Below are 113286 nucleotides of genomic sequence, written 5' to 3'. Positions count from 1 at the left end.
CCGGGCGGCGTCTGGGTGCGTGCATCGCAAGGCGGAGGAGGGAGTCCATGCGGAGCATCGGCGACCGACGACAACGCGGCGAGGTGCGTGCCCAGACGTCGCCCGGCAGGCGGGGGTTTGAAGACGGGCCCTTAGGCCGGCGGCAGGATCCCGGCCCGGCGGGCGGCCGTGATCCAGCGGGGGAACTGGGAGAGCAGGCGGTCGTACAGCTCGGGGTCGGGCAGCGTGCTGATGTCGTCCACCGAGAAGAAACCGACGTTGTCGACGCGCCGTCCGGGCAGTTCGTCGAAGCGCTGCAGCACCCCGTAGTTGGCCCGGCCCAGGCCCACGAACTGCCAGAACACCGGCTCCTCCACGGCCTCCCGCAGCTCGCGCTCGATCTCCGCGTTGCGGTAGACGCCGCCGTCGGAGAAGAACAGCACCAGCGTGGGCGCGGCGGCCGGGTCGGCGCGCACGTACGCGCGGACCTCGGCGATGACCTTCTGCTCCTCGTTGCCCACGCCGACCGCCTTCATGTCGACCTCCCCCTCCGGCAGCGGGGCGCGCCGCCGCCGGCGCCCGAACAGGCCGCCCAGCTGCCCGACCTTGACGTGCCGCATCCAGTCGGGCAGCTCCCCCACCCGCAGATCGGGCAGTCGGGCCGGGTTGGACGCGAACGTCCACGCCTGCATGGCCCCGTCGTCGTCCAACTGCGCCGCCACCGCGGCCATCCGCTCCACCACATCGGCCACCACGCCCCGGGCGTACAGCCCCGACATGGAACCCGAGGCGTCCAGCACCAGGACGACCCGCGCGACGGTCCCGGCGGCGCCGTGCTTCTCCAGGCTCACCGCCACCTGGCGCTTGCGCAGCGAGAGCCGCTCCCGCATCCCGGCGGGAAGGCGCTCCTCCTCGGCTTCCGGCCTCGCCTGCGGACCCGTCACCGCCGAGGCGTCCTCCTCCTCCACGGTGACCCCGAAGTCGGCGGCCAGCCCGGCCAGCCCCGAGGCGTACCCCTGCCCGACGGCACGGAACCTCCACCGCCCGCCGCGCCGGTACAGCTCGCCGCCGATGAACACGGTCTCCGGCCCGCCCGTCATCGCGAAGCGGGCGACCTCGGCCTCCGTCCCCATGTCCACCAGGCGCAGCGTCAGCCCCCGCACCTGCCCGAACACACCCCCGTCCGCGGAGGCGGCGAGCACGATCCGCTCCACCCCCGCCTCCACGGCCACCAGGTCCACGGCGATGCGGTCGGTCACCGTCCCGGCCGCAGCGCCCTCCTTCCCCTGGTGCCGCACCGCACCCGAGGCGTGCCGCGGCTGGTTGTAGAAGACCAGGTCCCCGTCACCACGGACCCGCCCGTCCGCCGCCAGCAGCACGGCCGACGCGTCGACATCCGGCCCACCCGGCCCGGACGCCCAGCCGAATTCCACCCGGACACCGGCCGCGTCGACCGGAACATTCGCACCCGCACTCAGAGATCGGTCGTTCATGGTCACAGTCTGGCCGAAAGCTGCCATCATGTCGGCATGCGGTCGGCCACAGCACCACCGGTCCCCCGGCGCCTCCTCGGCGCCGCCGCCCTCGCGCTGGCCCTCACCTCGACCTCGGGCTGCAGCGTTCCCACCGACGCCGTCGCCGGCATCTCCGTGACCGCCGACGGCCGTCTGCTCGGCGTCATGATGGTCTGCGGCCACCGGATCGACGGCGCCTCCCTCTACATCCGCGAGAGCGCCGCCGTGTCCCCGACCGTCGGGCGCTGGACCGCCGACCGCCCCCTCACCCGCGGCCTCACCACCTGGCCCCTCGACTCCCCCGCCCCCACCCCCGGCTGGACGACCGACAAGGCCCCCGCACCTCTCCACCCCCAGGCCCCCTACGCCTTCTCCGGCTGGACCAAGGACAACTCCTGGTCGTCCGCCCGCGTCTCCTTCACCCTGGCCGACCTGGCCGGCCTCACCCCGGGAGAGGTCCGCTACGAAGCCACCGGGTCCGCCGTCACCGCCCCCCTGGCGGAGTTCGAGGCCAAGGCCTGCCGCCACGAGTGACCCCCCGTCCGGCGGCACCCGCCTGAACGGCGCCGGCAACGGGCGGCCGCGTCACTACTGCGTGCCGGCTGTTCACCTTCGGATGAATCCGGCGGCCGCTCCGTCACCTGGCGATCGCCCGGCGCGATAGCCGGTCGACACCCCCGATACCTGGAGGACATTCATGCGACGTCGAACCACAGCCGTTGCCGTGCTCGCCGGACTCTCCCTGGCCCTCGCCGTACCCGCGGCCGCCCACGCGGCGGGCGCCCCGCAGATCACCGTCGACGGCTCCCAGACCGACAGCGTCACGATCGAGGGCACGGGCCTCTCATCACCCAATGACGTGATCTGGAACGGGAACAGCGGTGGGTTCGCCACCGTGGGCGGGCAGGACTGACCGCCCCCGGGCCCGGCCGGCTGCGGTGTCCGCCCTCGGACGGACGTCGCAGCCGGCCTTGCGGACGCCGGCCGGCGCCGAGGGCAGGCATTCGCCGCCTTCTCCCCCGGCCGGTCGCCTCCGTTCCCTGAGCCCGTCTCAGAAGCCCGGGGGGAATCGGCGCAGGTGCGAGGCGTACGAGTAGGTGGCCTCCAGGCCCAGGAACTCGCGGACGGCGACGTCGTTGCGGCTGAAGCAGAACGCCGCGATGACCTCGTGGTCGGCGTCGCACCGCAGGATCTCCCCGATCCGGTCGAAGGACAGGTCGGGCGTGTAGTGGACGGCCACCAGGCCCTCCCAGGAACGTCCGGGGTCCCCCGGCGAGGGCCTCCTCCTGATCAGGTCGTTGAAGAAGAACGCGGGTTCGGCGCTGCTCGCGGTCCGCTCCCCGAGCGCGCTGCCGTGTGTTCCGGAGAGGATGTGGATCCGCTTGCCCGCCTCCAGCCGGGCTTCGGTGAGCCGTTTGACCATGGCGCCGCTGACCTCGTCCCGGCTGACCCACACCGTCGCGCCCGAGGCGTTGCTGACGGGTTCGAAGAACCGGAACCGCCTGGCCGGGAGTGCCACCGGCTCGCCCAGCAGCTCGGGCGTGGACGGAGCCGCCGCCACCTCACCGGCCGCCTCGCCCGCGCCGGCGGCCTGCTTCGACATGCCGCAGCCGCGCGCGGCCTCCTCGGCGAGGGCCGGGCTGCTCCCGGCCAGCGTGCGGGAGAGGCGCAGGCCCGCTTCGGCCAGTCCGGGCAGTCCGGTGCCGAGGGAGACCCACCCCAGGACGGCGGACGCCTTGGGCGAGGCGGTTTCGAGGGCGCCGCTGGCGATGGCGGTGACGTCCGAGGCGACGCCGAGTCCGCCGACGACGAGGGTGGTGGCGGAGGCGGCACTGATCGCGGCCACCACGCCGCCGGCGGCGGCGATGGCCAGGCCGCCGGTGACCACGGTCAGGGCCAGGCCCGCGATGCCCAGGCCGATGCCGAGCCAGGCCTGCCAGCTGAGGTGGCCCGAGGGGTCGATCCGGTTGACGGGGTCACCCTCGCAGTACGCGTAGGGGTTGATGCCGCCCGCGCCGAACGGGCTGAGGGTGTCGGGGGTGTTGAACCGCAGGAGGGCCGGGTTGTAGGCGCGGGCGCCGTTGCCGAGGTGGTGCGAGCCGGTGACGGGGTCGCTCGGCCGGCCGGTGAAGCCCAGCAGGCTGCCGGTGGCCCCGACGGGCCGCTGGCCGTGCGGGGTGTAGGCGTAGTGCTCCCGGCCGTCGGCGCCGGCCGCCATCGCGACGCTCCCCGCGCCGTCCGTCGCGAAGAGCCCGGTCCGCCCCTGGCGGTACTGGGCGACGTAGGCGCCGTCGCCGAGTTGCACCAGGCGGGCCGGCCGGTCGTCCTCGACCACGGCCGCGAGGGACTCGCCGCGGTAGTACAGGACGTCGGTCCGCCCGTCCGTCTGCTGGGTGAACAGCCGGTTGAGCGGATCGTATCCGTACTGGTTCGCCGGGCCCGCCGCCCGCAGACGGCCGAGGGCGTCGTAGGCGAGGGTACGCCCGGCGTCGTCGGTGGTCAGCCGCCCGGCCGCGTCGTAGCCCAGCGCGATCCGGGGCGGGAGGCCCTTGCCGGTGTGGGTGATCCCGGTGAGCCGGCACGGGTCGGCCCGGTCCTCGAACAGGTAGGTCGCGGTGTCCGAGCCGTCGTGGAACTCGGAGCGGCACCGGGTGACGTTGCCGAAGGCGTCGTAGCTGAACGTCTGTCCGGTGACCTGGTTGCCGTGCGCGTCCGTGGGAGGGGCCGATCCGTCGCAGGTGTAGGTGGCGAGCCGGTTGCGGCTGTCGTAGGTGAAGACCTCGTCGCGCAGCCGCTCCGCACCGGCGGAGAACGTCCTGCGGGCGAGGAGGCCGTTGTCCTGCCAGTGCTGGACCAGCGACCAGGTGTTGCCCTGGCTGTCGCCGGTCGAGCGGCCCACCTCGCGGCCGAAGTCGTCCAGCGTCAGCGCGGTGGTCAGCGTGTACCCCGACTGCCGGTCCTCGGCGCTCCACCCGCTCGTGCGGCCCGCCGCGTCGTAGCTCAGCAGCACCCGCACGGCCGGGTCGGTGACGGCGGTGATCCGGCCGAAGGTGTCGCGCGTGGTCTGCCGGGTGGCGCCGTCCACGCCCGTGTAGCCGTGCTCCAGGCCGCCCAGCGTGAAGTCCCAGCGCGCGACGGCGTCGGACCCGCCGGGCCGGCTCGTGGTCTCGGTGCGCGGCAGGCCCGCGGCGGTGTAGTCGCGGGTGATGGTGACCTCGCCCTCCTGGGCGGTGGTCAGAAAGCCGGAGAGCGGATCGTGGCCGAGCGACTGGGTGATGTCCCCGGCCCGGACCCGGGAGACCACGTCGCCGAGCCGGGGTGTGTACTCGTAGCCGATCTGCTGCCCGTCGGGCATGGTGACCCGGGTGGGGAGCGGGTCGCTGTCCTGGGTGTACCCGTAGGCCCAGCCGCGGCCGCCGCAGTCGGCGGCGGTCAGCCGGCCCATGCCGTCGAAGGCCTGCGTGCCGTACGGCGTCCCGCCCACCGTGAGCGTCGTGGCCAGGCCGTCGGAGGAGAACGGCGCGTAGCCGCGGGTGACGACCGTGCCGTCCGGCAGGGTGATGCGGCTGAGCCGGCCGTACGCGTCGTAGTCGTAGCCCGTGGCGTTCCCGGCTTCGTCGGTCGCGCGGCGCAGCCTGCCCCAGCCGTCGCGGTCCAGCACGCGCCGGCCCGCGGACGCACCGCCGAGGCCGAAGCGCTCCGCCGCCACCGGCTCGCCGCGCAGGTTGTACGTCGTCACCCAGGTGCCGGTGACCGGGACGCCGCCGCCCGACTGCCGGACGGTGGTCGTCAGCGCGACGGGATCGGTCACGGTGAGCCGGCCCGAGCCGTCGCCGCACGCGGTGGCCGACACCTGGCCCCAGTCGTCGTAGGTGAAGGTCTGCGTCAGATCGGCCACCTGGCCGCCACCGCCGGGCAGGTGGTCCGCCTCGGTGACCGAAACCGTACGGCCCTGCTCGTCGTAGGCCAGCCGCTGGACGGTGTGCCAGGCACCGTCGCCGTCGGTGTCCCGGCGCTCGCCGAGGACCGGGCGCCCGGCGCCGTCGAAGCTCCCGCGCTGCCGGTTGCCCAGGGCGTCGGTGGACGTCACCACGAACGGCAGGGACGTGCCCACCTCGTAGCTCCAGCTCTCGGCCGCCTCGTACCCGGTGCCCGGATTGGTGGTGCGGGTCAGCGCGCGGCCCAGGCCGTCGTAGGTGGTGGCCACGACGTTGCCCTGCGGATCGGTGGCCGACCGCAGCCGCCCGGTGAACCGTGAACGGCGCTGCGAGCGCGTCGTCGTCAGCCGGTCGTGCGTCGTCAGCGTGTGGGTCTGGACCAGGTCCTCGCCCTCCGTCCGGAAGGCGAAGGCGTGCGACGCGGTGTAGGACGCGCCGCCCTCGCCGTCCGGGAACTCGACCTGGTCCAGGCCGGTGATGCGGCCGAACTCCGCGCCCCGGGTGCCGTAGGCGAAGTCCTCCCGGCGCAGCAGCCGGCCGTCGGCGTAGCGCCGCTGCGAGGACTTCACCACCACGGCGGGCACCCGGGCGTCCGGTGTGGAGCAGGAGGTGTAGACGTAGGACGTCCGGTGGACGGGCGCGTCGAAGCCGGTTCCCGGCGGTGTGCGGGTGACGTCCTTGAGCCAGCGGGTGAACCCGTAAGGATCGGGCGGGCAGTCCGAACCGCCCCCGCCCGCCGGGTAGTACGCCCAGTCGGTCCGGGTCCCGTCGGGGTCGGTGCGGCTGCTCGGATTGCCCGCGTCGTCGTAGTCGGTGCTGGTGACCTCGCTGCGGGTGCGGCCCTGTGGATCGGTCCAGGTGACCGTCCGCTTCGTCGGCAGCTGGAAGCGGTCGTCCTGCTGCTCGAACCGCCGGCCGACCACCGCGTAGTACTCGGTCCGCACCTGCCGGGAGCAGCCGTTGCGGTTCGTCGTCTCGTCCGTCTGCAGGTGGTAGCCGTTGTACGTGCGGGTGGTCCGCGTGGTCCCTCCCCCGCTGCTCCTCGACTCCGTGGACCCGTACGTGTAGTCGCTCAGGACTCCGTACAGCGTGTCCTGGTCGGGGTCCCAGCCGGCGCCGGAGTGGCCGCCGAGGAAGTTGTTGTCGGTGTAGTCGTAGTCCACCTCGGTCTGCGGCTGCCCGCCGCCGGGCCGTCGGACGTACTGCTCCACGCGGGGCAGGGCGGGCAGACCGGCGGAGTCCGGGAACCGGTGGCCCGTCCCGCCCTGGGAGTAGGAGACCGTCTCGGACATCCCGCCCGGCGCACTCACACCGGTGATCCACGAGCCCCACACCCCCTGCGGCCCCACCGGATCGGCGGAGAGGCTCCACACCAGCGGGGCGTTCTCGCCGAGCCCGAAGTGGTGCACACCGGCCAGCAGCCCGTTCTGCAGCCACAACTCCACCCGGAAGCCCTCGGACCGGCCGGGCAGCACGTTCAGCGTGGCCTTGACGTCCCCCGAGTAGTCCACGGTCAGCAGGGTGTCGCTCTCGTCGCTGACCTCCTGGAGACGCGGGAACGCCCCGTTGCCGAAGTCCCACGACAGCTCCAGCGAATGCCCGGCGGGCGTGAGCAGCGCGGTGGGCACCTTGAGGTCGAACGCGTTCTGCGGCCCGGTCAGCACCTCCACATCACCGGACTTGTGCACCACGCGGTAGGAATCGTCGTCCCTCGTCACCCGGACCGTATCGAGCTTCTTCTGCATCAGAACGACCCCGGCACTGGTCTCCAGCACCTTGTACCGCTCACCGGACGACAGCGTCAGCAGCCGATTCCTCTGGTCGTACGTGGTCAGCCCCAGCGAAACCCCCCGCCCCAGCCCGGCCTCGGCGGTACTCAGCGGCGAGTACCCCAAGGTCAACGGAAACGACGGCCCGAGGTTCCGGTTCCCCACCGGATTCCCCAGCTCGATCCGCACGTTGAACAGCCCGGTCCGGGGATCCACACCCCCCGACACCGCGCTCCCGAAATTCCCGGCCTGCGTGAAGAACGACGACATGGAACCCATGCTGAGGCCTCCGAAAGAGAACCGAACCCGTCAAGTCCACCGCATACGGCCCCCGCCCCTCCGTATGCGCCCCACGGCTCCCCTCACTCTGACGCACCCCCGGCCACCCCGTCCCGCTCATCGCCGGATTGGCCGATTCCCGCACCGCCCGGCCGCCTCCCAGCGGTCGCCCCCGGGCCCCGGGCCCCGGGCCGCGCTGTCGGCGGCCCGGGGCCTCGTCGTGCCACCCGTCGACGGGGTCAGCGGGGCGAGAGGAGGCAGAACTCGTTGCCCTCCGGGTCGGCCAGGACCGTCCAGTGGATCGCGGAGCCGTCGAAGTCGGGGTCGGTGGCGCCCAGGGCGCGCAGGCGGGCCGCCTCCTCGGCCGCGTCCTCGCCGCGGTAGGGGGCGACGTCGAGGTGGACGCGGTTCCATCCGCTCTTGGTGTCGGGGGTGCGGACGAACTCCAGGTAGGGGCCGACGCCCTTGGCGGAGCGCATGGTCGCGTGGTCGTCGGCGACCTCGTGCACCGTCCAGTCCATCGCCTCGCCCCAGAACCGGGCCATCTCCCGCGGGTCGGTGCAGTCGACCACCACCGCGGCGATCAGCCCGGTGTCCTGGTAGACCGGGCGGGGCTCCAGGACGCAGAACTCGTTGCCCTCCGGGTCCGCCATGACCGTCCAGGGGACGTCGCCCTGCCCCACGTCGACGAGCCTCGCACCGAGATCCTTCAGGCGCGCGACCAACACCTCCTGATGGGCCGTCGAGGTGGTGGCCAGATCGAGGTGCACCCGGTTCTTCGCCGTCTTGGGCTCCGGGCGGGCCACGATGTCGATGCAGACGGCCACGGGGTCCGGGTAGGCGAAGCCCACGGGTTCGAGGTTGGTCACCCCCGGTCCCTCGCTGTCGATCCCCCAACCGAGCACCTCCGCCCAGAACCGCCCGAGCGCGGTGTCGTCCTGAGCCTTCATATTGATCTGTACAAGTCGCGTTGCCATGCCGCAGATCCTAGGACCTGGCAACGCCCCACGTCACCGCAGGTCATGGGGGTCAGCGCCCGGCGGCGAGGATCGACTTGAGGGAGGCGACGTCTCCGGTGCGGGCGGCGGTGACGAAGACCTCCAGGAGCCGGCGGTGCTCCAGCGCGTCGACCGTGGCGCGTTGCTCGGCGGTGAGGCGGTGGCGGGCGCGGCTGGCGATCTTGCGGACGTTGACGGGGCTGAGGCCGAGCATCGCGGCGATGTCGGCGTGGGTGTAGTCGAAGGCCTCGCGCAGGATGTACACCGCGCGCTCGGTGGGCGTCAGCCGTTCCAGGACCAGCAGCAGCGCGACCTCCACCTCCTCCGTCCGCTGCATCCCCGTCTCGGGGTCGGCGCCGGGGTCGACGGGCTCGGGCAGGCCGGGGCGCAGGCAGGTCTGGCGGCGGGAGCGGGCGGACTGGGCGACGTTGATGGCCAGCCGGCTGGTGGCGCGGGAGAGGAAGGCCGCGGGGCTGACGACGGCGGCGCGGTCGGCGTTCTGCCAGCGCAGCCAGACGTCCTGGACGACGTCCTCCGCCTCGACCGCGATGCCCAGCGTGCGGTAGGCGATGGCGAAGAGCTGTGGGCGCAGCCGCTCGAAGTCGGTCGCGGCCTCGTCCAGGGTGCCTCGGCCGACGGTCGCGCACGGCTGGGGAGGGAGGTCTTGCAAGGCGGTCACCACGGCATCGCTCCGTTTCCGTCTGCGGCGTCCGTCGACGCCGCTGTGACCACGCTCGCGCCGTACGCCCGTCGGTGACGCCCCGGAGGGTGCGTGGTCCGTACCCTGGTGGCCGGTGCCGGCACCGGCGCCGGGGGCTCAGGCCGGGACGGCCGGCTCGTCGACCAGCGCGCCGCTGAGCTGCCGGCGCGAGGCGACGCCGAGCTTGGTGTAGACCTTGCGCAGGTGCCACTCCACCGTGTGCGGGCTGATGAACAGCTGGGCGCCGATCTCGGGGTTGGTCATCCCGCCGCCCGCCAGGCGCGCGATCTGGGCCTCCTGGGCGGTGAGCGCGGTACGCGGCTCGGCGCCGCGCCTGGGCGCCGCCGTCGTGCCCGGCCCCGTCCCCGTGGCGCGCAGTTCGCGCCAGGCGCGCTCGGCGAAGCCCTTCACCCCGATCCGGCTCAGCGCCTGGTGCGCGGTGCCCAGTTGCTCGCGGGCGTCGACCCGGCGGTTCTCCCGGCGCAGCCATTCGCCGTAGAGCAGGTGGGCGCGGGCGCGGGTGATCCGGACGCCGGTACGGCCCAGGCGTTCGGTCGCCTCCTGGTAGAGGGCCTCGGCGGCCGGTCCGTCGTTGACCTGGGCGCGGACCATGGCCGAGGTGCCGAGGGCCCAGTCGGTGCCGCTGGCCCGGGCCATGCCGGCGATCCGGTCGGCGGCCTCGGCGGCGCGGGCCCGCCGGCCGCTGCGGGCGGCGGACTCGACGAGTTCGACCATCGCCCGGATCGCCAGGCCGATCTCCTGGAGGTTCTCCGCGCCCTGCTCGGCGGCGGCGCACGCCTCCTCGTAGCGGCCGAGCCCGTTGTACAGCACCGCCTTCGCCCAGGCGCCGGAGCCCGGGGCGTCACCCGGGTCCGCGTCCCGGGCCATCGCGTCGACCGCCTGGAGGACCTCGGCCTCCCGGCCCTTCCACGGTTCGGTCACCAGCGAGGCGTAGTGGGCGAGGTAGTGGCTCCCGGTGGCCTCGCCGATCGCCCTGGCCTCGGCGATCAGCGCGTCCGCCCGGTCCATCTCGCCGGCCAGGACGCGATTGGACACCAGCTGCAGGATCGCCGAGGGCAGCACCGACAGCGCGCCCGTCTCGCGGGCCAGCTCGACCAGCCGCGTCGAGAGCACCGTGCTGCTGTCGAAGTCCCAGACGGTGAAGGCCATCCGGGCGGCGAGCGGGAACCAGCCGAGGCCTTCCGCCGGGGAGACCTCCTCGCTGCGCAGGGCGTCCAGGGCGCTCAGCACCATGGGCGCGCCCGCCGCGAAACCGTCGACGGTCATCGCGGCCAGGCCACGCAGCAGCAGGTCGTTGCGGTCCGGCGGCGGTCCGGGCGGGGCGGCGAGCACGGCCCGGGCGACGTCCCGCAGCCGGACGCCGCCCGGCGCGCGGTCGACGACGAGCGCGGCGTCCAGCGCGTCGCGGTAGGTCTGCTGGGCCAGTCCGGCGTCCAGCGGTTCCAGGCGGTCGGCGGCCCGCACCAGCATCGGCAGGGCGCTGCCGGTGCTGGTGGCGGCGAGGACGATCCGGCCGCGCAGCAGTTCGGCCTGGGCGAGCCGGCGTTCGTCCAGCGGGCCGAGGGAGGCGGCGTCCAGCAGTTCACGCGCGGTGTCGTAGCCGCCGGCCTGGTACTTGGCCTGGGCCGCCGCGAGGGCCCGGGTGGCACGGGCGGCCGGGTCGGAGGTGAGTTCGGCCGACCGGGCCAGGAACGCGGCCGCCGCGGCGACCCCGCCGCGGGCCTGCGCCCGGCCCGCGGAGCGCTCCAGTTCCGCGGCGACCTGCTCGTGGGGGCCGGCGGTGGCGTTGGCGAGGTGCCAGGCGCGGCGGTCGGGGTCGGTGTCCGGGTCGGTCGCGTCGGCCAGGGCCCGGTGCACCTGCTGCCGGGCCTCGGCGCTCGCGGCCCGGTAGGCCGCCGAGCGCACCCCGGGGTGGCGGAAGCGCACCCTGGTCCCGATGGTGACCAGGCCGGCGGCCTCGGCGCAGGCGGCGGCGGACTCCTCGACGCCGAGCAGGGCGGCCGCCCTGGTCAGCAGGGTGACGTCGCCGACCGGTTCGGCCGCCGCGATGAGCAGCAGCTGCCGGGGGCCCGGCGGCAGGGCGCGGACCCGGTGCAGATAGGCCTGTTCGGTCCGGCCGGCCGGCGGCCGGGCGTCGGGGCGCCCGTAGCCGCCCGCCAGCTCCTCGGGGGTCAGTCCGTGCGGCAGTTCGAGCAGGGCCAGCGGGTTGCCCTGCGTCTCGGCGACGATGCGGTTACGGACCCGTTCGTCGAGCCGGCCCGGGACGACGGCGTCCAGCAGGGCGCGGGCGTCGCCGTCGCTCAGCCGGCCCACCGCGAGCCGCGGCAGCCCCGCGAACCCGGCGTCGGGTGCGGGCTCGCGCACCGCGAGGACGAGGGCGATCCGCTCGCCGAGCAGCCGCCGGGCGACGAAGGCCAGGGTGTGGGCGGAGACCTCGTCCAGCCACTGGGCGTCGTCGACGGCGCAGACCAACGGCTCCTGCTCGGCGGCGTCGGCGAGCAGGCCGAGGACGGCGATCCCGACCAGGAAGCGGGCCGGCGAGGGGCCCGCGGCCAGGCCGAACGCCGTTGCCAGCGCGTCGCGTTGCGGAGCCGGCAGGCGGCCGAGCCGGCCCAGGAACGGGGCGCACAGCTGGTGCAGGCCGGCGTACGGGAGCTCCGTCTCCGACTCGACGCCGGTCACCCTGACCACCCGGAACCCCCGGGCGCGGGCGGTCGCGTACTCCAGCAGCCGGGTTCTCCCCACCCCGGGTTCGCCGTGCAGCACCAGCACCCGGCTCTCGCCGGCGCGCACCGCGTCGAGCAGTCCGTCGAGCGCCGCGCACTCACGGCTTCGCCCCAGCATCGGTTCCCGAGTCATCAACCGGCAGGCCCTTCCGCTCCGTCCCCGCGCGGCGCCGCTCGGTGCCGCCGGACCACCCTGGCGCCCGGGGCCGCCGGGCCGCGCCCGGGAAATCCCCGGTCCACCCCCGGGGACGGCCCGGGACGGCCCGGGGTGGCCCGGGACAGACCGGGGTGGCCCGGGCGGGTGGCCCGGGGACGGCCCCGGAGGTGGACCGGTGGCGGCTTCAGGCGCCGGTGAGGGCCGCGCGGAGCCGGTTGCGCGACTTGACGTCGAGCTTGCTGAACACCTTGCCCAGGTGCCACTCCACGGTGCGCGGGCTGATGAACAGTTCGGCGCCGATCTCGGAGTTCGTCAGCCCGTCGGCCGCCAGCCGGGCGATCTGCCCCTCCTGGGTCGTCAGGGCCTCGCGCGGCCCGGCCCCGTCGGCCGGGCGCGGCCGCACCGTCTCGCCGGTGGCCAGCAGTTCGCGCCGGGCACGCTCGGCGAAGGCGCCCGCGCCGAAGCCCCGCAGCATCCCGTGCGCGGTGCGCAGCTGCACCCGCGCGTCGGAGCGCCGGTTCTCGCGGCGCAGCCACTCGCCGTACACCAGGTGGGTGCGGGCGAGCTGGACGGCGACCCGGCTGCGTCCGAGGCGCTCGACGGCCTCGCGGTACAGCCGGTCGGCGGCCGGCCCTTCGCTCACCAGCGCCCGCGAGCGGGCCAGCACCCCGAGCGCCCAGTCCGTGCCGCCCGCCTCGGCCCGCTCGGCCAGCCGGCGCAGCGGTGCCTCGGCCGCCTCGGGCGCGCCGGCCCGGGCGGCCGCCTCGACCAGTTCGGCGAGCGCGAACCCGGCGACCGCGAAGTCCTCGTACTCCACGGCCCGTTCGGCGTGGCCCAGGGCCTCCCGGTACCGGCCGAGGCCGTTGTGGAGGACGGCGAGGAGGTAGTGCTCCAGGCCGATCGCCCGCCCTTCGCCCCAGGTGGTGGCCTCCCCGGCGGCGGTGCTGATCACCTCCGCGACCTGGGGGCCCTCGCCGCGCCAGGCCAGCAGCAGCAGTGAGGGGTAGGCGATCGGCGAGTGGCCGGTCACCTCGGTGAGGGTGTCGGCCTCGTCGATCAGGGCGGCGGCGAGGCCGAAGTCACCGGTGTGCACGGCCAGGGCGGCGCGGTAACCGAGGGCCAGCGGAAGGAAGTTGAGGGCGCCGGTCTCGCGGGCCGAGCCGACCGCGCGCTCGGCCAGCCGGTGCCACGTCCCGTCGTCCCACATCTCGCCGGCGACCAGCCAGGTCAGCCAGAGCCAGCGCATGACGTCGCCGTCCTCGGCGCCCTCCGACCGTCCGCCCTCCAGCTGTCCGCCCGCCGACTGTCCGCCCGCCGACTGCCCGGACACCGGCCGCCCGAACGCCGCCAGCGCGGACCTCAGCAGCGGGCCGCCGGTGGCGCAGCCGTCGGCGAACCAGCCGACCAGGCCTTCGAGCAGCAGGTCCGTCGGCCGCGGCGGCAGCGCCCCGGGCGGGGCCGTGCGGGCGGCCTCGGCGACCTCCCGTACGCCGACGGGTACGCCCGTCCGCCCGGCGAAGACCGCCGACCCGAGGGCGTCGAGGTACGCCTCGCGCGCGTCCGCGCCGTCGATCCGCGCCAGCCGGCCGGCGGCGTCGAGCAGCAGCGGCAGCGCTTCGCCGCCGCGCCTGCGGGCGAAGACGGTCTGGGCGCGCAGCCGGCTCAGCCGGGCCTGCTGCGCCTCGTCGAGCGGTCCCAGCCGCGCCGCGGCGAGGAGTTCGAGCGCCGCGTCGGGGGCGCCCGCGTCGAAGGCGGCCTGCGCGGCGGTCATCGCCCGGGTTCCCCGCCGGGCCGCGTCGGGGGTCAGCTCGGTCGCCCGCCGCAGGAAGGCGGCGGCCGCCGCGATCCCGCCGCGGGCCTGGGCCCGCCCGGCCGAGCACTCCAGTTCGCCCGCCAGGGCCTCGTCGGGTTCGACGGCGGCGTGGGCGCGGTGCCACACCCGGCGGTCCGCGTCGGAGTCGGGGTCGGTCACTTCGGCCAGCGCGCGGTGCACGTCGCGGCGCACCGCCGGGTCGGCGGCGCGATAGGCGGCCGAGCGCACCAGCGGGTGGCGGAAGCGCACCCGGGTGCCGAACTCCACCAGTCCCGCGGCCTCCACCGCTCCGGCCGCGTCGGCGCCGATGTCGAGGCGCTCGGCGACCCGGCGCAGCAGCGGCACGTCGCCCACCGGTTCCGCGGCGGCCGCCAGCAGCAGCCGCCGGGCCTCGTCGGGCAGCGCCCCGATGCGCCGCAGATAGCTCTGCTCGATCCGGCTCGCCAGCGGGCGGACGTCCGGACGCCCGAACCCGCCGGCCAGTTCGGCCGCGGTCAGGCCCCGGGTCAGCTCCAGCAGGGCGAGCGGGTTGCCGCGGGTCTCGGCGACGATCCGGTCCCGGACGCGCTCGTCCAGCCGGCCGGGGACCACCGATTCCAGCAGCGCCCGCGCGTCGTCGTCGCGCAGTCCGCGGACCACGCTCTCGCGCAGGCCTGCGAAGGGATCGCCGTCCGTGGCGGGCGCCGCGGTGCGCACCGCGAACACCAGCGCCACCGGTTCCGCCAGCAGCCGGCGGGCGACGAAGGCCAGGGTCTGGGCGGAGACCCGGTCGAGCCACTGGGCGTCGTCCACGACGCAGACCAGCGGCTGCTCCTCGGCGGCCTCGGCCAGCAGGCTGAGCACGGCCAGGCCGACCAGGAAGCGGTCCGGCGCGCCGCCGGTGCTCCCGGCTTCGAGGCCGAAGGCGACGGACAGGGCGGCACGCTGGGGGCCGGGGATGCGGTCGAGCCTTCCCAGCAGGGGCAGGCACAGCTGGTGCAGCCCGGCGAACGCCAGCTCCATCTCCGACTCGACGCCCGCCACCCGCAGCACCCGGCACCCGGTCGCGCCGCCCGCCAGGTACTCCAGCAGGGCCGACTTGCCGACCCCCGGCTCACCGCGCAGCACGAGCACCTCGCCCCGGCCGCCGCGGACGCCGTCGGTCACCCGGTCCAGCGCCCCGCACTCGCCGCGCCGGCCGCGCAGTCCGCCCGGTCCGCCGGTTCCGCCCGGTCCGCTCAGTCCGCTCAGTCCGCTCAGTCCGCTCAGTCCGCTCAGTCCGCGCCAGGGAGCGCCGCCCGCCATCCGCCACCACCACGCAGTTCGAGGTTCGGGCCCTGATCGGTTCGGGCCCGCCCCATGATGCCCCAGCACGCGCGGGCCGGACAAACAACGGACGGCCCGCCCGGCCACCGCCGCGGCGCCTCATGCCCGGCGCCGTCGCAGCTCGCGGCGTTCCGTTTCCGTCGTCCCGCCCCAGATCCCCTCCACGGGCGCGTCCAGCGCCCACTCCAGGCACTGCCGCGACACCGGACAGCGGGCGCACACGGCCTTCGCCTCGTCGCTCTGCACGAGTGTCGGGAAGCTGGTGCCGCTGCCGATGGGGAAGAAGAGTTCGGGGTCCGTGCCTCGACACCGGGCCGACTCACGCCAGTTCATGAGGTTCCCTCCGTGCCACGTGGGCCGCTGTTCGCTCGCCCTCGCCCTCTATGACTGCGTACGGGCGGCGATTGTGACATCGGCCGCCGGGCCGGAGCGCCGGGCCCCGGAGGATAGGACCGTTGACGTATTTTCCGCCGCCGAACGCCGACAGCCGTTGACCCGCCGGCCCGCCCGGGGATTGGCTTTCCCGCAAAGCCCGCCACCGGGAGGGAGCCCGGCCGGGCGAGCAGAGGGGAAGACGCCATGCCACGTACCACCCGGACGACCCGCAACCGGTGGCTCACCGGCGGCGGTGTGCTGGCCGCGGCCGCGCTGATCGCCGCGACCGCCGCCACCGCCCCGGCCCAGGCCCGCCCGGTGCCGCGCGGCACCGTCCAGATCAGCACCGGGCTGAACGGCGCCGCGCCCGACGACCAGTCCTGGAGCCAGGGCGTCAGCGCCGACGGCCGCTACGCCCTGTTCACCTCCTGGGCCACCAACCTGGTGGAGCAGCCCGGCAAGACCTGGCGCGACGCCTTCGTGACGGACCTGCGCACCGGCCGCACCGAGCGCGTCAACCTCTCCGACGCGGACGAGCCGCTGGCCGGCTTCACCGACTACGTCGCGATCAACGCCAACGGCCGCTACGTCGCCTTCGACAGCGACGCCGAGGACGTGGTGCCCGGCCTGCCGGTGAAGGGGCGCGGCGAGGTGTACGTGCGCGACCGCTGGACGGGGCGCACCGAGCTGATCAGCGGCAGCCCGGCCGGTACCGACACCGACCGGTTCCACTCCTCCTACGCGCCCTCGATCAGCGCGGACGGCCGGTACGTGGCCTTCGTGTCCGCCCGGACCGACCTGGACCCGACGGTGGTGGACAGCGACCCCGCGCTGAACCGGCCGTACACCTGGAAGTACAACGTCTACCTCACCGACCGCCGTACCCACACCACCCGGCTGATCTCCCGCGACGCGAACGGCCGACCGGGCGAGAGCCTCTCGATCCACCCGACGATCAGCGCGGACGGCCGCACCATCGGCTTCTCCTCGCTCTCCGCCCTGCTGCCGGAGGAGCAGCCGCCCGCCGGCCCCGCCGAGGCGGACCTCACCCCGAGCGCCGCCGAGGCCGCGCGCCGCATCCTCCCGAGGGGCCTGGCGCAGCCGCTCCTCTCGCACCCGACGTCCGCGGTCTACTACACCTATGACGTGCCGTCCGGGAAGCTGACGCCGGTGAGCGTGGGCCTCGACGGCGAGGTGGGCCACTCCAGCTTCGAGGCGACGATCAGTCCCGACGGGCGGCGCGCGCTCTACACCCTGCCCGAGCCGGGCGGCTCGACCAACGGCCACCGCTACCACACGGTGCTCCACGTCCGGGACCTGACGACGGGCGTGGTGACGAAGGTCAGCGGCGGCCTGCCGGGGACCGCCTCGGTCGGCTCCTCCGACCACGGCTCGATCACCGCCGACAACCGCTGGATCTACTTCGAGTCCGCCGCCGACAACCTGGTCCCCGGCCCGCAGCACGCGGACTGGGACGTCTACCGCCAGGACCTGCGCACCGGCCGGACCGAACGCGTCTCCACCGCCCCGGACGGCTCGCTCGGCAACGGCTCCTCGAACGCGCCGTTCGTGTCCGCCGCCGGGCGCACGGTGGTCTTCGGCTCGACCAGCGGCAACCTGGTGGCCGGCGCCGGCGCCCCGCCCACCGAGGGCTTCCAGGTCTTCGCCAAGCCCGTCCCCCGCCACCTCGGCCACGGCCAGGGCCACGGCGACGGCGACGACCAGGGCGAGAACCAGGACGGCTGACCGGTCCCCGGCGGCCTCGTGGCCCTGCCGGGCGGGGGGGCGGGCCGACGCGTCGCCGCGGCGGAACGGGTCAGGCCGCGGGCTTGGCGAACAGGTCGAGGTCAAGGATCTGGTCGGCAGGCGGGACGGTCACGGTGACGGGCACGTCGTAGTCGCTGAAGTCGATGGCTTCGTCCACCGCCTCGGACCCGGTCCCGGTCCACCCGGCCTCGATCCGCAGCGGAAGCAGTGGCCCCTCCACGGGTACGTGGATCGTGTGGGGGCCCTCTTCCTTCGACACGACCAAGACGCTCATGGCCCTCCGGCTGCCGATCGTCCCGGGCTCGCCCGACTGGGCGTCCCACCCGGACGCTTCGCCCCCGACGCCGGGAACCGTCGCCAGGTCGCAGACCTCGGCCATGCCGGCGTACTCCGAGCCCGGGGCGATCCTGAAATAGCGGCCCTTGTAGAGCTCGGCGGTCGCGGCGTCATGGGTGGTGGTGAGCAGTTGCGCACTCATCTTGACCAGCAGCGTTCCGCTGCCGCGCAGCAGCTCCAGCCCGCCCTTGCCCTCGATGTCGAGCGTCCCCGTGCAGTTGCCCTGCCGGTCGGCCGACACCTTGACGGTGGACTTCACCCCGTCCTCGACCGTGAACCCGGTCATCGTGACCGAGGACACCTTCCCGAACGCCTCCCGCGACTTCTTCAGGAGGATCATCCCGGTCATCGACTCCACCCGCTCGGTCGGGCTCGCCGAGCTCGGGCTCGGGCTCGCTGCGGCGGCGCCGCCCTCGCCGCCGTCATCGCACCCCGCCACGGTCAGGGCGAGACTCAGGGCTACGAGGGCCGCGACGGCGGCACGGTTGGCGTTCACGGTGATGGTCACTCCCGGAGCGAAACGATTCTTCGACCCGGAACAATGATGGTTGACCTGCTGATTCGTCAACTGGAAAACGACGGAGATCCGCCGGTTCCCCCCGGACCGGCCCGGCGAAGTGACGGAGGACCAGTGAATCCCGCCATGGTGGAGCCCGACCGCTACGGCGCGACCGCCCGCGCCTGCGCGCGGGCGGCGAGCATCCGCACGTGCTCCTCGAAGAACCACCGCGGGTCCCCGCCCATCCGGACCAGCAGCACCAACGCCGTCACCGCCACGTCGCACACCTCCTTCCGCACGTCGTCCCACTCATGGGAACGCCCCTTGCGCGGGTTCCCCCCGAGCACCCCGATCGCCGCCTCGGCCACCTCGCCGACCTCCTCCTGAAGCTTCACGACCTGCACCAGCCAGCGCTGCTCACCGGCCATCACCGACTGCGAATCCAGCTCTTGCGCAAGCGAGTTGAGCGTCATCCAGGTGTCGTCCATGTCGCCGGATCCTGCCCCTGTTCGAACCACTCGTTCAACACGGGCGGTTCCCGGCGAGCCTGTGGCGAACGCGCCGTTTTCGAGCAGCAGTCCAGCCCCCACCGGCCCAACCCCACCGGCAGGTTCACCTGACCGGGTGCATCCCGGGCCCCCGGTCCCCATGTCCGCGGCGGTTGAACGTCCAGGCGCCGACGGGCGCTCATGCCCGGGCGGCCCAGAGGGCGTCGACGGTGGTGGCGCGTTCGTGCCAGGTGGTGCGGAGGAGGGTGGCGGCGGTGGCGGCGTTGTGGGCGAGGAAGCCGGCGCCGGCCGGCTGGGGGGTGAGGGGGAGGGTCTGCCACCAGCCCCAGTGGCCGCCCCAGCCCTTGGAGAGGAAGCGGCTTCCGATGGCCTCCCGCACGGCGGGGTCGGTGCAGTAGACGCCGTAGAACGGGCGGCGCCTCGGTTCGTCCGGGTCGGGGCCGGGGTGGCCGTCGGCGTCGCGGCGGATGCCGAGGCCGAAGCCGAGGACCGGCACGTCCCCGTTCAGCCACCGGGGCCTGCTGATGACGACGGCTGTCTCCGGGTAGCTGCCGTTCGCGCCGACGGCGAGGTAGTCGACGGAGGTCACGGTGAGGTCTTCGCCGAGGTCCGCCGCCAGGTCACCGAGCGCGGTGCGGCCGTGGGCCGGCAGGTGCTTCAGGAGTCGCCTGGCCGACTGCCGGGCGGCGAGCAGCACGGCGCCGTGCTTGATCCAGAAGCCGGCCGCGTCGTCATCGTCCGTGCTGATCCCCACGGTGCTCTCCAGGTCGCTCAGGTAGTCGTCGGCGTGGCGGCGGCCCGGGGCGGCGGGTCCGGGCGGCCGCTCCGCGAGCAGGCGCGCGAGTTCGCCCCCGAGGTCGCGCAGGGCGACCGGCCGGAAGCGCGGATCGGTCGGCGGGCGGCCGGCGGGGGTGAGGTAGACCAGCACCGGGTTCGCCAGGTCCGCGAAGTCGTCGCCCTGGCGGACCGTCTGCCCCTCCCCCTCCCCCGCGTCGACCTTCAGCTCGATCACGACCGAGGCGACGGGGCTGATGACGATCAGATCCGGGCGGCTTCCGGCGCCCCGGACCTGCTGGTGCACCCGCGCCCGGTCCAGGCGCGGGTCGTCGGCGAGCTCCGGCAGGCCCGCCAGGCGCAGCAGCGACCCGAGCAGCCCCGCCTCCAGCCCGTGGACCTCACGGGGGTCGAGCAGGAACCTCAGGTAGTTCTCGTGGCTGCCCTCACGGCGGCGCTGCCCCAGGATCTGCAGCGCGCTCGGCCCGCGCCCGCCCCGCCGTGCGCCGGGCAGGGCCAGGACGTCCGCTTCGACGCCCGCCCAGCCGGCCGCCCGAGGGCCCAGCCGTCCGCCCGCTTCCACACCCATGAACGACCCGCCCCCGTCCGCCCCGCCACTCGTGCTCGTGGATCGCCGGCCGCCCCCGTGGGCCGGCGCCACCCATTGTGGCCCAGCCGCGGGCGGCTACCGGCGAGTTGGTGCCTCCTGTGACCCGGGGGTCACACCGCCGCGACCTGCGGCCGGAAGGCGCGGATCGCGTCGTGCCCCTCCTGCACGACCGCGTAGCTGGACTCGGGAACGGGGTTCCAGGCCCCCGGGAGGTCGCCCAGCGGCTCGGAGACGATGATGCGGGCGTCCTCGGAGGCCATTTGCAGGACGGGGTTGTCCGGGTGCAGGGCGCGCAGCGCGTGGACGCTGGTGCTGAAGAACAGCGATCGCGAGGCGTGTCCGCTGGAGTAGCGGAACGCCCAGAGCCGCGTGCCCTCGGAGACGGCCACCGTCATCTGCAGGGGGTCGGCGACGCCGTGCCGGGCCGCGGCCGCCTCGACGAACCCGGCCATGCGTTCGACGGCGCCCGGGACGTCGTCCTGCAGTCCGAAGGTGAGCGCCAGGAAGAACATCAGCTCGGAATCGGTGGACCCCTCGATGTGCGGGTAGAGGGAGGCGTCGACGCCGAGCGTCAGGTCGCGCTTGAGCTTCGGGAAGCCGCCGATCGACCCGTTGTGCATCCACAGCCACCGTTCGTAGCGGAAGGGGTGGCAGTTGGTGTGCTGCACGGCCGTGCCGGTGGAGGCGCGGATGTGGGCAACGAACAGCGGCGAGCGCACGCAGTGCGCCAGCTCGCGCAGGTTGCGGTCGCTCCAGGCGGGGCCGACGCCGCGGAAGACCGCCGGCTCGGCGACGTGGTCGGGTTCACCGTGGTCGGCGGGGTACCAGCCGATGCCGAATCCGTCGCCGTTGGTCGTCTCCACGCCCATCCGGGCGTGCAGGCTCTGGTCGATCAGCGAGTGGACGGGCTTGTAGAGCAGTGTCTCCAGCAGGATCGGGGAACCGGAATAGGCCAGCCAGCGGCACATGCGGCTCGCCTCCCTTCGGCCGGGTCCTTCCACCGTAGGCCGAGGAGCCCGGCGGGGCGCGGGGAGCGCGAGGGGAGCAGGCGGGACGGCCTCGTCAGGCGGACTTGGCCACCCGGAGGAACTCCGCGATCAGCGCCGGGTCCTTCACCCCGCGCCGCACCTCGACGCCGCTGGAGACGTCCACGCCCCACGGCCGCGCGACCGCGATCGCCGCGGCGACGTTCGCCGGGCTCAGGCCGCCCGCCAGCACCCACTTCCCGGCCGGCGGCTTCGCGCCCAGCGCGGACCAGTCCCACGGCTCCCCGGCCCCCGCCACCGGCGCGTCGAGCAGCAGCAGGTCCTCGCCGAAGTCCCCGCAGTCCGCCCCGGCCGCCGCCGCTGCCGAGGTGGCCCTGATCAGCGGCAGGCCCAGGTCGGACAGCTCGGCGAACGCGGCCGCGGGGTGGTTGCCGTGCAACTGAACCGCCCGCACCCCGGTGGCCCGCACGGCCTCCCTGACGTACTCGGCCGGCTCCTCCCGGAACACGCCGACGGTCCACACACCCTCGGGCACCGCGGCCGCCAGTTCCCGCGCCACCTCCTGCGACACCCGGCGCGGGCTCTCGGTGAGCACGAACCCGATCGCGTCGGCACCGGCCTCGACGGCGGCGGCGACGTCCACAGCGGTGCTGAGACCACAGATCTTCACGAACACGTTCCCGGACGCTCCCTACTGGACGGCGGCTGCCAGGGTACAGCGGGAGACCCCGGTCACCGGCCCGTCCGGCACGGGATCTCCGCCGACAGCGACGGCGGAATCATCGAGAGCATGGAGGCGGGCGACAGCCTCGACGTGGAGATCACGGCCGGGGTCCACCGGATCCTCTCGGCGTCGCTGGAGACCCCGAGCGGCGACGAGTTCCTCGTCGACCGGCTGGAGCCGGTCACGCCGGCGGGGTAGACCTCATCGACCGTCAGGTTCCGCCTCCGGGCGCTAGAATCGCGGGACTTGACGCAGGGAACGGGGGTTCGCGGTGGACGGGGTGGAGGGCGGGGCGGGCGGTGAGGTCGCGGGGCTGGTGCGGGAGTTCACCGCCGTGCTGGCGCGGGAGCGGGAGCTGGCGGAGCGGCGGGAGGCGGTGATCGCCCGGTTGCACGCGGAGGTGGAGCAGTTGCGGCGGGGTGAGGTGGAACGGGCGCTGGACCTGGTCCGCCACCCGTTGATCCGGCTGCACGACCAGATCCTGCGGCAGGCCGCGATGCTCGAATCCCCGCTCACCGTCGAGGAGTCGGGCGCGCTGCTGCGGGCGTTCGCGGACGAGACGGCGGACGCCCTGGCCGGTACGGGCGTCGAGCGCTACCCGGCCCGGGTGGGCGAGCCCTACGATCCGGCCCGGCACAGGCCGGTCGGGCGGGACGCCGCGCGGCGGCCCGAGGAGGACCGTACGGTCAGCGGGGTCGTCGCGGCGGGGTTCGCGACCGGCGACCGGGTGGTGCGCAAGGCCGAGGTGCGGGTGGCCCGTTGGGACCCGGACGAGGCCGCCCACCATTCCTGACCACTTCTGTTCGGCGACTCCTCGGGGAAGGGTCCACATGGCCGTCTACGGCATCGATCTCGGCACCACCTACTCCTGCGTCGCCTTCGTCGACGACGTCGGCCGGCCCACGGTGCTGCGCAACCTGGAGGGCTCCGACACCACCCCCTCGGTGGTGTACTTCGAGAGCGCGGAGAGCACCGTCGTCGGCCAGAGCGCCAAGGACGCGGCCGTGCTGGACCCGGAGCGGGTGGTCCGGCTGATCAAGCGGGACATGGGCGAGCCGGTGCTGCGCGAGTTCCACGGGCGCGCGTTCACGCCCGAGGAGGTCTCGGCCCGCATCCTGCGCAAGCTCGCGGACGACGCGCGCGTCAGCGGCGGGGCGGAGGTGCGGGACGTGGTGATCACCGTGCCCGCGTACTTCGGGCTCGCGGAGCGCGACGCGACCCGCAAGGCCGGGGAGATCGCCGGGCTGCGGGTGCTGGACGTGGTCGCCGAGCCGATCGCCGCCGCGCTCGACTACGGGGTGCTGGACACCGACGCCGACAGCGGGCGCGACCGCTCGGTCCTCGTCTACGACCTGGGCGGCGGCACCTTCGACACCACCGTGCTGACCCTGCGCGGCACCGATCTGAAGGTGGTGTGCACCGACGGGGCCAAGGAGCTCGGCGGCAGCGACTTCGACGACCGGGTCGTGCTGCACCTGGTCGAGGCGTTCCGCGCGCGCTTCCCCGAGGCGGACGACCCGCTGGCGGACCAGCACTCGGAGACCCAGCTGCGCCGGGACGCCGAGGACGCCAAGCGGGCGCTGTCGTTCCGCGAGCGCTACACCGTCCGGGTGATGCACCAGGGCCTGGTCGCCGAGGTCGAGTTGACGCGCGGGCTGCTGGAGGAGCTGACCCGCGACCTGCTCGACCGCACGGTCGAGATCACCCGGCGCACGCTGGCCCTGGCCCGCCGGCGCGGGGTCGAGCGGTTCGACGAGGTGCTGCTGGTCGGCGGCTCCACCAAGATGCCCGCCGTGGCGCAGCGGCTGCGCGAGGAGTTCGGCTTCGAGGCCCGGCTGCACAACCCGGATCTGACGGTCGCGCGCGGCGCCGCGCTCTACGCCCTCGACCGGGCCCTGCACATCGTCAAGAGCGGTGAGTTGCCCGCCTCCGAGGCCCCTGACGTGCCCGACACCGGCCACCTCACCCGGCAGGCCTACCAGGTCGCCACGGTGGCGGCGCGCGGCTACGGCATCCGCGTGCTGGACGTCGAGACGGACCGCGTGTACGTCACCCACCTCGTCCACGCGAACGACGCCCTCCCGGCGGCGGTGACCCAGGACTTCTACACCGTCCGCGAGGGGCAGCGCCGGGTGCGGATCCAGGTGATGGAGCAGGCCGGCGCCGTCGAGTCGGAGGAGCTCGACCACAACACCGTGGTCGCCGAGGGGGATCTGGACATCCCCGCAGGCAAGCCCGCCCGCTGGCCGTTCGCCTGCGAGTTCTCGCTCGGCGCCTCGGGGCTGCTGGAGGTGGTCGCCACCGAGCGGGAGACGGGGCGGCGGCTCGAACTGTCCGTGCGGATCGGCGGCATGGACGCGGCGGCCGTGGACGAGGCGAGGATCGCGCTGAGCCGCGAGCAGATCGCCTGACGGCGGCGGGACGGCGTCCGGGATGTCCTTCGACGAGGCGCGCTACCTGCGCGAGGTGCTCGACCGGGGCCTGCCGGTGGACGAGGACCTGCGGCACCGCTACCAGCTCCCGGCGGAGCTCACCGCGGCCGGGGTCGACGAGGCGGTGCGGGCCGTCCGCGCCTGCTGGCGGCGCCACCGCACCCGGCTCAAGTACCTCGCGGTGATCGAGGAGCTGGAGGCCGGCCGGCTGGTGCACCAGGCCCTGTTCGAGGCGGCGCGGGGCGGTGACCTCGCCCCGCTGCGCGCGGCCCTCGCCGAGCAGGGCCGGCTCGCCTCGGCGGCGCGGGGCGAACTGCTCGCGGCGCTGGGCGAGGCCGCCGGCGGGCTCGGGCTGGTCAGCCCCGCCGTGCTGGCGGGCGTCGGCGCCGTCCACCGGGCGGACCGCGCCCGGCTCGACGAGGCGCTGGCCGGACTGTCCGTGGCCGTCGCCGACCCGGACCCGCTCCCCCGTGACCTGCCGCACCCGGCCTACGCGCGCTGCGCCCGGCAGTTGGCCGTCCTGCGGCTGCGGCACCTCGCCGACTTCCTGGCCGCCGGCGGCCCCGGGGAGCGCGTCACGGACCCGGTCCGGCCGTTCACCGGCCCGGCGCCCGGCGAGGCCGAGCTGGAGGCGGCCGCGCTGCGCTGGGGCCGGCAGCCGCACGGCGCCGCGCACACGGCGGCGCAGGCCGTGGCCGCCGCCGCGCGCAAGGTCCTCGGCGACCGGGGGCCGGAGGGGCTGCGCGCCGTCCTGCTGTACGAGCTCGCCGAACCGCTCCGGGCCCGGCGGGCCGCCCGGGCCGGCACCGGGACCCTGCTGGCGCACGCCGAGCAGGGGCTCTCGGTCGCCGCGACCGACGCCCGCCGGCTGGTCCTGGCGGTCCTGGAGGAGCCGGACCCCGACCCGGTCACCGCCCGGCTGCGGGCCCTGGCCGCCGACGGGCTGCTGGCCGAGGCGGCGGCCCTGCTCGACCGGCTCCCCGGGCAGGCGCTCCCGCCGCAGGCCGCGGGGCCGGCCGCGCACGTCCGCGCCACGCTGGCCGAGGCGCGGCGGCTCGGCGACCTCGCCTCCGCGCGCCGGATCGCCGATCCCGACCACGCCTGGGCGCTGCTCGACCGGGCCGAGGCCCTGGTCCGGGACCTGCCCCTGATCGACGAGGTGCGCCGCTCGCTGCCGGTCCGCCCGGTCCCCCGGGTGGGCGCGGAGGCGGACCCGGCGGGGGTGCTGGTGGAGTGGGAGCCGACGCCCTCGACGGCCGGGCGGCCGGAGTACCTGGTGGTGCGCCGGACCGGCCGGGCGCCGCGCTCGGCGGCCGACGGAACGCTCCTGGCGCCGCCCGCGCCCGGCGCGACCTCCCTGCTGGACACCGCGGCCCCGGTGAACGTGCCGGTCCACTATGCGGTCGTGGTGCGGCGCGCCGCCGAACCGGACGGGCCGTACTCCCCGCTCGCCGTCTGCGGCCCGGTGCGCCACCGGCCGGAGGTCGGGGAGGCCCGGCTGGAGGCGGACGACGGTGTGGTGAGCGGCGGTTGGCGGCTCCCGGCGGGCGCGGAGGGCGTGCGCGTGACGCGCCGCACCGAGCCGGAGACGCCGGACGACGAGCCTGGTACCCCGGACGACGACCGTGGTACCCCGGTCGGCCCGTCCGCCCCGGTCGCGGCCCGGGCGGACGGCTTCACCGACCGGGGCCGGCCCAACGGCCGCACCCACGTCTACCGGATCCAGGTCGTCTACCGGGACGACGACGGCGGCACGATGGCCACCGAGGGCCGGTGGCTCGCCGCCGTCCCGCTCGCGCCCCCGGAGCCGGTCACCGCCCTCACCGTGGTGCCCGCCGCGGAGGACCCGGGCCGGTTCGAGGCCCGCTTCGAGACCCGGGCGGAGCCCGCGCACGGCGAGGTCCGCCTCTACGCGTTCGACGCCCGGCCGCCGTGGCCGGTCGGACGGCTGCTGCGCCCGGCCGACCTCGCCGCCCGCGGCGCCCGGCTGACGACCCGGCCGGTCGCCGGCGGACTGCGGTTCCGGCCGCCCGGGCGCGGCGCCGTGGTCGTCGCGGTCACGGTCGCCGGCGAGCGCGCCGCCGTCGGGGCGAGCGCACCGGTGGTGGCGCTGCCCGAGCTGCGCGACGCGGCGGTGACCCGGAGCCCGGGCGAGGCCGTCGTCACCTTCGACTGGCCGCCGGACGGGCCCGCCGAGGCCGAGGTGCGCTGGCGCGTCGCCGGGGGCCCGCTCCAGCGGCGTGCCGTCACCCGTCTCGGCTATCTGCACCGCGACGGCGTGCGGCTCGCCGTTCCGCACGGCGCGGGCGTCGAGGTCGAGTTGTGCCCGGTCGGCCGGGCGGACGGCCTGCCGGCGTTCGGCGCGCCGGTCCACCTGGTCCTGCCGGCCCGGATCGAGGTCCCGTACACGCTCACCCGCCGGGGGCTGCCGGGCCGGCGCTCGGTACGGGCGGTCTTCCGGTGCGCGACCGAGGTGCTGGTACCGGGTCTGCTGCTGGTCGGCTCGACCGGGCCGGCCTGGCCGCTCGCCGCCGGTGACGGGGCGACGCTCGCCGAGGCCGGCGCCGTGCGGATCGGCCCCGGCCGGCCCGCCGTGCTCACCGCCCGGCTGCCCCGGGGCGGCCGTCTCACCTGGCTGCGCTGCTTCGCCGCCGGCGAGGAGGTCGTGCTGCTCGATCCGCCGGTCCGCGGACTGCGGACCGGCGCCCGGCGGGCGCGGGGCCGGTGGGCAGGGGGCCGGTCGTGAACCTGACGGGCCGTCGCGACACCGTGCGGATCTGCCCGTCGTGCCTGCGGCGGGCCGGCCGGGCGGAGACCTTGTACCGGTGCGTCTCCCCGCCCGGTTGGTGCCCCGGCGACCACCGTCCCGCCGCCACCCGCCGCGCGCCGTCCGCCGTCTGCGGCGGTTGCGGGCGGACGACCTCGCGCCCGCACTGCCGCCGGTGCGGCGAGCGGCTGCCCGAGGGGCGTCCCGGGGAGCGCGGGCGGGTCGTCGCGGTGGTGGGGCCGCCCGGCAGCGGGAAGAGCACTTTCCTCGCCGTCCTGCTGCACGGGCTCCGGCACGGCCTCGGCGCGGAGCTGGGCGTGGCGCTGCTGCCCGGCGACGACCGGACCGAGGCCGAGGTGCGGCAGCGCTACGAGCGCCCGCTCTACGAGGAGGAGCGCGCGCTCTCCCCGGACGCGCCGGGCTCGGGCTTCCGGCCGCTGGTCCACCGGCTGAGCCGGGGGCACGGCCGGCGGGAACGGTCGCTGACCCTGGTCCTGCTGGACACCGACCCGGCGGCCCCGCCGCGGACCGCCCGGCCGGACCTGGCGCGGGCGGACGCGGCGGTGCTGCTGCTCGACCCGCACGACCTGCCCGGCGCCGGACTTCACCGTCCGGGCCGTGGCACCCGGCCAGCGGAGGTCCTGGACGGGGCGCTCGACGCGCTGCCCCGGGACGCCGGCGGCCGGATCCGCGTCCCGGTCGCCGTCGGCCTGGCCAAGCTCGACCTGCTGACCCCCGCTCTTGCCCCCAACTCACCGCTGCACCGCCGCCGTTCCCCGCGTCCGGGATTCGATCCGGTGGACCGCGCGGCCGTGGACACCGAACTGCGGGCCCTGCTGGAGCTCTGGCAGGGCGACGGGATCGACCGGCGGCTGCGCGCGGGCCGGGCCGACCACCAGCTCTTCGCGTTCTCCGCGCTCAGCGCCCCGCCCGGCCCCGGCGCGACGCCGCCCGGTGGGCCGCGCCCGCACCGGGTCGAGGATCCGCTGCTGTGGCTGCTGCACCGCTTCGGCTTCCTGCCGAGGGCGGGGCGGCGGTGACGCCGGGACACGGCGACGCCGGCCGGGCCCGCCGCCGGGGCCGGTCGGCGCAGGCCTGGGGCAACGTCGTCTTCGGCGTCGTGCTGCTCCCGCTGCTGCTCTGGGTCGCGTTCCTGTTCGCGGTCGTCGGTGTCGCGCTGCACTGCGCGCTGATCGCCCTGCCGCGCCTGCTGCTGCGCCACTTCCGCGCCGTGCGGGGCGCGTTCGGCGCGGGCGCGCCCGACGCCACGGGCGAGGGCCCCGCCCGGGAGCCGTATCTGCGCCGGGGAGGCGGACAGGCGCTGCGCGAGGTGTGGCGCGGCCTCCGGGAGGCCTACGCGGGTGAACTGCGGGCCGCCTTCCGGTGGGACCCCGGACCGCCACCGCCGCCGGGCGCGCCGTGGGAGTGGGCCGAGCGCATCGCCACCCGCTGCCTCGGCGGGCTGCTGTGCGTCCTCCGGGGTTCCAGCGTCGGCGCGGCCGTCCTGGTGTCGGCACTCCTCGCGCTGCCCGCCCTGCTCTGCCAACTCCTGCTCCGGGCGGTGCTGCTGGCCGGGTTCAGGCTCTGGTGGACGGCCTGCCGGGCGGTCGACCGCCTCGGCCGCCGGCTGACCGGAGCCGCCCCGGTCTGCCCGCATCCTTCCTGCGGGCGGGCGGTGGAGGCCCCGGTCCGGCTCTGTCCCGGGTGCGGGGCGCGGCACCGGCGGCTCGTCCCCGACCGGTACGGCGGGCTGCGCCGCACCTGCCGCTGCGGGGTCCGGCTGCCCGCCGGCACGGTGTTCGGCGCGTGGCGCCTGGAGGCCCGCTGCCCGCACTGCGACCGCCCGGTGCCGCCCGGCGGCTCGCCGACGGCGGTGGTGCTCGTCGCGGGGGCGGCCGGTTCCGGGCGCAGCACCGTCGTCCGCGGCGGGTTCGCGCATCTGGCCGGGGTCGTCGGGGCGCTCGGGGGGCGGGTCGCCGGCGCGCTGCCGGGCACGGCCGTGGCGGAGCTGTCCGGGCTGCGCGGCGGGCGGCGCACGCTGGTGCTGCTCGATCCGCCGGGCCCGGTCTTCGAGGAGCAGTCCGGGCTCGACGTCCTGGACGGGCTTCGCCGCGCGCGGGGCCTGGTGCTGGTCCTCGACGCGCTGACGCTCCCTTCGGTGCGGCGGGCGCGGGTCGGCGGGGCGCCGTCGTCCGCGCCGGGGTCGGTCCCGGCCGCGGAACGGGTGCTCCGCGCCGTCGACGCCCTTCCCCGGCGCCACCGGCCGCGGCGGATCGCCGTGGTCGTCACCCGGACCGCCGCGCTCCGGGACACCCCGGCGGGTCCCGGTCCCGGTCCCGGCCCCGGGGACGGCGACGAGTCCGTGCGGCGGTGGCTGGAGGAGGCGGGGGCGGGGAACCTGGTGCGGGTGCTGGAGCGGGCCGGCGGCGGGCTCCGCTTCCTGGCCGACCGGTCGGAGGCGCGGTCGGGCCCGGCCCTGGGCGAGTTGCTGCTGTGGACGGCCGGGGTCCGCGCCGCGCCCCGGCGGCTGCCGGCCCCGCGCCGGGCCCGCCGGCCGGGCGGGCCCCGGGTCCGGCGGGCCGGCTCGGCGGCCCGCGCCCGGGGCGCGCTGCTCCTGTCGCACCTGGCCGGCCTGGCGGTGGTGCCGGTGGCGCTCACCCTGCTGTTCACGGGGTCGCTGCCGCCCACGGCGGCCTTCGGGCTGCCCGGCGCCGTCGACCGGTGGCTGCGTCCGCTGCCGGACTTCACCCGTGAGGTGGACCTGGCCGCCTTCCGCGGGGACGGCTCGTGGCCCGTCCTGACGGCGAGCTACTCCGCCCCCGGAAGCAGCCCGGACGGTCCGCGCGCCGGGAAGGGCGGCCACTGGTCGACCGAGGGCGGCCCGAACGCGGTCATGCCCGACGGGACAGACGACGGGGCGGTGGAGAACTGGCTCCTGAAGCGGGACTGGTTGGAGATCGACTTCGGGATTCCGGTGCCGGTCTCGCGGATCGAGCTGGACCTGAACCCCGGGATCGCCGCGCTCGCGACGGTCGAGACCCTCACCGCGGCGGGCGCCTGGGTGGACGGCGGGCGCCAGCAGTCGTCCAACGAGGACCTCCTGACGGGCCGCGACCGGGGGTTCGCGGTCAACGTCACCACGTCGGCGGTCAGGATCGTCCCGACCGTCCTGCCGGGGGGCGACGGCGCGCGCGTCGCCAACCTGCGGATCTGGTCGCCCTCGACCACGCTGGTCCGGCCCCGCCTCGCCGGCACCGACCTGCTGCTGACCAACACCGCGCACCGGGACGTCCCGGTCGAGGTGCTCCCGCCGGCGCTGCCGCCGGGCTGGCGGGCCGAGCCCCGCGTCGCGCCACCGCGACGGCTGGCCGCCGGCGCCACCGCCACCTCCGCCTGGCACCTCACCGCCGGTCCCGGCGCGCAACCCGGCCCGGTCGGCTACTCGTTCCGCGTCACCGAGCAAGGCCGCACCGCGACCGCCACCTGCTTCGCCCTGCTGCACCCCACGCCGACAGGGGTCCGGGCCGAGCCACTCACCTGCGATCCGGCCTAGGGTCCGCGTGTCGGTGGTGGCGGCGGCCAACGGCGCGGCTCCTGCACCGGGCGGAGTTCGACGCTCAGTCCTGAGGTCCGGTCAGGGAGCCCAGACGGCCGGCCAGTTCCTCGGAGCGGGCCCGGTAGCGCGCGACCGATGCCATCTTGATCCCCTCGTAGCCGCGCACGGTGTCGGGCAGTGAGGCGATCTCGACGGCCAGACCGTGAACGTCCTCGCCGAGGACCCGGCAGACCTCGGCCATGGTGGTCTCGTACTCGACCACCAGGGCACGTTCCGTGCGTCGCACGTGTGCCGCTCCGAACGGGTCGAGGCGGGTGCCGCGCAGGCCGCGCATCGCCGCGAGGGCGCGGAAGGCCGGTTTGAACCAGGGGCCGAGTTCGATCTTGCGGGTCATCCCCAGTGCCCGCAGCACGGGCGGATGGAGACGGTAGGACATCCGTGCGCCGTCCCCGAATCGGGCTCTCACCTCCCGCTCGACCTCGGGGTCGAGGGAGAGCCGGGCCACCTCGTACTCGTCCTTGTACGCCATCAGCTTGTACAGGTACGTGGCCACGGCCTCGGCGAGTGCGGTCGAGCCGGGCACGCGTTCGTTCTCGATCCGCCGTACCCGCTCGACGAAGCGCAGGTACCTCGTCGCGTAGGCGGTGTCCTGGTACGCGATGAGATCCGGGACGCGGACCTCCAGGATCCGGGCGAGTTCCGACCCGGGGACGGCCCCGGCCGATGCGAGGACGCTGCGGGCCGCGGCGGACGGGCGCCGTTCCGGCCCCGCCGGAACGGCACGCCCGCGCAGTACGGCGGCGAAGGCTTCGGGGTCGGCGACGGCTTGGCGGCCGAGGCGGAACGCCTTGAGGTTGGCTTCGACCTTGACGCCGTTCAGGGTGATCGCCTCCTCGATGGCGTGCGCCGGAACCGGCAGCCCGCCGCTCTGGTAGGCCGCACCCGTCAGCAGGAGGTTGGCGAACTGGTCCTCGCCCAGCAGGTCGGCGGCGAGCCGCCGGGCGTCCAGGAAGACGCTGTCCCTCACCCCGGCCCGGATCCTTTCCTTGAGCGGCCCGGCGGGCGGGAAGGACACGTCCGGGTCGATCACCATCCGTCCGGTGGGGACCTCCGCGGTGGAGACGACCGCCACCGTTCTCGCCGGGGCGGTCGCCGACAGGTTCCCGGCCTCCGCGGCCACGAGCAGGTCGCAGCCGAGGTAGAGGTCGCACTCCTCCAGGGCCGCCTTGCCCGCCTGGTCCGTCCGCTCCTTGGTGATCTTGATGTCGGAGACCACCGCACCGCCCTTCTGGGCCAGGCCGGTCTGGTCGAGGGTCCGGACGTGCAGGCCCACGAGCGAGGCCGCGGTGCTGAGGATCTGCGCGAGGGTGACCACGCCGGAACCGCCGATGCCGGTGATCCGGATGGTGTGGGAGGCCGGCACGGCGGGTGCCGGATCGGGCAGGACGGCGCTGTCCGGCATGGCCGCGGCGGTGAAGGCGCGCTTCCCGCCGGCGGGAACGACCGTGAGGAAGGAGGGACAGTCCCCCGCCAGGCAGGCGTAGTCCTTGTTGCAGGAGGACTGGTCGATCCGGGTCTTGCGGCCGAACTCGGTCTCGACGGGTTGCACGGAGAGGCAGTTCGACTGCTGCCCGCAGTCGCCGCACCCCTCGCACACCCGCTCGTTGATCATCACCTGCTCGACGGGCTCGGGCGCGAGGCCGCGCTTGCGCTTGCGCCGGAGTTCCGTCGCGCACTCCTGGTCGTGGATGAGCACGGTGACCCCGGGGGTCCGCGCGAGCACCTCCTGGGCCTCGGGCAGCCGGTCGCGGTGCCAGACGACGACGCCCTTCGGAAGCGCGACCCGCCGGTAGCGCTTGACGTCCTCGGTCGTGACGATGACGCGTCCCACGCCCTCCGCCAGCAGCTCCTGTGCGATCGCGGGCACGGGCATGACGCCGACCGGCTGCTGCCCGCCGGTCATCGCCACCGCGGAGTTGTGGAGCAGTTTGTAGGTGACGTTCACCCCGGCCGCGACCGCCGCCCGGACGGCGAGGCTGCCGGAGTGGTGGAAGGTGCCGTCTCCGAGGTTCTGGATCAGGTGGTCGCGGGCGAGGAACGGCTGCATCCCGATCCACTGGGCGCCCTCGCCCCCCATCTGTGTCATGCCGATCACGTCCCCGGCCTGGGCGGGGTCCATGAGCGTGACCATGGCGTGGCAGCCGATACCGGCTCCGACGGCGGCGCCCTCGGGCGCCTTGGTCGAGAGGTTGTGCGGGCAGCCGGAACAGAAGTAGGGGGCTCGGGTCACCACGGGCAGGAGCGGAAGCGCCCGGCGCCCGGCCGCCGCCGGCCGCCGGGCGTCCGACCGGTCGGGTACGGCCGGGAACCCGCCCAGGCTGTTCAGCCGGCGGGCGAGCCGCGCGGCCACGGTGTCGGGATCGAGTTCGCCGTCGAACGGGAAGAGGACCGAACCGTCGGGTGCGCGCTTGCCGGAGACGGACGGCCGGTTGCCGTGCCCGTAGAGCAGTTCCTTGAGGGCGGTCTCGATCAGCGGCCGCTTCTCCTCCACGACCACGATGTGGCTCAGTCCCCGCGCGAACCGCTCGACGACCGTGGGTTCCAGCGGGTGGATCATGCCGAGGTGGAGCAGGCGCACACCCCGCCGGTTCAGTTCGGCGTCGTCGAGCCCGAGGATGCGCAGGGCCTGGCGGACGTCGAGGAAGGTCTTGCCCGCCGCGACGATGCCGATGCGGTCGTCGGGCCCGGAGACGGTGATCCGGTTGAGGCCGTTGGCGGCGGCGTAGCGGCGGGCGATCTCCAGACGGGCGCCCTCCCGGGTGCGTTCCAGGTCGCCGAGCACCGGCTGCACCAGCCGGGCGCCGACCGTGTGGCGGTACGGCACCCCGTCGACGACGAGGTCCGGTTCGACCGGCGAGATCCGGTCGGCGCTCACGTCGACGGTGCCGGAGCCGTCGGCGACCGCCGTGACGATCTTCAGCGCCACCCAGAGACCCGATGCCCGGGACATCGCCACGCCGTGCAGTCCGAAGTCGAGCGCCTCCTGCGGGTCGGCCGGGTAGAGCGTCGGCAGACCGAGGTCGGCGAGGAGCAGTTCGGAGGCACCGGGGACGGTGGACGACTTGGCGGCGGGATCGTCGCCGACCAGGGCGAGGGCGCCCCCGGCCGGGTGGGTGCCCATCAGGTTGTTGTGCCGGATGGCGTCCGAGGCGCGGTCCAGGCCGGGGGACTTGCCGTACCAGACGGCCGTGATGCCGTCGACGCGCTTGTCCGGCTGCGCGGCCGCGAGCTGGGTGCCCTGGACCGCCGTCGCCGCCAGCTCCTCGTTGACGCCGGGGCGGAAGACGATGTCGTACTCGTCGAGGAGGGGGCCGCAGCGCGCGAGTTCCATGTCGTATCCGGCGAGCGGCGAGCCCTCGTACCCGGAGACGAATCCGGCGGTGCTGCGGCCCGCGCGGCGGTCGGCGCGACGGATGTCGAGGGGCAGACGGGCGAGCGCCTGGATGCCGGTGAGGTGGACGCTGCCTTCTTCGCGGGTGTACCGGTCCTGGAGCGAGGGCCGGGGCCCGGTCGTGTTGTGAGAGGTCACCACTGTGTTCCTCCGGGATGGGGCATCGGTGGGCGGGGCGGCCCAGGCACGGGCCCGTGGGCCCGCTTGCCGGTCCGCCGGGCGGTCCGCCGGGCGGTGGGACGGGAGCGCCGGGCTCGGGGCCGGCGCTCCCGCACGAGGTCCGCTCCGGGACGGGGCCGTGGTCGCGGCCGCCGTCTCCGGGGACGGGATCTGACGGAGCGCTACCGGGCGGGCCGCTCGGCTCCGCGGAGCAGGTCGGTGAGAGCCGCCACGGGAGTCGATCCCTCGGCGCTGTGCCACGCGATGTGGCCGTCCGGCCGGACCAGGAGGGCTCCGCCCGAACCGATCCCGAGCAGTTCGAGGCAGCGGCCGTCCGGGCTGGTGGCGTCGCGCCCGATGACGACGGTCCGTTGCGCCATGCCGCCGCAGGCCCCCACGGGCCGCGCGGAGGACTCGGGGAAGAGCTCCTCGAAGGCGGCGGCGAACGCGTCCGCCCAGGCGGCTCCGCCCGGCCCGGCGATGAGGGTGAAGCCCGGCACCAGGAGGTCGTGGGTGGACACCCGCTCCCCGCCGCGTTCGACCCAGGCGTGCGGAAGTCGCGCTCCGCGGACGGCGGTCGGCGTGCGGTCGACGGCCGGGGACGTGGCACCGCCCGCACCGCCCGCCCACCGGGCCGCTCCGTAGACGTACCCGATCTCCTGGTTCAGCGCGTCGAAGTGCGGGCGCTGCAGGGGGACGGCCTCCGCGATCCGCCGGCGTTCCGCCGCGGCGACCTCCGGGTCCGGGCTTTCGAGGCGTGCGGCGACGGCGTCCGTCCCGGGCCCGATGCCGACCTCGGCCATCTTCATCGCGTTCAGCATGCTGTGGCGGGCGTTGTCGACGGCCACCGGGCGGCGTTCCCGCTCGTAGCTGTCGAGCAGGGTCTCGGAGGCGCGGCCGCTCAGTACGGCGGCGAGTTTCCAGCCGAGGTTGTCCGCGTCGGCGAGGCCGCTGTTCATGCCGAGGCCGCCCGTCGGCGGGAACTGGTGCGCCGCGTCGCCGGCGAGCAGGACCCGGCCGCTGCGGTAGGTCCCGGCGGTCCGGGCCGTCATGGCCCACGACCCCACGGAGCGGACGTCCACGTCGAGTTCGGTGGTTCCGACGGCGTCCCGGATGATCCGGGCGCATCGCTCGGGCGGGTAGTCCTGCGGCGATTCGACGGCCGGGTCGAAGCTCCGCTGGAAGGTCCACCGGCGGGCGCCGTCCATGCCGATGAGTACTCCCGGGGAGACGCTGTTGATCAGCCAGACCAGCAGGGCGGGGTCCTGGCGCGTCCACGGGGAGAGGTCGGCGTGGAAGTAGATGTTCAGCTGGTGGCCGAGGACCGGGGCGCCGTCCATCGCGATGCCGAGCCTGTCCCGCATGCCGCCCGCCGCCCCGTCCGCCGCCACGACGTAGCGGGTGCGCAGGGTCTGCCGCCCGCCCGCGCCCTCCACGGTGACGTCGACGACGTCACCGTGGTCGGCCACCTCCCTGACGGTGGTGTCGTAGTGGACGGCGGCCGCGCCCTGGGCGAGGACCGCGTCCAGGAGGTGTCGCTGCACCCGGTCCTGTGCGCAGGAGGCGAGTTGCTCGGCCGAGGCGTACGCCCGTTCCAGGATCGGGCCCCGGGGGCCTTCGGCGAAGTCGATCCGGCCCAGGGACTCTCCGGCGAGGGTCTGCTTCCACAGGATGGTGCCGGCCTGCGCCGGGTCCACCGCGTCCGCCCGGACGGCGTCCGCGATGCCCCAGGCGCGGAACAGTTCCATGGACCGGGTGTTGACGACGTGGGCCCTGGGATGGGGGTTGATCCCGCCGAACTGTTCGCAGACGACACTGCGGACGCCGTGCCGGCCGAGGACGAGTGCGGTGGCCAGGCCCACGGGGCCGGCGCCGATGACGACGACCGGCACGTCGATGTCCTTCATGCGCGCCGGACCAGGTCGGCGGGGGACTCACCCGACTCGAAGCGTCGCAGCAGGTCGTCGGGGTCGAAATCGACCCCGATCGGATTGGCCTCGAAGGCTCCGGACCGGAACCACTCGTCGAGGGCCTCCGCGGTGGCGAAGTTGTCGATCTGGAGCTCGATGTGGTTGCCGTCCGGGTCCTCGAAGTACATCGAGGTGGTCGGCCCGTGGTTGATGCACCAGAAGGGGCGGATGCCCTCACCCTTCAGCCGCCGGTACGTGTCGAGCAGGTCCTCGATCGTCGCGTAGGTGAACGCCACGTGGTGAAGGCCGGTGTGCGCGTCGGTCGGCCGCTCGGACGCCCCGGTGGCGACCAGCGCGACGCGGTGGTGCTCGTCGTCGTAGGTCAGGAAGGCGAGCGCCTCGTCGGCGAAGGCGACCCGGCCTTCGAGGACGTTCGCATACCAGTCGGTCATGACCGGCAGGCGGCCGGTGCGCAGGACGACGTGGGCGAGTTTGTCGGGAGAAGCCATGGGGTGGCGACCTCCTTCTCGGGAGCACGGCAGCCCTCTTGGCTGCCATACAAGAGAAACCTAGAAGGCTCTTGTATGGCAGTCAAGAGATGGGTTCAGCGCGCCGCCGCGACGGCCACCAGTGCTTCCATCAGGAGGTCGACGAGCTCCCCGGTCGGCCGGTCCAGCGCCCGCGTACTGACCAGCAGCCCCTCGAAGAGCACGTGCGCCAGATCCGCCACCGGCGCGACGTCCGCCCCCTCGGGCAGCCGGTCCGCGACCGCCGCGAGGAGGCGGCCCTCCAGCCACTCCTGCATGCGGACATAGGCGTCGGCCAGGGCCGGCGACTCCCCCATGCGGTCGTACGCCTCCCGGTGCAGCCCGCGGTGGGCCTCCAGATCGACGAGGCACGCCACCAGCTGCCGGCGCGGATCGCCCCCGATTGCGGGATCCGCCTCGACACGCTCCCGCTCACGCAGGAACGTGCGGTCCAGCGCGGCGGCGAACAGATCGTCCTTGGTCGGGAAGTACCAGCGAACGGCGTTCGCCGCGACGCCCGCCACCCTGCCGACCTCGGCCAGGCTGGTCCCCTTGTACCCCTGAGCGGCGAAGAGTTCCCAGGCGCTTTCGACCAGGACGGCCTCGCGCTCGGCCTTCGGGATCTGTTGACGGTTCCTTGGCATGACAGCAAAGCCTAGGCGGCGCCGCCGCACCCCCCCACCCGCGGCTCCGGCCCCGGCCCGCGATCAGCACATCTCTTGACTCTGGAACAAGAAGGCTCTTGACTCTGAAGCAAGAGAAACCCCCTCCCCCACCCGCAGGAGTCATGGATGCGCCTGTACAGCACAGCCCTCGGCATCGCCAGGGAGGACAACACCGGTGAACTCTCCCTGCTCGACCTCCCCTTCGCCGACCTGGGCGCCCTCCTGCGCGGCCCCGGGACCAACGCGGCCCGTACGGCGGCGGTCGTCCGGCGGGTCGCCCTCGACGAGGTGCGCGTGCACGCACCCGTTCCCCGGCCCGGGAAGATCCTGATCATCGGACTGAACTACCGCAGTCACGCGCAGGAGGCCCTGGAGATGTTCGCCGCGATGGGCCGGCCCGACATCGTCCTGCCCACCGAGCCGAACTTCCAGGTCGTCGCCGGCTCCGCGGTCGTCGCCCCCGGCGACGACATCCGCCTCCCGGCGGTCGCGGCGCGGCAGGTCGACTACGAGGGCGAGGTGGCCGCCGTCATCGGCAGGCCCGCGACCGCCGTCGACACCGCGGACGCGCTGGGCCACCTCGCCGGCCTGACCATCGCCAACGACGTCTCGGCCCGCGACATCCAGCAGCGGGCGATGTCGGGCGATCCGACCGCCTCCATCGGCGTGTCCAAGAGCTTCGACACCTTCAAGCCGCTCGGCCCCTGCCTGGTCACCCCCGACGAGTTCCGCGAGCCGCTCGACCTGCGGCTGCGCACCCTGGTCAACGGCGAGCCGCGCCAGGACGACCGCACCGCGGGCTTCATCCACGGCGTGGCCGAGCTGATCTCCTTCCTCTCGCACTACCAGACCCTCGAACCCGGCGACGTGATCCTCACCGGGACACCGCGCGGGGCCGGCGTGTTCTCCGGCCGCCACCTGCAGCCCGGCGATGTCGTCGAGGTCGAGGTCGAGGGCATCGGTACGCTCCGCAACCGCGTGGCGGCCGCCCCCGAGGACGGAGGCGCGGGCACATGACCGCGGAGGACGACCGGTGCAGGCGGTTCAGGACGGTTCGAGGGCGAGGAGGAGCCGGGCCACCCGGCACCGCCCGCCCCCTGACCCTGCCACGGACGGCCGCCGCCCGGGTGTCCCCCGCCTACGGCCGCCAGCGGCCGCCGGAGAGGTCGGCCAGCGCCTGGGCGATGTCCGGGGGCAGGGTCCGGCCGATGCTCACGGACTGCACCAGGTACCAGCCGTCCCGGCCCCGGTAGCGGGCCGGGGGGACGGGTGCTCCCGGCCGCAGCCGGACGTGGATGCCGTGCACCCGGGCGTCGCGGCCGCGGCTGTGGATCCGGCGGACCGCCACCTCGTCCACGTCGCTCCACTCGTAGCGGCAGCGGTGCCGGCCCCACCGGGCGGCGATGAAGGCGTCGGTGATGTGCAGTTCGAGCCGCCGCCGGGGCAGGAAGCGGATCAGCATGAACAGCACGCCGATGACGGGCAGGCCGACCATCGGCGCCCAGGCCTCCAGGTGGTCCCAGGTGCCGCTCACCGTGGTCCGGACCAGTTGGAGGCCCATCAGGGCGCCGAGCGGCCCCCAGTGCGCGAGGGTCACTTCGCGGGACCGGCCGCTGAGCAGGTACGAGGCCGGGTCGCGCCGGACGGTGAGGCCGCGCCAGGACGCGGCCGGCGGCACGGGCGTCCCGGCAGCGGTGCCGGGCGCCGCCGCCGTGCCGGACGACGCCCGGGGAGCGGGAAGCGAAGCCGTTCCCGGGCCGGCCAGGTGCTGCTGGAGGCGCAGATTGCGGAAGCGGTACGTCCCGGCGGTCCGCTGGAGCAGGCCGGCCCGGTGGGCGTCCCGCAGGAAGGTCATCAGCGCCCAGGGCACCCGGCCCGCCAGCGCCAGCGAGCAGCGCGCCAGCAGCCACCGGCTCCACGGGCTGAGCAGCAGGAACATCGCGCACGCCCCGCACCAGGCGGCCAGGGTGTCGGCCCAGTCCGTCAGGGGGCGGGCCCGGGACCAGCCCAGCAGTCCGGTCCCCAGGGCGATCAGCGGTGCGAGCACGACCATGGTCAGCAGGACCGAGGTCCGCTCCGAGCGCAGCAGCGCGTCGGGGGTCGCGGCGTCCACGGTGTCCGAAGGTGCCGCCATGACGATCATCAGATAACCGGGCAGCAGCACCCCCACCACCGTCATCAGACCCGCCGTCGACGGTGCCAGGAACTGGACCAGGCCCAGGGCGAGGATCACCGGCGGCCCGCCGATCACCACCGTGAGCCGCCAGGCCCGGCCCAGCCGCCCGTTGCGGCCCGCCGAGCGGAGGGCGCCGGCGAAGCGCAACGGGTTGACCCGCCGCCGGGGCGTCGCGGTGTCGTCGCCGAACCACGCCTGTCCGGCCATCCGGACCGCGCCCGCGAGGGTCACGCTGAGGCCCAGGACGGTGCCGAAGCCGAAGGTCCGGTGCCGGCCGCCCGGGACCGACCCGAGCACCAGCTCGAACAGCAGCGACAGGGCGATCCCGACCGCGATCAGCGCCGGCACCGCCAGCGCCCTCGGCAGCGGCGCCCCGAACAGCCGCCACCAGGCCAGCTCGGCGGTTCCCTGACGGTCCATCAGCCGGGCCAGGTGGGACAGCCACTCCCGGGCCCGCTCCGGTTCCCACTGCCGGGGAGGGTGCAGCCGGTCGGGGGCCGGCGGCAGCGCCGGGAACGACGCGGGCACGATCCGGTCGAGCAGGTGCCGCTCGACCTGGGCGGCGGTCGCGAAGCGCCTGCGGTCCACCAGTTCGCCCGGGTCGGCCGGCGCCCGCTCGTACCCGCGCCGCAGCAGCCAGACCATCAGCGGCGTCGACAGCGCCCGGCTCACCGGGCTGTTGGGCTCCGCGCGGAGCTCGGTCAGCAGCGGCGCCCACTGCGCGGCGCGCGACGGCTGTCGGGCGTGGCGCAGGTAGGACGCCACGTCGGCGGGGTCGAGCGGCAGCGCCTCGATCGCCGAGTCCACCCGGAGCACGTCCCGCTGCGCCGTCACCAGCTCGCGGTAGGCCTCGGTCCGGCAGATCAGCACCACCCCGCCGTCCTGGCCCAACTGGCGTCCGAGGGCGCCGAGCACGGCGATCCGCCGGTGTTCGGGCAGCTCGTCGAGGCTGTCCAGGACGGGCAGCAGGCGCCGTTCGCTCACCAGCCGGGCGGCGGGATGGAGCCCGTCCACCCGCGGTAGACCGGGGTGCTCCTCCGCGATCCGGCGGACCAGCCAGTCGTGGAAGTTGACCCGCTCGGAGTCCCAGGACTCCAGCGAGAGCACCACCGGCACCGGGACGTCCTCGTCCCGGGTGAGCCTGCGGGCGAGCAGTTCCAGGGTGAGCAGCACGGCCAGGGTCGTCTTGCCCGCGCCGGCCCCGCCGAGGATCAGCAGCCGGCGGTGGTCGAGACCGAGCAGGGCCTCCGCCATGGTGCCGACCCGGTCGCCGCGCCCGTCGAGTTCGCGCCCCGGCCCGAGGGCGGTGCGGCTGTGCACCCAGCGGACGGCCAGCGGTTCGGGGTCGGCCATGTCCCAGGCGTCGGCCTCGGCCCGCCACTGGTACAGCAGGCTGCGGGCCAGCCGTTCCTCGGCGAGGCCGAGCGGTGTCGCCGGCGGCACGGGCGGGGGCGGCACGGTGAGGTGCAGCTCGCCGTTGAGCACGCCGATCTGCACCAGGTAGTGGACCGTGCTGTCGGTGACGACGTTGTGGATGTCCGTGGACCCGGGTCCGGGTCCGGCGCCCTGTCCGGCGCCACGTCCGGGGTCGGGTCCGCGTCCGGGTTCGGCCTCTGTCACTCCCCGTCCCGCCTCCGTCGACCGCTGTCACGCCACTCCTTTCTACCAGGGCCCGGCCGACGATTCCGACGAATCGTCAGGTTCACGACGGATGCCCGTCCGGGCCGGTGCCGCGGGCGCCTTGGGGCGGTGGAACGATGGGACGATGACATCGTCTTCCGCCGCTCGTGACTCACTGGAGGGCCTGGCCCTCGGGGACGGATTCGGGGAGCGCTGGTTCCCGCTGTTCCGGACGCCCCGAGAGGCGTTCGAGCAGATCAGGGCCCGCCGGACCCCGCAGGAGGCGCCCTGGCACTGGACCGACGACACCGCGATGGCGCTGTCGGTGTACGGGGTGCTGACCGCGTACGACGCGGTGCACCAGGAGAAGCTGGCGCTGGCCTTCGGGATGACCTACCGGGCCGACCCGGGCCGCGGCTACGGGCGCGGTATGCAGCGGCTGCTGCCCGGGCTCGCGCAGTCGCCGGGAAGCTGGCGGACGCGGGCGCGGGACCTGTTCGACGGTCAGGGCAGCTTCGGCAACGGCGCGGCGATGCGGGTGGCGCCGCTCGGGGCGTGGTTCCGCGAGGACCTGGAGGAGGCGGCCGAGCAGGCGGCGCTCTCCGCCGAGGTCACGCACGCGCACCCGGAGGGCGTGGCCGGCGCGGTGGCGGTCGCCCTGGCGGCCGCGTTCGCCGCGCGCGGGCGCGACGGGCGGCACGAGCCGGCGGGCTCGGAGCTGCTGGCCGGGATCGCCGACCGCACCCCGCCGGGGGCGGTGCGCGACGGCCTTCACCGCGCCGCCGACCTGGCGGCCGGGACGGAGCCGTGGCGGGCCGCCGACGTCCTGGGCAACGGGCAGCGCGTCCAGGCGGGCGACACCGTCCCGTTCGCCCTGTGGTCCGCCGCGCACCATCTGGACAGCCTCGCCGACGCCCTGTGGACCACCGCCGAGGGCCTCGGCGACGTGGACACCACCTGTGCCATCACCGCCGGCGTGGTCGCCGCCCGCACCGGCCTGGCCGGGGTGCCCGAGGAGTGGCTGGCCCTCCGTGAGCCGCTCCCCGCCTGGGTCGCCGACGCCGAAACCCGGTAGCAGGTAGCCGGCGCGGCACGTCTCCGGTTCCCTTCTCACCCCTCCGGCGGGGCGCCCCGGCAGGCGGACGTCTCGGCGTCCGCCTGTCCGGCGGCGGCCGGCCGGTCGTGGTCGTCCGTGTCCGGCTCCCGGCTGCCGATCGTCACATGGGCGAGGGCCGGGCATCCGGATCCGCCGCCGGCCGCCACCGGGACCCGTGCGGGGCCGCCGCGTCCCCAGATCACCGGGCGGTCACCGCCCCGGCCGGGCGCCGGTCGCACGGCCGGGCCGGGGCCGCCGGGCCGGGGAGGTCCGGTACGGACGCACGCGGCGCCCGCGAGCCTGCCACGCGGGTGGAGCGCGCCGCCCGCCGCTTCGCGCACCGCTGCTGATCGCTGGTCATACCGGCGATCCTGCCCGGCCCGCCGGTGCGTTCGCCTGAGTACCGGTACTCAACTCGGGCCCGGGTAGCGCCGGCAACGGCCCGGGCCCGCCCCAGGGGGTTCCTGGGGCGGGCCCGGGCCGCTCTGTCGTGCGGTGTGGGAGGAGGCCGGTCAGCACCAGCCGAGCTGGGCGAACGCCTTCCAGGCGGCCCTGGTCTTCGAGCCGGCGATGCCGTCGATCCCGCCGGTGTCGTAGCCGAGGTCGGTGAGGAAGCGCTGGAGGGCGCGGATGGTGTTGGGGCCGACCGCGCCGTCGACGGTTCCGGCGTTGTAGCCGAGGTCGTTGAGGAAGCTCTGCCAGGCCTTCCAGCTGTTGGTGCCGAGCTGGCCGTCGATCGCGCCCGGGTTGTAGCCGGCGTCGCGGACGTAGCACTGGACGCTCTGGGCCTCGGCGGTGGTGAGGCCGAGGTTGTTGACGGCCCGGACGCCGACGGTCCGGGCGGGGGCCTGCGGGGCGGACGCGGCGGAGGCCGCGGTGGCGCCGGCGAAGGTGCCGATGCCGAGGGTGGCGGCCGTGAGAACACCCACCAGCGCCTTCGTGAGCCTGTTCGATGCCATGGGCTTTACTCCCTCGTACGGGAATCGGGGCGAGAAGGAAGCTAGCACCGATCGCATGCGAATGACCAAGCGTATTTCTGAATTCCGAACAGCACCCGACAAGATCGGAAAGCGCCGGACCGGATTCGATGGCTCCTGGATTCCCGCAGCTCAGAGGTGGTGACGTCGGCGCGGATCGACACCCGCCGACCGATCCGTACACGGAACGGGAATTGGCGGACCGGCAGCCCGCTGTCCCCCGTCCGGCCGAGCGCGCGGACGGGTGGGCGCGCGGACGAGTGGGCGCGCACCGGTTGTCCGCCGCTCGCCGGGGCGCCTACCCTGCTGCTGTGTCCTCGTCAGCGCGGGGTGCCGCGACCACGACCTATCGGCACGGGACGCTCCCGGGGGCGGTGCCGGTGCTCGGGCACCTGCCCGCGCTGGCCCGTGATCCGGCGCGTTTCCTGGCGCGGCTGCACGAGTACGGCGACCTGGTGGAGGTCCGGCTGGGGACGTACCGCCTCGCGGTTCCCTGCCACCCGGAACTGCTGCGGCAGGTCTACGCCGACGACCGCACCTTCGACAAGGGCGGGCCGATCTACGAGCGGTTCCGGGAGATCCTCGGAAACGGGCTGCCGACCTGCGCCCACGCCGACCACCGGCGCCAACGCCGGATGCTGCAACCGGAGTTCCGGCCGGAACGGCTGGCCGCGTACGCCGCCGTGATGAGCCGCGAGGCGGCGCTGCTGGCCGGCTCCTGGCGGCACGGCGAGGTGGTGGACGTCTTCCCCGCCTGCTACCGCTTCACGCTGCGGGTGGTGACGCGCACCCTGCTCGGCACCGAGGTGCCGGACGCGCTGGCCGAGCGGCTCCAGCACGCCTTCGAGACCGCCTTCGCCGGCGCACTGCGCAAGCTGTGGATGCTGCCCGCCGGGCCCGGCTACCGCACGGCCGTCCGCACCCTGCGACGGACCGTCGCCGACCTGGTGCGCGAGCACCGGGCGCACGGCCCCGGCCGCACCGACCTGCTGGCCGGGCTGGTCGCCGCCCGCGACGAGGACGGCTCGACGCTCTCCGACGCCGAACTGCACGACCAGGTCGTCGCCATGCTGCTGGCCGGCACCGAGACCACCGCCTCCCAGCTCTCCTGGACGCTGCGCCTGCTGATGACCCACCCCGAGGCCCTGGCCGCCGTGCAGGCGGAGATCGACGCGGTGCTGGCGGACGGCCGCCCCGCGCGGTGGGAGGACCTGCCACGCCTCCCCCGCACCGCCCGGGTCCTGACCGAGGCGCTGCGGCTCCACCCGCCCGGCTGGGTGCTGCTGCGCACCTGCACCCGCGAGACGGACTTGGGCGGGCGCGTCCTGCCGCGCGGCAGCCAGGTGCTGCTCAGCCCGTACGTCGCGCACCACAATCCGCGGATCTTCGCCGACCCGGCCGTCTTCGACCCCGACCGCTGGCTGCCCGAACGGGCCGCCGCCCTGCCGCGCTGGGGGTTCGCCGGGTTCGCCAACGGTCCCCGGCAGTGCCTGGGCGCCGACTACGCCCGCGCCGAGGCCGCGATCGCGCTGGCCACCGTCCTCGCCCGCTGGCACCCGGCCCCGGTGGCGGGCCGGCGGGCGGACGACCGCCCGGTGCGGCTGACGACGGTGCTGCGCCCGCAGCGGTTGCGGCTGCGGCCGCTCGCCCGCGGGACCGCCCCGGCCGGTTGACCGCACCCCTCGATCGGGTGATCCGCCGCCGGCGGGGCCGGGCATTGTCGTACGCCTGCCCTAGCGTCCTCGCCATGACTCCTGTGACCGCAACCACACCGGACACCACCCCCGCGCCCGTCCACCGGGACGGCGGCGGGCACCCCGCCCTGGACGGTTCGCCCGTCACCCACCTCACCGACACCCTGCGCGAGGCGCTGCTCGGGCTGGCCGCCCGGCTCGACCCGGCGGGCACGGCGGCCGACCCCGAGTGGGCGGTGTGCACGGCGCTGCGGCTGGTGGTGGCCGGGGCCTACGACACCGCCGAGCCCGGCGAGGAGCCCGGGCTGCTCTACGTCACGCCGCCGGTCGCCGAGCTGGGCAGCCGGCCGGTATGGCTGGAGCGGGCGCGGCGCGGCGGGCCGGTCACCGCCAGGTTCCCGGCCGACCGCTGCTGACCGCCGACCACTGCTGACCGCTGCTGACCGCCGAGAACCCGCGGCCACCCGGTCACCCTTCGGCGGCTCAGGCCTTCTTGACCACGCTGGACTTGAGCTGCATGGCGCCGAAGCCCTCGATCCGGCAGTCGATGTCATGGCCGTCGACGCCGTCGACCAGGCGGATGTTGCGCACCTTGGTGCCTGCCTTGATGCCGGAGACGCTGCCCTTGACCTTGAGCGCCTTGACGACGGTCACGGTGTCGCCGTCGCTCAGCACGTTGCCGACCGAGTCCTTGACGACCCGCTCGCCGGACGCGGCCTCGCCGCCGCCGGCGGCGGGGTCCCACTCGTGGCCGCACTCCGGGCAGACCATGAGGGCGTCCATCTCGTAGGTGTACTCGCCGGAGCACTCGGGGCAGGCGGGGAGGTTGTCGCTCATGTGATTCAGACTGTCCAGTCGCTCGAAGGTGCCGGGCCGATGCCGGTCCATCGGCACGCCAGCATCTATGAACATGAAGAATTTTTCAACCGCTCAGCGGCGGTGACGGCCCCGCCGGGCGCGTCGGCGGACCGCCGGGACCGAGGCCGGGACGGGGGGCGGCGCCAGGACCGGGGGCGGGGCCAGGACCGGGGCAGGGGCGGGCGCGGGGACCGGAGCCGGCAGGCAGAGCCGGGCGGCCTCGCGGCCGAGGTTGACGCCGATGGCGAGCGCCATCGCCATGGCACAGGCCTGGGCCATGCCCCGCAGACCGGCCTCGGCGTCACCGCGGACGAAGGCGAGCAGCGCGAAGTAGAGCACCGAGCCGGGCAGCAGCGGCCCGAGCGCCGCCGTCACGTGCGGGAGCGCGGAGCTGCCCCGGTGACGCGCCATCACCTGGCCGGAGAGCCCGACCAGCCCGGCCGCCAGCGCGGCGGCGGCGATCGGCTGCCGGCCCGCGCCGACCAGCACGCCGTACGTCGTCCAGCCGGCCGTACTGTTCAGCATCACCGCGGGCAGCGCGCCCGGTTCCGTGTTCAGCATCACCGCGAAGGCCAGGCTGACCAGGACGGCCGCCACGAGCTGGAGCGGCGGATTGGACGCACCGACCGGGAAGTCCCTGGCCGCGAGGTCCGCGCCGTGGTTGATGCCGACGTAGAGGACGGCCGTCACCCCGATCACCACGCCGGTCATCAGGTACAGCGCCTCGACCATCCGGGCGGCGGCCGTGAGGTAGCAGCCCGCGAGCCCCTCCTGCGCCGCGGCGACCAGCCGCCACCCGGGCAGGAGCGCGTACAGGCCGCCGGTGATCACCGCCGAGCCACGCAGGTGGAGGCCGTTGAAGGAGAGCAGGATGCCGATCAGCGCGGCCGGTGTCGCGGCCAGCACGAACTGGTAGAACTCCGGGAGGTCGTGCCGCGCGACCAGCACGGCGAGCCGGTCGCCCACCATGGCGGCGACGAAGGCGCTGGTGAACACCAGGGCGGCCCGGGCGTCGGTACGGCCGCCGACCAGCACCGTCGCCGCCCCGGCGAGCAGCCCGCAGGACAGCGCGACCAGCCACCCCGGGTAGCGGTGGCCGCCCAGGACTCCGGCCGCGAGCCGGCGGTGGGCCTCGTCGACGTCGATCCCGCCCGCAGAGATCGCGGTGACCAGCCGGAACAGCACCGCCAGCCGCGCGTAGTCGCCGGACGGGCGGCGCACCGACCGCTCCGCCGTCAGCGGCGGCTCGGACGGGCCCGGCCGGCAGGAGACGGCGACCCGGGTGAAGGTGACCTGCGGGTCGCACGGGTGGACGCCGTAGGCGCGCGCCACCGCGAGCATCGCCGCCTCGACGTCCTCCGCCGCCTCGCCGCTGGCCAGCAGCAGCTCCCCCACCAGGAGGACGAGGTCGAGCACCGCCGCCAGCTCGGCCGGGCCCGGCCGGTGGGCGCCGAGCGGCTCGGGGAGCAGCGGTCGGGCGGCGGTGGGCGTGCGGAGCAGCGGGAGCATCCGGTCGGGCCAGGCGGTCGCGCCCGGGCCGGTGCCGACCGGCCCGCTGGCGACCGGCCCCTTGGCGACGGTCCCGTGGGCGACGGTCCCGGTGTCGGCCGGGTCGCCGAGGGGCGGCCGGGCCTGGAGCGGCACCGTGGCCGCGTCCTTCTCCGGCCGCGCCGGCGGCCTGGCCCCCCTGACGGGGCCGGACGGCGCGGCGGGCCGGGGAGGTCCAACGGGGCCGCCGGGCTCGGCGCGCGGGCCCAGCTGTTCGTGTTCCGGCATCGCCGCTCCCTGGCCAGCACCCCCACTTTTCGGGTCGCCCAGTGTATGCGAACGACTACCCGCTGCGACCGTCGGGTGAACGCGCCACGCGCACGCAGGCGCACCGGGGTGGAGTGAAGGCGGGCGGTTCGCGCCGGTCGTCTCCGGACGCGCCACGGACGCCGCCCGCGCCACCGTCTTCGCCACCGCCCGGAGCGCGTCCGGACCGTCAGCCGAGGAGGCGGCCGTCCCGGGCGACCACGCGACCGGCCCGGACGACGAGCTCGCGCGCCGGGAGGTCGACCACGACCTGCGGCAGGCACTCGCCGGCCAGCAGCATGAAGTCGGCGGGGGAGCCGGGCCGCAGCGTGACGCGGGGCAGGTCGAGCAGGTCGGCGCCGCCGTCCGCGGCGAGCGCGAAGCAGTCGGCCAGCTCCTGGTCGGTGCGGGCGCCGGTGGTCCAGCCGAGCAGGTGGGCGCGGTGCAGCATGTCGGCGTTGCCGAAGGGGCTCCAGGAGTCACGCACGCCGTCCGAGCCGAGGCCGACCCGCACGCCGCGCGCCAGGAGCTCGCGGAACGGCAGGACCTGGTGCGCCGAGGGGGCGACGGTGGTGAGACCGACGCCGGCCTCGGCCAACTGCTCGGCGAGCGCGCCCAGCCGGTCGCCGGCCAGTTCCGGGACGCAGAAGGCGTGGCTGACCACGACCCGGCCGGCCAGGCCCGCGGCCCTGGTGCGCGCGGCGATGTCGCGCAGCGGGTCGAGGCCGCGCTCGCCCCGGTCGTGCAGGTGGACGTCCAGCCGCAGGCCGTGGCGTTCGGCGAGGTCGAAGACGAGGTCCAACTGCGCGGGGCCCTCGCCGTCGGGCCCGCCGTCGAATCCGGCCGGGTCGATGCCGCCGACCGCGTCGATCAGTCCGCTCGCCGCCGCCTCGGCCAGCAACTCCCCCGCGCCGGGCGTCCGGCGGACGCCGTGCTGCGGGAAGGCGACCAGCTGGACGTCGAGCGCCCCGGCGAGCCGCTCGCGCGCCTCGGCCAGCCCGGTCACCCCGGCGAGTCCGTAGGCGGGGGCGACGTCGACGTGCGCCCGGACGGCGCGGGTGCCGCACGCCACGGCGTGGGCCAGCAGCCGGTGGGCGCGCTCGGCGAGCGGGGTGCGCTGGTGGCGGTGGAGGTCGACGTCGCCCTGGACGTACTCGGGCAGCGCTCCGGCCGGGCGCCGGCTGTACCAGGGCTCGCCCCAGGCGGTCTTGTCCGGGTGGATGTGCGCGTCCACCAGGGTGGGCAGCGCGATCCGGCCGCCGCCCTCCACGACATCCGGCTCGGCGCCGTCCGGCAGGCGCTCGACCAGCACGCCGTCGACGGCGATCAGGTCGACGGGCCGCTCGGCGCCGTACGGGCGGACGTTGCGGAAGACGGTGGCGGCGGTTCCGGCCATGGGGGGTCGACCCTCTCTGCGGGCATGGTCGCTGGGGTGGTTCGGCTGCCGCCGGGGGCACCGGTCCGTCCACGGAGTGTCCGACGATTGTCCAACTGGCGAAACATCCCACCTTTTCTTGCAACAGTCTGTTTATCATCCCCGGGTCCCCCGTTCCCCACCCGGAGCCGCTCCCGCATGTCCACACCGCCTCCCGCCAAGGCCCCCCGTCCGCATCCGCTGCACGCCCTGCGGGCGTCCGCCTTCGCCATCGGGGCGCTGCTCCTGCTGGCCGGCATCGGCGTGCTGGTCCACCAACCGCTGCTGATACCCCCGGTCGCCGCCAGCGCGGCGCTGGTCCACGGCGCGCCCGGCCTGCCGATCTCCCAGCCGCGCAATCTGATCGGCGGTCACCTGCTGGCGGCCCTGATCGGCTACGCGACGCTCGCGGTCACCGGCAGCACCGCCTGGGGCGCGGCGATCGCCGCCGGACTCTCGCTGGGCGCGATGATGCTCTGCCACGTCTCGCACTCCCCCGCCGTCGCCAGCGCGGTGGTGGTGGTCCTCCAGTCGCCGGACGCCTGGCCGTTCCTTCCGCTGCTGGCGCTGTCCACCGTGCTGCTGGTGGCGATCGGCCTGCTGCCGGGCCGGATCGGCGGCCACCCGGTCCGCTACCCGCTCTCCTGGTGAACGCCGACAAGCGGGTCATCCGATCGGATGACCCGCTTGTCGGCCGAGCGGCGCCGCCGACCGGGCCGGGCCGCCGATCCCCGGCGGGCCCCCGAGGGGGCAGGCTGGGCCGGGCCCGACCCGCGCCCCGTGAGGAGCCCCGCGTTGTCCATTCGCCCCCCGGCACCGGCCGCCGCCCTCGCCGCGCTGGCCGCCGCCGCCCTGCTCGCCGGCTGCACCGGGCCCACCACCGAGGCCGCACCCGCCACCGCGCCCTCCCCGGCGACCGCCGCTCCGGGCGACGCCCCGACCGCGCCTCCCACCGCCGCCCCGCCGACGGCTCCCGGTCCCGAGGCCGCCGCGTCCTCGCCCTCCTCCCCCGCCCTCCTCGTGAGCGACTTCGGCGCGGACACCGTCACCTTCGTCGACCCGGCCCGCTCCGGCGCCGGAGCCGACCTCGGCTCGGTCCGGGTCGGCACCGCCCCGTACGGGCTCGCCGTCGCCGCCGACGGCACCGCGTGGGTGGCCACCGCCGAGGGCGTGGCCGCCGTGGACACCGCCACCCGCACCCGCACCGCGCTGATCCCGTACACCACCCGCACCGGCCCGGTGACCACCGGCGAATACCGCGGCGGCGGCATGGGCCTCGCCCTCTCCCCGGACGGCAGCCGGGTCTACGTCGGCGTCAACGTGCCCGGCGGCAACGGCACCCTGGAGGTCGTCGACACCGCCACCCGGACGGTCACCGGGGTGGTACCGGTCGGCCGCCGCCCCTTCGACGTGGACGTCTCCGCCGACGGCGGCCAGGTCTACGTCACCGACCACGACTCCTTCGACGTCACCGCCGTCTCCACCGCCACCTGGCGGGCCCGCCGCATCGAGGTCGCCCCCTACGGCACCGAGGGCGGCCTCGGCTCCTGGCTCAAGCCCCACTACACCGCCGTCCGCCCCTCCGACGGCGCGCTGCTGCTGCCCTTCGAGGGCGAGCGGCTCGCCGTCGTCGACCCCTCCACCGGCCGCGTCACCGTCGAACCGATGACCGCCAACACCCACCAGCACGGTGCCGCCGCCGCCCCCGACGGCACCCTCTACGTCGTCGGCACCGGCCCGATCGACCCCGCCACCGACGCCGGCCCCTCCCTCACCATCCGCTCCCCCGGGGGCGCCGAGCGCGTCGTCCCCCTCGACGGCCCGCACGAGAGCGTCACCCTCTCCCCCGACGCCCGCACCGCCTACGTCTCCGGCGGCTTCACCCGCGAGGGCGGCTGGGACGGCCTCACCCTGGTCGACACGGCCACCGGCCGCACCACCCGCCTGCCCGTCGGCCGCCTCCCCCTGTCCGTCGCCGTCCTGCCCACCGCCCGCCCCGGCGGCTGAGGCCTCGGGCCCGTCGCCGACGCGCGGGCCGGGACCGCCGTCCCGGCCCGCCGGGGCGTCAGCTGTGCGGCAGGGCGAAGTTGTAGCCCTGGGCGCTGTGCGCGCCGCCCGCCGGGCAGACGCCGTCGGTCGGGTACCCCCAGAAGTACATCGAGAAGCACTTCTGGCAGAACCGCCAGTTCCGCTGCTGGGTCGGGGTCTCCGGGACGTCGTGCGGCAGGACGAAGTTGAAGCCCTGCGCGCTGTGGGCGCCGAAGGAGGGGCAGACGCCGTCCGTGGGGTAGCCCCAGAAATACATCGAGTAGCACTTCTGGCAGAACCGCCAGTTCCGCTGCGCGGTGGGGGTTTCCGGGACGTCGTAGGGCAGCACGAAGTTGAAGCCCTGCGCGCTGTGCGAACCGCCGGCCGGACAGACGCCGTCGGTCGGATAGCCCCAGAAATACATCACGAAACACTTCTGACAGAACCGCCAGTTGTTCTGCGTGGCGGAAATTCTCGCCGGCGCGGGCGCCGGGGCGGCCTCGGCCCGGACGATGCCGGCCGCCCCCGCCAGGCCCACCGCGGTCGCGCCGACGGCGCCGCGCAGGAAGGTCCGCCGGCCGGAACCGGTGGTCGAGGGCATGGCGGACGTACCCGACTGCTCCATGGTTGGTCCTCCGTCGAGTTTGCCGTGGTCGTGCACGTGCGCCGCGGCATCGGGCGCGCGGCCCCGGAAATACTCCCGTCGGGGATTAGCCGCGTCAAGGAGAATTCCCGGGAATGAACGGCGGGGGCTCCGGAGGAAATTCCGGACCGGACGGTCGGCGGTCGGCTTTTGTGACGCCGGATATCTCTGGGAAGGGTGTTCCGGGCCACGGTGAACGGAAATCACCGAGGCCGGGACGGGACGGCGGCGCGGCGTCAAACACGCCCGGCGGCGTGCTCGTAGAGCGCGACCAGCACGCCGTGGACCGGCTCGCCCTCCGGGGCCTCGGCGGCCTCGTTCACCAGGTCCTGGAGCGCGGCGCCGAGGCGTGCCGCCTGGCCGGCGGTCAGCCGCAGGTGCCGCAGCACCATCAGCGGCTCCTGCGGCGCATTGGCGCACTCCTCGGCCACCGCCCCCAGCAGCGCGGTGACCGGCCCGGCGTCCCCTCCGGCCACGGTGATCCGCCGGGCGGTGCGCCGGTAGACGTGCTCGCTGCCGCCGCGCACCTTCCGCGTCTCCACGACGCGAACGACACCGGCCTCCTGCAACACCTTGAGGTGGTGCGCCACCGTGCTCTTGCGGCCGTCCACCGCCGCCGCCAGCTCGCCGACCGTCGCGGAGCGCCCGCCGAGCGCCAGCAGCAGCCGCTGGCGCAGCGGCTGGGAGAGCGCCTTGTACTGCCGCGGGCTCTCGATGGTGAGCTCCTGATCCTGATCCTGACCCTGGTCCTGCTTCTGGTCCGCCATGGGTAAAGCGTCCAACTTTCTTGACGCTTTCGCAAGCCGCGTGCTCTACTCGGCCTGACCAGATCGATCACCATCAGCGGGAGGCAGCTCATGACGCGGCTTCAGCAGGCCGAGATCACCCGGATCGTCACCGAGCTGCGCCGGCTCACGACCGGGCTCTACGTCTTCCCCGAGATCGCCGAGCGGATCGCCGCGGGCCTCGACGAATCCCTGTCGCGGGGCCGGTACCAGGGGGCCGAGGACGCCGAGACGCTCGGGCGCCTGGTCACCGAGGACCTCCAGGCGGTCAACGGCGACGGCCACCTGCGACTGAAGTTCCACCCGGACCCGATCCCGGCCGCGAAGGAGGACGGCGCCCTCCTGGCCGAGCTGGCCCGGGGCGCCGACCTCTCGCTCGGCGGCGTCCCCCGGGTCGAGCGCCTGGAGGGCGGCGTCGCGCTGCTGAAACTCGCCCCGATCCTCTTCCCGCTCGACATGACCGGCGAGTCGCTGAACGCCGCGCTCACCCTGGTCGCACGGGCCGAGGCGCTCATCCTGGACCTGCGCGAGTGCGTGGGCGGACACCCCTACACAAGTGCCCACATCTGCGGCCACCTCTTCGACGAGCCGACCCACCTCAACACCCTCTACGACCGCCAGGACGACTCCGAGCAGCAGTTCTGGAGCCCCGCGCCGCTCCCCGGCCCGCGCTTCGGCGGCACCAAGCCGGTCTACGTGCTGATCAGCGGGGCCACCTTCTCCGGCGGCGAGGAACTCGCGTACAACCTCCAGCAGCGCGGCCGCGCCGTGGTGGTCGGCGAGGTGTCCGGCGGCGGCGCCAACCCGCGCCGGGGCTTCACCCTGCACCCCCACCTGGAGGCCACCATCCCGGTCGCCCGCTCGGTCAACCCGGTCTCGGGCGGCAACTGGGAGGGCACCGGCGTGGTCCCGGACACCGCGACGGACCCGGCCCTGGCGCACGAGGTGGCCCACCGCGCGGCGCTGGCCGCGGTGGCCGGGCTCGGCGGTGACACCGCGTCGGCCGAGGAGGCCCGGCGGGCGCTGGGCGGCCCGGCCGAGGACCGTCCGGCGCCGGGGCCGGACGCCAGGCTCTGACGTCCGGCCCGGCGCCCGGCCTTGAACGCCGGCCTCAGGCGGCGCCGTGGAGCAGCACGGGGAGGGTGCGGTGGCCGTTGGAGATCAGCGACTCGACGGGCCGCAGGTCGGCGTCCGGGGCGAGGGCGAGGTCGGGGAAGCGGTCGAAGAGCCTGCTCAGCGCGGTGCGGCCCTCCAGGCGGCCGAGCGGGGCGCCGAGGCAGAAGTGCACGCCGTGGCCGAAGGCGAGGTGGTCCTTGTCGGCCCGGGTCAGGTCGAAGACGGCGCCGTCCGCGTGCCGGGAGGGGTGGCGGCCGGCGGCGGCGTAGGCGGCGAGGATCGCCTCGCCGCGGCGCACGGTCACCCCGCCGGGCAGCTCGATGTCCTCCACCGCGTAGCGCAGCGGCAGGTGGGCGACGGGCGCGTCGCGGCGCAGCGTCTCCTCGACCACGTCGTCCCAGCCGACCTTGCCCTCGCGCACCAGGGCGAGCTGCTCGGGGTGGGTGAGCAGGTTGGCTATGCCGTTGTCGATCAGATTGACGGTGGTCTCGTAGCCGGCCGAGACGACCAGCAGCAGGGTGTCCATCAGCTCCTCCTCGCTCAGCCCGGCGTCGCCGCCCTCGGCGGCGCCCGCCTCGCTCTCGCAGGCGGCGATCAGCGCGGAGGTCAGGTCGTCGCCGGGCTCGCTCCGCTTGGCGGCGATCAGCTCGTTGATCATCCCGTAGAAGGCCACCCCGTTGGCCTCCGACTCCTCGGGGGTGCGCGTGGTGTCGAAGGCGCCGTCGACGTGGGCCCGGAAGCGGCCGATCAATTCGTCGGGCAGGCCGAGGAGTTGGGCGATGACCTGGATCGGCAGCGGATAGGCGAGCCGCTCGCGCAGGTCGACCGGCGTCCCGGGCGGGGTCGCGGCGAGGTCGTCCAGCAGGGCCTCCGTCAGCTCCTCGACGCGACCGGTGAGCGCGTTGATCCGGCGGGCCGTGAAGGCGGTGCCGACCAGTCGGCGCAGCCGCCGGTGGTTGGCGCCGTGGGCGGTGAACATGCTGCGCACCGTCACCCACAGGGCCAGCGGCCAGGTGGTGGCGACCTCGGGGAGGTCGGGCCAGTGCCGGTGGCCGTCCTTGGACACCCGGGGGTCCTTGAGCAGCTCCTCCAGCAGGTCCGGGTCGGCCACCGCCCAGGCCTTCACCCCCAGGATGTCGACGGGCGTCGCCGGTCCGCGGGCGTGCAGTTCGGCGGTCTCGGCGTCGCGGTCACGGCCGGTCGGGTCCAGCACGAGACGGTCCACGGGGGCTCCTTCGGTCGGACGGTGCAGGGGTGCGGGGCGCGGCGGGAGCCGCGCACGGGGATGAGCATGCCGCCGCGTGTCCGCCGCGTCGAGAGGGCCTTCCCGGTGCGAATGACACCACCGCGGGGCGCCACCCGAACAGGCGTCCCAGCGTCAATTGACTGATGCGAGCGGCGGCTTCACCCCCGACAGTGGCTCGTACCGGCCGACGCGGCCGCAGCACGGAGGGAACGAACATGATCGACAGGCGCACCTTCACCAAGGCGCTCGGGCTCGGCGCGGGCGGCACCGCCCTGGCCCTGGCCGGCCCGGCCGGGGCGGCGCGGGCCGCGGACGGCGGCGCCGGGCCGGGCGGAACCACCGTGCCGACCGGGACGGCCGCGGGGCGCACCGGATTCGCCCGGCTCGCGCAGGTCCGGGCCGGCGTCCTGGACGTCGGGTACGCCGAGGACGGGCCGGCCGACGGGCCGGTGGTGCTCTGCCTGCACGGCTGGCCGTACGACATCCACAGCTACGTCGATGTCGCCCCGCTGCTCGCCGCCCGGGGCTACCGGGTGATCGTCCCCTATCTGCGCGGCCACGGCTCCACCCGCTTCCTGTCCGCGAAGACGGCCCGCAACGCCCAGCAGTCCGCGATCGCGCTGGACGTCCTCGCGCTGATGGACGCGCTCGGCATCGAGCGGGCCGTGCTGGCCGGCTTCGACTGGGGCTCGCGCACCGCCGACATCCTGGCCGCGCTGTGGCCGCGCCGGGTGAAGGCGCTGGTGTCGGTCAGCGGGTACCTGATCACCGATGTGAAGGCGCAGCAGGATCCGCTGCCGCCCGCCGCCGAGCACACCTGGTGGTACCAGTACTACTTCGCCACCGAGCGCGGCCGGCGCGCCATGGCGGACCCGGGCAAGCGCGACGACCTGTGCCGGCTGGTCTGGGACACCGTCTCCCCCACCTGGGCCTTCGACGACGCGGTCTTCGCCCGGACCGCCGCCGCCTTCGCCAACCCCGACTACGCCGCGATCGTGGTGCACAACTACCGCTGGCGGCTGGGCCTCGCGGACGGCGAGCGGCGTTACGACCGCCTGGAGGAGCGGCTGGCCGCCCGGCCGCGGATCGCCGTGCCCACCGTCACCCTCGACGCCGGGCGCGACCCGTTCACCGCCCCCGGCGACGGCACCTCCTACCGGCCGTACTTCACCGGTCCCTACCTGCACCGGACCCTGCCGGAGGTCGGCCACAACGTGCCGCAGGAGGCGCCCGAGGCGTTCGTGCGGGCCGTCCTGGACGCCGACCGGCTCTGATCGCGCCCAGCCTCTCCAGCAGCACGGGCCCCGGTTAATTCACCTGCGGCGTGGGGCCCGTGCTGCTAGAGTGACGAGAACGTTGATCCCTATTCGAGGAGACCGGACATGGTGGTGGACGACGACATCTCCGGGTGATACCCGGACCGACAGGCCGCTCGCCGGTGCGCTGACGCACCGCTGCCGCGGCCCGGCTGTCGTCCCCTTCTTCTCCTTGTCCACCCAGGGGACAGGTGTGTCCTTCCCTGCCCCCTGAAGCCGTCATCCCGTGAGGTCACCTTCATGTCCGGCGCTTCCGTCGTCTGCTCCAACCTGTCCTTCTCCTGGCCCGACGACACCCCCGTCTTCCAGGACCTCTCCTTCGCCGTCGGCTCCGGCCGCACCGGCCTGGTCGCCCCCAACGGCAGCGGAAAGAGCACGCTGCTGCGGCTGATCGCCGGCGAACTGCGGCCCACCGCCGGGTCGGTCACCGTGGACGGCGCCCTCGGGTACCTGCCGCAGAACCTCCCGCTGACCGCCGAGCTGACCGTCGCCGAGGTGCTGGGCGTCGCCGAGGTGATCCGGGCCATCGACGCGGTGGAGTCCGGGGACGTCGACGAACGGCACTTCACCACCATCGGCGACGACTGGGACATCGAGGAGCGCACCCGCGCCCAGCTCGACCGCCTGGGCCTCGGCACGCTCACCCTCGACCGCACGCTGCGCACCCTCAGCGGCGGCCAGATCGTCTCGCTGGGCCTCGCCGCCCAGTTGCTGCGGCGGCCCGACGTGCTGCTGCTCGACGAGCCCACCAACAACCTCGACCTGGAGGCCCGGCACCGGCTGTACGACACCCTGGAGGACTTCCACGGCTGTCTGCTGCTGGTCAGCCACGACCGCGCGCTGCTCGACCGGATGGAGCGCATCGCCGAACTCGACCGGGGCGAACTGCGCCTGTTCGGCGGCAACTTCACCGACTACGAGGAGGCCGTGCGGGCCGAGCAGGAGGTCGCGGAGAAGAACGTCCGCAACGCCGAGCAGGAACTCAAGCGGGAGAAGCGGGAGATGCAGCTGGCCCGCGAGCGGGCCGACCGCCGGCAGAGCAACGCCGCCCGCAACCTCAAGAACGCGGGCCTGCCGAAGATCTTCGCCGGAAACATGAAGCGCGGCGCGCAGGAGGCCGCCGGCCGGGCCGGCCAGGTGCACGCCGGCCGGGTCGGCGAGGCGAAGGCGCGCCTGGACGAGGCGGGGCGCGCGGTGCGCGAGGAGCAGCGGATCACGGTGGACCTGCCGGACACCCAGGTGCCCGCCGGGCGCACCCTGTTCCTCGGCGAGGGGCTGCGGGTGCGGCTCGGCGAGCGGGAGGTCTTCGCCGGCCCCGGCGTCGACCTGACCGTCCGCGGCCCCGAGCGGATCGCGCTGACCGGCGCCAACGGCGCGGGCAAGAGCACCCTGCTGCGCCTACTCACCGGCGACCTCGCCCCCGGGGGCGGCGAGCTGCGGCGGGCCGACGGCCGCATCGCCTACCTCTCCCAGCGCCTGGACCTGCTCGACCCGGAGCGAACCGTCGCCGAGAACTTCGCCGCGTACGCGCCGGAGCGGCCGGAGGCCGAGCGGATGAACCTGCTCGCCCGATTCCTGTTCCGCGGCGCCCGCGCCCACCTGCCGGTCGGGGTGCTGTCGGGCGGCGAGCGGCTGCGCGCCACGCTGGCCTGCGTGCTGTGCGCGGATCCGGCCCCGCACCTGCTGCTGCTGGACGAGCCGACCAACAACCTCGACCTGGTCAGCGCGGGGCAGTTGGAGAACGCCTTGAACGCCTACCGGGGCGCCTTCGTGGTGGTCAGCCACGACGAGCGTTTCCTGAGCGGGATCGGCATCACCCGCTGGCTGCACCTGGCCGAGGGCGAGCTGCGGGAGACGGCGGCGCCCGTGCGCTGACGGTACGCGGCGGGCGGCGGGGCGCCGCGCACCGCCGGCGGGGCGACTACCCGCCGGTACCGGTGCGCGGCGCGACCCGCCGGGGAACGCTGCGCCGGATCGGCACACTGCCGCGCAGGAGACCCCGGGAGCCGTCCATGCCGCCGTCCAGCCGCCGCGACACCTCGGCCGCCGCGCCCGCAGCCAAGCGCGCGGGCCTGCGGCGACTCGGCGAGTGGTGCGCACGCCACTCGCTGCTGGTCATCGTGCTGTGGATCGTGGCGCTGGCCGCCGTCCAGGCCGCCAACAAGACCGTCGGCGGCACCTACTCGGACGACTTCTCGCTGCCCGGCACCCAGGCCCAGCTCGGCAAGGAGGTCCTCCAGGCGCACGAGCCGGCCGCCGCGGGCACCAGTTCCCAGGTGGTGCTGCACGACGCCCAGCCGCTGACCGGCTTCCAGTCGCAGATCGCGCAGGCCGTCTCCTCCTTGCAGCAACTGCCGCACGTGCTCGGCGCGCAGAGCCCGCTGCCGCCGCCCGGGCAGCCCGCGCCGCCCGGCGGACCGCTGTCCGCCGACGGGCTGACCGGCTACATCACCGTCCGCTTCGACACCACCCCCACCCTGCTCGGCGACGAGTACCTGGACGGCGTGGACGCCGCCGTCGCCCCGCTGCGGGAGGCCGGGGTGCAGGTGGAGTACGGCGGACCCCTGGGCGAGCTGGCCCGCCCCGCGCCGGACGACCGCTCCAGCGAGGCGATCGGCTTCGCGGTGGCGATCGTGGTGCTGCTGGTCGGGTTCGGCAGCCTGCTCGCGGCCGGGCTGCCGCTGCTGACCGCGCTGTTCGCGGCGGTGGTCGGCCTCGGCGTGCTGGGCCTGATCGCGGCGCTGTCCACCTTCGCGACGGTCGCCCCCACCCTGGCGACCATGATCGGCATCGGCGTCGGCATCGACTACGCGCTGTTCCTGCTCACCCGGCACCGGCAGAACCTGATGGACGGCGTCGACCCCATCGCCTCCGCCGGGCAGGCGGTCGCCACCAGCGGGCGCGCGGTGCTGGTCTCCGGCTGCACCGTGATCATCGCGCTGTCCGGGCTGTCGGTGTCCGGCATCTCCTTCATCGCCAAACTCGGAGCCGCCGCCGCGGTCACCGTGGTCTCGGCGGTGCTCGGCGCGCTCACCCTGCTGCCCGCGATGATGGGCTTCCTCGGCCGCCACATGGACCGCATCTCGGTCCGCCACCCGATCGCCGAGACCGGCGGCGCCCCGGGCGAGGAGGCCACCGGCGCCTGGCACCGCTACGCCCGGCGGGTCGAGGCGCACCCCTGGCGCTATCTGACCGCCGGGGTGGTCGCGCTCGTGGTGCTGGCGATCCCGCTGTTCTCCATCCAGCTCGGCCACATCGGCGACGGCGCCGACTCCACGGACTTCACCGACCGGCGCGCCTATGACCTGATGTCCGAGGCGTTCGGCCCCGGTTCCAACGGGCCGCTCACCCTGGTCGTCGACCAGAGCGCCGTGGCCGCCGGCGACCGCCCCGCCGTCCAGGCCTCCGTGCAGCAGGCCCTGACCGGCCTGCCCGGCGCGGCGAGCGTCAGCCCGCTGCAGACCAGCCCGGACGGCGTGGTGCTGTTCAACACCGTGGTGCCGACCACCGCGCCCCAGGACCAGGCCACCACCGACCTGGTGAACCGGCTGTCGGACACCGTGCTGCCGGACGCCGTGGCCGGCACCGGCGCCGAGACGTACGTCACCGGCAACACCGCGGCCCAGGTGGACTTCCTGGACATCGTGTCGAGCCGGCTGGCGCTGATCATCGCGGTGGTGGTCGGGCTCGCCTTCCTGATCATCCTCGCCGTCTTCCGCGGCCTGCTGGTCGCCGTCAAGGCCGCGGTGCTCAACCTGCTGTCGATCGCGGCCTCGTACGGGGTCCTGGTGGCGGTCTTCCAGTGGGGCTGGGGCGGTCCTGCGCTCGGCGTGGCGGGGAAGGTGCCGATCGAGAGCTATGTGCCGATGATGATGTTCGCCATCGTCTTCGGGCTGAGCATGGACTACGAGATCTTCCTGCTCTCCCGCGTCCACGAGGCGTGGGTGCGCACCGGCCACCCGCACGACGCCGTCGCACACGCCCTGGAGATCACCGCCCGGGTGATCACCTGCGCCGCGCTGATCATGGTCAGCGTGTTCGCCGCGTTCATCGTCAGCGACAACATCGTCATCAAGATGATGGGCCTCGGCCTGGCCGTCAGCGTGCTGGTGGACGCCACCATCGTCCGCCTGCTGCTGGTGCCCGCCGTGATGACCCTGCTCGGCGCCTCCGCCTGGTGGACCCCGCGCTTCCTCGACCGGATCCTCCCCCACATCGACACCGAGGGCGAGGGCGAGCAGGCCTAGCCTCCCGGCATCGAACGGGGACGGCGCACCGCGCCCGGCCGTGCCCGGGGAACTGCTGCGCGCCGCGACCTGGCACACCGCGCGCACCGGCCCGCGCGGCCAGCTGGTCTCACCCGTCAGCGGGACGGCCCGGCCAACCGCGGACGTGCTGGCGGAGTTCCGGCCCCACCTCGCCCCCGGGCTGCGGGCCACCGGGGACACCGCGCGGATCGCGGAGCTGTGGGCGGAGTTCGAGCGCACCGGCAACGGCGCCGACCGCCGGCGCCGCTGGTACGCCGAGGGCGGCCGGCAGGGCCTCACCGAGCGCCTGATCGCGTCCACCGTCCGCCCGGACCGGTGAAGAGGACCGTCGATGAGGGCCACAGCTCCCGTCCGGACGGCGTCACCGGGGTCACCGTCACCTGGGGTCCGGGGCCGATCGGTCCAGCCAAGCGCCGTCGCGCATGACGACCCTCCCCCGCAGTTCCGGCTCGCCGCGCCAGGCGCGCACGGTCGTCGGGACCACGCGGATGTAGACGAAGGAGCCCTCCTCACCGCGCGGGTCCCACCCGAACTTGGCGGTGTACGCCTCCGCCGCGCCCGCGTCGACCTCCTGGTCGGGGATGCACTGCGCCTCGCCCTGGACGAGCACCACGTCGAAGGTGTCCGGCAGGCCCAGGTGCACGCGTGGCTGCGCGCGAAGGTTGCGCGCCGTCGCGGACGCCGCGGCGGTGCACATCCACACGGCGCGCCCGTCCCAGAAGAACCAGAGCGGCACCTGATGCGGTCCGTGCTCGGGGTGGGCCGTCGACACCCACACGTCCCGCTCGTTGTCGAGCCGCTCCAGGGTGTCGCGCCGGCGCTCCGCCGTCGTGCGGCGAACGGTCTTTGTGATCTTCATGATGACCGACCCTAGCCAGGCGGGCCCGGCGCGCACCTGGGGCGCGGGACCTACGCCCAGCGACCGAGGCGGACCGCTCCCGGGGCCGTGCCCCCGGGCGGGCGAGCGCGTTCATTGGCGGAGCCGGACTCCCTCCCCGTCGGACATCGGCCACAAGGGGCCCGCAACCGGAGAATCCGGGCGAACCCGCAGTACCGTCATCCCCGCAGGTCAGAGCCGCTCCGCCCGCGCGGCGCCCGCGCGGCAGCACCGTTCCCACGGCCGGCTCCGACGAGGCGCGGCGCCGCACCCCCACGAACGGGGCCGGGCCGTCCGCTTCCCGACGTACGCGCTCGCGTGCGGGCGTTCCGTTTCCGCACGCCGCGCGGGACACAAGCGGACGAGCACGCTCGGCCACCGCGCGCGCTCCCACCCGAGGCGGGCGCCCGCAATGCAGTACGGCGCACCGATCTCCGATTCGCGGTAGGGCCCGCCGGCCGGGCGGCCGACGGAAAGGGAGCGGCGGACGACAGCGCCGGTCAGCGGAACCAGCCGCTCCAACGGCGGCCCTCCCGAACCGCTCCGTCCTCACCACCGACCTCCCGATGACCCGTCCGCCCGTCCGGCGGGCGGGCGATGGCATGCGAGGGCCCGGTCGCCCGGGGGCAGCGGACGACGGCTCCCGCCGTCCACCGGCGCCGGGCCCTCGCCGCAAGCCTCGCCCCGGACTTGACGATCCGTCATCGGTGACCGGCGGGTAACGGCCGTCCGGCCGGGCGCGCCTGCCCCAAGGTCCACCCGCACCTGCCCGCGCCCGTGACAACCGGCGGGCGGGCCCACCCCGTCGCTACCCGGGTGACTCCCCGCCCCACCGGCGGCCTTCGGCTCCCGGCGCAGCACGACCCGCCCGAACGGGCAGCGCGGTGCCGCACGCCGATCCACCGGGATCCGGAGGAGCGGGCCCAGGTGTCCCGCCGCGCAGCGCGGGCAGACGCGCGGGCGTGAATCCGATCGAACGCGCCCTTCGCGCGCTGGACGGCCTCCAGCAACGCCACCGTCCGTCCGCCGTCGTGGTCGGCGTCCTCAAGAAGTACGGGGACGACCGCGGCGGGCTGCTCTGCGCGCTGCTCACCTACTACGGCTTCGTCGCGCTCGTCCCGCTGCTGCTCCTGCTCAGTACCGTGCTCGGATTCGTGCTGCACGGCCGTCCGGGCGCCCAGCAGGCCGTCGTGGACTCCGCGCTCGCCGACTTCCCGATCATCGGCGACCAGCTGCGCCAGAGCACCCACGCGCTCCAGGGCAGCGGCCTGGCGCTGGTCATCGGCGTGCTGGGCCTGCTCTACGGCGCCCTCGGCGTCACCCAGGTGCTCCAGCACGCGATGGCCGAGATCTGGAACGTGCCGGGCGTGCGCCGGCCCGGCTACTTCCCCCGGCTGGCCCGCGGCCTGCTGCTGTTCGCCGTCCTGGGCGCCGGGCTGCTGCTGACCACGGCCGGCGCCGCCCTGGTCGGCACCACGCTGGGCGGGCTGCCCGCACGGATCGGGGCACTCGTCGTCTCGGCGCTCCTGAACACCGCCCTGTGCCTGGCGTGCTTCCGGGTCCTCACCCCCTCCGAGGTGCCGACCCGGTCGCTGTGGCCGGGCTGCCTGCTGGCCGGACCGCTGTTCACCGCGCTCCAGACGTTCGGCTCACTGCTGGTCGCGCACCAGCTGCGGCACGCCGGCCAGGTCTACGGCTTCTTCGCGACCGTGATCGGCCTGCTCTCCTGGCTCTACCTGACCGCGCAGGTCACCGTCTACGCGGCGGAGACCGACGTCGTCCTCGCCCGCCGCCTCTGGCCCCGCAGCCTCCTCCAGCCCCCGCTGACCGACGCCGACGAACAGGTCCTCGCCTCCGTCGCCCGCCAGGAGGAACGCCGCCCCGAGCAGCACGTCGACGTCTCCTTCCAGGACTCCGACGACGGGGACGGCCCCACCGGCGGGGACCGCCCCGACAAGGCGGGGTGAGCGGCCTACCGGGCCGCGGGGTCCGGGCGGGCGGGATCCGGGCGGACGGGGTCCGGGCGGGGGCCGGGGGCGTCGGTCACCGAGACCCGGGGGAGGGCGTAGGCGTGGTGGTCGCGGAGGTAGCCGATGAGGTGCTCGCGCAGTTGGCAGCGGAGTTCGTAGGCGTGGTCGGCGTTGGCGGCGGTGGCGAGGGCCCGCACCACGATGGTGGTGGGCGTGGTGTCGACCACCTGGAGGGCGCTGCCCTCGCCGTCCCACAGCGGGTTGCCGGCCAGGAAGGCGTCGAACTCCTCGCGGAGCTTGCCGACCGGGGCGTGGTGGTCGAGGTGGAGCAGGGCCGTGCCGGTGATCCGGCTGGAGCGGCGGGACCAGTTCTCGAACGGGCGGCCGACGAAGTAGGACATCGGCATCACGATCCGCCGCTGGTCCCAGGTCGCGATCACCACGGCGGTGAGGGTGATCTCCTCGACCGTGCCCCACTCCCCCGCGACCACGACGACGTCCCCGATCCGGGCGAGGTCGCCGAACGCCATCTGGACGCCGGCGAAGACGTTGGCGAGGGTGCTCTGCGCCGCCACGCCCGCCACCACGCCGACCAGGCCGGCCGAGGCGAGCAGGCTGGTGCCGACGCCGCGCACCGCGGGGAAGGTCATCAGGACGGCGCCCAGCGTCACCAGGCCGATCACCGCCTGGCAGATCCGGCCCAGCAGGTCGGCCTGGGTCCGGGCGCGGCCCGCCCAGTCGGGGTCCCGGCGGTGCACGGCGAGCCGGACCGTGCCGTCCACCAGCAGCGCCACCACCCGGGCGCAGAGCCAGCCGCCGCAGGCGATCGCGGCGACCAGCACCAGGTGCCGCAGGCCGTCCCGGGTGGCGAGCGGCGCGTCGATCCACGGCAGCGCCCCGAGCACCAGCAGGCACGCCGTCAGCGCGAGCAGAGGGCGGCGGCACCGGGCGAGCACGCGCGGCACGCCGGTGCTGCGGCCGCCCGCCGTCAGCCGCCGGGCCGCGGCCAGCGCGGCCCGGTCCGCGCCGTACGCCAGGAGGACCGCCGCCAGGCCGGCCAGCGCCAGCCGTACCAGACTCCACCCCATGTCCCGCTCCCCTCTCGGGTCCCTCCTCGTGGGCGCCCGGGCACGCGCCCGACCCGCGGTCCCGTCTTTCCCGGCTCGGACCGCGCACACCTGGCACCTGCCACCCGGTTGGGCCCTGTCACCTGGTTGAGCCCTGTCACCTGCCGCCGTGGTGGCATGGATCGCGCCGCCCGGGGCACCCGACCCCCGCGCACCCGCCGCGCCGGGGCGCATCACCGGCCCAACGACGGAAGGGAGAAGGACACATGGACGAGGACGTCAACCTCTGGCGGTTCCGCGACACTTCCGGCCACACCGCCGGCACCGACCTCATCGGGTTCCACGTGGAGGCCGTCGACGGCCCCGTGGGCAAGGTCGACAAGCTCTCCGAGGAGGTGGGCTCGCAGTACCTGGTCGTCGACACCGGCCCGTGGATCTTCGGCCGCCTGGTGCTGCTCCCGGCCGGGACGGTCATCCGGATCGAGATCGGCGAACAGAAGGTCTACGTGGACCGCACCAAGGACGACATCAGGAACAGCCCCACCATGGGCGCGGCCGAGTCCGACCTGGGCCCCGACTTCCGCGACCGCTACGCGCTCTACTACTCCCCCTTCTACGGCGGTCGCATCATGTGACGCCGGCGGGAGGCTCGGCCACCGGGGCCGGGGACCGCCCTCAGCCCCGGTGGCCGGTCAGGCCGGTCCGTACCGGTCGGCCCCGCCCGGTCCGCGCGATGCCTGCCCGACCGCCTTGTGCAGGGTGCGCAGGGCCACCAGGAGCAGCCCGATGTCGTCCAGCAGGACCGGGTCCGGGAGCAGGTCGACGGGGCTGACCAGGTAGGCGACGGACGCCCAGAACAGGACCTTGGCCGACATGGGGACGCCGGTCGACGCCAGCAACCGCCGTGCCCGGACCAGCTTCACGACCAGGACCACCGCGATCGCCAGGGACACGGCCACCAGCGCGCCGCCGACCCACCACAGAACGCCGCCACCGTCCATCGGCCCACCTCCCGCTCGCTCCCGCACGACCCTGCCCAGGGTACGGAAGACGCCGGCCGGACGCCGAACGGTCCGGCCGGACGCGTCCTGCGGTCAGGCGTCGAGGACTCCGCCCGCGCGCCTGACGACCGGCGCCTCCGTCGACCACGGGAAGTTGATCCAGTCGTCGGTCCGCTTCCACACGTACTCGCACTGCACGAGGCTGTGCGACTTCTCGTAGATCACGGCCGAGCGCACCTCGGCGACGTGGCCGAGGCAGAAGTCGCGCACCAGCTTCAGCGTCTTCCCCGTGTCGGCGACGTCGTCGGCGATCAGGACCTTCTTGTCGGTGAAGTCGATCGCCTCGGGAACGGGCGCCAGCATCACGGGCATGTCGAGGGTCGTGCCCACCCCCGTGTAGAACTCGACATTCACGAGATGAATGTTCTTGCAGTCCAGCGCGTAGGCCAGCCCCCCTGCCACGAACACACCGCCACGGGCGATGCTCAGGATGAGATCGGGCTCGAACCCGTCATCCGCCACCGCCTGCGCCAGCTCGCGTACCGCCCGACCGAACGCCGGATAATCCAGGACTTCTCGTACATCGCTCACCCGCACATTCTCCCCCGGCATTGACCGGCCGACGGACACCGGCGCATGTGGCCATCGCCGGGACAGGAAATTCTTCGGCGAAGACCCTCTGAAGTGAGGTCGCCCCACCGTCGGGAGACGAAGATTCTTTCGTCTCCCCCGACCGACCGGGCCATCCGGGGCTACCCTCGGCGGTATGGAAGCGTCGGACGCCAACGCCCCGGAGGGTCCCGTCACCTCCGCCGGGCTCGCGGGGCTGGTGGGGATGCTGGAGCGGCGCGACGCGGTGGTGCTCAGCGGGGCCGGGCTGTCCACCGAGTCCGGCATCCCCGACTACCGGGGTGCCACCGGCCTCCGCCGCACCGGGACGCCGATGACCTACCAGGAATTCACCGGCGGCGAGGCCGCCCGCCGCCGCTACTGGGCCCGCAGCCACACCGGCTGGCCGCTCTTCGCCCGGGCCCGGCCGAATGCCGGGCACCGCGCGGTGGAACTCCTGCGCCGCTCGGGCCACGTCGGGGCGGTCATCACCCAGAACGTCGACGGACTCCACCACGCGGCCGGCACCCGCGAGACCGTGGAACTGCACGGCGGGCTCGACCGGGTCGTCTGCCTCGACTGCCGGCGCACCAGCTCGCGGTCCGAACTCGACCGGCGCCTTGAGGAGTTGAACCGGGGCTTCCGCCGGCCGGGCGCCGTGCTGCGCCCCGACGGTGACGCGCAGCTGCCGCAGGAGCAGGTGGACGGCTTCCGCGTCGCGCCCTGCGCGGACTGCGGCGGCGTGCTCAAGCCGGACGTGGTGTTCTTCGGCGAGAACGTACCCGCCGACCGGGTCGAGCGCTGCTACGAACTGGTCGACGCCGCCGGCTCGCTGGTCGTCCTCGGCTCCTCGCTCACGGTCCTGTCCGGCCTGCGCTTCGTCCGCCGCGCCGCCCGCGCCCGGCTGCCCGTCGCCATCGTCAACCAGGGCCCCACCCGCGGCGACGACCTCGCCGCGCTCCGCCTCGACCTGCCGCTGGGGCCCGCCCTGACCGAGGCCGCCCGCCTGCTCGGCGCCGGCTGAGGCGACCGCTCAACAGTTCACGACCGCTCGACGGCCGCCTTGATCCGGGCGCCGAACGCGGGCGCGTCCTTGCGCGCCGCAAGCAGGGCGGGCTTGAGCAGCAGCCGGCCGAGGCCGTGGCCCTCCAGCTCGTTGAAGATCCGCACCCGGGTGCGGCCGTCCGGCAGCGGCTCCAGGTCGTAGCCGCCGTCCGCGGTGATCAGGTTCCGGCTCCGCTCGCTCCAGCGGATCGTGCGCGGCTCCTCCAACCGGGTGATGCGGAACTCCCGGGAGGTCTTCATCCCGGCGTCCTTCACCCGGCTCCGGAAGACCGTCCCGACGGCGGTCGGGCCGTCCGGCGACTTGTCGATCTCCAGCACCCTGGGGCTGAACTCCGGGTCGTGCCGGCCGTCCGCCAGGTAGGCGAAGACCTCCTCCACCGGGCGGTCGACCTCCACGGTCGCCTCGAACTGTCCGGACATGTCGACTCCTCGCTGTGCGGGCACTCCCAGGATCCCAGAGCCCGCCCGGCCCCACCCGTTCCCGGCCGGGCATGACCTCGGAGGTCATCGACGTCCGGCGGGCCCTCGGGGAGGATGGCGATCACCGCGCCGGAGGACGGCGCGGACCATGACGGGGAGGAACCTCGGATGACCGCGACCACGCCTACCACGACCGCCGGAACCCGGGCCGTACTGGAGGAACTGCTGCGCCGGATCGGCGAGGGCGACCCGGAGCGCATCGCCGAGCTGTACGCGCCGCAGGGGGACTGGAAGCTCGACTGGCCCGAGGAGGAGCACGGCCGAGCCGAAACCCCCTGGATCCGCCACCGCAGCACCCGCGCCGACGCCGCCGCGCACTACCGCGAGCTCGCCGAGCACCATGTACCCGGCGCCGCCGCGACCACGGTCGAGCGCATCCTCGTCGACGGCGACGACGCCGTCGTCCTCGGCGAGATCCGCCAGACCGCCCGCTCAACCGGCCGCCCCTACCGCGCCCGCTTCGCCCTCCACCTGACCGTCGAACAGGGCCTGATCACCCGCCACCACGTCTACGAGGACAGCCTCGCCGTCGCCCGCGCCTTCACCCCCGCCACTCCGGCCACCCCGGCCGCGTGATCGGCGCGGGCGGGGGGCCCAGCGGTCAGACGTCCCAGGCGCGGGGACGGTCCAGGGCCTCCCAGTCGGTGCGGAGCAGGGAGAGCACGGCGAGGTCGTAGCGGCGGCCCCGGTGGAAGCAGGCGGAGCGGCTGACGCCCTCGGGCACGAATCCGGACCTGGCGAGCGCGGCCAGTGCGGCGCCGTTGTCGGTGTGGGTCTCCACCGCGAGACGGTGCAGCGGGAGTTCACCGAAGGCCAGGTCGACGAGGGCGTCGAGCGCCGCCGTGCCGTAGCCGCGGCCGCGGTGTCCGGGGTCCAGCACCAGCTCCACGTGGGCCGTTCCGTTGACCAGGTCCTGGTCGGTCAGCGCGATGTGGCCGATCGGGACGCCGCTCGGGAGCAGGACGAGGAAGTCGTCGCGGTCATTGTTGTCGCGGTCGCGCTCGACACGCTCGCGCAGCTCGGAGAGCGACCGCGGCCAGAAGCCGATCTCGTGCGCCGCCACCGGGTCGGAGCGCCAGCCCTGCAGCAGCTCGGCGTCCTCGACGTCGAGTACCGCGAGGCCGACGGACGCGTTGCGCCAGCTGACCACCCGCGTTTCCTCGTCGTCGAAGTCCGTGTCCGTGGTCCCGCCGTCCTCGATCATGGCCGGATGCTACCGGGCCCCGGGGGGCAGCCTCGACCTGCCCGACTACGCGGCCGGGTCGTCGGACGCCGCCCCCGGGTCCTGACCGGTCCGGCCGGCTCCCCGCCGGCGCCGTGGTGGGAACACTCCAAGATCGGCCGGTGATCGTTGTTCCCCGACGCGGGGCCCGGCCCGGCCGGTCCTGGCACAGACTGGCGGAGCGTGACGGCCCCGGCGGCCTCCGCGTCCCTCCCCGCCGACCCAAGGACCACCGTCGTGAACTCGCGCGTTCTCACTCCCCGCAACCGGGGCTTCCTCTTCCTGGACTCCCACCCGGCGGGCTGCCGCCGGGTGGTGACCGACATGTGGGAGGACTGCCCCACCGCGCCCGGCCTGCCGCCGGAGGACGCGGGGCCGGTGGCGCTGGTCATCGGGTCCTCCGCCGGATACGGCCTCGCGGCCACCGTCGCCGGACTCAAGCGGGCCGGTATCCGGGGCATCGCGGTGTCCTTCGAGAAGGCCCCCACCGAGCGGCGCACCGCCACGGCGGGCTGGTACCGCACCGCGGCCACCGCCGAACTCGCCCGCGACGCCGGGCGGGACCTGGTCTTCCTCAACGGCGACGCGTTCTCCGACGCGATGAAGGAGCAGGTCGCCGACCTCGTCGAGCGGCGGTTCGGCGGCAGCCTGGACTACCTGGTCTACTCGGTGGCCGCGCCCCGGCGCACCGACCCCGACTCCGGTACGACGTACTCCTCCGTCCTCAAGCCGATCGGGCGGGCCGACCGCACCAGGACGCTGGTCTTCGACGACCGGGGCGCCCCCGAGGTCCGCGAGGTGGAGACCGGGCCGGCCGAGGGCGACGACATCGAGCAGACCGTGGCCGTGATGGGCGGCGCGGACTGGGAGCGCTGGATCGACCACCTCGCCGTCCGGGGGCTGCTGGCCGAAGGCTTCACCACCGCCGCGCTGTCGTACATCGGCTCGCCGCTGACCGCGGCGATCTACCGCCAGGGAACCATCGGCGCGGCCAAGGCCCATCTGGAGGCCACTGCCCGGACGCTGAACGAGCGGCTCGCCAAAGCCGTGAGCGGGCGGGCCGTGACCTCCGTCAACGGCGCCGCCGTCACCCAGTCCTCCACCGCCATCCCCGGCATCGCCCTGTACACCGGGCTGCTGCGCGGCGTCCTCGGCGAGGGCGTCGTCCCGCCCGTCCGCCAACTCGCGGCGCTGTGGGACCAGTTCACCGGGGCGGCCCCGCTCGCCCTGGACGATGAGGGCCGGATCCGCCTGGACGCGTGGGAGTTCGCCGACGGCGTCCAGGCGGCGGTGGCCGAACGCTGGGAGGCGGCGACGACCGGAACCATCGCCGGGCTCGCGGACCTCGACTGGTTCCGTGCCGAGGTGCAGCGTCTGTACGGTTTCTCGGTGCCGGGCGTCGACTACTCCGCCGAGGTCGCCACCGACGTCCCCTGGCCGGGCCACACCTTCTGACCCTGCCGCTCGTGCCGGCCCGCGGTCAGAGCTTGCGGGCCGCGTGCACCTCGTCGAGGTGGATCAGCACGTCGTAGGCCCGGTAGGCCCGGCCGACCGCGAGGCGCGGCATCGGGTCGCTGATGTAGACCGAACCGGCGTCGTAGGTCGGGCGGCTGACGTCCAGCCAGTCGCGGGCCGTGCGCGGGAGGGTGCGCAGGTCGACGTAGTGGTCGCGGTGGCGGACCCGGTCGAGGGTGTGCTCGTTCATGTCCGGCGTGGTCGGCGGCACGGTGACGGTCTTCCAGCCGCCGACCCGGACTTCGTCGTTGGTGAGGAAGGAACCGCGGTCGAAGGTGAAGCCGATGGCGACGTAGCCGCTGCCGTAGGCGTCGCGCAGGTGGGAGCCCTGCGGCTTCGGGTACATGAAGGTGTCGGTGGCGAGGTAGCCGGTGTGCCCGTTGTGCGCCGGGAGCAGGACCTTGCCACCGGTGCGGCGCTGCCACCAGGAGGTGTTGTCGGCCATCGCCCGTCGCGCAACTGCTCCGAGGCGGAGACCGAGGCCGGGTCGGCCATGTCGAGGGCGGCGAAGGCGAAGGTCTGGGCGATGTTGCGGGCGTGCTGCACGGCCCATTCGTACGCGTCGTCGCCGGGGGTGCCGCTCGCGGCGACCAGGTCGAGCGCCTGCTGGGCCCTGGCGGCGTTCTCCCAGCGCTCGGCGACGGGCCTGCCGGACGTAGGAGACGACCCGCTCGACGACGGCGTCGCGCAGGGGCCGCGTCACAGGGCGCGCAGGGCCCGCTCGCACTCCCGGCAGCGCTGCTCGGCGAGCGCCGGCGGGTACCAGGGCTCGCCCAGGCCCGGCCGGAAGTGCGCGTGCTCCATGTCCCCGGTGTCCCGCCCGCACAGGGTGCTCGGCAGCGGGTCCTCGGGCACGTCGGGGTCCGATCCGGCGGCGTGCACGGCCGCCACGGCGGGCTCGACCCCGTCGGGGCCTAGCACCCGGGCGGGTTCCAGCTCGTAGAGCACGACGATCGAGGCCATGGCACGAGGATCGTCCGCCGAGGCCGCCCGGACACCCCGGGGTGGGCTGTTCGTGGGCACCCCGCAGGGCCGCGGGCCCACCGTGCCCGGCCGTGCAACAGCCCCAAACCGGGACCAAGCGCCCGAGCCGCCAGGGACCTCCGGGCCTCGAACAGGTCCCGGTGGGCCGCTCCGCCGCTCCCCCCGGGCGCGGCAGGCCGGTGAGCACGGCGCGCAGCCGGCCGGACCGTCGGGCCCTCACCGTCCGGACCAGTCGCGTTGCCGCCGAACAGGCCGTTGGCGAGCGTGGGCGAGGCAGGCCGGCGCGCGGACGGCCGGCTCACCGGTCGAAGGAGTGCACGTGTACTGGAGCAGCGGAAACTACGAGGCGTTCGCCCGGCCTCGCAGGCCCGAGCGGGCCGACCGGGCGAGCGCATGGTTCGTCGGCGCGGGCCCGGCGTCCCTGGCGGGCCCGGCGTCCCTGGCGGGCCCGGCGTCCCTGGCGGGAGCGGCGTTCCTGGTACGCGATGCGCAGGTAGCCGGCGAGCGGATCACCGTCCCGGAGCGGCTGTGGCTGACCGGCTGAACGAGGGGCCTGCGCCGGCCTGGGACCAGTGGCGGCGGATCGCCGCCAAGGGCCCGGAGTTCGGCCGCCCCGAGGTGTTCTGCGGGAACATCGCGGGTCCGCGAACCGCTCCAGGTTCGCGGACCCGCCGGGCCGGGTGCTGCGGGCGGTGGTCAGTAGTAGTGGCGGCGTCCGCCGACGGCGTGGCCGAGGGCACCGGCGACCCACAGCACGAGGCCGATCAGGACTAGGACGATGCCGATGGTCCACAGCACCGAGATGCCGGTGACGAAGCCGATGATGAGGAGTATGACGCCGAGGACGATCACGGATGCCTCCCGGTGGATGCGGACGGGCGGAGCCCCGGAGGGCCGGTGGCCCGCCGTTCGCCGGCCGGGCCCCGGCGCTGCGTGTACCACCCTTCGCGGCGAACAAACGCGTCCGCCGCGAGGAGCGCGGCAGCGGCCGCGGGCCGCGCTACGCGCGCCGGGGGCCCGGGGCGGTGAGGTCCGTGAACAGCGCACGCCGCTCCTCCTCCGTCAGCCCGCCCCACACGCCGTAGGGCTCCCGGGTGGCTAGCGCGTACCGGCGGCACGGCACCCGCACCGGGCAGCGCGCGCAGACCGACTTCGCGTGCTGCTCGCGCTCCCTCGCGGCGGCGCCGCGCTCGTTGACCGGGTGGAAGAAGATGCTGCTGTCGACACTGCGGCAGGCTCCCTCCAGCTGCCAGTTCCAGTGCTGCTCGGCGGCTCCGGGGAGGCGGGAGATGTCGGTCACGGCGGCCCTTTCCTGACGCGGGACGGTGGTCGGTGCCGACCGGCCGTCTAACCCCGATCCGGCGGTTCATGCGTTCCGGTCGGGATGCCCCCCGGTCACGCGGACAGCAGATCGCTGATGCAGCGGTCCCAGTCGATGCGGTCGGACTCGGTGCCGACGGGCACCAGCCGGCCGGTGGCGCGCAGGAAGCGGGCGAGCGGGCGCGTCGGCGCCTTCAGCAGCGCGACCCCGTCCCGGCAGCCCAGCGCGATGAACACGTGCTCGCCGGTGCCGCTCGGCTCGATGCGGACGTCGCCCTCGCCGACCGGCCCGCGCAGTCCGGCCGCCAGCAGGTCGCGGGCCACCACCCAGACGGCGCCCTCGTCGGCCCCGAAGTCCAGTCGGACGGCGAACGGGTCGCCGGTCTCGTAGCGGCACTCGACGTGCAGGTCCCGTCCCTGTGCCTCGCCCGTGATCAGACGCATGCTCAGCTGTGCCACCATCGATTCCGACATCGGCCTCGCCCTCCCGCGACTCGTGCCGTCGAACGCTGTGCGCACCGTCTGCCCCGGTGCTGCCCGCTCATGCCACGGAATCGGCGCCCGCGCCACCCGGCGGGCACGGGGACCGTGGGTATCCGCACGGAGCGGAGCGGTCACACACGGTTCGCCCGGGTATCGCACGATTCCGCCCGCCGCCCAGCGGGCAAGCAAGGCATATGGACGACAGGCGCAACCCCGAGGTGGACGCCGCGGTCGGCCGCGCCGACGCGCGGCGGCTGACGGACGAGCTGCGCGCGGCGGTGGCGGAGCCCCGCACCGCCGCGCTGGTACTGACCCGGCGGGTGCGCGCCGCGCACCGGGGCCGGGTGTGGACGGCACTGGGCCATCCCTCCTGGGACGCCTACGCCATGGCCGAACTCGGTGTCCCACGGCCGACCGCCTACCGGCTGCTGGACCTCGCGGACACCGCCGGCGTGATCGAGGAGACGGTGGCCCGCGAGGCCGGGCCCTCGCTCGCCCACTCCTGGGACAGCTGGGCGGTACTGGACGTGCGGGCGGTGGTGGACCTGCGCGGCCGCCTGGCGGAGCTGTCCGACCTGCTCGCCGAGCGTCTGGGCCAGCTGCGCGAGGAGTCCGGCGAGGAACCCCGGGAGCCCGCCCGGGTCGCCGCCGCCGTCGCCGACGCGGTCGCCGAGCTGCGCGAGAGCCCGGACGTGCCGCCAGCCGATCTGCGCCGCGTCCCCGGGCCCGACGGGATGGACGTCGAGGCCTGGCGCACCGTGGTCGCCGAGGGGCTGGACGTGCAGAAGCGGCTGCGCGGCGGCTACCGTGAGCTGGGGCTGCTGGCCCTGCGGGTGGCACCGGGCTACGTCTCGGACCACGACGCCGAGACGGTGCTGCACCTGCTCGGCGAGGAGATCGGCAGCACCTTCGACGAGCTGCTGGCCTGCCGCCGCTACGCGCTGACCGGCGACGCCCGCGCGGTCGAGGGGCTGTGAGCCGGGGACGCGCTCCCGGCCCGTTCAGCCGCCGCGTTCAGCCGTCGTGCAGGAAGCGCGCGGTGTCGACCTCGGCCCAGATCGTCTTGCCCTGGGCGTGCGGCTCGGCGCCCCAGCGGTCGGCGGTCCGCTCCACGATGAACAGTCCGTGACCGCCGGGCAGCGCCGGGTTGTGCGGCCGGCGCGGGGTGGGCATGACGGGGCTGCGGTCGCTGACCTCGACCCGCAGCCGCGACCCGGTGACGTCGAGCACCATCTCCAGCGGGCCGCCCCCGTGCAGCATCGCGTTGGCGACCAGCTCCGCCGCCAGCAGCACCACGTCCTCGGCGGTCTCGTCGCGGGCACCGGGGCCGACGGCGGCCGGGTACCAGTCCGCGAGCGCCCCGGCGGTGAAGGTCCTGGCGTGGGAGACCGGCTTGGGGAGCCCGGCCAGGGTCAGCCGCCGGCGCTGGCCGCCCGGGGGTGCCGCGGGTCCGGCCTGCTGGGGGTCTCCGTCCAGGGTTCCCCGGCTCAGCGTCATAGGAGGGCACCCCTTCGGATCGACGGCCTTTTCCGCATGGTCGGTTTCCCGGCGGTTCCGGAATTATGCCTGCCGCCGGGCCGGACGGCACCGAACCGGCGCGGGTCCGGTCCGGTGCGCGTCACGGCTCATCCCGCGAGGGCCTCGCCGACCGACTCGTGGATGGCGAACACCGTCCGCGCCCCGGTCAGGTCGAGGACCCGCATGACCGTGGCCGGGACGGCGGCGAGTCGCAGCTCCAGGCCCGCCCGCTCCGCCGCCAGGCGGGTGCGCAGCAGGACGTTCAGGCCCGAGGAGTCGCAGAACCCCACTCCCCGAAGGTCGATCACCACGGCCGCGGGCCGTTGGGCGACCAGCTCGGCGAGGGTGTCGGCGGCCGGGGCCAGCGTCTCCACGTCGAGGTCTCCGGCCAGGGCGCAGACCACCGCGCCGTCGGGTCCGGAGCGGGTTTCCACCACCAGCCCCGGACGCGGTTGGGAGGCCGCGAGCACGGTCTCTCCCCGGTCGTTGTCGGATGGCATCATCGTCGTTCCCCTCCATGTCCGTGCCTTCCGACCATACGGAGATCACGCCCGTCGGCCAAGTGAGGGAGGGAGGACCGGGGCTGTGGCGCCCCCGGAGCCGCACCACGCGCTGCGCTCAGGCTGCTTCCATCCCTTGCCTCAGTTGTCGCAGCGTCCGGCTCAGGAGTCGCGAGACGTGCATCTGCGACAGGCCGAGGCGGGCACCGATCTGGGACTGCGTCATGTCCTCGCAGAAGCGCATGGAGAGGATCAGCCGATCGCGCTCCGGCAGGGCGGCCACCAGGGGCTTGAGGGCGACCAGGTCCTCCACGAGGCCGAGTTCCCGGTCGTCCTCGCCGAGGTGGCCGGCCAGCGGAGCGGGGCCGTCGCCGTCCTCGCCGCCGCCGTCCAGGGAGCCCGCGGTGTGGCCGTTGGCGGCGGTCAGGCCCTCGACGACCTCCTCCTGGCCGATGCCGACGTGCTCGGCCAGCTCGGCCACCGTCGGGGCGCGGTCCAGCCGCTGGGCGAGGCGCTCCTGAGCCTTGGCCAGGGTGATCCGGAGCTCCTGGAGGCGGCGCGGGACGTGGACGGCCCAGGTGGTGTCGCGGAAGTGCCGGCGGATCTCGCCGAGCACGGTCGGCAGCGCGAAGGTGGTGAACTCCACACCGAGTTCGGGATCGAAGCGGTCGATGGCCTTGATCAGGCCGAGTGCGCCGACCTGGAGGAGGTCCTCCTTGGGCTCGCGGTGCGAGTCGAAGCGGCGGATCGCGAACCGTACCAGCGAGAGGTTCATCTCGACCAGCGTGGAGCGGACGTAGGAGTACTCCCGGGTCCCCTCCTCCAGCGTCGCGAGGCGGCGCAGCAGCACCTTGGTGAGTTCGCGGGCGTCCGCGGGGGCGACCTCGCGCGGGTCCTCCACGGCCGCCAGTTCGGGCGGCAGCAGGTCGCGCAGCGCCGTCGTGGTCGACGCAGCGGCGGAAACGAGCAGTTCACCGGTGGGGGCCACCATGGGAGTCCTTCCGTCGTGTCGGCACGGTCCTGCGCCCGCTACCCCGGATGCGCGGAAGGATGCAGTCGCCGTCCGTGAAGGTTTCGCGGAGACTGCCGGACGGGCGCCGGAGCGGCGGGACCCTTGAAAGGTTGCCTCAGGCACCAACTCTTTTTCAACCGCCGTAAGGGGTGGGGTAGCCTCCGTGGCGATACCACCGCGCCCGGGGACCGGTCCGCAGACCCGTTCCCGCGGTGCCCAGGATCGGAGGCGAGCATTCGATGGCCGGCCCCACCACGTTCCACGGCCCGCAGCACGACCGGACCGGAGCGCCCGACACCGCGCGGGTGGGCGAACCCGAACTGCGGCTGCTCCTCGCGGGGTTGACGGCGGTGCGGGACGGCGACTTCGGCACCGAGCTGCCGGACGACGCGGACGGGCTGCTGGGCGAGATCGCCACCGTGTTCAACGGCATGGTCGACCAGCTGTCCCGGTTCACCTCCGAGGTGACCCGGGTGGCCCGCGAGGTCGGCACCGAGGGCCGGCTCGGCGGCCAGGCCCAGGTGCCGGGCGTCTCGGGCTCCTGGGCGGACCTCACCGACTCGGTCAACGCGATGGCCGGCAACCTCACCACCCAGGTGCGCGACATCGCCCAGGTGGCGACCGCGGTCGCCAAGGGCGACCTGTCGCAGAAGATCACCGTGGACGCCCGGGGCGAGATCCTGGAGCTGAAGAACACCGTCAACACCATGGTGGACCAGCTGTCCGCGTTCGCCGGCGAGGTGACCCGCGTCGCCCGCGAGGTGGGCACCGAGGGCATCCTCGGCGGCCAGGCCGATGTGAAGGGCGTCTCCGGCACCTGGCGCGACCTGACCGACTCGGTGAACTTCATGGCCGGCAACCTCACCGGCCAGGTCCGGGCGATCGCCCAGGTGGCCACCGCGGTGGCCGGCGGCGACCTCTCGCAGAAGATCACCGTCAACGCGCGCGGCGAGATCCTGGAGCTGAAGGAGACCATCAACACGATGGTCGACCAGCTCAGCTCCTTCGCCGACGAGGTGACCCGGGTGGCCCGCGAGGTCGGCTCCGAGGGGCGGCTCGGCGGCCAGGCCCAGGTGGAGGGCGTCTCCGGCACCTGGAAGCGGCTGACCGAGAACGTCAACCGGCTGGCCGGCAACCTCACCCGGCAGGTCCGCTCGATCGCCGAGGTGACCAGCGCCGTCGCGGCCGGCGACCTGACCCGCTCGATCACCGTGGACGCCTCCGGCGAGGTCGCCGACCTCAAGGACAACGTCAACTTCATGGTGCAGTCGCTGCGCGAGACCACCCGCGCCAACGAGGAGCAGGACTGGCTGAAGACCAATCTGGCCCGCTTCTCGGCGCTGATGCAGGGCCGGCGCGACCTGGTGGTCGTCGCCGAGTCCGTGATGGACGAACTCGCCCCGCTGGTCTCCGCGCAGTGCGGCGCCTTCTACCTCGCCGAGGAGGGCCCCGAGGGCACGGTGCTGCACCTGGTCGGCTCCTACGCGTTCCCCGACGGCGAACGCCCCACCCGCTTCCGGCTGGGCGAGTCCTTCGTCGGCCAGGCGGCGCGCAGCCGGCGGACCATCACCGTCGACTCGCTGCCGCCCGACTACCTGGCCGCCTCCTCCGGCCTCGGCCGCACCGGCTCGCTGTCGCTGGTGGTGCTGCCGATCGTGGTCGAGGAGCAGGTCCTCGGCGTCATAGAGCTGGCCTCCGTGCAGCCGTTCACCCAGGTCCACCGGGACTTCCTCGACCAGCTGATGGAGACCATCGGCGTCAACGTCAACACCATCATCGCCAACGCCCGGACCGACGAGCTGCTCGGCGAGTCCCAGCGGCTCACCGCCGAACTCCAGGCCCGCTCCGAGGAGTTGCAGGCGCGCCAGGAGGAGCTCCAGGCCTCCAACGCGGAACTGGAGGAGAAGGCCGAGCTGCTGGCCGCGCAGAACCGCGACATCGAGGCCAAGAACCTCCAGATCGAGCAGGCCCGCCAGGAGCTGGAGGACCGCGCCCACCAGGTCTCGCTGGCCTCCACCTACAAGAGCGAGTTCCTGGCCAACATGAGCCACGAGCTGCGCACCCCGCTCAACAGCCTGCTCATCCTGGCCCAGTTGCTCGCCCAGAACCCCACCAGGAACCTGACCGCCAAGCAGGTCGAGTACGCCGGCATCATCCACTCGGCCGGCTCCGACCTGCTCCAGCTGATCAACGACATCCTCGACCTGTCCAAGGTCGAGGCGGGCAAGATGGACGTCAACGTCGAGGCGGTCCCGCTGCGCGCCCTGCTCGACTACGCGGAGGCCACCTTCCGCCCGATGACCGGCCAGAAGAACCTCGCCTTCGCCGTCCGGACGGTCGACGGCGTACCGGCCGAACTCGCCACCGACGACTACCGGTTGCGCCAGGTGCTGCGCAATCTGCTCTCCAACGCGGTCAAGTTCACCGAGCAGGGCCGGATCGAGCTGCGCATCGAGCCCGCCGCGACCGCCGAACTCCCCGACGGCGTACGGCGCGAGGGCGGCCCGGTGCTCGCCTTCCGGGTGAGCGACACCGGCATCGGCATCGCGCCCCAGCACCTGGAGACCGTCTTCGGCGCCTTCCAGCAGGCCGACGGCACCACCAGCCGCAAGTACGGCGGGACCGGTCTCGGCCTGTCGATCAGCCGGGAGATCGCCTACCTGCTCGGCGGCGCGATCACCGTGGAGAGCACCCTCGGGCGGGGCAGCACCTTCACCCTCTACCTGCCCGCCGCCCGGCCCGACGCGGCCGGCCCGGCCGACGGCGCGCCGCGCCGCACACCGAGCCGCGCCCCGGAGCCGGCCGGGAACCCGGGCCGGCACCCCGACGACCGGGCGGCCGCCGAGGGGCCGCGCCGGCTGCTCGTGGTGGAGGGCCGCCCGAACGGCCTGCTCTCCCTGGTGGCGGAGAACGCCGTGGCCGACCTCGCCCGCTACGCCGGCGGGCGGCGCCAGGTGGAGATCGTCACCGCGGTCGGCGCCCAGGAGGCCGCCACCGCGCTGGCCACCTCGCCGTGCCACTGCGTGGTGCTGGAACTCGACCTGCCCGACGGCACCGCGGCGCGGTTCCTGGAGGAGATGGAGCGCGACCCGGCGCTGCACGCCGTCCCGGTGCTGGCGCACCACAACCGGGGCGTCGGCGCGCAGGACGAGCAGGACGTCCGCCGGGACCGCGGCCGTCCGCTGGAGTTCCTCTCCAGCCTGGACGAGCTGCGCGAACGCGTCGCGCTGCACATGAGCGCCGACCGCCCCGGCGCGGTGCTGCCGCTGGTGCGCGACGCCGGGCGGGACGCCGGGTGGAGCCCGCAGGCCGATCCGACGCTGGCCGGGCGCACCGCGCTGGTGGTGGACGACGACGACCGCAACCTCTACGCGCTCACCAGCATCCTGGAGCTGCACGGCCTGCGGGTGCTCCAGGCGGAGAACGGCCGGGCGGCGCTGGAGGCGCTGGCCGCCCACCCGGGGATCGACGTCATCCTGATGGACGTGATGATGCCGGAGATGGACGGGTACACGGCCACCGCGGCGATCCGCGCGATGCCCGAGCACGAGGGGCTGCCGATCATCGCCGTGACCGCCAAGGCGATGATCGGCGACCGGGAGAAGAGCCTGGCCTCGGGTGCCAGCGACTACATCACCAAGCCGGTCGAGCCGGCCGAGGTGATCGGCCGCATCAGGCACCACCTGACCCGGTAGTCCACCCGCCGCCCGACCCCAGGAGTCAGCACCGTGCAGCAGCCGCAGGATCCGCCGGCCACGGACCGTCCCGCGCCGTCCGAGGGCGGCGCCCCGCGGGTGGGCCCGCAGCGCGGGAGCGCTCCGGCCGGCGCTGCGGCCGGCGCCCCGGCCGACCGGCAGGCGACGGAGGCCGGCCGGGAGGCCACCGCGGTCGGCCGGCTGGCCGGTACCGTGGAGCGGCTGCGGCTGGAACTGGAGCGCGCCCAGGCCCACTCGGCGGGCCGGGCCGTGGTCGAGATGGGCGTCGGCGTCCTGGTCGAGCGCCTGCGCTGCGGGCCCACCGAGGCCGCCGGGCAACTGGAGAGCCTCGCCGAGCAGGCCGGGGTGTCGACCCTGGCGCTCGCCGCCGACCTGGTCAACCAGGCCGCCGCGGACCAGATCTCGGCGCTCGCCCGGGCGTTCGTCGAGGAGGCGGCCGTCCCCCCGGAACAACCCGGCGGACCGGGCAGGCCGGGCGGACCTTCTCGGCCGGACCGGCCCGCCGAACCGGCCGAGCCGGTGGCGGTGCGGCTACGGAGCACCGAGGCGGACGCCCTGGCGGGCGGCGACGCCGCGGCGGCGGCCCGCGCCATGCTGGACCACGCGCTGCGCCCGCTCGGCGTGGCGGCGGTCGCGGTCTGGGCCGCCCACCCGGACCTCTCGCTGTCGCTGGCCGGGAGCGCCGGCTTCCACGAGGAGGAGGCCCGCCGCTGGCGCCACGTGCCGCCGGGCGTGCCGACCCCGGCCCGCCGCGCCCTGGACGAGCGGGCGGCGGTCGGCTACCCGACGCTCGCCGAGGCCTCACTGCCCTCGGTCGGCCAGCACGAGATCCGCGGCGGGCGGCTGGCCGTCCCGGCGGGCAAGGGCGGACGGCTGATCGGCGTCCTGGAACTCTGCTGGCACGAACGGCTGCCCGAGCAGTCCCAGCCGCTGCAACGGCAGTTCGAGGCGCTCGCGGAGGTGGCCGCCGCCACCCTGGAGTCCGGCGGCGAACCGGAGCCGCACGCGCCGGACCCCGCCGACACCCGGTTCGAGGAGCTGCGCCGGCTGACCGACGGCCTGCTCGACCCGTGCATGATCCTGCGGGTCGCGCCGGACGCCGACGACCTGCCGCCGCCCTTCGTGATCCGGCACGTCAACCCGGCCTTCGTGGACTTCGCCGGCCGCCCCACCGGCGCGATCGCCGGCGCCCGGCTGCTGGAGGCGTACCCGCTGGCGGCCGAACCGGGCGGCCTGGCCGAGAAGGTCGAGCACGTCTTCGCCACCGGCGAGCCGTTCCGCACCCCGGACCTGCGGCTCGCCGCACTGGTCGACGGCGTGCCGCTGGTCACCCGGGCGCAGGTGGGCATCAGCCGCCACGGCGGCCATCTGGCGGTGGTCTGGCGCCTGGACGACGGCATCCCGCGGGTGGCCCGGCTCCTTCAGCACGCGCAGCGCCTCGGGCGGATCGGCGGCTTCGAGGAGGACCTGAGCACCCGCCGGATCGTCTGGAACGACACCCTGTTCGAACTGCACGGGCTGCCGCCCGGTGCGCCGCCGATCGCCCTCGACCAGCTCCCCGACCACGCCCACCCGGACGACCGGCACGCCATCGGGCGGTTCCTGCGCACCCTGCTGCACCACCACCGCCCGGCGTCCACCGCCTTCCGGCTGCAACGCCCCGACGGCGTCACCCGGCACATCCGCGTCGTCGCGGAGCCGGTGCCCGGGCCGGGCAGCGGGCTGCGCACCGTGCGCGGCGCCTACCAGGACATCTCCGCCCAGCACTGGACGGAGGTCGCGCTCGCCGCCACCCGTGACCAGCTCGCCCAGAGCGAGCAGCAGGCGGCCGAGCGCAGCCGGCTCGCCCTCCAGCTCCAGCACGCGATCATGCCGCCGGCGCACGGCCCGCTGGACTTGCCGGACCTGCGGGTCGGGGTGCGCTACCGCCCGGCCGAGAAGGGCCATCTCGTCGGCGGCGACTGGTACGACGCCCTGCCGCTGCCGTCGGGGGACGTGCTGCTGTGCGTGGGCGACGTCGCCGGCCACGGCATCGAGGCCGCCACCGGGATGGTCGCCCTGCGCAACGCGCTGCGCGGCCTGGCCGCCACCGGGGCGGGGCCGGCCCAGCTGCTGGGCTGGCTGAACAGCGTCACCCACCATCTGACCGACAACGTCACCGCGACCGCCGTCTGCGGCCTCTACCGGCCCGGCTCGCGCCGGCTGCGCTGGGCGCGCGCGGGGCACCCGCCGCCGGTGCTGCTGCGCGGGGCCAGGGCGAGCACCCTGCCGCAGCTGGGCGGCATCCTGCTCGGCGCCGTCGACCAGGCCGACTACGAGGAGGGCGAGCTGCTCCTGGAGCCGGGCGACCGGCTGGTGATGTACACGGACGGGCTCATCGAGCGCCGCGACGAGTCCTTCCAGGCGTCGCTGACGGGCCTGATGGCGCTCGCCGAGCAGGCCTGCGAGACGGCGGCGGGCGGAGCGGACGGCCTGGAGGAGCACCTGGACCACCTGCTGCGCTACAGCAACGCGGACACGGACGACGACACCTGCCTGGTCGGGATCGCCGTCCGGTAGCCGCCCGTCTCCCGGGGATGCCCCGGGAACGCCCGCGGCGTCGGTGGCGCCCGGGCCGTCAGTAGCGCAGCACGGCGGCGATCCGTCCGGCGTCGGACAGGGTGCCGTCGGGCACGAAGCTGACCCGGCCGCCGGTGTCGAGGGTGCGCTCGACGACCTCGTCGACGATGTCCTCGCGCGCGCCGGACTCCTCGGCCGCCGCGGGCACCAGGTGCGCGCCGTCGTCGCGGACGGTGGTGCGGAAGTTCTCCTCGACCACCAGCCGGCCGAGCCGGCCCTCGCCGGCGGCCCGCCAGACCTCGTCCAGGCCGGCCGCGAAGGTCTGCCGGCCGCGCGCCGCGTCGAGCTGGGCGAGCGCCTCGGTGGTCTCGCGCTCGGCGTGGGCGCGCACGGCGGACTCGACCGCCTTGCGGACCGCCTCGCCGTCCGCCTGGGCGAGGCCGCCGTGCGGGAGCTGCTCGGTGGCCTCCTTGGCGATCGGGCCGACGGCGTCCAGCAGGGCGAGCGCGGCGGCCTCGCCGGTCACGTAGAGCGGGCGGCGGTCGGCGGCGAGCAGCTTGCCGACGGCCGTGTCGGCCTGCCGCAGGAAGGTCTTGGTCTCCTCGTCGCGGAAGGTGCTGGGGGTGTCGCCGATCTGCTCCTGCCGCTCGGGGTCGGGGTTGTCGAAGACCCGCACCAGCGGGAAGCCGTGCTCGCGGTCCTCGGTGACCCGCTCCTCGTCGCCGCTCCACAGCACCACCCGGTCGGCGGCCACCGCGAGCACCCAGTAGGGGCGCTCGGCGGCCTGCGCGGCGACCAGGTTGCGGGTGAGGTAGGTGTCCGACAGCACCACCCGGGCGGGCGCGGGGCGCGCGAGCGACCAGACCTGGTGCTCACCGGGGGCGGCGAGGATGGCCAGGCCGTCCTCGGCGTGCACCAGGTCGACCTCGGCGAGGGCCCGGTCGAGCTGCTCCAGGACGCTGATCCGGTCCGCGCGGGAGACCTCGGGGTCGGCCTGGACCTTCTCCTTGGCCTCGGCCAGCAGGTTGCGCAGCCGGACCGGGTCCTGCGCGTTGTCCGGCTCCCGGCGGTGCGTGGGCATCAGGATCGACACCGCCGGATACGGCCTCGGCCGACGCAGCTCGGCGAGGACGGCGGGGCTGAGGGCACGCTGCATGGAGACCCTTTCCGAAGGCGGCTCGGCCTTCTTTGCGTGGACACGCTGGACCGGGACTGCTCCCGAATTTCCGTAATGTCCTCAATGTACCGACATGCCCCGCTGCCCGCCGCCCGTCGCCGGGTCACTCGATCCACACCAGCACCCCGTGCCGACGGGTCGCCACCGCCCGGACGAAGTCCGACAGCGCCCGGTACTCGGCCGTGACCAGGTGCAGCGAGTCCTCCTCCGCCCACCGGCCCTGCGGGTACACCCGCGCCTCGGCGAGGTCCGCCGCCCGGACCCCCTCGACCAGCCTGCCCGGGTCCAGCTCCGCGAGCGCCCCGGCGGCGAGCGCGACCCGCTCCGGGGTGATCAGGGACGGCGGCCCGTAGCCCCAGTCCTCCGCGCCCGGCAGCTCCCCCTCGCCGTGCACGAGGTCGACCGGGAACCCCCGGCGGCGCAGCAGGAAGTCCAGCGCCTGCCAGGCCGTTCCGGTCCGGTGCAGCCGCGCCCAGCCGCCGCCCGACCGCTCGCCGCCGCCCGCCTCGTCCAGCTCCTGGACGAACTCCAGGGCCCACTCCGGCTCCCGCTCGGCCCGCTCCAACTCCCCGGCGCCGAGCCGCAGGTAACGCCCGATCATGCTCATGGCCCAGGAGCCTAGGACGGGCCACCGACACTGCCCGGCCGGCATCCGTCAAGTGCCCGGGCGGGGTGCCCGGTTGGCGCGGGATCAGGCCGGGTGGCCGGCGTCGATGGCGGCGACGTCGCGGTAGGAGAGCACCGGGACGGCCCCCGCGGGCGGGGCTGCGGCGGCGACCGGGGCCAGCAGCAGGCCGGTGTGGTCGCCCCAGTCGGCGCAGTCCAGCACCCGGCCGACGAACCAGGCGGGCGCCTCCGCGAGCACCGGCACCCCGTACGGCCCGTGGTACCACTCGACGGCCGCGAACTTGTCGGTGTCGTCGCCGCTGCGGCCGCCGAAGAGCGCGGCCAGCCCGTGCCCGTACGGCAGCAGGTGGACGCCCAGCGCGTCGGCGGCGAGGGCCGTGTCGTAGGTGTGGTTCGCCTTGGAGATCCACACCACGAACCGCGCGGGGTCGATCGAGCACTGGCCCGCGAAGCCGACCAGGCACCCGGCCGGTGGCGGTCCGGGCGCGGTGACCACGTAGACCGGGTAGTCGAGCAGGGCCGTGAAGCCGTCGAAGTCGCCCATGCCACCAGCCTAGGAACGGGCCGGGCGGTTCGCACCCGGCCGGTTCTCCGCCACCTGGGGGGACGTGCTCCGTACCGCACGGCACTTGCCTGACGGTGCACGGAAGGCGCCACGGCCGTGCCTGCGCCCGCCTCGCCGGTCATGCTGGGAACCAGTCGGCCGGAACGCCCCGAGAGCGCACCCGGACCGGCGTCCACTCCCTGCTCGACGAGCTCGACCGAAAGGCCGTCATGCCCTTCATCACCCTTTCCGACGGTTCCCAGAAGTTCTACAAGGACTGGGGCAGCGGACGGCCCGTCGTCCTGTCGCACGGCTGGCCGCTGAACGCCGACGCCTGGGAGAACCAGGCGGTGGCCCTCGCCTCGGCCGGCTTCCGGGTGATCGCCCACGACCGGCGCGGCCACGGCCGCTCCACCCAGACGTGGGACGGCAACCACATGGACCAGTACGCCGACGACCTGGCCGAGCTGCTCGACCAGCTCGACCTCACCGACGCGGTGCTGGTCGGCCACTCCACCGGCGGCGGCGAGGTCGCCCGCTACCTCGGCCGGCACGGCAGCGCCCGGGTGCGCAAGGCCGTCCTGCTGGGCGCCGTCCCGCCGCTGATGCTGCGCACCGAGGCCAACCCCGAGGGCACCCCGCTGGAGGCCTTCGACGGCATCCGCGCGGGTGTCGCCACCGACCGGTCGCAGTTCTACTACGACCTGAGCGAGGCCTTCTACGGCTACAACCGCCCCGGCGCCGCGGTCTCCGAGGGCAAGCGCCGCGAGTTCTGGCTGCAGGGCATGCAGGCCGGCCTGAAGAACGCGCTGGACTGCGTCGAGGCGTTCTCGGAGACCGACTTCACCGAGGACCTCAAGAAGATCGACATCCCGGTGCTGGTCGCGCACGGTGACGACGACCAGATCGTCCCGATCGCCGCCTCCGCCCGGAAGGCCGTCAAGCTGCTCCCCCAGGGCACCCTGAAGGTCTACGCGGGCGCGCCGCACGGCCTGACCGGCGCGTTCGAGGCCGAGTTCACCAAGGACCTGGTCGCCTTCGTCGCCTCCTGACCGCCCCCGGGCCCCGGGCGCCTCGAAGCGCCCGGGGCCGGGCCGCCGTCAGCGGCCCGACAGACGTTCCGCCAGGCCCTGCACGGTCTCGGAGCCGGTCGCCGTCCCCACCTGCCCGAGCAGCCCCAGCACCGCCGCGTACTCGCCGCGGGTCAGGGTCACCGGCGCGCCCTCGGCGGCCAGCCCGGCCTCGATCGCGGCCTCGGCGGCCTCGTCGAGGCCCGGCCCGACCGACATGCTGCCGGTCTGGACCACCCGTCCGGCGATGTGCACCGTCCCGGTGATGCTGTTCGTAACCTCCATCGTCACGCCCCCTTGTCGAATCACGATCTGCTGCCCGCAGCCTACGTCCGCCGCCCGGTTGTCGGTGCCGGATGGTAGGACACCGCGCATGCGTATCGATCCCCTTTCCACCGATCCGACGTCCGGCGAACTGAACGCCTTCGTGGTCCGCGCCAAGGCGGCGACCTACGCGGGCGGCCGCGGCCAGGTGGCTCCGTCCCGCCCCGGTTCGCACGACCTGGCGTACCGCGAGGGCGAACTCGTCTACCGGGACAGCTACTTCGGCGGCACCGACTTCCTCGGGCAGGAGACCGTGCACCTCGGGCAGCGCCCGCTCTGGGCCATGAACTACCACGGGTACCTGCTCACCGACGGCATCACGGCCTTCGCCGCCGGCGAGACCGTCAAGGCGGCGCTGACCGCCCTCTACGCCGAGGGGCGCTTCCTCGGCGGCTTCCGGTACACCGTCGGCGCGTACCGGTACGTCGACGAGCCGACCGGGGAGGTCGACCGCTTCCGGGGCGTCGAGCACATCCTGACCGCCGCCGGCGAGCGCGCCTACGAACTGCGCTACCACGGCGGGCGGATCCTCGACTGAGCCGTGCGGGCGCCCGGTCGCCGAAGGGCACCGGGCGCCCGCTCAACGCTGCTCGCCCGCGCGGAGTTCGGCGGCGATCTGGCGCCGGCCGGACACCAGCGCCTCCAGCACCACGGCGGCGCAGACCAGCAGCGCCAGGACGGCGGCGGGCCGCAGCACCGGCGCCGCCAGCGGGGCCAGGGCGTCGTCCACCGTGGCGCCGACCAGGAGCGAGAGGTCGAACGCCGGTCCGAGCAGGGCCACCGCCGCCGTCGCGACCACGGCGCCGCCGGCCACCGCGGCCAGGGTCTGCGGGAGGGTCTCCGCGATGATCAGGGTCAGGCCCTGGCGGGGGCGCAGGCCCATGGTGCGCAGCCGGGCGAGCAGCGCCGCGCGGTCGGGCGAGGCCCGCAGGACGGTCAGCAGGACGGCGAGCAGGGCGAATCCGGTGCCGGCGGCGGCCGCGGCGCGGAACAGCCGCACGGTGGAGTGCTGGAGGGGGTCGGCGGCCAGTTCGGCGTCCACCTCGTGGCTGGTGCGCACCCGGTAGCCGTCGGGGATGCCGTCCGGTTCCCGGCTGACCTCCCTGGCCTCCTCGCGCAGGAGTTCGGCGAGGCCGGTCGCGTCGGCCAGGCCGCTGTGGGTGAAGAGCGTGCGCAGTCGGTCGCCGTCGACGTCACCGACGGCGAACCAGTTGTCGGCGCGGGCGAGTTCCGGCAGGCGCGCGGTGGCCGGGCCGACCGGCAGCACGATGAACTCGCGGATCGCCTCGGGCAGCGCGGGGGTGGCGGCGACGCTGCCGGTGACGGTGGCGAGCAGTTCGCCGCCGGGGGTGCGCAGCCGCTGCGGTCCGGCCGGGAGGCGCTCGGCGAGGCCGGGGCTGACCAGGGCGGGCACCGGGGCGTCGGGGCCGCCGGGCGGCGCGGCGAGGAGGGCGGGGTCGAAGGGGCCGGCGCCGACGGTGCGGGCGATCTCGGCGTAGGCCCGGGGTTCGACCACCACGGCGGTGGTCTGGACGGCGAGCCGGCCGGCGCCGAGGACGTAGGTCTGCCGTTCGATCCGGACGGGGCTGGCGGCGCGGACACCGGGCAGCGCGGCGGCGGCCGTGAGGAACGGTTCGGGCAGCGGCGCGTCGGGCGGGACGAGGACCGCGGCGTCGCCGCCGACCGCCGTGCGGGCGGCGCGCAGCCGGGCGCCGTCGACGGTGTCGAGCACGGTGGCCCCGAAGCCGGCGGTGGTGACGGCGAGCAGCAGGGCGAGGATCGGCAGCACGGCGGGCCGGCGGCGGCCGGCGGTGTCGCGGGCGGTCCTGGCGAGGCCGAGGAAGGCGATCAGGCCGCGGCCGCGCCGGGCGGCGGCGGCGAGCCGGCCGACCAGCCACGGCTGGACGCGGGCCAGCAGCAGGCCGCCGGTGAGCGCGACCAGCGGCGGTGCGGCGACCAGCAGCGGGTCCGGTCCGGTGCCGGGTGGAGCGGCGCCCCGGCGGCGGACCTCGGCCACGGCCGCGGCGGTGACGGCGAGGACGAGGAGTTCGCCGACGAGCCGGCGTCGGGCGTGGGTCCCCCGGCCGTCGGCGGGCCCGGGGCGGGCGAGCAGCGCGGCGGCGCGCACCGGCAGGGCCAGTAGCGCGAGCAGCGTGGTGGCCCCGGCGGCGAGGACGGCCGCCGTCCAGCGCGGGGCGGGCAGCAGGAGCAGGGCGAGCGCGGCGCCGGCGACGGCGGCCGGCAGCACGGTGACGGCGTTCTCGCCGAGCAGCCGCAGCAGGATGCCGGTGCGTGAGCCGCCGCGGGCCTGGAGCAGCCGGAGTTCGGCGGCTCGCCGGTCGGCGGCGAGGGCGGCGGCCAGGCAGAGCACCACGGTGGCGACGCCGGCCACCCCGGCCGGGCCGATGGCCGCGAGCGGGGCGGTGGCTTGGTGGCGGGTGGTGGCGTCGGCGAGCACCTCCGGCAGCAGGCTGCTGAGGCTCAGGTCGGGGCGGCCGGCCGCCGTGGCGGCCTCGATGGCGCCGGGTCCGGCCAGGTAGGCGCCGACGCCGGCGCGCAGGTCGGCGAGCCGGTCGGCGCGCAGGGCGTGCGGGTCGAGGGGCAGGCGCCAGAAGTCCTCGCCGCCCCCGCCCCAGGCGAGCAGCGCGGGGAGGGCCTCGCCGCCGACGACGCCGGCGGTCTCCCAGCGGACGCCGCCGCCGTCGAGGGTCTTCAGGCAGGCGCGTTCGGGGCAGGGCAGGTCCTGCCAGAAGCGCTCGCGGGGGTCGTCGGCCTGGTAGACCCCGACGATCCGGACCCGGGCCGGGGCGCCCCGGGCGGGGCCGTCCTCGACGGGCCCGCTGTCGATGACGTCGCCGACCCGCAGCCGGATGCTCTCGGCGGCCCGCCCGCTGACGGCGATCGGCAGCGGCTCCCCCGGCTGCGCCGGTCCCGGCCAGCCGCCCTCGGTCAGCGTCGCGTGCTCGGCGAGGTCCTCCAGGTGGAGCAGGTGCAGCTGCGGGGCGATCCCGCCGGGCCGGTCGTACCCGTCGCCGGGCATCGGCCGGTCGGCCAGGGCGCGGGTGCCGTGGTGCTCGCCGTCCCGGGTGAGCGGGAGGTCCGCGCCGATCCGGTGCACCAGCCGTTCGCGCTGGGCGTCGAGGTCGGCGGCCCGGGTGCCGGGCAGCGGGCGGGCGGTGAGGTGGAGGCTGGTGGCCTTGACGCCGCGGTCGAGGACGAACCTGCCGAGCGCGTCGTCGGCGCCCCGGTCGGCGGCCCGGGGCAGGGCAGCCGCGGCGAAGACGGTCACCAGTGCGAGCACGGCCGTCAGCAGGGCCGCCGCCCGGGCCGAGCGCAGCCGCGTCCGCACCCAGGCCGCCGGCCGGTGGGCGTCGGCGCGCCGGCCGGGCCCGCCGTGGTCCAGCATCCCGCTCCTCCCCCGCGCGCCCGGCGCACCGATCAGCGACCCGTGGTCATCGAATAGCGGACGATGCTGCCAGAAGCGCCCGGGGAGCGGAAGGGCCTTCCGGGCAAGGTGGGGCGCGGTCCGGGCAGGACGGCGGGTCCCGCGGCTCCGCGCCGGGGCGTCGGCCCGCCCTTCGGCGCGTCATTCCCTACGCTACGAAGCGGACATTCCCCCAGGAAAGGGACCGATCATGCCCTCCATCCTCAATCCCTACATCAACTACACCGGCGACGCCCGGCCGGCCCTGGAGTTCTACCGGGACGTCTTCGGCGGCGAGTTGAAGCTCAACACCTACGGCGAGTTCGGCGGCGGGGACGGCCCGGGCGCCGACCGGATCATGCACGGCATGCTGACGACCTCCGCGGGCTTCACGCTGATGGCCGCCGACACCCCGCCCGGCATGCCGTACACGCCCGGCAACAACATCTCGGTATCCGTCAGCGGCGACGACGAGGCCGAACTGCGCGGCTACTGGGAGCAACTGTCCGCCGACGGCACCGTCCTGGTCCCACTGGAGCGCCAGATGTGGGGTGATGTCTTCGGCATGTGCACGGACCGCTTCGGCATCACCTGGCTGGTCAACATCAACCAGCCGCAGGGCTGAGCCGCCCCGCCCCCGCCGGGCGGCCCGGCGGGGGCGGCTGACAGTGCCCCGTGGCACAGTTCCGCCCATGAACATCACGACCACACTGCACAGTTGGGACGAGTCCGTCGCCCTCTTCGAGCGTCGCGGGCTGCCCGAGGACTCCTACGAGAACCTCTACGAGGAGGAGTACGACGTCCACGCCGGCGACCTCTCCGTCGAGGGGCTCCTCGACCTCGACGCCGCCGACCTGGAGGGCACCGGCTACATCGTCGACGGCGACCTCACCGTGGGCGGCGCGATCCTCAACATCGACGACGGCTGCCCCGCGCTGATCGTCCTCGGCAACCTCCGGGCCGCCGCCGTCCACCTGGAGGGCGACGCCAAGCTCCTGGTCCGCGGGGACGTCCGGGTGGAGGCCTTCATCGGCCACATGACCGAGAAGCTGGTGATGATCAACGGCGACCTGCACGCCCGGGTCACCGTCCTGTCCTCCGAGTTCGAGCCGGACCTCATCGGCGGCACCCTGCACGGGCCGGTGATCGCGCCCCCGTACCTGGCGCCCGACCCGCAGGCGCCGCCGGTCGCCCCCGAGAGCGTGCTGGTGCCCGAGGTGCTGCGCGCCGAGGGCGAGGACGACCACGACGAGCTGCGCCACTTCGACGCCCCCGGCGTGCACGGCGGCCGACTGCTGGAGCGCATCGAGGCCGGCCTGCCCGTCACCCTGAACGGAGCGGAGGCCGCCGGGCGTTAGGGCGTGTCTTGCGGATCTTTGCCGGGTCCGCGGCGCCGGACCGCCGGTGGACCGGAGAACGCCCCGGCACGGATGGGATGATGTCCGGCATGACGGATGCGGAGGCCCTCGGCGAGGGCGTGGTCCTGGACGAACTGCTCCGGGAGGCGGGCGCCGACCAGGGCGGGGCGCTGTGGCGGCTGACCGGGGCGCAGCGCCAGCTGGACGCCAACGTCGTGCGGCTGCGCCCCGGGGCGTCCGTCGCCGAGCACGTCGAACCGGACCTGGACGTCCTGCTGCTGGGGATCGCCGGCCGGGGCACCCTGCGCTGCGGCGGCGTCGCCCACGTGCTGGAGCCGGGCGTGCTGCGCACCGTGCCGCACGGCGCCGCGCGCGCCGTCGCGGCGGGTCCGGAGGGCGTCGTCTATCTGACGGTCCACCGGCGCCGGCCCGGCATGGCCGTCCGGCCCCGCCCCTGACGCCCGGCCGCGACAGGCCCTACGCCCCGAGCGCCGCCAGGTAACCGGGCACCGCGGCGCGGTCGTCCGGCCGGGCGACGAGGGCGATGTGATGGTCGGGCCGGACCAGGACCAGGGCGTCGCCGGTGATCCCGTACGCCCGGCGGAGCGCGCCGTCGGGGTCGTCCAGCGGCACCGGACGGACGTGGCCGGGCAGTCCGGTCAGGTACGGACGGGTGCCCGGCCCGAGGCCGAGCAGCGTGAAGTGGTCCCCGGCGAAGTGGTCGAACAGCCGGGCCGGCGCGCCGTCGGGCCCCGGGCAGTGGCCGTCCGGCGCCCGGTCCCCCGCCCGGACGGGGCCGGCGAGGCGGTCGGCGGCCAGGCTGCTCCACCGGTAGCCCAGCGCGAGGCCGGTGAGGACGCCCACCCCGCCGGCCTCGACGCCGACGCCGGGGGTGGCGCTCTCCTCGGCGACGGCCGCCATGCCGGCGCCGGTGACGTCCAGCGTCCAGGCGCCGATCGGCCGCCGCTCCTCCTGGTAGGTGTCCAGCAGGCCCGGTCCGGCGAGGCCGCGCAGCACGTGGCCGAGCTTCCAGGCGAGGTTCCAGGCGTCCTGGATGCCGGTGTTCATGCCGAGCCCGCCCGCCGTCGGGTGGACGTGCGCACAGTCGCCGGCCAGGAACACCCGCCCCTCGCGGTAGCGCTCGGCCATCCGGACGTTGACCCGCCAGGTGGACAGCCAGGTGGCGTTGCGCAGCCGCAGGTCCGCGCGCCCGGTGTGCAGGGCGGCCAGCCGCCGGAAGCCCTCCAGCGACGGGGCGACCGGCCTGCCGTCGGCGTCCGTCTCCGGGCTCGACTGGAGCTGCCAGCGGCGGGTGCCGGTGAACGGGCAGAGCATGAACGCGCCCTTCGGCCCGAACCACTGGTGCCAGGCGCCCGGGTCCAGCCCCTCGACCTCCACGTCGCCGCAGACCATCGCCGGCTCCGGGTCGCCGACGCCGATGAACGGGATGCCCAGCAGCCCGCGCACCGTGGAGCGCCCGCCGTCGCAGGCGACCAGGTACTCGGCGGCGATCCGCCCGCCGTCCGCGAGCCGGACCTCCACCCCGGCACCGTCCTGCCGCAGGTCCACCAGTTCGGTGGCGGCCTCGACCCGCACCCCGTGGCCGGCGAGCCGCTCGCGCAGCAGCCGCTCGACCCGGGTCTGCGGCAGCCACAGGCTCGCCGCGTACGGGGTGGCGGCGGTGGGAACGGCGTCGGCGAACGGCTCGGTCTCGTTGACGAACCGGCCCTCGAAGTACTTGCGGAACGGCAGACGGGTACGGCCCGCGGCCGCCAGCCGATCGCCCAGCCCCAGGTCGGCGAGGATCTCCAGGCTGCGCGGATTGAGCGTCTTGCCGCGCGAGCCGGTGGGGAAGCGCGCCGCCCGGTCGATCACCCGGACCGCCACGCCCTGCCGGGCCAGCCCGCACGCCAGGGTCAGTCCGGTCGGCCCCGCCCCCGCGATCACCACGGTCGTCACGTTCCCCACCTCTTCCGGTCGTCGTCTCTCCGCCCCATGGAACAGCAACTCGGTAATGAAAGCAACCGAGTAACAAACATTCCCGAGTTATGCTTGTGCCATGAACCCCGACGAGAACGACACCGATCCCGGCCTGCGGAGCCTCAAGAAGCAGCGCACCCGCCAGGCCATCGCGAACACCGCCATCTCGCTCTTCCTCGCCCGCGGCTTCGACCAGGTCTCGGTGGCCGAGATCGCCGCCGCCGCCGAGGTCTCCAAGCCCACCCTGTTCCGCTACTTCGCCAGCAAGGAGGAGCTGGTCCTGCACCGCTTCGCCGACCACCTCGGCGAGGCCGGACGGGTGGTGCGGGAGCGCCCCGCCGGCGTCACGCCGCTGGACGCGCTGGAACGCCACCGCCTCCAGGGGCTGGCGGACCGCGACCCCAGCACCGGGATGACCGCCCACCCCCAGGCGATCGCCTTCCTCCGGCTGGTCTACGAGACCCCCGGCCTCTCCGCCCACCTGGTGGACTACCTCGACGCCGACACCCGCGCGCTCACCGAGGCCCTGGACCCGGACGGCGGCATGGCCGCCCGGCTGCTCGCCGCCCAGTACGTGGCCGTCCGCCAGGTGCTCGCCCGCGCCGTCTGGACCCGGCTCGCCGCCGGGCAGGACGCCGAGGAGGTCGGCAGGATCGCCGCCGACGAGACCGTCACGGCCTTCGCCCTGCTGCGCGACGGGGCCGCCGCCCGGGGATTCTGAGCCCGGCCGGACACGAACCGGTGAGGCGGCTCACCGGTCGTGCCTGTCGCCACGCGGGGCCGTGGCGGGTAGGTTCCTGCCTCCAAGGGAGCGAGACTCCCAGGGAAGGCGGATCCCGCCGTCAAACGGTTTCTCCGATGAGAGAGGCACGAGTGATGACTGCACAGGGCTCCACGCACCATCCACCGCAGCGCGTCGGCGTGGTCGCCGAGTCGGCCGCCGGGGAGACCCGGGTCGCCGCGACACCGTCGACGGTGCGGGGCATCCTGGCCCTCGGCTACCGGGTCGTCGTCGAGTCCGGGGCCGGCGAGGCCTCCGGGTTCACCGACCGGGCCTATGCCGAGGCCGGCGCGGAGACCGGCGACGCCTGGGCGGCCGACGTCGTCCTCAAGGTCAACGCCCCCTCGACCGCCGAGCTGGCCCGGCTGCGCGACGGCACGACCCTGATCGGCCTGCTCGCCCCGGCGCAGCGGCCCGAACTGCTGGCGGCGCTGGCCGCGCGCCCGGTCACCGCGCTCGCGCTGGACGCGGTGCCGCGGATCTCCCGGGCCCAGTCGATGGACGTGCTCAGCTCGATGGCGAACATCGCCGGGTACCGGGCGGTGATCGAGGCGGCCCATGTGTTCGGGCGGTTCTTCACCGGCCAGGTGACGGCCGCCGGCAAGGTCCCCCCGGCGAAGGTCCTGGTGGCCGGGGCCGGCGTGGCCGGGCTCGCCGCGATCGGCGCCGCCTCCAGCCTGGGGGCCGTCGTCCGGGCGACCGACCCGCGCCCCGAGGTCGCCGACCAGGTCAGGTCGCTGGGCGGCGAGTACCTGGCGGTGGACGTCGCCCAGGAGGCGAGCACCGACGGCTACGCCAAGGCGACCTCGGCCGACTACGACCGCGCGGCGGCCGAGCTGTACCACGCGCAGGCGCAGGACGTGGACATCGTGGTCACCACCGCGCTGATCCCCGGCCGCCCGGCCCCGCGCCTGCTCACGGCGGCGGACGTGGCGGCGATGAAACCGGGCAGCGTCGTCGTCGACATGGCCGCCGCGCAGGGCGGCAACGTCGAGGGCACGGTCGCCGGCCGGACGGTGGTCACCGGCAACGGCGTCACCATCATCGGCTACACCGACCTCGCCTCCCGGCTGCCGGCCCAGGCCTCGCAGCTGTTCGGCACCAACCTGGTGAACCTGCTGAAACTGCTGACGCCGGACAAGGACGGCCGGCTGGTCCTGGACTTCGAGGACGTGGTGCAGCGGGCGGTGACGGTGGCCCGCGCGGGCCAGGTCACCTGGCCGCCGCCGCCCGTGGCCGTCTCGGCCGCGCCCGCCCCCGCGGCGGCGGCGGCCCCCACCGCGCCCCCCGCCGAGCCCGGGCGGCCCCGGCTCACCCCGGCGGCCCGGTTCGGCCTGATCGGCGCCGGGATGCTGGCGATGTTCCTGCTGGTCGCCTACGCCCCGGCCCAACTCGCACAGAACTTCACGGTGTTCGCGCTCGCCGTGGTGATCGGCTACTACGTGATCGGCAAGGTCCACCACGCCCTGCACACCCCGCTGATGTCGGTCACCAACGCGATCTCCGGGATCGTGGTGATCGGCGCGCTGCTCCAGATCGGGCACGAGCGCGCCCTGGTCACCGTGCTGGCCTTCGTGGCGCTGCTGCTGACCAGCGTCAACATCTTCGGCGGCTTCGCCGTCACCCGCCGCATGCTGAGCATGTTCTCGACGTCCCCCGAAAGGCGCTGAGGCCGATGACCGCCACAACGGCAGCCCACGCCGCGGACCTGGTCGCCGCCCTGCTGTTCATCCTCAGCCTGGCCGGACTCTCCCAGCACCGCACCTCGCGCGCCGGCGTCGTCTACGGCATCGCCGGCATGGCGCTCGCGCTGGTCGCCACCATCGTGGTGGCGGCGCAGAGCATCACCGCCGGCGCCGTCGCCCTGATCGTGCTCGCGATGGCGCTGGGCGGCGCGATCGGCCTGTGGCGGGCGCGGCAGGTCGAGATGACGCAGATGCCGGAGCTGATCGCCGTCCTGCACAGCTTCGTCGGCCTGGCCGCGGTGCTGGTCGGCTGGAACAGCTACCTGGAGGTCGAGGCGCACGGCGACGCCCGGAGCGCCGTCCCCGCCGACCTGCTGGGCATCCACCACGCCGAGGTGTTCATCGGCATCTTCATCGGCGCCGTCACCTTCACCGGCTCGATCGTCGCCTTCCTCAAGCTGTCCGCGCGGATCGCCTCGCGCCCGCTGGTGCTGCCCGGCAAGAACGCGCTGAACATCGGCGCACTGGGCGCGTTCGTGGCGCTGACGGTCTGGTTCACGGCCAGCCCCGGCCTCGGCCTGATGATCGCGGTCACCGTGCTCGCCCTCGCGCTGGGCTGGCACCTGGTCGCCTCGATCGGCGGCGGCGACATGCCCGTGGTCGTCTCCATGCTCAACAGCTACTCCGGCTGGGCCGCGGCGGCCGCCGGGTTCCTGCTCGACAACAACCTGCTCATCGTCACCGGCGCCCTGGTCGGCTCCTCGGGTGCGTACCTGTCGTACATCATGTGCCGGGCGATGAACCGTTCCTTCCTGTCCGTCATCGCCGGCGGTTTCGGCATCGAGACCTCGTCGGGCGGCGGCGAGGAGCAGGGCGAACACCGGGAGGTCCGTGCCGAGGAGGCGGCCCGTCAGCTGGCGCAGGCCGAGTCGGTCGTCATCACGCCCGGCTACGGCATGGCGGTGGCTCAGGCGCAGCACCCGGTCGCGGAGCTCACCCGGCGGCTGCGCGAGCGCGGCGTGCGGGTGCGCTTCGGCGTGCACCCGGTCGCCGGGCGGCTGCCCGGCCACATGAACGTGCTGCTCGCCGAGGCGAAGGTGCCCTATGACATCGTCCTGGAGATGGACGAGATCAACGACGACTTCGCCGCCACCGGCGTCGTCCTGGTCATCGGCGCCAACGACACCGTCAACCCGGCCGCGATGGACGACCCGGCCAGCCCGATCGCGGGCATGCCGGTGCTGCGGGTCTGGGAGGCGGAGCAGGTGATCGTGTTCAAGCGGTCGATGGCCTCCGGCTACGCGGGGGTGCAGAACCCGCTGTTCTTCCGGGAGAACAGCGCCATGCTGTTCGGCGACGCCAAGCAGAGCGTCGAGGACATCCTGCGCGCGCTGGACGCGGAACTCCCGGAGCGCGCGGCCCCGGCCGCCGACCGGGCCGGCGTGTAGCGCGGCCGGGCCGCGGAGCGGCGGGCCGTCACGGCGAGGGCGCGGTCACCGGGAGCGTCGGTCCGGTGAGCTGGGCGCCGTCCTCGCCGTACGGCCGGCCGTTCGGCACGCAGCCGTGCAGCCCCTTGATCTGCTGCATCATCACCGGCGCGGGCGCCCCGGGAGCGGGGCAGTCGACGTGGCCCTGCCCGAGGATGTGCCCGACCTCGTGGTTGACCGCGAGGGCGTGGTACTCCTCGGGCTTGCCGGTGTAGAACTCCGACAGCTCCGTCCAGCGCTTGAGGTTGATGACGACCTGGCGGTTGGCCGCGCAGTTCACCCAGCCGCCGGTGTCCAGCCCGTACTGGCCGCAGATCCGGTCGGTGGACTGCGGCGTGGCGAGGTAGACGGTGAAGTCCACCGGGTCGGCGGCCACCCGCTGGAACGACACCGCGCCGCCGGCCGCCCAGCCGCGCCGCACGTCCCCGAGGACCTTGTCGACCTCGGCGGCGAACTGGTCCGGGCCGATCTTCAGCCCGTCCTCCGCCCGCACCTTGTACCGGTACAGCTTCTCGCCGGTCCCGAACCGCTCGGTGCCGCCGGCGGCCGTGGTGAACGCCAACGGCTTCGGCCCCGCGTCGCCGGCCCACGGCTTCCACCACATCAGCCCCGCCGCCACGGCGGCCACCACCGCCAGCGCGACCGCCGCGTACCCCTTGCGCCCGGAGAGGACGCCGAGGGCGCCCGGGGCCCTCACCCGGCCCTCCGGGCGGGGGCGACGGGTATCGCGACGCGGACGGGCGGCGCGGGGGCACGGAACGGTGGGGCGGGCAGAAGAACGGTCATATCAGGAACGACGCGCTGCGGCCGCCGCGCGGTTCACCGGCCACCGTTCCCGGGGCGCCGGCCGAGGGGGCGGCTCAGGGCCGCCGGGCCCCGTCCGGGGCCACCGCCACCCAGTGCGCCGGCAGCTCGATCCGCTCGCCGTCAGGGGTGAACTCCGTGGTGGCCAGCGGGAGTTCACCGGATTCGAGGACGGTGAGACCGGCCGCGCGCAGCACCTCCCCGAAGGCCGCGTCGGCGACCTCGGCGGGCGCCAGGCCGTGGGCGAACACCGGGCGCAGCTTCGGGGGCGGGCCGGCCGGGCCGCCGGCGAGCGCGCCGAGGACGCCCTTGGCCGCTTCGGAGAGTTCGACCAGGAAGGCCCGGCCGCGCTCGCCGAGCAGGGTGGCGACGGCCTCGGCGACCGGGCGGCGGTCGGCCGGCTCGCTCTGGTGGATCACGCCGCGCAGGTAGACATTGGCGTCACCGAGGCGGTCGTGCAGCGCCCGGACGGCCACCGGGTCGGTGGCGTCCAGCCGCAGGTAGGCGGCCCGCTCCGCCGGGTCGGAGCGCCGGGCGAGCTCGACGGCGGCGGCGGAGAGGTCGGCGCCGAGGACGCGGGCGAAGCGGCCGGCCAGGAAGCGGGTCTGGGTGCCGTTGCCGCAGCCGAGGTCGACCACCGGCAGCTCCGGGTCGGCCAGGTGCGGGGCGAACAGCGCGAGGTGGCGTTCGGCGGTGAGGGCCGGTGCCGCGTCCCAGATCACCGCACCCTCCCCCTCTGGCGCGTCGCGCCAGAAGCCCTCCCAGGCGTCCCGGTACCGGTTCGTCACACTCATGGGAGCCTCCCGTTCGTCACGCACGGTACGGTCATCGTATCGCTGTGTCCGCGACCCCCGCCGCCGTCCGGCGGCCTCCGGGCCGTCAGCTGCCGACGGGAGCCCGCCTCCCGCCCGCCGGGCGGCCGGAAAAGGGCCGGACAGGGCTGTGCTCCGGGCCCGAAGTGGCCTTTACTGGAAGTGAACGCATTCGAGCCGGCGGGCGGCGAAGCGTTTCACCGCCCCCGGCGGCCCACCGGTTCCAGCCGGTCGCACCCCGGTAGGAGGTCGCGCCATGAGCCCGCCCTCACAGGATCAGGCCTTACCCCGGCTGGTCGTCGACGGCCCGGACCGGGTCCGCGGCCAGGTGTTCCGACTCGACGACAAACCGCTCCTGGTCGGCCGGGACTCCACCTGTCGGCTCCAGCTGGTGCACCCGCTGCTCAGCCGCCGCCACGCCGTGGTCTGGTGGGCGGGCGGGCACACCACCGTCGAGGACCTGAGCTCCACCAACGGCACCCGGCTGAACGGCCACCGGGTGCACGGCCAGCGGATCCTCCGCGACGGGGACGTCCTGAGCTTCGGCCCGCTGGAGGCGCACTACGAGGAGCCGGCGGAGGCGGTGACCGAGATCGCCGGCGCGGACGACTCCGACTCGGACGCCTCCGACGAGGGGACGGAGCCGCCCACGGTCGTCACGGGCGAGCGGCCGCCCGCCCCCCGGCACGGCGGTGAGGGCGTGCCGGAGCCCGAGCCGGTGGCGGCGCTGGCCGAGACGGCCCCGCAGGAGCAGGCCCGGCAGGAGCAGGCCCCGCAGGAGCCGGCCCGTCCGCCGGAGACGCCTCCCGAGCCGGTCTGGCCCGGCCCCGCCCCGTCGAGGCCGTTCGCCGGGCCTTCCGCGCACCGCGCGCCGGAACCCCCGGCCGCGCCGCCCCGGCCGGACGCACCGCCGCCGGGCGCGCCGCGGCACGGGGACGACCGCCGGTTCGACGTCGGACGGCAGGGGGCGGCCGGGAACCTCAGCAACGTCGCCGGGAACCAGTACAACGCGTCGCCGCACTTCGACGTCGGCAACCAGGCGGCCAAGGAGAACCTCAACAACATCGGCCGGGACCAGGTCAACAACTTCTTCCAGAACGACCACATCCAGCTGGCCCGCCGCGAGACGTTCTTCCGCAAGATCGCCGCCGCCCGGACCACGGCCCGGCACCTGCTGGTCACCGGTCTCGTGCTCGCCCTGCTCGGCAGTGCCTTCCTCGGCTGGGAGGGCTCCTACCCGGAGGTGCTCGGCGAACGGATCCAGGGCATCGCGCACAACGCCAGCATCGTGCTCGGGGTGACCGGCGCGGCGCTGCTGCTGATCGGCGGAGCGATGCTGATCCGCAGCGTGGTCCGCCAGCGCCGGTACGAGAGGGACGAGGAGAACCGGCTCAACCCGGGCCCGTCGCCGTCCGGCTGAGGCGGCCCGGGTCCCCGGCGAAGGGACCGTCATGGTCTTCAACATCGGCAGTCAGCAGGGCGGCGTCGTCAACAACGTCGCCGGGAACCAGACCGTCCACGGCGGCCAGACCGGCCATCTCACGGCGGACGGACGGGATGTGCGGGACCTGGTCGGCGACCTCCGCACGGCCGTCGAGCAGGCCCCGCTGCCACCGGCCGTGACCCCCGAGGTCCGCTCGGAGCTCGACGCGGTGGAGACGGAGGTCGCCCGGCCCGAGCCGGACCGCGAGGCGGTGGCGGGCCGTCTCACCCGGGTCACCCGGATGCTCAGCTCGGCCGGCGCCCTGGTGACGGCCGGCACCGCGCTGATCGGACCACTTTCGGCGCTGGCCGGCTGGCTCGGCACCCTGGGCCGCCCGATCCTCCAGGCGATCGGCGTCTGACCCGCGCCCCGGCGGGCTCAGCCGGCGCCGAGGCGGCGGCCGGTCACCTCGTCCGGGGTGATCCGCACCCACAGCGGACGGTCGCCGCCCACCCACGGCGTCGCGCCGGGAAGCCCGGCCAGCCGCCGCTCCTGCTCGGCGTCGTCGACGTGGTGCGCCGAGCCCAGCATCAGCACGCTCCAGCCCTCGCTCAGCCGGTCGTCGATGTGGTCGGCCTGGAAGGAGACGGGCGAGCCGTCCGCCGCCGCGGCGGCGCTGCGGGGCGAGGTGTGGTAAACGATCGTCCGGCCGTCGACCGCGTAGTTCACCGGGTAGACGGTGGGCGCCGGCGTGCCGGGCAGGCCCACCCGGCCGACCCCGTGGGTGCCCATCAGGAGCCAGCACTCCGGCTCGGAGAGCGGAACCAGCAGGGGGCGCGGGGTTCCCGGCGGGGGCTGCCTCTGCCCCGGCGGGGCGTCCGTGCGGCCCTCCAGGAGTTCCGCCCAGGTCATCTGCAGCGCGGCCGCGATCCGGACGAAGCCGGCCGGGTCGAAGGCCGGGCCCGCCTCCAGCAGGTGCCGGAAGTAGGCGGGCGACATGGCCGCCTGATGGGCCAGGGCCCGGTCGTCCAGACCGAGCTGGTCACGGTGCTCGGCGATCCGGCGGGCCACCTCGGCGGCGTCCGCCCGCCGGACGGTGTCCAGGTCGGGGGTGCGGTTCATGCTCGCAGGATCCCCGCTCCCGGCACGGTCGGCGAGGCGCCTGGGCCGTTCGGCCCTGCGCCTCGCCGGGATGCCGCGCATGCTCTGGCCGCGGGCTGCTCCGAGGGCTACGCCACGAGGACGAGGGAGTTGATCGGCGTGTAGTCGATCGGCTCGTACTCGCCCGTGGCGCGGTACACGGGCGAACAGTTGGTGCCGTTGTACCCCGTGCACTCCCGGAAGCCCGCACCGCCGGTCTGGTTGTTGACGACCACGCGGAAACCGGTGACGTTGTCGAGGTTGTGGGCGCCGTAGCTGTAGAAGATGTTCTTGTTCAGGATGTCGCCGTTCGTCTCGCGGATACAGACCGCTCCGCTCGGGCAGGCCGTCGCCGCCGAGGCGCCGGGGGCCGCGGCGAGCCCCGCCCCCACGAGCGACAGGGCCGTCAGGGCCATCGCGATTTTGCGCATGCGTCTTCCTCATCTCTACTCGGACGGTTTCCGGTGGCACCGGTGCCCGCTCGCACCCGTCCGACCGCCCGGGCGGCGATGGCCCGGGGAAGCGTCGGAACGGCGGTCGGCACCCTCGGCGCGACGAGGGGAGTCCAGTCAGCGTGGCAGCCGTATGAACACGCACAGCCTTACATTTGGCATGTACGCGCACAAGCAGGCGGGCGGGGATGGCCGGTACGCCACCCCCGCTGGCCGGGCGGCACGCCTTGACCCCGCCGTCCGGACGTTCCACAGGCGGCTCGAACGCCGGTGGCCGGACTACGAGGACCAGGGCCCGGAGCGGTCGGCGGGCCGGCCGGGCCGGTGCGGGTGCCACTCCGCCAGCAGGATCGTGGCGTCGTCCCGCAGCCGGTGGTCCTGGTGCGTGACCAGGGCGTGGATCAGCTGGCGCAGCGCCTCGGGGGCGGGCTCGCCGCCGGCCATGTGCTGGACCAGGGTGTCGGCGAGGCGGCGTTCCCCGAAGAGCTCACCGGAGACCGAGCGGGCCTCGGTGACCCCGTCGGTGTGGACCAGGACCCGGTCGCCGGGCTGGAGCCTGGCGTGGTGCACGGGCTGCGGCCCGCGCTCGTGGAAACCGAGCCCGAGCGGCAGCTCGGCGGGGCGCAGCAGGGCGTCCGGGACGATGCGGCGGCCCCGGACCAGCAGTGGCGGCGGGTGGCCGCAGTTGACCCAGGACAGCTCGCCGGTGGCCGTGTCGAGGTCGGCGACCACAGCCGTCAGCAGCCGGTCCGGGATCCACCGGGCGAGCGTGCGGTCGATCGCGTGGACGATGTCGGCCAGGCCGCCGCCGGCCCGCCGGGTGGAGCGGCAGGCGGCCAGCGCGACCGAGCTGGCGCCGCCGGAGGCGAGGTCGTGGCCCATCGCGTCGAACACCGACACATGCAGGTGCCCGCGCGCCACCGAGTGGTCGAAGGCGTCCCCGCCCACGTCGTAGGCCGGCTCCAGGACGGCGCTGGAGGTGACGTCGCGGGTGCCGATGGTGCGGGGCGGCAGGAACGCCCAGAGCAGTTCGGCCTGGAGGCTCATCCGGCGCCTGCGCCCGACCTCGACGATGAGGTCGCTGTACGCGCTCTTCGACGCCGCCAGCAGGGCGACGAGCGAGGCGAGCGCCTCGAAGCGGGCGATCGCGCCCTCGTCCCGGCCTCCGCCGTCGATCCGCAGGACGCCGATCCGCTCGACCCCGTCGACCAGCGGGTACCAGCCGACCGGAGGCGCCCCGCTGGAGAGCTGGGTCCGCCGCAAGCGGTAGGCGCGGCCGCCGAGCGTCCCTTCGATGTCGGTCTCGCCCACGGGCTCGCCGTCCCCGGGCCCGGGCAGCGGCACGAGGTGGCGCTGCTGGACATCGGCGAGGAGGATCCCCGCCCCGTCCGCGCCCAGCCCGCGGGCCGCCTCCCGCACCAGCCCGGGCAGCTCCGCCGGCCCGTGCGCCCGCGAATGGGCGAGCAGCCGGGCCAGCACACCGCCCAGTACCGCATCGTCACCGTTCACCGCCGCTCACCTCCCGTCGGATCGGCGCCTACCCGGTTGCGGCCCGATCCTGCGGGCGGACATGACGGTTGTGGTCAGCCCCGCAGCGGGTTTCCGTCCAGCTTGCGCCGTTCCCAGCGGCCGGGGTGGCGGATCACCACTCCGCCCACGCCGCCGGAGCCGGTGAGCCGGATCAACGGGGTTCCCGGGAGCCGGTCGGGGGTGGTCCCGACCTTCAGCCCGCCGAGGCCGGGGTCCATGCCGCCGGTCTCCGCCGCCCAGCCGTCGGGGATGACGATCGTGACACCGGAGGTCTCCCCGTAGGCCTCCACCACGACCTCAGGGCGGTGGCACTCGACCCGGGTGAAGTCGATCTTCACTCCCCCCATGCCGCCGTGCGCGATCACCCGCGCGGGAACCTCCCAGCGCCCGGGGCCCCGGGACACACCGAACACGCCGCCCTTGAGCACCAGCGGCGGCAGGCTCGCCGGCAGGCCCGGCCCCGGCAGGTCGGCGGTCAGCACGGCCGGCTCGGCGCGCGTCCTGGCCCTCAGCGCCCGCTCCAGGCGCTCATCCAGCTCTTCGAGGTCGATGCGCCCCTCGGCCGCCGCGTCGCGCAGCCGATCCACCGCGGCTTCCCGTTCGCCGTGGGAGGCGCGGAGCCCGCCGGACGGGTCGGGGCGCGGAGGGAGTTCCGGAGGCGGGATCGTCATGGCCACCAGGACAGGCAACCGCCCCGCGCACCCGGTTTCCGGTCCGGAGTTGACGAAGGAACAGCACGCCCACCCGCCGGGCACCGCGCGGCCGCCGGTCAGCGGGGCCTGGCGGTGGCGGCGATGGCGGGCAGGACGGCCAGCGCGAGCAGGCCACCGGCGAGGGAGAGGACGGCGTAGCCGGCGGCGGAGACGACGACGCCGGAGGCGAGTCCGCCGGTCGCGCCGGCGATCGCGATGGCGACGTCGACCGTGCCCTGGGTCCTCGCCCGGGTGGCGAGGGGCGCGGCGTCGGTGATCATCGCGGTGCCGGAGACCAGTCCGAGGTTCCAGCCGAGGCCGAGCAGGGCGAGCGCGAGCGCGAGGAGGGCGACGGAGTCGGCGGGCGCCGCGGCGGCGACCAGACCGGCCGCGAGGAGGGTGAGGCCGGAGCCGGCGGCGACCGCGGTGGGGCCGTGCCGGTCGACGAGCCAGCCGGTCAGCGGCGAGGGCAGGTACATCGCGCCGACGTGGACGGCGATGACGAGGCCGGAGGCGGCCGTACCGTGGCCGTGGTCGTGCATGTGGACGGGCGTCATCGTCATGATCGCGACCATGACGAGCTGGGTCAGGATCATCGTCACCGCGCCCAGCAGCAGCGTCGGACGGCGCACCCGGTCCGGCCCGGTGGCGGCCGTCGCGGCGTCCCCCGCGCCCTGCCGCTCCGAGCGCTGCAACTCGCGGGCGAGCAGCAGCGGGTCGGGGCGCAGCCAGCCGGCCAGGACCAGGGCGGCCAGGGCGTAGGCGGCGCCGGCGAGCAGGAACGGTCCGGCGAGCGCGGGGAGGCCGAGGTGCTCGGCGAGGTCGCCGGTGGGGGCGGCGAGGTTGGGGCCGACGACGCCGCCGAGGGTGGTGGCGACCAGGACGGTGGAGACGGCCCGGGCGCGGTGGGCGGGTGCGGCGAGGTCCGCGCCGGCGTAGCGGGCCTGGAGGTTGGTGGCCGTGCCGGCGCCGTAGACGAACAGGGCGACGAACAGCAGCACGGGGTTGTCGAGGGCGGCGGCGGCGATGACGCCGGCGCTGCCGAGCGCGCCGGCCAGATAGCCCGCGGCCAGGCCCGGCCGGCGGCCCCTGGCCTGGGAGATGCGGCCGACCGCGACGGCGGCGAGGGCCGATCCGGCGGTGAACAGCGCGCTGGGCAGCCCGGCGAGGCCGGTGGAGCCGAGCATGTCCTGGGCGAGCAGGGCTCCGACGGTGATGCCGGCGGCCAGGCCGGCCCCGCTGAGGATCTGGCCGGCGACCAGCACGGTGAGGGCGCGGCGCTGCGCCTGGGCGCGGGTGGGTGTGCCGGCGGTGGCGGCGGGGCCGGTGGTGCTGATCACGGGGTGGTTCTGCTTTCGGGCGGGACGGTGGGGGCCGCTGACCGGCGAGGTCGGTGTCGCCGGCAGCAGCCCCCACCGTAGGTCGCCCGCGGAGCGGAGCGCCACGGCAGTGGATCATGACCTATGGAGGTATAAGCAGCCGCTATGGGCCAGGACGGGCACCCCGGCTCAGCCGAGCGGCAGCTCCAGGGCGGCCTCCTGTCCCGTCTGCGAGCCGATGGTGGTGGTCGTGAGGACGGGGAGGTCCATGTTGGCGTACGAGTACAGCGGGTCGCGGCTGTTGACCACCAGTGCCAGGCGGTGGCCGGCCTTGAGGTCGTAGGAGGTGGCCTGGAGTCGCCAGCTCACCGACCTGTTGACGTCCGGGGTCAGGTCGGTGACGGTGTACGGCTCGTGGGTGATGATCCGCGCGGAGCCGTCCGGCGCGATGTCGAACAGGTACGCCACCAAGGTGGCGGCGTTGACGTTGCTGCGCACGGTGAGCCGGAGGGTGGCGGCGCCCCGGATCCGGCGGGCCACGCCCGTCGAGCCGGAGAGCGGGTCCGTCGTCCAGACCAGCAGCCGCGAGCGGTCGAACGCCGCCGGGTCGTAGGGCCTGGGGTTGCCGAACCACTCCTTCTGGCCGTTCTTCATGACGCCGTCCCCGGCGACGGCCTCCGTCAGGGTGCCCGCCTCGAAGTCCCGCGACCAGCCGACGGCCGGCTTGTCGGACAGCGTGCCGTCCCCGGAGCCGTTGCCGCCCGTGAGGTACCAGGACTCGCCGCCGGTGGTGAAGTCGTCCCACCGCGCGAGCGGTTCACGGCGCGCCGGGACGGTGATCAGGTTGCTGCCGCCGGGGATGGGGAGGGTCTGGTAGGTGAACATGGACTGGGCGTTCACCTCCGTCCAGTCCGGCACGCCGTTGTCGGCGTCGAGCAGGTGGTGGTCCAGCCACTCGTAGGCCTCCCGCATCGGCACCCGCAGGCCCGGGAACGGCAGACCGCTCACGATGCCGGTCAGGCCGGGGCCCTCGGGCGCGCCGTGGTCACCGATCCACAGGTTCAGCCGCTTCGGCACGGTCAGCCGCCGGAAGGTCTCGATCACCGGGCCGACCGGGAAGAGGGTCTCGTGCCAGGTGTTGGAGATGAAGGTCGGGATGCCCCGGGCGTTGGTGCGGTCCACGTAGGTCTGCGGGGAGCGCTTGGTGCCCCACTCGACCACGGCGTCCATGTTCCGGCCGGCCAGGAAGTCCTTGAGGATGCCCTGGGTCTCCTCGTCGAACTTCTCCTCCATCGGGCCGCCGGTGAAGTCGATCAGCAGCCGGACCGCCTCCAGGTGCCGGGTGCCGTTGTCGTAGAGGCTGGTGGCGAGATTGCCCCAGGTGCTGCCCGCGACGACGGCGGAGACGCGGTCCTGCGGGTCGTGCGCGGCCACCAACTGGCTGATCCCGGAGCCGTAGGAGAGACCGAGGAAGCCGATCCGGGAGGGGCTGAAGTACTCCTCCGCGTAGTCGATCACGGCCGAGCCGTCACGCCAGTCGTTCTCACCGGCGACGTCGATGAAGCCCTCGGAGGTGGACACCCACCCCGGCTTGCCGATGCCGCGCGGCGAGTAGGCCAGCACGTGGTAGCCGCGCCGGGCGAGGGTGAGGTAGGCGAACAGGAAGGGCAGCCACCCGTACGGGTTCCAGCCGGCGGGCACGATCACGACCGGGTGCGGGGCGCCGTCGTTCAGCCTGATGGTGAGCGCGGACAGCCGGACGTCGCCGAACCCGGTGACCGCGGTGACGTCGACCGTGCTGGCCTGCCGGACCTCGGCCACCAACTCGGCGAGCTCCGCGGGCAGTTCGACGTCAGGCTCGCCCCGGAGGGCCGCCAGCAGTGCCCGCGCCAGGTCGGCGACGGACTCGCTGGGGGTGAGGCCGGGGCCCCAGATGCCGTTCGTCGCGATGTCGATGAGCGTCGCGTCGGTGATCGACGCGATCGGGTCCCCACTGGCAGTGGTCATACGAGTCGTCCTCTCCGTAACGGAGGTCGCCCGAGCGGGCGCCACCCGGCATCCTGATCAACCACGGTCAAACGAAACGGACTTGACGCTTAGGTTCACTCGAAAGGGTTCATTGGCACACGGCGAGTTGACGCTCGCCGGACCGGCACCCGCATCGGCCGCCCCGGGCCGGAAGGACGCCCCCATCCGGGACCTTCGGCGCCCGGATGGGGCTGCTCGGACCCTGGGACCGGGCACCCGGCCGGCGCGACGCTGGTCACCGGAAGGGACCGCGCGCACCGGCGTCGCGGACCGCCGAGGACCGGGAGGTCGCTGACATGGCGCACAACGTGACGGTGGGGATCGACGGTTCGGCGCCCAGCGCGGCGGCGGCCGAGTGGGCCGCCCAGGAGGCCCGTCGCCGGGGGCTCGCCCTGCGGATGATCCACGTGGCCGGGACGGAGGCGGACGCGCTGGAGCGCGACCTCGGCGGCGGGACGGCGCTGCCCGGCCGGGTGGCCGACCTCTGCGACGGGATCGCCGCCGCGCTGCCCGATCTGGACGTCACCTGCGAGGTCCAACCCGGCCACCCGGCCTACACTCTGGCCGCCGCGAGCGGGCGCGCCGAGCTGCTGGTCCTCGGCTCGCGCGGCCTCGGCGGCTTCACCGGGCTGCTGGTCGGCTCGGTCGGGCTGCGCACCGCCGCCCGGTCGCAGTGCCCCGTCGTCCTGGTCCGCGCCGCAGCCGGGCCGGCCGACCGCATGCCCGGCGACACCCGGGTGGGCGACGTCGTGGTGGGCGTGGAGAGCGACCAACCCTGCGACGCCGTCCTGGAGTTCGCCTTTCAGCAGGCCGCCGACCGGGGCACCGGCCTGCGGGCGGTGGAGAGCCGGACCACCACCCACGACGCCTACGCCACCCGGGCGCCGGTCGAGCAGGCGGAGATCCGGGAGGCGATGGCCGCCGCCGAGCAGCTGCGCCTGGAGGACGCGCTGGCACGCTGGCGGGAGAAGTACCCCGAGGTCCGGGCCGAGGCCGAGGTGTGCCCCTGGGGCGCGGGCCGGGCGCTGGTGGAGGCCTCGCACGGCGCCTGCCTGGTGGTGCTCGGCCGGCGGACCGCCAGGCACCCGCTGGCCGGCCCGCACCTCGGGCCGGTGGTCCAGTCGGTACTGCACCACGCGCACGCCCCGGTCGCGGTCGTCCCGCACGGCTGAGCCCGCCCGGCCCGAACCACCCGGACGGGACCAACCACCCGCCGCGGCAGGGACCTTCGGACCCCGGACAAGGTCCCAATGGGCGGATGCCCCGCCGGTCCCCGAGCAAGGAACCTTGAATCGAAGGCGCCCACGGCGCCGGTGTCGGACGATGACCCGAAAGGCAGTCCCGCATGTCGACCAGCCCGAAGCACGACGAGAAGCCGTCGCCCGCCGGCGCCCTTCCCGCCCCGTCCGACGCCCCGTCCGACGCCGTCGACCACTTGGTCGCCGCCGCCCTCACCGCGCTCGACGCGTACGGCTCCTTCACCCAGGAGCAGGTCGACCACATCGTCAGGAAGGCGTCGCTGGCGGCGCTCGCCGAGCACACCGGGCTCGCGGCGCTGGCGGTGGAGGAGACCGGGCGGGGCCTGTTCGAGGACAAGGCCGTCAAGAACGTCTTCGCCTGCGAGAACGTCACCCATGTGATGGCCCGGACGAAGACCGTCGGGGTGGTGCGCCGGGACGAGATCGACGGCATCGTGGAGATCGCCGAGCCGGTCGGCGTGGTCGCGGGCATCACCCCGGTCACCAACCCCACCTCCACCACGATCTTCAAGGCGCTGCTCGCGCTGAAGACCCGCAACCCGATCGTCTTCGCCTTCCACCCGGCGGCGCAGCGCTGTTCGGCCGAGGCGGCCCGGATCGTGCGCGACGCGGCGGTGGCGGCCGGGGCGCCGGCGCACTGCGTCCAGTGGATCGAGGAGCCGTCGATGGCGGCCACCGACGCGCTGATGCGCCACCCGGGCGTGGCGACGATCCTCGCCACCGGCGGCAACGGGATGGTGCGGGCCGCGTACAGCTGCGGCAAGCCCGCGCTGGGCGTCGGCGCCGGGAACGTGCCGGCGTACGTCGAGCGCAGCGCGGACCTGCGGCGGGCGGTGAACGACATCGTGCTGTCGAAGACCTTCGACAACGGCATGATCTGCGCCTCCGAGCAGGCGGTGATCCTGGACGCGGAGATCCGCGACGCCGCGCTCGCGGAGTTCCGCACGCTGAAGGCGCACCACGCGAGCGCCGAGGAGAAGGCGCTGCTGGAGCGGCACCTGTTCGGCGTGGGCGACGGCGTCTCGTGCGCGGGCGCGAAGCTGAACGCCGAGGTGGTGGGCCGCACCGCCGCCGAGGTCGCGGCGGCGGCCGGCTTCGAGGTGCCGGCCGACACCTCGGTGATCCTGGCCGACTGCGAGCGGGTCGGGCCGGCCGAGCCGCTCACCCGGGAGAAGCTCTGCCCGGTGCTCGCCGTGCTGACCGCGGGCTCCCGCCGGGAGGGCGTCGAACTGGCCGCCGCCATGGTGGAGTTCGACGGCCTCGGGCACTCGGCAGCGGTGCACACCGAGGACGCGGCGTTCACCGAGGAGTTCGGGCACGCCGTCAAGGCCTGCCGGATCATCTGGAACGCGCCCAGCTCGCAGGGCGGCATCGGCGACGTCTACAACGCGTTCACGCCCTCGCTGACCCTGGGTTGCGGCAGCTACGGGCACAACTCGGTGGCGGGCAACGTCTCGGCCCTGAACCTGGTGAACATCAAGCGGATCGGGCGGCGCAACACCAACATGCAGTGGTTCAAGGTCCCGCCGAAGATCTTCTTCGAGCGCAACTCCGTCAAGTACCTGGCGAGCATGCCGAACGCGCGGCGGATCGTGGTGGTCACCGACCACACCATGGTGGCGATCGGCCACCTGGAGCGGATCCGGGGCGTGCTGGACCGGCGCCGGGAGCCGGTGGAGGTGCGGGTCGTCGACTACGTCGAGCCCAACCCGAGCATCGACACGGTGCGCCGGGGCGCGGAGCTGATGCGGGAGTTCGAGCCGGACACCCTCATCGCGCTGGGCGGCGGCTCGCCGATGGACGCGGCCAAGGTGATGTGGCTGATGTACGAGCACCCGGAGGTGGAGTTCGCGGACCTCAAGGAGAAGTTCTTCGACATCCGCAAGCGCGCCTTCACCTTCCCGGACCTGGGCGAGAAGGCCAAGTTGGTGTGCATCCCGACCACGTCGGGCACCGGCAGCGAGGTGACCCCCTTCGCGGTGATCACCGACACCGCGACCGGCCAGAAGTACCCGCTGGCGGACTACGCGCTCACTCCGACCGTGGCCATCGTCGACCCGGCGCTCACCACCCGGCTGCCGGCCGACGTGACCGCCGACACCGGGTTCGACGCCCTCACCCACTGCATCGAGACCTATGTCTCGGTCTACGCCAACGACTTCACCGACGGCCTGGCGCTCCAGGGCGTCCGGCTGGTCTTCGAGAACCTGGAGCGGGCGGTGACCGCCGGCCCGGACGACCCGCAGGCCCGGGAACGGATGCACAACGCCGGGACGATCGCCGGCATGGCCTTCGGCTCGGCCTTCCTGGGCGCCGTGCACGCCATGGCGCACACCCTGGGCGCCACCTTCCACATCGCCCACGGGCGGACCAACGCCCTGCTGCTGCCGCACGTGATCCGCTGGAACGGCTCCGCCCCGGCGAAGGTCACCGGCTGGCCCAAGTACGGCAGCTACGCGGCGCCGGAGCGCTACCAGGCGATCGCCCGGACGCTCGGCCTGCCGGCCGCCACCCCGGAGCAGGGCGTCGAGTCGCTCGCGGCGGCGGTGGAGGAACTGCGCGACCGGGTCGGCATCCCGCGCTGCTTCAAGGACGCGGGGGTCGACGAGGAGGCGTTCCTGGCGGCGCTGCCGCAGCAGGCGATGAACGCCTACGAGGACCAGTGCGCCCCCGCCAACCCCCGGCTGCCGCTGCTCGCCGACCTGCGGCGGCTGATGCGCCAGGCCTACTACGGCGACCAGGCCTGAGGGCCTCGGGAAAGGGAGACAACCGAGATGACCACCTCGCAGCAGACGCGGACCGCCCAGGCCCCGGCCGGAGCCTGGGACGGCTTCCAGGGCGGCCGCTGGCAGGACACCGTCGACGTGCGCGACTTCGTCCAGCGCAACTACACCCCCTACGAGGGCGACGCCGCCTTCCTGGCCGGCCCCACCGGGCGGACCCTCGCGGTCTGGCGGCGGATCACCGAGCGCTTCCCCGAGGAGCGCGCCAGGGGCGTGTACGACGTCGCGCACGACCTCCCCTCCACCATCACCGCCCACGCGCCCGGCTGGATCGACCGGGAACGGGAGCTGATCGTCGGCCTGCAGACCGACGCCCCGCTCAAGCGCGCGATCATGCCCAACGGCGGATGGCGGATGGTCGCCGGCGCGCTGAGGACCTACGGCTACCCGGTCGACCCGGGGCTGGAGAAGGTCTTCACCGAGTACCGCAAGACCCACAACGCCGGGGTCTTCGACGCCTACACCCCCGAGATCAGGGCCGCCCGCAAGGCCGGTGTCATCACCGGCCTGCCCGACGCCTACGGCCGCGGCCGGATCATCGGCGACTACCGCCGGGTCGCCCTCTACGGCGTGGACCGGCTGGTCGCGGCGAAGCTCGCCGAGAAGGCGGAACTGGACGCCGCCCCCACCGACCCGGCGCGCCTGGAGGAGACCATCCGCGGGCGCGAGGAGCTGGCGGAGCAGATCCGGGCGCTGGGCGAGCTGAAGGCGATGGCCTCGGCCTACGGCCACGACGTCTCCGGTCCGGCCACGACCGCCAGGGAGGCGGTCCAGTGGCTGTACTTCGCCTACCTGGCGGCGGTGAAGGAGCAGAACGGCGCGGCGATGTCGCTCGGCCGCACCTCCACCTTCCTGGACGTCTACCTGCAGCGCGACCTCACCGCGGGCCGGCTGACCGAGGAGGGGGCCCAGGAGCTGATCGACGACTTCGTCATCAAGCTGCGGATCGTCCGCTTCCTGCGCACCCCGGAGTACGACGAGCTGTTCTCCGGCGACCCGACCTGGGTCACCGAGTCGATCGGCGGCATGGGCGAGGACGGCCGCACCCTGGTCACCCGGACGTCCTTCCGCTACCTGCAGACCCTCTACAACCTCGGCCCGGCCCCCGAGCCGAACCTGACCGTCTTCTGGTCGCCGCAACTCCCCCGGGGCTTCAAGGAGTTCTGCGCCCAGGTGTCGATCGACACGTCCTCGGTGCAGTACGAGTCGGACGAGCTGATGCGCCCGCGCTTCGGCGACGACACGGCGATCGCCTGCTGCGTCTCCGCGATGGCGGTCGGCCGGCAGATGCAGTTCTTCGGCGCGCGGGTCAACCTCGCCAAGACGCTGCTCTACGCCGTCAACGGCGGCCGGGACGAGAAGTCCGGCGAGCAGGTCGGCCCCGCCACCGGCGCGATCACCTCGGAGGTGCTCGACCACGACGAGGTGTGGGCGCGCTTCGACGAGCAGTTGGAGTGGCTGGCCGGGACGTACGTCCACGCGCTCAACGTCATCCACTACATGCACGACAGGTACGCCTACGAGCGCCTGGAGATGGCGCTGCACGACCGGGACGTGCGGCGCACCATGGCCTGCGGCATCGCCGGCCTCGCGGTGGCGGCGGACTCGCTGTCGGCGATCAAGTACGCGAAGGTCACCCCGGTGCGCGACGCGACCGGGCTGGTCACCGACTACCGGATCGAGGGCGAGTACCCGGCGTACGGCAACAACGACGACCGCGCGGACGCGATCGCGGTGCGGCTGGTCGAGGAGTTCATGCGCAAGGTGCGCAAGCACCCCACCTACCGGGGCGCCGAGCACACCCAGTCGGTGCTCACCATCACCTCCAACGTGGTGTACGGCAGGAAGACCGGCAACACCCCGGACGGCCGCCGGGCCGGCGAGCCGTTCTCCCCCGGCGCCAATCCGATGAACGGCCGCGACCGCCACGGCTACGTGGCCAGCGCCCTGTCGGTCGCCAAACTCCCGTACGCGGACGCCGAGGACGGCATCTCGCTCACCCACACCGTCGCCCCGGACGCGCTGGGCCGCACGCCGCTTGAGCGGGTCGCCAACCTGGCCGGCGTGCTGGACGGCTACACGGCGGTCGGCGGCTTCCACATGAACGTCAACGTCCTGAACCGGGACACCCTGCTGGACGCCATGGCCCACCCGGAGAAGTACCCGCAGCTGACCATCCGGGTCAGCGGCTACGCGGTCAACTTCGTCCGGCTGACCCGCGAGCAGCAGCTCGACGTGGTCAACCGCACCTTCCACGACGCGCTGTAGGCCCCCGTCCGCGCCGCCGGGGCCCCCGGGCCCCCGGGGGCCCGCGGCGCCCCCCCCCACGAGGAGATACCCCCAGGACGGCCGGCTGCACTCCAGGGACCTGTCCACCCGCGGCGACGGCCCCGGCACCCGCTTCGTCGCCCT

At 74.8% G+C, this 113286-nt stretch carries 94 protein-coding genes; 42 read left to right on the top strand and 52 right to left on the bottom strand.

What is annotated here, in order from left to right; translation table 11 throughout:
• Positions 1-131: 131 nt before the first annotated feature.
• Positions 132-1472, bottom strand: coding sequence for a VWA domain-containing protein (locus ACFZBX_RS30300; RefSeq protein ID WP_391537014.1), 1341 nt, complete (start codon positions 1470-1472; stop codon positions 132-134).
• A 36-nt stretch (positions 1473-1508) separates the two neighbouring features.
• On the opposite strand from ACFZBX_RS30300, the gene ACFZBX_RS30295 reads away from it, so the two are divergent.
• On the top strand, positions 1509-2027 hold the full coding sequence (locus ACFZBX_RS30295) for a hypothetical protein (RefSeq protein ID WP_391537013.1): 519 nt from the start codon (positions 1509-1511) through the stop codon (positions 2025-2027).
• A 163-nt stretch (positions 2028-2190) separates the two neighbouring features.
• A complete protein-coding gene (locus ACFZBX_RS30290; protein WP_391537012.1) occupies positions 2191-2406 on the top strand; it encodes a hypothetical protein in 216 nt (71 codons plus the stop codon).
• Positions 2407-2544: 138 nt separating this feature from the next.
• On the opposite strand, the gene ACFZBX_RS30285 is transcribed toward ACFZBX_RS30290, so the two are convergent.
• The 6 genes from ACFZBX_RS30285 to ACFZBX_RS30260 form a co-directional block, all read right to left on the bottom strand.
• The gene (locus tag ACFZBX_RS30285) at positions 2545-7326 is read right to left on the bottom strand and encodes an RHS repeat-associated core domain-containing protein (protein ID WP_391537011.1); all 4782 of its coding nucleotides are present in this window, start codon (positions 7324-7326) and stop codon (positions 2545-2547) included.
• A gap of 392 nt (positions 7327-7718) precedes the next feature.
• Complete coding sequence (locus ACFZBX_RS30280) at positions 7719-8456, bottom strand: VOC family protein (RefSeq protein WP_391537010.1); 738 nt, start codon at positions 8454-8456, stop codon at positions 7719-7721.
• A gap of 52 nt (positions 8457-8508) precedes the next feature.
• Complete coding sequence (locus ACFZBX_RS30275; RefSeq protein ID WP_391537009.1) at positions 8509-9156, bottom strand: sigma-70 family RNA polymerase sigma factor; 648 nt, start codon at positions 9154-9156, stop codon at positions 8509-8511.
• Between the two features lie 138 nt (positions 9157-9294).
• Complete coding sequence (locus tag ACFZBX_RS30270; protein ID WP_391537008.1) at positions 9295-12042, bottom strand: AAA family ATPase; 2748 nt, start codon at positions 12040-12042, stop codon at positions 9295-9297.
• A 223-nt stretch (positions 12043-12265) separates the two neighbouring features.
• Positions 12266-15115 (bottom strand): AAA family ATPase, encoded by a 2850-nt coding sequence (locus tag ACFZBX_RS30265; protein ID WP_391537018.1) that lies wholly within the window; start codon positions 15113-15115, stop codon positions 12266-12268.
• Between the two features lie 183 nt (positions 15116-15298).
• The gene (locus ACFZBX_RS30260; protein ID WP_391537007.1) at positions 15299-15532 is read right to left on the bottom strand and encodes a WhiB family transcriptional regulator; all 234 of its coding nucleotides are present in this window, start codon (positions 15530-15532) and stop codon (positions 15299-15301) included.
• Between the two features lie 246 nt (positions 15533-15778).
• Between ACFZBX_RS30260 and ACFZBX_RS30255 the strand changes: the two genes are divergently transcribed.
• Positions 15779-17320, top strand: a complete 1542-nt coding sequence (locus tag ACFZBX_RS30255) for a TolB family protein (protein WP_391537006.1) — start codon at positions 15779-15781, stop codon at positions 17318-17320.
• A 70-nt stretch (positions 17321-17390) separates the two neighbouring features.
• Here the strand turns inward: ACFZBX_RS30255 and ACFZBX_RS30250 are convergent, their stop codons facing one another.
• The 5 genes from ACFZBX_RS30250 to ACFZBX_RS30230 form a co-directional block, all read right to left on the bottom strand.
• Positions 17391-18245: a hypothetical protein gene (locus ACFZBX_RS30250; RefSeq protein ID WP_391537005.1), complete on the bottom strand. Its 855-nt coding sequence runs from the start codon at positions 18243-18245 to the stop codon at positions 17391-17393.
• A 92-nt stretch (positions 18246-18337) separates the two neighbouring features.
• Positions 18338-18664, bottom strand: a complete 327-nt coding sequence (locus tag ACFZBX_RS30245) for a MazG-like family protein (RefSeq protein WP_391537004.1) — start codon at positions 18662-18664, stop codon at positions 18338-18340.
• A 199-nt stretch (positions 18665-18863) separates the two neighbouring features.
• A complete protein-coding gene (locus ACFZBX_RS30240; RefSeq protein WP_391537003.1) occupies positions 18864-20048 on the bottom strand; it encodes a hypothetical protein in 1185 nt (394 codons plus the stop codon).
• A 131-nt stretch (positions 20049-20179) separates the two neighbouring features.
• Complete coding sequence (locus tag ACFZBX_RS30235) at positions 20180-21037, bottom strand: class II glutamine amidotransferase (protein WP_391537002.1); 858 nt, start codon at positions 21035-21037, stop codon at positions 20180-20182.
• Between the two features lie 94 nt (positions 21038-21131).
• Positions 21132-21725 (bottom strand): phosphoribosylanthranilate isomerase, encoded by a 594-nt coding sequence (locus tag ACFZBX_RS30230; RefSeq protein ID WP_391537001.1) that lies wholly within the window; start codon positions 21723-21725, stop codon positions 21132-21134.
• Positions 21726-21845: 120 nt separating this feature from the next.
• On the opposite strand from ACFZBX_RS30230, the gene ACFZBX_RS30225 reads away from it, so the two are divergent.
• From ACFZBX_RS30225 to ACFZBX_RS30200, 6 genes are all read left to right on the top strand, one after another.
• The gene (locus ACFZBX_RS30225; RefSeq protein WP_391537000.1) at positions 21846-21977 is read left to right on the top strand and encodes a hypothetical protein; all 132 of its coding nucleotides are present in this window, start codon (positions 21846-21848) and stop codon (positions 21975-21977) included.
• A gap of 73 nt (positions 21978-22050) precedes the next feature.
• Positions 22051-22572: a nucleotide exchange factor GrpE gene (gene grpE, locus ACFZBX_RS30220; RefSeq protein ID WP_391536999.1), complete on the top strand. Its 522-nt coding sequence runs from the start codon at positions 22051-22053 to the stop codon at positions 22570-22572.
• A gap of 37 nt (positions 22573-22609) precedes the next feature.
• A complete protein-coding gene (locus ACFZBX_RS30215) occupies positions 22610-24190 on the top strand; it encodes an Hsp70 family protein (RefSeq protein ID WP_391536998.1) in 1581 nt (526 codons plus the stop codon).
• Positions 24191-24212: 22 nt separating this feature from the next.
• Positions 24213-26957, top strand: coding sequence for a hypothetical protein (locus ACFZBX_RS30210; protein WP_391536997.1), 2745 nt, complete (start codon positions 24213-24215; stop codon positions 26955-26957).
• Positions 26954-28018, top strand: coding sequence for a hypothetical protein (locus ACFZBX_RS30205; protein ID WP_391536996.1), 1065 nt, complete (start codon positions 26954-26956; stop codon positions 28016-28018). The genes ACFZBX_RS30210 and ACFZBX_RS30205 overlap by 4 nt, the downstream gene beginning before the upstream one ends.
• Positions 27970-30531 carry a hypothetical protein gene (locus tag ACFZBX_RS30200; RefSeq protein ID WP_391536995.1) on the top strand — a complete coding sequence of 854 codons (2562 nt, stop codon included), beginning with the start codon at positions 27970-27972 and terminating at the stop codon, positions 30529-30531. The genes ACFZBX_RS30205 and ACFZBX_RS30200 overlap by 49 nt, the downstream gene beginning before the upstream one ends.
• 64 nt (positions 30532-30595) lie before the next feature.
• On the opposite strand, the gene ACFZBX_RS30195 is transcribed toward ACFZBX_RS30200, so the two are convergent.
• From ACFZBX_RS30195 to ACFZBX_RS30180, 4 genes are all read right to left on the bottom strand, one after another.
• Positions 30596-34123: an indolepyruvate ferredoxin oxidoreductase family protein gene (locus ACFZBX_RS30195; RefSeq protein ID WP_391536994.1), complete on the bottom strand. Its 3528-nt coding sequence runs from the start codon at positions 34121-34123 to the stop codon at positions 30596-30598.
• A gap of 203 nt (positions 34124-34326) precedes the next feature.
• Positions 34327-36051, bottom strand: coding sequence for an FAD-dependent monooxygenase (locus tag ACFZBX_RS30190; protein WP_391536993.1), 1725 nt, complete (start codon positions 36049-36051; stop codon positions 34327-34329).
• Entirely contained in the window at positions 36048-36563 is a 516-nt protein-coding gene (locus ACFZBX_RS30185; protein ID WP_391536992.1) for a VOC family protein, read from the bottom strand. Before ACFZBX_RS30185 ends, ACFZBX_RS30190 begins: the two co-directional genes overlap by 4 nt.
• A gap of 95 nt (positions 36564-36658) precedes the next feature.
• Positions 36659-37225 (bottom strand): TetR/AcrR family transcriptional regulator, encoded by a 567-nt coding sequence (locus ACFZBX_RS30180; RefSeq protein WP_391536991.1) that lies wholly within the window; start codon positions 37223-37225, stop codon positions 36659-36661.
• A gap of 147 nt (positions 37226-37372) precedes the next feature.
• On the opposite strand from ACFZBX_RS30180, the gene ACFZBX_RS30175 reads away from it, so the two are divergent.
• Complete coding sequence (locus ACFZBX_RS30175) at positions 37373-38263, top strand: fumarylacetoacetate hydrolase family protein (protein WP_391536990.1); 891 nt, start codon at positions 37373-37375, stop codon at positions 38261-38263.
• A 121-nt stretch (positions 38264-38384) separates the two neighbouring features.
• On the opposite strand, the gene ACFZBX_RS30170 is transcribed toward ACFZBX_RS30175, so the two are convergent.
• Positions 38385-41042, bottom strand: a complete 2658-nt coding sequence (locus ACFZBX_RS30170; protein WP_391536989.1) for an NACHT domain-containing protein — start codon at positions 41040-41042, stop codon at positions 38385-38387.
• 145 nt (positions 41043-41187) lie between these two features.
• Here ACFZBX_RS30170 and ACFZBX_RS30165 point away from each other — a divergent pair, with 145 nt between their 5' ends.
• Positions 41188-42117 (top strand): ADP-ribosylglycohydrolase family protein, encoded by a 930-nt coding sequence (locus ACFZBX_RS30165; RefSeq protein ID WP_391536988.1) that lies wholly within the window; start codon positions 41188-41190, stop codon positions 42115-42117.
• Between the two features lie 533 nt (positions 42118-42650).
• Here ACFZBX_RS30165 and ACFZBX_RS30160 read toward each other — a convergent pair.
• A complete protein-coding gene (locus ACFZBX_RS30160; protein ID WP_391536987.1) occupies positions 42651-43097 on the bottom strand; it encodes a peptidoglycan-binding protein in 447 nt (148 codons plus the stop codon).
• Between the two features lie 329 nt (positions 43098-43426).
• On the opposite strand from ACFZBX_RS30160, the gene ACFZBX_RS30155 reads away from it, so the two are divergent.
• Positions 43427-44788, top strand: coding sequence for a cytochrome P450 (locus tag ACFZBX_RS30155; RefSeq protein ID WP_391536986.1), 1362 nt, complete (start codon positions 43427-43429; stop codon positions 44786-44788).
• A 74-nt stretch (positions 44789-44862) separates the two neighbouring features.
• Positions 44863-45225 carry a hypothetical protein gene (locus tag ACFZBX_RS30150; protein WP_391536985.1) on the top strand — a complete coding sequence of 121 codons (363 nt, stop codon included), beginning with the start codon at positions 44863-44865 and terminating at the stop codon, positions 45223-45225.
• Positions 45226-45292: 67 nt separating this feature from the next.
• On the opposite strand, the gene ACFZBX_RS30145 is transcribed toward ACFZBX_RS30150, so the two are convergent.
• The 3 genes from ACFZBX_RS30145 to ACFZBX_RS30135 all read right to left on the bottom strand — a co-directional run bounded on the left by ACFZBX_RS30145 (position 45293) and on the right by ACFZBX_RS30135 (position 48857).
• Positions 45293-45646, bottom strand: coding sequence for a zinc ribbon domain-containing protein YjdM (locus ACFZBX_RS30145; protein ID WP_391536984.1), 354 nt, complete (start codon positions 45644-45646; stop codon positions 45293-45295).
• A 93-nt stretch (positions 45647-45739) separates the two neighbouring features.
• On the bottom strand, positions 45740-47443 hold the full coding sequence (locus ACFZBX_RS30140) for a threonine/serine exporter family protein (RefSeq protein WP_391536983.1): 1704 nt from the start codon (positions 47441-47443) through the stop codon (positions 45740-45742).
• Between the two features lie 208 nt (positions 47444-47651).
• The gene (locus ACFZBX_RS30135) at positions 47652-48857 is read right to left on the bottom strand and encodes an amidohydrolase (protein WP_391536982.1); all 1206 of its coding nucleotides are present in this window, start codon (positions 48855-48857) and stop codon (positions 47652-47654) included.
• Between the two features lie 177 nt (positions 48858-49034).
• On the opposite strand from ACFZBX_RS30135, the gene ACFZBX_RS30130 reads away from it, so the two are divergent.
• Positions 49035-49526 (top strand): HPP family protein, encoded by a 492-nt coding sequence (locus tag ACFZBX_RS30130; RefSeq protein ID WP_380760573.1) that lies wholly within the window; start codon positions 49035-49037, stop codon positions 49524-49526.
• Between the two features lie 27 nt (positions 49527-49553).
• Positions 49554-50882 (top strand): hypothetical protein, encoded by a 1329-nt coding sequence (locus ACFZBX_RS30125; RefSeq protein ID WP_391536981.1) that lies wholly within the window; start codon positions 49554-49556, stop codon positions 50880-50882.
• Between the two features lie 58 nt (positions 50883-50940).
• On the opposite strand, the gene ACFZBX_RS30120 is transcribed toward ACFZBX_RS30125, so the two are convergent.
• Both ACFZBX_RS30120 and ACFZBX_RS30115 read right to left on the bottom strand, forming a co-directional pair.
• Positions 50941-51528, bottom strand: a complete 588-nt coding sequence (locus ACFZBX_RS30120) for a hypothetical protein (RefSeq protein WP_391536980.1) — start codon at positions 51526-51528, stop codon at positions 50941-50943.
• Between the two features lie 254 nt (positions 51529-51782).
• The gene (locus tag ACFZBX_RS30115) at positions 51783-52313 is read right to left on the bottom strand and encodes an ArsR/SmtB family transcription factor (RefSeq protein WP_391536979.1); all 531 of its coding nucleotides are present in this window, start codon (positions 52311-52313) and stop codon (positions 51783-51785) included.
• 90 nt (positions 52314-52403) lie between these two features.
• On the opposite strand from ACFZBX_RS30115, the gene ACFZBX_RS30110 reads away from it, so the two are divergent.
• A complete protein-coding gene (locus ACFZBX_RS30110) occupies positions 52404-53408 on the top strand; it encodes a S41 family peptidase (RefSeq protein ID WP_391536978.1) in 1005 nt (334 codons plus the stop codon).
• Between the two features lie 34 nt (positions 53409-53442).
• Here the strand turns inward: ACFZBX_RS30110 and ACFZBX_RS30105 are convergent, their stop codons facing one another.
• The gene (locus ACFZBX_RS30105; RefSeq protein ID WP_391536977.1) at positions 53443-54672 is read right to left on the bottom strand and encodes a cytochrome P450; all 1230 of its coding nucleotides are present in this window, start codon (positions 54670-54672) and stop codon (positions 53443-53445) included.
• A gap of 236 nt (positions 54673-54908) precedes the next feature.
• Here ACFZBX_RS30105 and ACFZBX_RS30100 point away from each other — a divergent pair, with 236 nt between their 5' ends.
• The 4 genes from ACFZBX_RS30100 to ACFZBX_RS30085 all read left to right on the top strand — a co-directional run bounded on the left by ACFZBX_RS30100 (position 54909) and on the right by ACFZBX_RS30085 (position 60596).
• Positions 54909-55967, top strand: a complete 1059-nt coding sequence (locus tag ACFZBX_RS30100) for an alpha/beta fold hydrolase (RefSeq protein ID WP_391536976.1) — start codon at positions 54909-54911, stop codon at positions 55965-55967.
• A gap of 282 nt (positions 55968-56249) precedes the next feature.
• On the top strand, positions 56250-57884 hold the full coding sequence (gene abc-f, locus ACFZBX_RS30095) for a ribosomal protection-like ABC-F family protein (protein WP_391536975.1): 1635 nt from the start codon (positions 56250-56252) through the stop codon (positions 57882-57884).
• A gap of 137 nt (positions 57885-58021) precedes the next feature.
• The gene (locus ACFZBX_RS30090) at positions 58022-60256 is read left to right on the top strand and encodes an MMPL family transporter (protein ID WP_391536974.1); all 2235 of its coding nucleotides are present in this window, start codon (positions 58022-58024) and stop codon (positions 60254-60256) included.
• Positions 60257-60296: 40 nt separating this feature from the next.
• The gene (locus tag ACFZBX_RS30085; RefSeq protein ID WP_391536973.1) at positions 60297-60596 is read left to right on the top strand and encodes a hypothetical protein; all 300 of its coding nucleotides are present in this window, start codon (positions 60297-60299) and stop codon (positions 60594-60596) included.
• Between the two features lie 57 nt (positions 60597-60653).
• On the opposite strand, the gene ACFZBX_RS30080 is transcribed toward ACFZBX_RS30085, so the two are convergent.
• Positions 60654-61136, bottom strand: a complete 483-nt coding sequence (locus ACFZBX_RS30080; RefSeq protein WP_391536972.1) for a pyridoxamine 5'-phosphate oxidase family protein — start codon at positions 61134-61136, stop codon at positions 60654-60656.
• A 980-nt stretch (positions 61137-62116) separates the two neighbouring features.
• Here ACFZBX_RS30080 and ACFZBX_RS30075 point away from each other — a divergent pair.
• On the top strand, positions 62117-63121 hold the full coding sequence (locus ACFZBX_RS30075) for a YihY/virulence factor BrkB family protein (RefSeq protein WP_391536971.1): 1005 nt from the start codon (positions 62117-62119) through the stop codon (positions 63119-63121).
• 5 nt (positions 63122-63126) lie between these two features.
• On the opposite strand, the gene ACFZBX_RS30070 is transcribed toward ACFZBX_RS30075, so the two are convergent.
• Positions 63127-64212 carry a mechanosensitive ion channel family protein gene (locus tag ACFZBX_RS30070; RefSeq protein ID WP_391536970.1) on the bottom strand — a complete coding sequence of 362 codons (1086 nt, stop codon included), beginning with the start codon at positions 64210-64212 and terminating at the stop codon, positions 63127-63129.
• A gap of 245 nt (positions 64213-64457) precedes the next feature.
• On the opposite strand from ACFZBX_RS30070, the gene ACFZBX_RS30065 reads away from it, so the two are divergent.
• Positions 64458-64826: a PRC-barrel domain-containing protein gene (locus ACFZBX_RS30065; protein ID WP_391536969.1), complete on the top strand. Its 369-nt coding sequence runs from the start codon at positions 64458-64460 to the stop codon at positions 64824-64826.
• A 57-nt stretch (positions 64827-64883) separates the two neighbouring features.
• Here ACFZBX_RS30065 and ACFZBX_RS30060 read toward each other — a convergent pair whose 3' ends face one another.
• Together ACFZBX_RS30060 and ACFZBX_RS30055 are read right to left on the bottom strand one after the other, a co-directional pair.
• Entirely contained in the window at positions 64884-65192 is a 309-nt protein-coding gene (locus ACFZBX_RS30060; protein WP_391536968.1) for a YkvA family protein, read from the bottom strand.
• A 93-nt stretch (positions 65193-65285) separates the two neighbouring features.
• Entirely contained in the window at positions 65286-65804 is a 519-nt protein-coding gene (locus ACFZBX_RS30055; RefSeq protein WP_391537017.1) for a phosphoribosyltransferase, read from the bottom strand.
• 154 nt (positions 65805-65958) lie between these two features.
• On the opposite strand from ACFZBX_RS30055, the gene ACFZBX_RS30050 reads away from it, so the two are divergent.
• The gene (locus tag ACFZBX_RS30050; RefSeq protein WP_391536967.1) at positions 65959-66825 is read left to right on the top strand and encodes an NAD-dependent protein deacetylase; all 867 of its coding nucleotides are present in this window, start codon (positions 65959-65961) and stop codon (positions 66823-66825) included.
• 17 nt (positions 66826-66842) lie between these two features.
• Here ACFZBX_RS30050 and ACFZBX_RS30045 read toward each other — a convergent pair whose 3' ends face one another.
• Positions 66843-67286, bottom strand: a complete 444-nt coding sequence (locus ACFZBX_RS30045) for an SRPBCC family protein (RefSeq protein WP_391536966.1) — start codon at positions 67284-67286, stop codon at positions 66843-66845.
• 168 nt (positions 67287-67454) lie between these two features.
• Between ACFZBX_RS30045 and ACFZBX_RS30040 the strand changes: the two genes are divergently transcribed.
• Entirely contained in the window at positions 67455-67922 is a 468-nt protein-coding gene (locus tag ACFZBX_RS30040; RefSeq protein ID WP_391536965.1) for a nuclear transport factor 2 family protein, read from the top strand.
• Positions 67923-67947: 25 nt separating this feature from the next.
• On the opposite strand, the gene ACFZBX_RS30035 is transcribed toward ACFZBX_RS30040, so the two are convergent.
• Complete coding sequence (locus ACFZBX_RS30035) at positions 67948-68550, bottom strand: GNAT family N-acetyltransferase (protein WP_391536964.1); 603 nt, start codon at positions 68548-68550, stop codon at positions 67948-67950.
• A gap of 255 nt (positions 68551-68805) precedes the next feature.
• Between ACFZBX_RS30035 and fabV the strand changes: the two genes are divergently transcribed.
• On the top strand, positions 68806-70023 hold the full coding sequence (fabV, locus tag ACFZBX_RS30030; protein WP_391536963.1) for an enoyl-[acyl-carrier-protein] reductase FabV: 1218 nt from the start codon (positions 68806-68808) through the stop codon (positions 70021-70023).
• Between the two features lie 25 nt (positions 70024-70048).
• On the opposite strand, the gene ACFZBX_RS30025 is transcribed toward fabV, so the two are convergent.
• Positions 70049-70528, bottom strand: coding sequence for an erythromycin esterase family protein (locus tag ACFZBX_RS30025; RefSeq protein WP_391536962.1), 480 nt, complete (start codon positions 70526-70528; stop codon positions 70049-70051).
• Between the two features lie 254 nt (positions 70529-70782).
• The gene (locus ACFZBX_RS30020) at positions 70783-71046 is read right to left on the bottom strand and encodes a hypothetical protein (protein ID WP_380763834.1); all 264 of its coding nucleotides are present in this window, start codon (positions 71044-71046) and stop codon (positions 70783-70785) included.
• A 340-nt stretch (positions 71047-71386) separates the two neighbouring features.
• Between ACFZBX_RS30020 and ACFZBX_RS30015 the strand changes: the two genes are divergently transcribed.
• Positions 71387-71611: an oleate hydratase gene (locus ACFZBX_RS30015; protein WP_391536961.1), complete on the top strand. Its 225-nt coding sequence runs from the start codon at positions 71387-71389 to the stop codon at positions 71609-71611.
• A gap of 152 nt (positions 71612-71763) precedes the next feature.
• Here ACFZBX_RS30015 and ACFZBX_RS30010 read toward each other — a convergent pair whose 3' ends face one another.
• The 3 genes from ACFZBX_RS30010 to ACFZBX_RS30000 form a co-directional block, all read right to left on the bottom strand.
• Complete coding sequence (locus ACFZBX_RS30010) at positions 71764-71919, bottom strand: DUF6131 family protein (protein ID WP_380297911.1); 156 nt, start codon at positions 71917-71919, stop codon at positions 71764-71766.
• A gap of 148 nt (positions 71920-72067) precedes the next feature.
• Positions 72068-72367 carry a WhiB family transcriptional regulator gene (locus tag ACFZBX_RS30005; RefSeq protein WP_391536960.1) on the bottom strand — a complete coding sequence of 100 codons (300 nt, stop codon included), beginning with the start codon at positions 72365-72367 and terminating at the stop codon, positions 72068-72070.
• 95 nt (positions 72368-72462) lie between these two features.
• Complete coding sequence (locus tag ACFZBX_RS30000) at positions 72463-72831, bottom strand: SsgA family sporulation/cell division regulator (RefSeq protein WP_391536959.1); 369 nt, start codon at positions 72829-72831, stop codon at positions 72463-72465.
• Positions 72832-73064: 233 nt separating this feature from the next.
• Between ACFZBX_RS30000 and ACFZBX_RS29995 the strand changes: the two genes are divergently transcribed.
• Entirely contained in the window at positions 73065-73847 is a 783-nt protein-coding gene (locus ACFZBX_RS29995; RefSeq protein WP_391536958.1) for a hypothetical protein, read from the top strand.
• 37 nt (positions 73848-73884) lie between these two features.
• Here ACFZBX_RS29995 and ACFZBX_RS29990 read toward each other — a convergent pair whose 3' ends face one another.
• From ACFZBX_RS29990 to ACFZBX_RS29980, 3 genes are all read right to left on the bottom strand, one after another.
• Positions 73885-74367 carry an ATP-binding protein gene (locus ACFZBX_RS29990; protein ID WP_391536957.1) on the bottom strand — a complete coding sequence of 161 codons (483 nt, stop codon included), beginning with the start codon at positions 74365-74367 and terminating at the stop codon, positions 73885-73887.
• 128 nt (positions 74368-74495) lie between these two features.
• Positions 74496-74891: an STAS domain-containing protein gene (locus ACFZBX_RS29985; RefSeq protein WP_391536956.1), complete on the bottom strand. Its 396-nt coding sequence runs from the start codon at positions 74889-74891 to the stop codon at positions 74496-74498.
• 115 nt (positions 74892-75006) lie between these two features.
• Positions 75007-75879, bottom strand: coding sequence for a SigB/SigF/SigG family RNA polymerase sigma factor (locus tag ACFZBX_RS29980; protein WP_391536955.1), 873 nt, complete (start codon positions 75877-75879; stop codon positions 75007-75009).
• A 233-nt stretch (positions 75880-76112) separates the two neighbouring features.
• Here ACFZBX_RS29980 and ACFZBX_RS29975 point away from each other — a divergent pair, with 233 nt between their 5' ends.
• Together ACFZBX_RS29975 and ACFZBX_RS29970 are read left to right on the top strand one after the other, a co-directional pair.
• Positions 76113-79595 (top strand): HAMP domain-containing protein, encoded by a 3483-nt coding sequence (locus ACFZBX_RS29975; RefSeq protein WP_391536954.1) that lies wholly within the window; start codon positions 76113-76115, stop codon positions 79593-79595.
• Positions 79596-79628: 33 nt separating this feature from the next.
• Positions 79629-82175, top strand: a complete 2547-nt coding sequence (locus tag ACFZBX_RS29970; RefSeq protein ID WP_391536953.1) for a SpoIIE family protein phosphatase — start codon at positions 79629-79631, stop codon at positions 82173-82175.
• Between the two features lie 58 nt (positions 82176-82233).
• Here ACFZBX_RS29970 and ACFZBX_RS29965 read toward each other — a convergent pair whose 3' ends face one another.
• From ACFZBX_RS29965 to ACFZBX_RS29955, 3 genes are all read right to left on the bottom strand, one after another.
• Positions 82234-83331: a chemotaxis protein gene (locus ACFZBX_RS29965; RefSeq protein WP_391536952.1), complete on the bottom strand. Its 1098-nt coding sequence runs from the start codon at positions 83329-83331 to the stop codon at positions 82234-82236.
• 124 nt (positions 83332-83455) lie between these two features.
• A complete protein-coding gene (locus ACFZBX_RS29960; RefSeq protein WP_391536951.1) occupies positions 83456-83959 on the bottom strand; it encodes a DUF1877 family protein in 504 nt (167 codons plus the stop codon).
• An 84-nt stretch (positions 83960-84043) separates the two neighbouring features.
• Positions 84044-84523 carry a flavin reductase family protein gene (locus ACFZBX_RS29955; RefSeq protein WP_391536950.1) on the bottom strand — a complete coding sequence of 160 codons (480 nt, stop codon included), beginning with the start codon at positions 84521-84523 and terminating at the stop codon, positions 84044-84046.
• A gap of 230 nt (positions 84524-84753) precedes the next feature.
• On the opposite strand from ACFZBX_RS29955, the gene ACFZBX_RS29950 reads away from it, so the two are divergent.
• Positions 84754-85575: an alpha/beta fold hydrolase gene (locus tag ACFZBX_RS29950; RefSeq protein WP_391536949.1), complete on the top strand. Its 822-nt coding sequence runs from the start codon at positions 84754-84756 to the stop codon at positions 85573-85575.
• A gap of 48 nt (positions 85576-85623) precedes the next feature.
• Here the strand turns inward: ACFZBX_RS29950 and ACFZBX_RS29945 are convergent, their stop codons facing one another.
• Positions 85624-85878, bottom strand: coding sequence for a hypothetical protein (locus ACFZBX_RS29945; protein WP_391536948.1), 255 nt, complete (start codon positions 85876-85878; stop codon positions 85624-85626).
• 88 nt (positions 85879-85966) lie between these two features.
• On the opposite strand from ACFZBX_RS29945, the gene ACFZBX_RS29940 reads away from it, so the two are divergent.
• Positions 85967-86455: a DUF5680 domain-containing protein gene (locus tag ACFZBX_RS29940; protein WP_391536947.1), complete on the top strand. Its 489-nt coding sequence runs from the start codon at positions 85967-85969 to the stop codon at positions 86453-86455.
• Between the two features lie 42 nt (positions 86456-86497).
• Here ACFZBX_RS29940 and ACFZBX_RS29935 read toward each other — a convergent pair whose 3' ends face one another.
• The gene (locus ACFZBX_RS29935) at positions 86498-89323 is read right to left on the bottom strand and encodes a hypothetical protein (RefSeq protein WP_391536946.1); all 2826 of its coding nucleotides are present in this window, start codon (positions 89321-89323) and stop codon (positions 86498-86500) included.
• Between the two features lie 229 nt (positions 89324-89552).
• Between ACFZBX_RS29935 and ACFZBX_RS29930 the strand changes: the two genes are divergently transcribed.
• The 3 genes from ACFZBX_RS29930 (at position 89553) to ACFZBX_RS29920 (ending at position 91157) form a co-directional block, all read left to right on the top strand.
• Positions 89553-89966 (top strand): VOC family protein, encoded by a 414-nt coding sequence (locus ACFZBX_RS29930; RefSeq protein ID WP_391536945.1) that lies wholly within the window; start codon positions 89553-89555, stop codon positions 89964-89966.
• Between the two features lie 67 nt (positions 89967-90033).
• The gene (locus tag ACFZBX_RS29925; RefSeq protein ID WP_391536944.1) at positions 90034-90699 is read left to right on the top strand and encodes a hypothetical protein; all 666 of its coding nucleotides are present in this window, start codon (positions 90034-90036) and stop codon (positions 90697-90699) included.
• A gap of 89 nt (positions 90700-90788) precedes the next feature.
• The gene (locus tag ACFZBX_RS29920; protein WP_391536943.1) at positions 90789-91157 is read left to right on the top strand and encodes a cupin domain-containing protein; all 369 of its coding nucleotides are present in this window, start codon (positions 90789-90791) and stop codon (positions 91155-91157) included.
• A 19-nt stretch (positions 91158-91176) separates the two neighbouring features.
• Here the strand turns inward: ACFZBX_RS29920 and ACFZBX_RS29915 are convergent, their stop codons facing one another.
• Positions 91177-92658, bottom strand: a complete 1482-nt coding sequence (locus tag ACFZBX_RS29915; protein WP_391536942.1) for an FAD-dependent monooxygenase — start codon at positions 92656-92658, stop codon at positions 91177-91179.
• Between the two features lie 100 nt (positions 92659-92758).
• On the opposite strand from ACFZBX_RS29915, the gene ACFZBX_RS29910 reads away from it, so the two are divergent.
• From ACFZBX_RS29910 to pntB, 3 genes are all read left to right on the top strand, one after another.
• Complete coding sequence (locus ACFZBX_RS29910) at positions 92759-93400, top strand: TetR family transcriptional regulator (RefSeq protein WP_391536941.1); 642 nt, start codon at positions 92759-92761, stop codon at positions 93398-93400.
• 155 nt (positions 93401-93555) lie between these two features.
• Entirely contained in the window at positions 93556-95130 is a 1575-nt protein-coding gene (locus ACFZBX_RS29905) for a Re/Si-specific NAD(P)(+) transhydrogenase subunit alpha (protein WP_391537016.1), read from the top strand.
• 5 nt (positions 95131-95135) lie between these two features.
• On the top strand, positions 95136-96593 hold the full coding sequence (gene pntB / locus ACFZBX_RS29900; RefSeq protein ID WP_391536940.1) for a Re/Si-specific NAD(P)(+) transhydrogenase subunit beta: 1458 nt from the start codon (positions 95136-95138) through the stop codon (positions 96591-96593).
• A 28-nt stretch (positions 96594-96621) separates the two neighbouring features.
• Here the strand turns inward: pntB and ACFZBX_RS29895 are convergent, their stop codons facing one another.
• Both ACFZBX_RS29895 and ACFZBX_RS29890 read right to left on the bottom strand, forming a co-directional pair.
• Positions 96622-97329, bottom strand: coding sequence for a DUF3152 domain-containing protein (locus ACFZBX_RS29895; protein WP_391536939.1), 708 nt, complete (start codon positions 97327-97329; stop codon positions 96622-96624).
• A gap of 163 nt (positions 97330-97492) precedes the next feature.
• The gene (locus ACFZBX_RS29890) at positions 97493-98230 is read right to left on the bottom strand and encodes a class I SAM-dependent methyltransferase (RefSeq protein WP_391536938.1); all 738 of its coding nucleotides are present in this window, start codon (positions 98228-98230) and stop codon (positions 97493-97495) included.
• 274 nt (positions 98231-98504) lie between these two features.
• Between ACFZBX_RS29890 and ACFZBX_RS29885 the strand changes: the two genes are divergently transcribed.
• On the top strand, positions 98505-99668 hold the full coding sequence (locus ACFZBX_RS29885; protein WP_391536937.1) for an FHA domain-containing protein: 1164 nt from the start codon (positions 98505-98507) through the stop codon (positions 99666-99668).
• A 31-nt stretch (positions 99669-99699) separates the two neighbouring features.
• Positions 99700-100092 carry a hypothetical protein gene (locus tag ACFZBX_RS29880; RefSeq protein WP_391536936.1) on the top strand — a complete coding sequence of 131 codons (393 nt, stop codon included), beginning with the start codon at positions 99700-99702 and terminating at the stop codon, positions 100090-100092.
• A 17-nt stretch (positions 100093-100109) separates the two neighbouring features.
• Here the strand turns inward: ACFZBX_RS29880 and ACFZBX_RS29875 are convergent, their stop codons facing one another.
• From ACFZBX_RS29875 to ACFZBX_RS29850, 6 genes are all read right to left on the bottom strand, one after another.
• Complete coding sequence (locus ACFZBX_RS29875; RefSeq protein ID WP_391536935.1) at positions 100110-100793, bottom strand: pyridoxamine 5'-phosphate oxidase family protein; 684 nt, start codon at positions 100791-100793, stop codon at positions 100110-100112.
• A 107-nt stretch (positions 100794-100900) separates the two neighbouring features.
• Entirely contained in the window at positions 100901-101242 is a 342-nt protein-coding gene (locus ACFZBX_RS29870; RefSeq protein WP_391536934.1) for a hypothetical protein, read from the bottom strand.
• 300 nt (positions 101243-101542) lie between these two features.
• Positions 101543-102772, bottom strand: a complete 1230-nt coding sequence (locus tag ACFZBX_RS29865) for a PP2C family protein-serine/threonine phosphatase (protein WP_391536933.1) — start codon at positions 102770-102772, stop codon at positions 101543-101545.
• A gap of 74 nt (positions 102773-102846) precedes the next feature.
• Positions 102847-103464, bottom strand: coding sequence for a DUF1707 domain-containing protein (locus ACFZBX_RS29860; RefSeq protein ID WP_391536932.1), 618 nt, complete (start codon positions 103462-103464; stop codon positions 102847-102849).
• 98 nt (positions 103465-103562) lie between these two features.
• The gene (locus ACFZBX_RS29855) at positions 103563-104822 is read right to left on the bottom strand and encodes an MFS transporter (RefSeq protein ID WP_391537015.1); all 1260 of its coding nucleotides are present in this window, start codon (positions 104820-104822) and stop codon (positions 103563-103565) included.
• Between the two features lie 171 nt (positions 104823-104993).
• Positions 104994-106811, bottom strand: a complete 1818-nt coding sequence (locus tag ACFZBX_RS29850) for a CocE/NonD family hydrolase (RefSeq protein ID WP_391536931.1) — start codon at positions 106809-106811, stop codon at positions 104994-104996.
• 317 nt (positions 106812-107128) lie between these two features.
• Here ACFZBX_RS29850 and ACFZBX_RS29845 point away from each other — a divergent pair, with 317 nt between their 5' ends.
• The 3 genes from ACFZBX_RS29845 (at position 107129) to pflB (ending at position 113142) form a co-directional block, all read left to right on the top strand.
• Positions 107129-108004, top strand: a complete 876-nt coding sequence (locus ACFZBX_RS29845; protein WP_391536930.1) for a universal stress protein — start codon at positions 107129-107131, stop codon at positions 108002-108004.
• A gap of 173 nt (positions 108005-108177) precedes the next feature.
• Positions 108178-110838 (top strand): bifunctional acetaldehyde-CoA/alcohol dehydrogenase, encoded by a 2661-nt coding sequence (gene adhE / locus ACFZBX_RS29840; protein ID WP_391536929.1) that lies wholly within the window; start codon positions 108178-108180, stop codon positions 110836-110838.
• Positions 110839-110865: 27 nt separating this feature from the next.
• Complete coding sequence (gene pflB, locus ACFZBX_RS29835; protein WP_391536928.1) at positions 110866-113142, top strand: formate C-acetyltransferase; 2277 nt, start codon at positions 110866-110868, stop codon at positions 113140-113142.
• The last annotated feature ends 144 nt before the right edge of the window (positions 113143-113286 follow it).

This window comes from Kitasatospora sp. NPDC008115 (assembly GCF_042957205.1).
GTDB lineage: Bacteria > Actinomycetota > Actinomycetes > Streptomycetales > Streptomycetaceae > Kitasatospora.
The sequence above is the reverse complement of the archived record's forward strand: the minus strand, read 5'-3'. Positions and strand labels throughout refer to the sequence as shown.

Bases quoted from the DNA above. Each gene is read 5' to 3' on its own strand.
- ACFZBX_RS30215 (WP_391536998.1), top strand. From the start codon at position 22,610: ATGGCCGTCTACGGCATCGATCTCGGCACCACCTACTCCTGCGTCGCC.
- ACFZBX_RS30290 (WP_391537012.1), top strand. From the start codon at position 2,191: ATGCGACGTCGAACCACAGCCGTTGCCGTGCTCGCCGGACTCTCCCTG.
- ACFZBX_RS30245 (WP_391537004.1), bottom strand. From the start codon at position 18,664: ATGGACGACACCTGGATGACGCTCAACTCGCTTGCGCAAGAGCTGGAT.
- ACFZBX_RS30115 (WP_391536979.1), bottom strand. From the start codon at position 52,313: ATGGCGGACCAGAAGCAGGACCAGGGTCAGGATCAGGATCAGGAGCTC.
- ACFZBX_RS30020 (WP_380763834.1), bottom strand. From the start codon at position 71,046: ATGGCCTCGATCGTCGTGCTCTACGAGCTGGAACCCGCCCGGGTGCTA.
- ACFZBX_RS30150 (WP_391536985.1), top strand. From the start codon at position 44,863: ATGACTCCTGTGACCGCAACCACACCGGACACCACCCCCGCGCCCGTC.
- ACFZBX_RS30125 (WP_391536981.1), top strand. From the start codon at position 49,554: ATGACCCGCTTGTCGGCCGAGCGGCGCCGCCGACCGGGCCGGGCCGCC.
- ACFZBX_RS29935 (WP_391536946.1), bottom strand. From the start codon at position 89,323: ATGCTGGACCACGGCGGGCCCGGCCGGCGCGCCGACGCCCACCGGCCG.
- ACFZBX_RS30165 (WP_391536988.1), top strand. From the start codon at position 41,188: ATGACATCGTCTTCCGCCGCTCGTGACTCACTGGAGGGCCTGGCCCTC.
- ACFZBX_RS29850 (WP_391536931.1), bottom strand. From the start codon at position 106,811: ATGACCACTGCCAGTGGGGACCCGATCGCGTCGATCACCGACGCGACG.
- ACFZBX_RS29945 (WP_391536948.1), bottom strand. From the start codon at position 85,878: ATGGAGGTTACGAACAGCATCACCGGGACGGTGCACATCGCCGGACGG.
- ACFZBX_RS29845 (WP_391536930.1), top strand. From the start codon at position 107,129: ATGGCGCACAACGTGACGGTGGGGATCGACGGTTCGGCGCCCAGCGCG.
- pntB (WP_391536940.1), top strand. From the start codon at position 95,136: ATGACCGCCACAACGGCAGCCCACGCCGCGGACCTGGTCGCCGCCCTG.
- ACFZBX_RS29995 (WP_391536958.1), top strand. From the start codon at position 73,065: ATGGACGACAGGCGCAACCCCGAGGTGGACGCCGCGGTCGGCCGCGCC.
- ACFZBX_RS29880 (WP_391536936.1), top strand. From the start codon at position 99,700: ATGGTCTTCAACATCGGCAGTCAGCAGGGCGGCGTCGTCAACAACGTC.
- adhE (WP_391536929.1), top strand. From the start codon at position 108,178: ATGTCGACCAGCCCGAAGCACGACGAGAAGCCGTCGCCCGCCGGCGCC.
- ACFZBX_RS29965 (WP_391536952.1), bottom strand. From the start codon at position 83,331: ATGCAGCGTGCCCTCAGCCCCGCCGTCCTCGCCGAGCTGCGTCGGCCG.
- ACFZBX_RS30185 (WP_391536992.1), bottom strand. From the start codon at position 36,563: ATGGCTTCTCCCGACAAACTCGCCCACGTCGTCCTGCGCACCGGCCGC.
- ACFZBX_RS29940 (WP_391536947.1), top strand. From the start codon at position 85,967: ATGCGTATCGATCCCCTTTCCACCGATCCGACGTCCGGCGAACTGAAC.
- ACFZBX_RS30180 (WP_391536991.1), bottom strand. From the start codon at position 37,225: ATGCCAAGGAACCGTCAACAGATCCCGAAGGCCGAGCGCGAGGCCGTC.
- ACFZBX_RS29870 (WP_391536934.1), bottom strand. From the start codon at position 101,242: ATGCGCAAAATCGCGATGGCCCTGACGGCCCTGTCGCTCGTGGGGGCG.
- ACFZBX_RS30035 (WP_391536964.1), bottom strand. From the start codon at position 68,550: ATGATCGAGGACGGCGGGACCACGGACACGGACTTCGACGACGAGGAA.
- ACFZBX_RS29860 (WP_391536932.1), bottom strand. From the start codon at position 103,464: ATGACGATCCCGCCTCCGGAACTCCCTCCGCGCCCCGACCCGTCCGGC.
- ACFZBX_RS29910 (WP_391536941.1), top strand. From the start codon at position 92,759: ATGAACCCCGACGAGAACGACACCGATCCCGGCCTGCGGAGCCTCAAG.
- ACFZBX_RS30135 (WP_391536982.1), bottom strand. From the start codon at position 48,857: ATGGCCGGAACCGCCGCCACCGTCTTCCGCAACGTCCGCCCGTACGGC.
- ACFZBX_RS30140 (WP_391536983.1), bottom strand. From the start codon at position 47,443: ATGCCGGAACACGAACAGCTGGGCCCGCGCGCCGAGCCCGGCGGCCCC.
- ACFZBX_RS30255 (WP_391537006.1), top strand. From the start codon at position 15,779: ATGCCACGTACCACCCGGACGACCCGCAACCGGTGGCTCACCGGCGGC.
- ACFZBX_RS29960 (WP_391536951.1), bottom strand. From the start codon at position 83,959: ATGAGCATGATCGGGCGTTACCTGCGGCTCGGCGCCGGGGAGTTGGAG.
- ACFZBX_RS29955 (WP_391536950.1), bottom strand. From the start codon at position 84,523: ATGGGCGACTTCGACGGCTTCACGGCCCTGCTCGACTACCCGGTCTAC.
- ACFZBX_RS30130 (WP_380760573.1), top strand. From the start codon at position 49,035: ATGTCCACACCGCCTCCCGCCAAGGCCCCCCGTCCGCATCCGCTGCAC.
- ACFZBX_RS30260 (WP_391537007.1), bottom strand. From the start codon at position 15,532: ATGAACTGGCGTGAGTCGGCCCGGTGTCGAGGCACGGACCCCGAACTC.
- ACFZBX_RS30055 (WP_391537017.1), bottom strand. From the start codon at position 65,804: ATGCCGGGGGAGAATGTGCGGGTGAGCGATGTACGAGAAGTCCTGGAT.
- ACFZBX_RS30175 (WP_391536990.1), top strand. From the start codon at position 37,373: ATGCGCCTGTACAGCACAGCCCTCGGCATCGCCAGGGAGGACAACACC.
- ACFZBX_RS30080 (WP_391536972.1), bottom strand. From the start codon at position 61,136: ATGAAGATCACAAAGACCGTTCGCCGCACGACGGCGGAGCGCCGGCGC.
- ACFZBX_RS30235 (WP_391537002.1), bottom strand. From the start codon at position 21,037: ATGTGCCGCTGGCTGGCCTATTCCGGTTCCCCGATCCTGCTGGAGACA.
- ACFZBX_RS29930 (WP_391536945.1), top strand. From the start codon at position 89,553: ATGCCCTCCATCCTCAATCCCTACATCAACTACACCGGCGACGCCCGG.
- ACFZBX_RS30050 (WP_391536967.1), top strand. From the start codon at position 65,959: ATGGAAGCGTCGGACGCCAACGCCCCGGAGGGTCCCGTCACCTCCGCC.
- ACFZBX_RS30190 (WP_391536993.1), bottom strand. From the start codon at position 36,051: ATGAAGGACATCGACGTGCCGGTCGTCGTCATCGGCGCCGGCCCCGTG.
- ACFZBX_RS29990 (WP_391536957.1), bottom strand. From the start codon at position 74,367: ATGACGCTGAGCCGGGGAACCCTGGACGGAGACCCCCAGCAGGCCGGA.
- ACFZBX_RS29980 (WP_391536955.1), bottom strand. From the start codon at position 75,879: ATGGTGGCCCCCACCGGTGAACTGCTCGTTTCCGCCGCTGCGTCGACC.
- ACFZBX_RS30295 (WP_391537013.1), top strand. From the start codon at position 1,509: ATGCGGTCGGCCACAGCACCACCGGTCCCCCGGCGCCTCCTCGGCGCC.
- ACFZBX_RS30160 (WP_391536987.1), bottom strand. From the start codon at position 43,097: ATGGCATCGAACAGGCTCACGAAGGCGCTGGTGGGTGTTCTCACGGCC.
- ACFZBX_RS30110 (WP_391536978.1), top strand. From the start codon at position 52,404: ATGACGCGGCTTCAGCAGGCCGAGATCACCCGGATCGTCACCGAGCTG.
- ACFZBX_RS30300 (WP_391537014.1), bottom strand. From the start codon at position 1,472: ATGAACGACCGATCTCTGAGTGCGGGTGCGAATGTTCCGGTCGACGCG.
- ACFZBX_RS30065 (WP_391536969.1), top strand. From the start codon at position 64,458: ATGGACGAGGACGTCAACCTCTGGCGGTTCCGCGACACTTCCGGCCAC.
- ACFZBX_RS30100 (WP_391536976.1), top strand. From the start codon at position 54,909: ATGATCGACAGGCGCACCTTCACCAAGGCGCTCGGGCTCGGCGCGGGC.
- ACFZBX_RS30000 (WP_391536959.1), bottom strand. From the start codon at position 72,831: ATGCGTCTGATCACGGGCGAGGCACAGGGACGGGACCTGCACGTCGAG.
- ACFZBX_RS30090 (WP_391536974.1), top strand. From the start codon at position 58,022: ATGCCGCCGTCCAGCCGCCGCGACACCTCGGCCGCCGCGCCCGCAGCC.
- ACFZBX_RS30040 (WP_391536965.1), top strand. From the start codon at position 67,455: ATGACCGCGACCACGCCTACCACGACCGCCGGAACCCGGGCCGTACTG.
- ACFZBX_RS30060 (WP_391536968.1), bottom strand. From the start codon at position 65,192: ATGGACGGTGGCGGCGTTCTGTGGTGGGTCGGCGGCGCGCTGGTGGCC.
- ACFZBX_RS30070 (WP_391536970.1), bottom strand. From the start codon at position 64,212: ATGGGGTGGAGTCTGGTACGGCTGGCGCTGGCCGGCCTGGCGGCGGTC.
- ACFZBX_RS29950 (WP_391536949.1), top strand. From the start codon at position 84,754: ATGCCCTTCATCACCCTTTCCGACGGTTCCCAGAAGTTCTACAAGGAC.
- ACFZBX_RS29985 (WP_391536956.1), bottom strand. From the start codon at position 74,891: ATGATGCCATCCGACAACGACCGGGGAGAGACCGTGCTCGCGGCCTCC.
- ACFZBX_RS30240 (WP_391537003.1), bottom strand. From the start codon at position 20,048: ATGGGTGTGGAAGCGGGCGGACGGCTGGGCCCTCGGGCGGCCGGCTGG.
- ACFZBX_RS30270 (WP_391537008.1), bottom strand. From the start codon at position 12,042: ATGCTGGGGCGAAGCCGTGAGTGCGCGGCGCTCGACGGACTGCTCGAC.
- ACFZBX_RS29875 (WP_391536935.1), bottom strand. From the start codon at position 100,793: ATGAACCGCACCCCCGACCTGGACACCGTCCGGCGGGCGGACGCCGCC.
- ACFZBX_RS30145 (WP_391536984.1), bottom strand. From the start codon at position 45,646: ATGAGCGACAACCTCCCCGCCTGCCCCGAGTGCTCCGGCGAGTACACC.
- ACFZBX_RS30045 (WP_391536966.1), bottom strand. From the start codon at position 67,286: ATGTCCGGACAGTTCGAGGCGACCGTGGAGGTCGACCGCCCGGTGGAG.
- ACFZBX_RS29925 (WP_391536944.1), top strand. From the start codon at position 90,034: ATGAACATCACGACCACACTGCACAGTTGGGACGAGTCCGTCGCCCTC.
- ACFZBX_RS30120 (WP_391536980.1), bottom strand. From the start codon at position 51,528: ATGGAGCAGTCGGGTACGTCCGCCATGCCCTCGACCACCGGTTCCGGC.
- abc-f (WP_391536975.1), top strand. From the start codon at position 56,250: ATGTCCGGCGCTTCCGTCGTCTGCTCCAACCTGTCCTTCTCCTGGCCC.
- pflB (WP_391536928.1), top strand. From the start codon at position 110,866: ATGACCACCTCGCAGCAGACGCGGACCGCCCAGGCCCCGGCCGGAGCC.
- ACFZBX_RS29920 (WP_391536943.1), top strand. From the start codon at position 90,789: ATGACGGATGCGGAGGCCCTCGGCGAGGGCGTGGTCCTGGACGAACTG.
- ACFZBX_RS30280 (WP_391537010.1), bottom strand. From the start codon at position 8,456: ATGGCAACGCGACTTGTACAGATCAATATGAAGGCTCAGGACGACACC.
- ACFZBX_RS29890 (WP_391536938.1), bottom strand. From the start codon at position 98,230: ATGAGTGTGACGAACCGGTACCGGGACGCCTGGGAGGGCTTCTGGCGC.
- ACFZBX_RS30210 (WP_391536997.1), top strand. From the start codon at position 24,213: ATGTCCTTCGACGAGGCGCGCTACCTGCGCGAGGTGCTCGACCGGGGC.
- ACFZBX_RS30225 (WP_391537000.1), top strand. From the start codon at position 21,846: ATGGAGGCGGGCGACAGCCTCGACGTGGAGATCACGGCCGGGGTCCAC.
- ACFZBX_RS30025 (WP_391536962.1), bottom strand. From the start codon at position 70,528: ATGGCCGACAACACCTCCTGGTGGCAGCGCCGCACCGGTGGCAAGGTC.
- ACFZBX_RS29885 (WP_391536937.1), top strand. From the start codon at position 98,505: ATGAGCCCGCCCTCACAGGATCAGGCCTTACCCCGGCTGGTCGTCGAC.
- ACFZBX_RS29905 (WP_391537016.1), top strand. From the start codon at position 93,556: ATGACTGCACAGGGCTCCACGCACCATCCACCGCAGCGCGTCGGCGTG.